This window comes from Anoxybacillus mongoliensis (genome assembly GCF_014201515.1).
In the GTDB taxonomy this organism is placed as follows: domain Bacteria; phylum Bacillota; class Bacilli; order Bacillales; family Anoxybacillaceae; genus Anoxybacillus; species Anoxybacillus mongoliensis.
The window spans coordinates 57,672-151,781 of the sequence record NZ_JACHEQ010000007.1 but is presented as its reverse complement, the minus strand read 5'-3'; the positions used below and the strand labels follow the sequence as shown (position 1 = coordinate 151,781).

89 protein-coding genes, 2 rRNA genes, 1 pseudogene and 2 riboswitches (1 of these 94 cut by a window edge) are annotated in these 94,110 nt (G+C 41.7%); of the genes and pseudogenes, 62 read left to right on the top strand and 30 right to left on the bottom strand.

All coding sequences use genetic code 11. The annotated features are described in order from the left end of the window. Together HNR43_RS08370 and rrf are read left to right on the top strand one after the other, a co-directional pair. Positions 1-88: ribosomal RNA gene (locus HNR43_RS08370) — 23S ribosomal RNA — on the top strand; the annotation flags it as partial. Positions 89-438: 350 nt separating this feature from the next. Continuing rightward, positions 439-555, top strand: a 5S ribosomal RNA gene (gene rrf / locus HNR43_RS08365). A gap of 128 nt (positions 556-683) precedes the next feature. Here rrf and HNR43_RS08360 read toward each other — a convergent pair. Further along, the gene (locus HNR43_RS08360; protein ID WP_183242940.1) at positions 684-1,073 is read right to left on the bottom strand and encodes an Hsp20/alpha crystallin family protein; all 390 of its coding nucleotides are present in this window, start codon (positions 1,071-1,073) and stop codon (positions 684-686) included. A 151-nt stretch (positions 1,074-1,224) separates the two neighbouring features. Then, positions 1,225-1,326, top strand: a riboswitch (purine riboswitch). Between the two features lie 105 nt (positions 1,327-1,431). On the opposite strand from HNR43_RS08360, the gene purE reads away from it, so the two are divergent. The 12 genes from purE to purD all read left to right on the top strand — a co-directional run bounded on the left by purE (position 1,432) and on the right by purD (position 14,075). Beyond that, positions 1,432-1,920 carry a 5-(carboxyamino)imidazole ribonucleotide mutase gene (purE, locus tag HNR43_RS08355; protein ID WP_183242938.1) on the top strand — a complete coding sequence of 163 codons (489 nt, stop codon included), beginning with the start codon at positions 1,432-1,434 and terminating at the stop codon, positions 1,918-1,920. After that, on the top strand, positions 1,904-3,052 hold the full coding sequence (gene purK / locus HNR43_RS08350; RefSeq protein WP_183242936.1) for a 5-(carboxyamino)imidazole ribonucleotide synthase: 1,149 nt from the start codon (positions 1,904-1,906) through the stop codon (positions 3,050-3,052). The genes purE and purK overlap by 17 nt, the downstream gene beginning before the upstream one ends. Beyond that, complete coding sequence (gene purB, locus HNR43_RS08345) at positions 3,049-4,344, top strand: adenylosuccinate lyase (protein WP_183242934.1); 1,296 nt, start codon at positions 3,049-3,051, stop codon at positions 4,342-4,344. Before purK ends, purB begins: the two co-directional genes overlap by 4 nt. Before the next feature lie 66 nt (positions 4,345-4,410). Then, positions 4,411-5,133, top strand: coding sequence for a phosphoribosylaminoimidazolesuccinocarboxamide synthase (gene purC, locus HNR43_RS08340; RefSeq protein ID WP_183242932.1), 723 nt, complete (start codon positions 4,411-4,413; stop codon positions 5,131-5,133). Beyond that, complete coding sequence (gene purS, locus HNR43_RS08335; RefSeq protein ID WP_183242930.1) at positions 5,121-5,375, top strand: phosphoribosylformylglycinamidine synthase subunit PurS; 255 nt, start codon at positions 5,121-5,123, stop codon at positions 5,373-5,375. The genes purC and purS overlap by 13 nt, the downstream gene beginning before the upstream one ends. Continuing rightward, on the top strand, positions 5,372-6,058 hold the full coding sequence (gene purQ, locus HNR43_RS08330; protein WP_183242928.1) for a phosphoribosylformylglycinamidine synthase subunit PurQ: 687 nt from the start codon (positions 5,372-5,374) through the stop codon (positions 6,056-6,058). The genes purS and purQ overlap by 4 nt, the downstream gene beginning before the upstream one ends. Then, entirely contained in the window at positions 6,042-8,264 is a 2,223-nt protein-coding gene (purL, locus tag HNR43_RS08325; RefSeq protein WP_183242926.1) for a phosphoribosylformylglycinamidine synthase subunit PurL, read from the top strand. The genes purQ and purL overlap by 17 nt, the downstream gene beginning before the upstream one ends. Continuing rightward, positions 8,240-9,667, top strand: coding sequence for an amidophosphoribosyltransferase (purF, locus tag HNR43_RS08320; protein WP_183242924.1), 1,428 nt, complete (start codon positions 8,240-8,242; stop codon positions 9,665-9,667). The genes purL and purF overlap by 25 nt, the downstream gene beginning before the upstream one ends. Further along, positions 9,630-10,667, top strand: a complete 1,038-nt coding sequence (purM, locus tag HNR43_RS08315) for a phosphoribosylformylglycinamidine cyclo-ligase (RefSeq protein WP_183242922.1) — start codon at positions 9,630-9,632, stop codon at positions 10,665-10,667. Before purF ends, purM begins: the two co-directional genes overlap by 38 nt. Further along, complete coding sequence (gene purN, locus HNR43_RS08310) at positions 10,664-11,266, top strand: phosphoribosylglycinamide formyltransferase (RefSeq protein ID WP_183242920.1); 603 nt, start codon at positions 10,664-10,666, stop codon at positions 11,264-11,266. Before purM ends, purN begins: the two co-directional genes overlap by 4 nt. Next, positions 11,244-12,779: a bifunctional phosphoribosylaminoimidazolecarboxamide formyltransferase/IMP cyclohydrolase gene (purH, locus tag HNR43_RS08305; protein WP_183242918.1), complete on the top strand. Its 1,536-nt coding sequence runs from the start codon at positions 11,244-11,246 to the stop codon at positions 12,777-12,779. The genes purN and purH overlap by 23 nt, the downstream gene beginning before the upstream one ends. 15 nt (positions 12,780-12,794) lie before the next feature. Beyond that, positions 12,795-14,075, top strand: a complete 1,281-nt coding sequence (purD, locus tag HNR43_RS08300; protein WP_183242916.1) for a phosphoribosylamine--glycine ligase — start codon at positions 12,795-12,797, stop codon at positions 14,073-14,075. On the opposite strand, the gene HNR43_RS14335 is transcribed toward purD, so the two are convergent. Further along, positions 14,038-14,142 (bottom strand): EYxxD motif small membrane protein, encoded by a 105-nt coding sequence (locus HNR43_RS14335; RefSeq protein ID WP_342413237.1) that lies wholly within the window; start codon positions 14,140-14,142, stop codon positions 14,038-14,040. The genes purD and HNR43_RS14335 overlap by 38 nt on opposite strands. 50 nt (positions 14,143-14,192) lie before the next feature. Beyond that, positions 14,193-14,456, bottom strand: coding sequence for a YgaP family membrane protein (locus HNR43_RS08295; RefSeq protein WP_183242914.1), 264 nt, complete (start codon positions 14,454-14,456; stop codon positions 14,193-14,195). A gap of 85 nt (positions 14,457-14,541) precedes the next feature. Between HNR43_RS08295 and HNR43_RS08290 the strand changes: the two genes are divergently transcribed. The 10 genes and pseudogenes from HNR43_RS08290 to tnpC all read left to right on the top strand — a co-directional run. Beyond that, positions 14,542-16,284: an adenine deaminase C-terminal domain-containing protein gene (locus HNR43_RS08290; RefSeq protein WP_183242962.1), complete on the top strand. Its 1,743-nt coding sequence runs from the start codon at positions 14,542-14,544 to the stop codon at positions 16,282-16,284. A 35-nt stretch (positions 16,285-16,319) separates the two neighbouring features. Next, on the top strand, positions 16,320-17,342 hold the full coding sequence (locus tag HNR43_RS08285; RefSeq protein ID WP_183242905.1) for a DUF3048 domain-containing protein: 1,023 nt from the start codon (positions 16,320-16,322) through the stop codon (positions 17,340-17,342). A gap of 10 nt (positions 17,343-17,352) precedes the next feature. Beyond that, positions 17,353-17,670 carry a YerC/YecD family TrpR-related protein gene (locus tag HNR43_RS08280; protein WP_183242903.1) on the top strand — a complete coding sequence of 106 codons (318 nt, stop codon included), beginning with the start codon at positions 17,353-17,355 and terminating at the stop codon, positions 17,668-17,670. Positions 17,671-17,731: 61 nt separating this feature from the next. Beyond that, the gene (pcrB, locus tag HNR43_RS08275; protein ID WP_183242901.1) at positions 17,732-18,427 is read left to right on the top strand and encodes a heptaprenylglyceryl phosphate synthase; all 696 of its coding nucleotides are present in this window, start codon (positions 17,732-17,734) and stop codon (positions 18,425-18,427) included. 42 nt (positions 18,428-18,469) lie between these two features. Next, on the top strand, positions 18,470-20,635 hold the full coding sequence (gene pcrA, locus HNR43_RS08270; protein ID WP_183242899.1) for a DNA helicase PcrA: 2,166 nt from the start codon (positions 18,470-18,472) through the stop codon (positions 20,633-20,635). Positions 20,636-20,640: 5 nt separating this feature from the next. Continuing rightward, positions 20,641-22,659 (top strand): NAD-dependent DNA ligase LigA, encoded by a 2,019-nt coding sequence (ligA, locus tag HNR43_RS08265; RefSeq protein ID WP_183242897.1) that lies wholly within the window; start codon positions 20,641-20,643, stop codon positions 22,657-22,659. Positions 22,660-22,662: 3 nt separating this feature from the next. Further along, positions 22,663-23,796 (top strand): CamS family sex pheromone protein, encoded by a 1,134-nt coding sequence (locus tag HNR43_RS08260; protein ID WP_183242895.1) that lies wholly within the window; start codon positions 22,663-22,665, stop codon positions 23,794-23,796. Between the two features lie 85 nt (positions 23,797-23,881). After that, positions 23,882-25,429, top strand: coding sequence for an L-glutamate gamma-semialdehyde dehydrogenase (pruA, locus tag HNR43_RS08255; RefSeq protein ID WP_183242893.1), 1,548 nt, complete (start codon positions 23,882-23,884; stop codon positions 25,427-25,429). Between the two features lie 131 nt (positions 25,430-25,560). Next, positions 25,561-26,292: an HI0074 family nucleotidyltransferase substrate-binding subunit gene (locus HNR43_RS08250; protein WP_183242960.1), complete on the top strand. Its 732-nt coding sequence runs from the start codon at positions 25,561-25,563 to the stop codon at positions 26,290-26,292. Positions 26,293-26,400: 108 nt separating this feature from the next. Beyond that, positions 26,401-27,831, top strand: a pseudogene (gene tnpC / locus HNR43_RS08245) (IS66 family transposase); the annotation flags it as partial. A 247-nt stretch (positions 27,832-28,078) separates the two neighbouring features. Here the strand turns inward: tnpC and HNR43_RS08240 are convergent. Both HNR43_RS08240 and HNR43_RS08235 read right to left on the bottom strand, forming a co-directional pair. Further along, the gene (locus tag HNR43_RS08240; RefSeq protein WP_183242891.1) at positions 28,079-29,614 is read right to left on the bottom strand and encodes a hypothetical protein; all 1,536 of its coding nucleotides are present in this window, start codon (positions 29,612-29,614) and stop codon (positions 28,079-28,081) included. Positions 29,615-29,736: 122 nt separating this feature from the next. Beyond that, the gene (locus HNR43_RS08235) at positions 29,737-30,213 is read right to left on the bottom strand and encodes a GNAT family N-acetyltransferase (protein WP_088223588.1); all 477 of its coding nucleotides are present in this window, start codon (positions 30,211-30,213) and stop codon (positions 29,737-29,739) included. A 388-nt stretch (positions 30,214-30,601) separates the two neighbouring features. Here HNR43_RS08235 and HNR43_RS08230 point away from each other — a divergent pair, with 388 nt between their 5' ends. The 7 genes from HNR43_RS08230 (at position 30,602) to HNR43_RS08200 (ending at position 37,370) form a co-directional block, all read left to right on the top strand. Then, positions 30,602-31,747, top strand: coding sequence for a SagB/ThcOx family dehydrogenase (locus HNR43_RS08230; protein WP_183242889.1), 1,146 nt, complete (start codon positions 30,602-30,604; stop codon positions 31,745-31,747). A gap of 21 nt (positions 31,748-31,768) precedes the next feature. Continuing rightward, positions 31,769-32,941: a SagB/ThcOx family dehydrogenase gene (locus HNR43_RS08225; protein ID WP_183242887.1), complete on the top strand. Its 1,173-nt coding sequence runs from the start codon at positions 31,769-31,771 to the stop codon at positions 32,939-32,941. Positions 32,942-32,953: 12 nt separating this feature from the next. Further along, on the top strand, positions 32,954-34,225 hold the full coding sequence (locus HNR43_RS08220) for an MFS transporter (RefSeq protein ID WP_021096032.1): 1,272 nt from the start codon (positions 32,954-32,956) through the stop codon (positions 34,223-34,225). Between the two features lie 152 nt (positions 34,226-34,377). Beyond that, entirely contained in the window at positions 34,378-34,749 is a 372-nt protein-coding gene (locus HNR43_RS08215; protein WP_021096031.1) for a thiol-disulfide oxidoreductase DCC family protein, read from the top strand. 424 nt (positions 34,750-35,173) lie between these two features. Further along, a protein-coding gene (locus HNR43_RS08210; protein ID WP_281380381.1) for an IS3 family transposase occupies positions 35,174-36,330 on the top strand; the annotation gives its coding sequence in 2 pieces (ribosomal slippage) (positions 35,174-35,429 and positions 35,429-36,330; 1,158 coding nt in all). A gap of 132 nt (positions 36,331-36,462) precedes the next feature. Next, on the top strand, positions 36,463-37,038 hold the full coding sequence (locus HNR43_RS08205; RefSeq protein ID WP_343055741.1) for a DUF3238 domain-containing protein: 576 nt from the start codon (positions 36,463-36,465) through the stop codon (positions 37,036-37,038). 26 nt (positions 37,039-37,064) lie between these two features. Then, on the top strand, positions 37,065-37,370 hold the full coding sequence (locus HNR43_RS08200) for a hypothetical protein (RefSeq protein ID WP_004577751.1): 306 nt from the start codon (positions 37,065-37,067) through the stop codon (positions 37,368-37,370). A gap of 82 nt (positions 37,371-37,452) precedes the next feature. Here HNR43_RS08200 and HNR43_RS08195 read toward each other — a convergent pair whose 3' ends face one another. Together HNR43_RS08195 and ade are read right to left on the bottom strand one after the other, a co-directional pair. Next, positions 37,453-38,043 carry a hypothetical protein gene (locus HNR43_RS08195; RefSeq protein ID WP_006322908.1) on the bottom strand — a complete coding sequence of 197 codons (591 nt, stop codon included), beginning with the start codon at positions 38,041-38,043 and terminating at the stop codon, positions 37,453-37,455. A 41-nt stretch (positions 38,044-38,084) separates the two neighbouring features. Continuing rightward, complete coding sequence (gene ade, locus HNR43_RS08190) at positions 38,085-39,791, bottom strand: adenine deaminase (RefSeq protein WP_183242885.1); 1,707 nt, start codon at positions 39,789-39,791, stop codon at positions 38,085-38,087. 21 nt (positions 39,792-39,812) lie between these two features. After that, positions 39,813-39,914: riboswitch (purine riboswitch) on the bottom strand. A gap of 142 nt (positions 39,915-40,056) precedes the next feature. Here ade and gatC point away from each other — a divergent pair. The 3 genes from gatC to gatB are packed head-to-tail and all read left to right on the top strand — an operon-like array spanning position 40,057 to position 43,262. Next, positions 40,057-40,347, top strand: a complete 291-nt coding sequence (gatC, locus tag HNR43_RS08185) for an Asp-tRNA(Asn)/Glu-tRNA(Gln) amidotransferase subunit GatC (protein WP_183242883.1) — start codon at positions 40,057-40,059, stop codon at positions 40,345-40,347. A gap of 12 nt (positions 40,348-40,359) precedes the next feature. Continuing rightward, positions 40,360-41,817, top strand: coding sequence for an Asp-tRNA(Asn)/Glu-tRNA(Gln) amidotransferase subunit GatA (gene gatA, locus HNR43_RS08180; protein ID WP_055441654.1), 1,458 nt, complete (start codon positions 40,360-40,362; stop codon positions 41,815-41,817). Between the two features lie 14 nt (positions 41,818-41,831). Then, positions 41,832-43,262, top strand: coding sequence for an Asp-tRNA(Asn)/Glu-tRNA(Gln) amidotransferase subunit GatB (gatB, locus tag HNR43_RS08175; protein WP_183242881.1), 1,431 nt, complete (start codon positions 41,832-41,834; stop codon positions 43,260-43,262). Between the two features lie 40 nt (positions 43,263-43,302). Here gatB and HNR43_RS08170 read toward each other — a convergent pair whose 3' ends face one another. Beyond that, positions 43,303-43,890: a BLOC-1 subunit 2 family protein gene (locus tag HNR43_RS08170; protein ID WP_183242879.1), complete on the bottom strand. Its 588-nt coding sequence runs from the start codon at positions 43,888-43,890 to the stop codon at positions 43,303-43,305. A 140-nt stretch (positions 43,891-44,030) separates the two neighbouring features. Here HNR43_RS08170 and HNR43_RS08165 point away from each other — a divergent pair, with 140 nt between their 5' ends. The 5 genes from HNR43_RS08165 (at position 44,031) to qoxD (ending at position 49,599) form a co-directional block, all read left to right on the top strand. Next, entirely contained in the window at positions 44,031-45,380 is a 1,350-nt protein-coding gene (locus tag HNR43_RS08165) for an aldehyde dehydrogenase (RefSeq protein WP_183242877.1), read from the top strand. Between the two features lie 377 nt (positions 45,381-45,757). Continuing rightward, positions 45,758-46,738 carry a cytochrome aa3 quinol oxidase subunit II gene (gene qoxA / locus HNR43_RS08160; protein WP_183242875.1) on the top strand — a complete coding sequence of 327 codons (981 nt, stop codon included), beginning with the start codon at positions 45,758-45,760 and terminating at the stop codon, positions 46,736-46,738. Next, entirely contained in the window at positions 46,728-48,704 is a 1,977-nt protein-coding gene (gene qoxB / locus HNR43_RS08155; RefSeq protein ID WP_183242873.1) for a cytochrome aa3 quinol oxidase subunit I, read from the top strand. The genes qoxA and qoxB overlap by 11 nt, the downstream gene beginning before the upstream one ends. Beyond that, positions 48,694-49,299, top strand: a complete 606-nt coding sequence (gene qoxC / locus HNR43_RS08150; protein WP_183242871.1) for a cytochrome aa3 quinol oxidase subunit III — start codon at positions 48,694-48,696, stop codon at positions 49,297-49,299. Before qoxB ends, qoxC begins: the two co-directional genes overlap by 11 nt. Further along, complete coding sequence (gene qoxD / locus HNR43_RS08145) at positions 49,300-49,599, top strand: cytochrome aa3 quinol oxidase subunit IV (protein ID WP_032100979.1); 300 nt, start codon at positions 49,300-49,302, stop codon at positions 49,597-49,599. It abuts the gene before it with no gap. 15 nt (positions 49,600-49,614) lie between these two features. Here qoxD and pstA read toward each other — a convergent pair whose 3' ends face one another. From pstA to HNR43_RS08125, 4 genes are all read right to left on the bottom strand, one after another. Continuing rightward, positions 49,615-50,526 carry a phosphate ABC transporter permease PstA gene (gene pstA / locus HNR43_RS08140; RefSeq protein ID WP_183242869.1) on the bottom strand — a complete coding sequence of 304 codons (912 nt, stop codon included), beginning with the start codon at positions 50,524-50,526 and terminating at the stop codon, positions 49,615-49,617. A 4-nt stretch (positions 50,527-50,530) separates the two neighbouring features. Next, positions 50,531-51,451 (bottom strand): phosphate ABC transporter permease subunit PstC, encoded by a 921-nt coding sequence (gene pstC / locus HNR43_RS08135; protein WP_183242867.1) that lies wholly within the window; start codon positions 51,449-51,451, stop codon positions 50,531-50,533. A 62-nt stretch (positions 51,452-51,513) separates the two neighbouring features. Next, positions 51,514-52,386 (bottom strand): phosphate ABC transporter substrate-binding protein, encoded by an 873-nt coding sequence (locus HNR43_RS08130; RefSeq protein ID WP_183242865.1) that lies wholly within the window; start codon positions 52,384-52,386, stop codon positions 51,514-51,516. Positions 52,387-52,407: 21 nt separating this feature from the next. Next, positions 52,408-54,138 carry a stalk domain-containing protein gene (locus HNR43_RS08125; RefSeq protein ID WP_183242863.1) on the bottom strand — a complete coding sequence of 577 codons (1,731 nt, stop codon included), beginning with the start codon at positions 54,136-54,138 and terminating at the stop codon, positions 52,408-52,410. 199 nt (positions 54,139-54,337) lie between these two features. On the opposite strand from HNR43_RS08125, the gene HNR43_RS08120 reads away from it, so the two are divergent. Beyond that, entirely contained in the window at positions 54,338-55,846 is a 1,509-nt protein-coding gene (locus tag HNR43_RS08120) for an HD-GYP domain-containing protein (protein ID WP_183242861.1), read from the top strand. A gap of 66 nt (positions 55,847-55,912) precedes the next feature. After that, positions 55,913-56,602, top strand: a complete 690-nt coding sequence (locus HNR43_RS08115; RefSeq protein WP_343055737.1) for a tropomyosin — start codon at positions 55,913-55,915, stop codon at positions 56,600-56,602. A gap of 37 nt (positions 56,603-56,639) precedes the next feature. Here the strand turns inward: HNR43_RS08115 and HNR43_RS08110 are convergent, their stop codons facing one another. From HNR43_RS08110 to HNR43_RS08095, 4 genes are all read right to left on the bottom strand, one after another. Further along, entirely contained in the window at positions 56,640-57,272 is a 633-nt protein-coding gene (locus HNR43_RS08110) for a PspA/IM30 family protein (protein WP_183242859.1), read from the bottom strand. Continuing rightward, entirely contained in the window at positions 57,273-57,764 is a 492-nt protein-coding gene (locus HNR43_RS08105) for a hypothetical protein (protein WP_343055736.1), read from the bottom strand. Positions 57,765-57,849: 85 nt separating this feature from the next. Further along, complete coding sequence (locus HNR43_RS08100) at positions 57,850-59,211, bottom strand: sensor histidine kinase (protein ID WP_183242855.1); 1,362 nt, start codon at positions 59,209-59,211, stop codon at positions 57,850-57,852. Next, the gene (locus tag HNR43_RS08095; RefSeq protein WP_183242956.1) at positions 59,201-59,872 is read right to left on the bottom strand and encodes a response regulator transcription factor; all 672 of its coding nucleotides are present in this window, start codon (positions 59,870-59,872) and stop codon (positions 59,201-59,203) included. The genes HNR43_RS08100 and HNR43_RS08095 overlap by 11 nt, the downstream gene beginning before the upstream one ends. A 172-nt stretch (positions 59,873-60,044) precedes the next feature. Here HNR43_RS08095 and HNR43_RS08090 point away from each other — a divergent pair, with 172 nt between their 5' ends. The 10 genes from HNR43_RS08090 (at position 60,045) to HNR43_RS08045 (ending at position 70,482) form a co-directional block, all read left to right on the top strand. Further along, positions 60,045-61,244 carry an FAD/NAD(P)-binding oxidoreductase gene (locus HNR43_RS08090; RefSeq protein ID WP_183242853.1) on the top strand — a complete coding sequence of 400 codons (1,200 nt, stop codon included), beginning with the start codon at positions 60,045-60,047 and terminating at the stop codon, positions 61,242-61,244. Positions 61,245-61,256: 12 nt separating this feature from the next. Beyond that, complete coding sequence (locus HNR43_RS08085) at positions 61,257-61,781, top strand: hypothetical protein (protein WP_183242851.1); 525 nt, start codon at positions 61,257-61,259, stop codon at positions 61,779-61,781. Between the two features lie 16 nt (positions 61,782-61,797). Continuing rightward, entirely contained in the window at positions 61,798-63,207 is a 1,410-nt protein-coding gene (locus tag HNR43_RS08080) for an MBL fold metallo-hydrolase (RefSeq protein WP_183242849.1), read from the top strand. A 66-nt stretch (positions 63,208-63,273) separates the two neighbouring features. Next, on the top strand, positions 63,274-64,293 hold the full coding sequence (locus HNR43_RS08075; protein WP_183242847.1) for a PAS domain-containing sensor histidine kinase: 1,020 nt from the start codon (positions 63,274-63,276) through the stop codon (positions 64,291-64,293). Then, positions 64,274-64,906, top strand: a complete 633-nt coding sequence (locus tag HNR43_RS08070) for a response regulator (RefSeq protein ID WP_183242845.1) — start codon at positions 64,274-64,276, stop codon at positions 64,904-64,906. Before HNR43_RS08075 ends, HNR43_RS08070 begins: the two co-directional genes overlap by 20 nt. A gap of 15 nt (positions 64,907-64,921) precedes the next feature. Beyond that, positions 64,922-65,710, top strand: a complete 789-nt coding sequence (locus tag HNR43_RS08065; RefSeq protein WP_183242843.1) for a sulfite exporter TauE/SafE family protein — start codon at positions 64,922-64,924, stop codon at positions 65,708-65,710. A gap of 101 nt (positions 65,711-65,811) precedes the next feature. Next, positions 65,812-66,738: a diacylglycerol kinase gene (locus tag HNR43_RS08060; protein WP_183242841.1), complete on the top strand. Its 927-nt coding sequence runs from the start codon at positions 65,812-65,814 to the stop codon at positions 66,736-66,738. A 64-nt stretch (positions 66,739-66,802) separates the two neighbouring features. Then, the gene (gene rlmD / locus HNR43_RS08055; RefSeq protein ID WP_183242839.1) at positions 66,803-68,173 is read left to right on the top strand and encodes a 23S rRNA (uracil(1939)-C(5))-methyltransferase RlmD; all 1,371 of its coding nucleotides are present in this window, start codon (positions 66,803-66,805) and stop codon (positions 68,171-68,173) included. Between the two features lie 188 nt (positions 68,174-68,361). Beyond that, the gene (locus HNR43_RS08050) at positions 68,362-69,573 is read left to right on the top strand and encodes an MDR family MFS transporter (RefSeq protein ID WP_183242837.1); all 1,212 of its coding nucleotides are present in this window, start codon (positions 68,362-68,364) and stop codon (positions 69,571-69,573) included. A gap of 51 nt (positions 69,574-69,624) precedes the next feature. After that, on the top strand, positions 69,625-70,482 hold the full coding sequence (locus HNR43_RS08045; RefSeq protein ID WP_183242835.1) for a transcriptional regulator: 858 nt from the start codon (positions 69,625-69,627) through the stop codon (positions 70,480-70,482). A 17-nt stretch (positions 70,483-70,499) separates the two neighbouring features. Here HNR43_RS08045 and HNR43_RS08040 read toward each other — a convergent pair whose 3' ends face one another. Beyond that, positions 70,500-71,180, bottom strand: a complete 681-nt coding sequence (locus HNR43_RS08040; RefSeq protein WP_183242833.1) for a formate dehydrogenase subunit gamma — start codon at positions 71,178-71,180, stop codon at positions 70,500-70,502. Further along, on the bottom strand, positions 71,158-72,210 hold the full coding sequence (locus tag HNR43_RS08035; RefSeq protein ID WP_183242831.1) for a 4Fe-4S dicluster domain-containing protein: 1,053 nt from the start codon (positions 72,208-72,210) through the stop codon (positions 71,158-71,160). The genes HNR43_RS08040 and HNR43_RS08035 overlap by 23 nt, the downstream gene beginning before the upstream one ends. Positions 72,211-72,383: 173 nt before the next feature. Between HNR43_RS08035 and HNR43_RS08030 the strand changes: the two genes are divergently transcribed. From HNR43_RS08030 to HNR43_RS08020, 3 genes are all read left to right on the top strand, one after another. Then, positions 72,384-73,028, top strand: a complete 645-nt coding sequence (locus HNR43_RS08030) for a peroxiredoxin (protein WP_246346280.1) — start codon at positions 72,384-72,386, stop codon at positions 73,026-73,028. Positions 73,029-73,143: 115 nt separating this feature from the next. Then, complete coding sequence (locus HNR43_RS08025; protein ID WP_183242827.1) at positions 73,144-73,629, top strand: sigma-70 family RNA polymerase sigma factor; 486 nt, start codon at positions 73,144-73,146, stop codon at positions 73,627-73,629. Next, entirely contained in the window at positions 73,616-74,773 is a 1,158-nt protein-coding gene (locus HNR43_RS08020) for an immunoglobulin-like domain-containing protein (RefSeq protein ID WP_183242825.1), read from the top strand. Before HNR43_RS08025 ends, HNR43_RS08020 begins: the two co-directional genes overlap by 14 nt. A 19-nt stretch (positions 74,774-74,792) precedes the next feature. Here the strand turns inward: HNR43_RS08020 and HNR43_RS08015 are convergent, their stop codons facing one another. Continuing rightward, a complete protein-coding gene (locus HNR43_RS08015; protein WP_183242823.1) occupies positions 74,793-75,140 on the bottom strand; it encodes a hypothetical protein in 348 nt (115 codons plus the stop codon). A gap of 220 nt (positions 75,141-75,360) precedes the next feature. Between HNR43_RS08015 and HNR43_RS08010 the strand changes: the two genes are divergently transcribed. Then, positions 75,361-76,428 (top strand): nitric oxide synthase oxygenase, encoded by a 1,068-nt coding sequence (locus HNR43_RS08010; protein WP_246346279.1) that lies wholly within the window; start codon positions 75,361-75,363, stop codon positions 76,426-76,428. A 116-nt stretch (positions 76,429-76,544) separates the two neighbouring features. Beyond that, positions 76,545-78,026: a methyl-accepting chemotaxis protein gene (locus HNR43_RS08005; protein WP_183242819.1), complete on the top strand. Its 1,482-nt coding sequence runs from the start codon at positions 76,545-76,547 to the stop codon at positions 78,024-78,026. 299 nt (positions 78,027-78,325) lie between these two features. Here HNR43_RS08005 and HNR43_RS08000 read toward each other — a convergent pair whose 3' ends face one another. Next, positions 78,326-80,452: a bifunctional diguanylate cyclase/phosphodiesterase gene (locus HNR43_RS08000; protein WP_183242817.1), complete on the bottom strand. Its 2,127-nt coding sequence runs from the start codon at positions 80,450-80,452 to the stop codon at positions 78,326-78,328. 166 nt (positions 80,453-80,618) lie between these two features. Continuing rightward, the gene (locus tag HNR43_RS07995; RefSeq protein ID WP_183242815.1) at positions 80,619-81,068 is read right to left on the bottom strand and encodes a C40 family peptidase; all 450 of its coding nucleotides are present in this window, start codon (positions 81,066-81,068) and stop codon (positions 80,619-80,621) included. Positions 81,069-81,293: 225 nt separating this feature from the next. On the opposite strand from HNR43_RS07995, the gene HNR43_RS07990 reads away from it, so the two are divergent. Next, on the top strand, positions 81,294-81,983 hold the full coding sequence (locus HNR43_RS07990) for a TerC family protein (RefSeq protein WP_183242813.1): 690 nt from the start codon (positions 81,294-81,296) through the stop codon (positions 81,981-81,983). Between the two features lie 127 nt (positions 81,984-82,110). Here the strand turns inward: HNR43_RS07990 and cdr are convergent, their stop codons facing one another. Continuing rightward, complete coding sequence (gene cdr / locus HNR43_RS07985) at positions 82,111-84,552, bottom strand: CoA-disulfide reductase (RefSeq protein ID WP_183242811.1); 2,442 nt, start codon at positions 84,550-84,552, stop codon at positions 82,111-82,113. Positions 84,553-84,730: 178 nt separating this feature from the next. On the opposite strand from cdr, the gene HNR43_RS07980 reads away from it, so the two are divergent. The 4 genes from HNR43_RS07980 (at position 84,731) to HNR43_RS07965 (ending at position 87,936) form a co-directional block, all read left to right on the top strand. Next, positions 84,731-85,447 carry an arginase family protein gene (locus HNR43_RS07980; protein ID WP_183242809.1) on the top strand — a complete coding sequence of 239 codons (717 nt, stop codon included), beginning with the start codon at positions 84,731-84,733 and terminating at the stop codon, positions 85,445-85,447. Between the two features lie 97 nt (positions 85,448-85,544). After that, positions 85,545-85,775, top strand: a complete 231-nt coding sequence (locus HNR43_RS07975) for a FeoA family protein (protein WP_032101006.1) — start codon at positions 85,545-85,547, stop codon at positions 85,773-85,775. Then, positions 85,772-87,775 (top strand): ferrous iron transport protein B, encoded by a 2,004-nt coding sequence (feoB, locus tag HNR43_RS07970; protein WP_183242807.1) that lies wholly within the window; start codon positions 85,772-85,774, stop codon positions 87,773-87,775. Before HNR43_RS07975 ends, feoB begins: the two co-directional genes overlap by 4 nt. A gap of 14 nt (positions 87,776-87,789) precedes the next feature. Next, positions 87,790-87,936: a FeoB-associated Cys-rich membrane protein gene (locus HNR43_RS07965; protein WP_183242805.1), complete on the top strand. Its 147-nt coding sequence runs from the start codon at positions 87,790-87,792 to the stop codon at positions 87,934-87,936. A gap of 16 nt (positions 87,937-87,952) precedes the next feature. Here the strand turns inward: HNR43_RS07965 and HNR43_RS07960 are convergent, their stop codons facing one another. Then, positions 87,953-88,231 (bottom strand): acylphosphatase, encoded by a 279-nt coding sequence (locus HNR43_RS07960; protein WP_183242803.1) that lies wholly within the window; start codon positions 88,229-88,231, stop codon positions 87,953-87,955. A 113-nt stretch (positions 88,232-88,344) separates the two neighbouring features. On the opposite strand from HNR43_RS07960, the gene HNR43_RS07955 reads away from it, so the two are divergent. Beyond that, a complete protein-coding gene (locus tag HNR43_RS07955; RefSeq protein ID WP_221248237.1) occupies positions 88,345-89,076 on the top strand; it encodes a DUF4397 domain-containing protein in 732 nt (243 codons plus the stop codon). A 12-nt stretch (positions 89,077-89,088) separates the two neighbouring features. Here HNR43_RS07955 and HNR43_RS07950 read toward each other — a convergent pair whose 3' ends face one another. The 7 genes in view from HNR43_RS07950 to HNR43_RS07920 are tightly spaced (at most 44 nt apart) and all read right to left on the bottom strand, a layout consistent with a single transcriptional unit that may run on beyond the window. Beyond that, positions 89,089-89,589, bottom strand: coding sequence for an NAD(P)-dependent oxidoreductase (locus tag HNR43_RS07950; RefSeq protein ID WP_183242799.1), 501 nt, complete (start codon positions 89,587-89,589; stop codon positions 89,089-89,091). A gap of 4 nt (positions 89,590-89,593) precedes the next feature. After that, positions 89,594-90,301, bottom strand: coding sequence for a sirohydrochlorin chelatase (locus tag HNR43_RS07945; RefSeq protein ID WP_183242797.1), 708 nt, complete (start codon positions 90,299-90,301; stop codon positions 89,594-89,596). 3 nt (positions 90,302-90,304) lie between these two features. After that, positions 90,305-91,078, bottom strand: coding sequence for a uroporphyrinogen-III C-methyltransferase (cobA, locus tag HNR43_RS07940; protein ID WP_183242795.1), 774 nt, complete (start codon positions 91,076-91,078; stop codon positions 90,305-90,307). 9 nt (positions 91,079-91,087) lie between these two features. Then, on the bottom strand, positions 91,088-91,675 hold the full coding sequence (gene cysC / locus HNR43_RS07935; RefSeq protein WP_183242954.1) for an adenylyl-sulfate kinase: 588 nt from the start codon (positions 91,673-91,675) through the stop codon (positions 91,088-91,090). After that, entirely contained in the window at positions 91,675-92,751 is a 1,077-nt protein-coding gene (gene sat / locus HNR43_RS07930) for a sulfate adenylyltransferase (protein ID WP_183242793.1), read from the bottom strand. Before sat ends, cysC begins: the two co-directional genes overlap by 1 nt. 44 nt (positions 92,752-92,795) lie before the next feature. Next, on the bottom strand, positions 92,796-93,842 hold the full coding sequence (gene cysP, locus HNR43_RS07925) for a sulfate permease (RefSeq protein ID WP_183242791.1): 1,047 nt from the start codon (positions 93,840-93,842) through the stop codon (positions 92,796-92,798). 13 nt (positions 93,843-93,855) lie between these two features. Next, a protein-coding gene (locus tag HNR43_RS07920) for a phosphoadenylyl-sulfate reductase (RefSeq protein ID WP_183242790.1) crosses the window boundary here: on the bottom strand, positions 93,856-94,110 show its 3' portion. Its footprint extends 453 nt past the window's final position; 255 of the gene's 708 nt are visible here — the last part of the coding sequence; its start codon lies beyond the right edge, outside the window — the gene reads right to left on this strand; it ends in the stop codon at positions 93,856-93,858.

Sequence of the window (94,110 nt, the reverse complement as noted above, 5' to 3'; positions counted from 1 at the left end):
CTTGAAGATGACAAGGTAGATAGGTCCGAGGTGGAAGCGTGGCGACACGTGTAGCTGACGGATACTAATCGATCGAGGACTTAACTAAACACATACGAAAAGCGGAGGCGACTGTTCAGCCACGAAGAACGCGAAAGGCCTGCGAGGAGGCTGTTGCCGCCACAGCAGGACTGAAGCCATTCGAGGGGCTAGGAGCCGCAGCTAGACAATAAGAAAAGCGTAGAACGGTTCTTGACGTAGCCAAGAAAACATCCGACGGAGCCAGAAGCTTTTGACGAAGACGTGCGTGCACGTCGAACGGAAAAAGCGAAAGGCGTAGGAGGATGTTAGTTCGAAGCTAGACATCGAGAAAAGCGAAGGCGACTGCTTAGTCTGTTATCTAGTTTTGAAGGAATCATCCTTCACGCCTAAAGAGGCGAAACGAAAAAAGCATGTTTGCTCGGTGACGATGGCGGAGAGGTCACACCCGTTCCCATCCCGAACACGGAAGTTAAGCTCTCCAGCGCCGATGGTAGTTGGCGGGACACCGCCTGCGAGAGTAGGACGTTGCCGGGCGGACATAGCAAGTTAGAGAGCATATCAACTTTGTTCTCTAACTTTTTTTGTCCATGTATTTGCGTTTAACGCTTTTACAATCCTCTCCCCCATAGTGAAGAGCTAACCGATATCGGTTAGCTCATTTTTTATTTAATTTCTACTTTTCTCTTTATATGATCAGGAATAAGGCGATGTAACTGAATAAAAAGCAACCCATTCTCGTACACAGCTTCTACTTTCTCACCTACAGGAAAAGGAAGTTGTATCACTCGTTCAAAAGGCCCTTGTGTAATTCCTTCCTCAATTAGTTCAAATCCTTCAAAATGTAATGTGACATTCGTTTTGATCTCCAATGTATTATAATGAATATATACTTCTGCATCACGTACATTCTCTAAACCGGGGATGGCAGCGACAACAAGCAACTCATTATTACGACGATACATATTGATGCCGGGTGAATGAGAAGAAAGGGTGTTTGATGCATTCCAAAAAGGATTAGAAAAAAATGATTCCCATTGTTTTGTCCAGTCCATTGATTTCCCTCCTTCTTTTTTCTTTTCACTATACGACGAAAAAGGCAAAATGGTGATTTTTAAGCAAAATCCGAACATTAATTATTTTTATTAATAAAATGTTCGATTTTGTGTTGACATGATTGAAAAACGACTGGTAAGATGAAAGTAAATGAATACATTATTAAACCCTCATATAATTTTGGGAATATGGCCCAAAAGTCTCTACCCAATAACCGTAAATTATTGGACTATGAGGGAAAGGATCCTATTGGCTTTTTTCACCCTAGGGGCGAAATATGTCCAGAACGATGCTTTCCCTTATGAAGAGGGGCGTTGTTCTGGATTTTTTTCTGATTATAAAAAGAGGTGAATACGGATGCAGCCACTTGTCGCTGTTATTATGGGAAGTCAATCAGATTGGGAAACGATGCGTCATGCATGTGATATATTAGAAGAATTGCATATTCCATTTGAGAAAAAAGTTGTTTCAGCTCATCGTACACCGGACTTTATGTTTACGTATGCTGAAACAGCTGAAAAGCGAGGAATTAAAGTCATTATTGCTGGGGCAGGTGGGGCTGCTCATTTGCCTGGAATGGTAGCAGCCAAAACAACATTACCGGTTATCGGTGTTCCAATTATGTCTAAGACGTTGAACGGCCTCGATTCGTTGTTATCTATTGTGCAAATGCCAGGCGGGGTGCCTGTTGCGACCGTAGCGATCGGAAAAGCAGGGGCTATGAATGCCGCGCTGCTTGCTGTTTCGATTCTTGGAACGTATGAACCAACGTATATGGAAGCGTTACGTGCACGGCGCGAGGCAATTCGAAAACAAGTGATGGAAAGTAGTGATCAACTTGAATAAAACGATTGTTCCGGGGCAAACGATCGGCATCATTGGCGGGGGTCAGCTAGGAAGAATGATGGCGATCGCTGCAAAAGAGATGGGATTTTTTGTGGCAGTACTCGATCCGACTCCCCAATCTCCGTGTGCGCAAGTGGCCGATATTGAAATTGTTGCTTCATATAGCGATGAACAAGCATTATGTCAGTTAGCTGAAGTAAGTGATGTCATAACATATGAATTTGAAAATATTGATGCGGATGCGTTGAATCGATTAGTAGAGAAGGCGTATGTGCCTCAAGGAAGCGAGCTTCTTGCGATCACACAGCATCGCTGGAAAGAAAAACGAGCCGTCCAGTCTGTTGGTTTACCTGTTGCACCTTATCGTCTGGTACTAAAAGAAGAAGAATTAGAACGATCGATTCGAGAGATCGGCATTCCATCTGTGTTGAAAACGTGCCGTGGGGGATATGATGGAAAAGGGCAAGTCGTCATTCGTTGTTTAGATGATATACATGTGGCGCGCTCGCTTTTAACTTATGGTGAGTGTGTATTGGAGGCGTGGGTGCCGTTTGTAAAAGAGTTATCCATTATCGTTGCCCGAAATGTTTCTGGTGAGGTGGCACTATTTCCAGTTGTTGAAAACATTCATCGCGAGAACATTTTGCATGAAACAATTGCCCCAGCTCGAGTCAGTCAACCAATCATTGAACAGGCAAAAACATATGCGAAGCAGTTAGCCGAAGCGTTTCAACTAGTAGGTACGTTAGCGATTGAAATGTTTTTGACAGAAAACGGACAACTGTATATTAATGAGCTTGCCCCTAGACCGCACAACTCAGGTCATTATACAATAAACGGTTGTATCACATCACAATTTCAGCAACATATTCGTGCCATTTGTGATTGGCCGCTTGGCAGTACCGAGCTATTAAAACCTACAATGATGGTCAATATTTTAGGTGAACATGTCGATGCAGTCATCCGAAATATCACTCAATTTCGTGATGCTCATGTTCATTTTTACGGAAAAAAAGAGGCAAAGCCGAAGCGGAAAATGGGACATATCACGTGGTTAGTTGAAGATGTCGATGCGATGCAACGAAAAATAGACGACTTAGCGATTTGGACAGATCGGAGGATGAACGTATGATTGAACGTTATACAAGGCCAGAAATGGGTGCGATTTGGACGGAAGAAAACCGTTTTCGTGCTTGGTTGGAAGTCGAAATTTTAGCTTGTGAAGCTTGGGCTGAGTTAGGCGTGATCCCGAAAGAAGATGTTGTAAAAATTCGTCAAAATGCTTCATTCGATATTGCGCGTATTAAAGAAATTGAAGAAGAGACGCGTCATGATGTCGTTGCCTTTACTCGTGCGGTATCAGAAACGTTAGGAGAAGAACGAAAATGGGTACATTATGGACTTACGTCTACCGATGTTGTTGATACAGCATTATCGTACTTATTAAAACAAGCAAATGAAATTTTATTGCGCGACTTAGAAAACTTTATTGCGGTATTAAAGGAGAAGGCGATCGAACATAAATATACGGTCATGATGGGGCGAACGCACGGTGTGCATGCCGAGCCGACGACATTTGGATTAAAATTGGCGCTCTGGTATGCCGAAATGGAGCGCAATTTAGAACGATTTAAGCAAGCGGCCGAAACGGTGCGCGTTGGTAAAATTTCTGGTGCTGTCGGTACGTATGCAAACATTGACCCGTTTGTCGAACAGTACGTATGCGAAAAACTCGGTTTGCAGCCTGCGCCTATTTCAACCCAAACGTTACAGCGTGATCGCCATGCGCACTATATGGCGACGCTCGCTTTAATTGCGACATCGATTGAAAAATTCGCGGTTGAGATTCGAGGACTGCAAAAAAGTGAAACACGTGAAGTGGAAGAGTTTTTCGCTAAAGGACAAAAAGGTTCATCAGCGATGCCACATAAACGCAACCCAATCGGTTCGGAAAATATGACAGGAATGGCGCGTGTGATTCGCGGCTATATGTTAACGGCGTATGAAAATGTACCACTTTGGCATGAGCGTGACATTTCGCATTCGTCAGCGGAGCGCATTATTTTACCGGATGCAACGATCGCATTAGACTACATGCTCAACCGCTTTACAAATATCGTGAAAAACTTGACTGTATTCCCAGAAAACATGAAGAAAAATATGGATCGTACGCTCGGACTTATTTATTCGCAACGTGTATTACTTGCGCTTATTGACACAGGCATGACGCGAGAGGAGGCGTATGATCTCGTGCAACCAAAAGCGATGGAAGCGTGGGAAAAACAAGTGCCGTTTCGCTCGTTAATTGAAGCGGACGAAATGATTACAAGCCGTTTAACAAAAGAGCAAATCGCTGATTGCTTTGATTATAACTATCATTTAAAACATGTTGATACGATTTTTTGTCGACTTGGTTTGCAGTAGGTAAGGCCAATGCCTTGCCTACATAATAAAAATTCCTAATATTCTGTATAAATAGGGGGAGAGAACATGCAAAAGCAACACCTTCTATATGAAGGAAAGGCGAAGAAAGTATATGCAACAGATGAAGAGCGTGTATTATGGATTGAATATAAAGACGAAGCAACGGCATTTAACGGTGAAAAAAAAGCAACGATTGCTGGAAAAGGAAGACTGAATAATGAGATTACAAGTTTACTATTTTCTTTGTTACACGAAGCGGGTGTGAACAATCACTTTATTCGTAAAATATCTGACAACGAACAGCTTGTGCGTCAAGTGACGATCATTCCCCTCGAAGTTGTTGTCCGCAATATTGTCGCTGGTAGTCTAGCAAAACGACTCGGGCTTGAGGAAGGAACTGCACTCGAGAAACCGATTGTAGAGTTTTACTACAAAAACGACGATTTAGGCGACCCTCTATTAACAGAAGATCATATTGCCGTGTTACAGCTCGCCTCTTATGATGAGCTTTTGCATATGAAACAAATGGCGCTACGCGTGAACGACATTTTCATTTCCTTATTTCGTTCATGTGACTTACAGCTTGTCGACTTCAAATTAGAGTTTGGAAGAGATGAAACGGGAGCGGTGCTGTTAGCGGATGAAATTTCCCCAGATACGTGTCGATTATGGGATGTACACACGAAAGAGAAATTTGATAAAGATGTATTTCGCCGCGATTTAGGCGATTTAACAGAAACATATACGAAACTGTTACAACGATTAGGAGGATTATCATGTATAAAGTAAAAGTGTATGTCACATTGCGTGAAAACGTATTAGACCCACAAGGTAATGCGGTGAAAGGAGCATTGCATAGCTTAAACTATCGTGAAGTGCAAGATGTACGGATTGGAAAGTTTATGGAGTTGATCGTGGAAAAAAGCGACCGCGATATTGATACAATCGTGAAGGAAATGTGTGAAAAATTGTTAGCGAACACAGTCATTGAAGATTATCGCTATGAGATTGAGGAGGTCGTCGTTCAGTGAAATTTGCGGTCGTTGTATTTCCAGGTTCAAACTGTGATATCGACATGTATCATGCCATTTCGGATGAATTAGGAGAAGAAGTGGAATACGTTTGGCATGACGCACATTGTTTAGATGATTTTGATGCCATTCTTTTACCGGGCGGTTTTTCATATGGTGATTATTTACGCTCTGGAGCGATTGCCCGTTTTTCTAACGTGATGAAAGCGATCAAAAAAGCAGCCGATGACGGAAAACCGATTTTAGGTGTATGTAACGGATTTCAAATTTTACTCGAAGCAGGGCTTCTCCCAGGGGCGATGCGACGCAATGATACGTTAACGTTTATTTGTCGTCCAGTCAAACTTCGCGTTGAAAATAACGAAACGATATTTACATCACAATACGAACGCGGGGAAGTGATTACAATTCCAATTGCGCACGGAGAAGGAAACTATTATTGCGATGAACAAACGTTACAACAGCTCATTGCCAATAACCAAATTGTTTTTCGATACGAGGGAGAAAATCCGAACGGTAGTTTACACAACATTGCAGGCATCGTGAATGAAAAAGGAAACGTGCTTGGTATGATGCCACACCCTGAACGAGCTGTTCATGAATTGCTTGGAGGAGCTGACGGATTAAAACTATTTCAATCAATTGTGACATATTGGAGGGACGCACATGTCGTTACTACTTGAGCCAAGTCCAGCGATGATTAAAGAACAAAAATTATATCGTGAAATGGGATTAACAGACGAAGAATTTGCGATGGTAGAACGTATTCTTGGGCGTTCGCCAAATTATACAGAAACAGGAATTTTCTCTGTCATGTGGTCGGAACATTGTAGCTATAAAAATTCGAAACCTGTATTAAAAAAGTTTCCGACTGAAGGAAAACATGTGCTTCAAGGACCAGGAGAAGGTGCGGGTATTGTCGATATCGGAGACGGGTTAGCGGTAGCGTTTAAAATTGAAAGCCATAACCACCCGTCCGCTATTGAGCCGTATCAAGGGGCTGCCACGGGTGTTGGAGGAATTATTCGCGATGTATTCTCGATGGGGGCGCGACCAATTGCATTGTTAAACTCACTTCGCTTTGGCGAATTAACGTCACCGCGTGTGAGATATTTATTTGAACGCGTTGTCGCAGGCATTGCTGGATACGGAAATTGCGTCGGCATTCCGACCGTTGGTGGTGAAGTGCAATTTGATGCGGCATACGAAGGGAATCCGCTCGTGAATGCGATGTGTGTCGGGCTTATTCGCCATGAAGATATTCAAAAAGGAATCGCATCAGGTGTTGGAAATACGGTTATGTATGTTGGGGCGAAAACAGGGCGTGACGGAATTCATGGGGCGACATTTGCATCGGAAGAGTTAACGGAACAATCTGAACAAAAACGTCCAGCTGTGCAAGTCGGAGATCCATTTATGGAAAAATTGCTCCTTGAAGCTTGTTTAGAAGTCATTCATTCCGATGCGCTTGTTGGGATGCAAGATATGGGAGCTGCTGGCTTAACAAGCTCGTCAGCAGAAATGGCGAGCAAAGCAGGTTCTGGGATCGAACTGAATTTAGATCTCGTGCCACAACGTGAAGCGGGAATGACACCGTATGAAATGATGTTGTCTGAATCGCAAGAACGTATGCTTCTTGTCGTCCAAAAAGGTCGTGAACAAGAAATTATAGATGTATTTGCAAAGTACGGACTCGAGGCGAAAGCGATTGGGCATGTAACAGATGATCATATGTTGCGATTGTATCATCGCGGAGAAGTCGTTGCTGAAATCCCGGTTGATGCGCTTGCCAAAGATGCGCCTGTTTATCATAAACCTTCGCAGGAACCAGCCTATTATCGTGAGTTTCAAACGATGGAGTACGTACCGACAGTTGACAATTACGAAGAAACACTGCTTGCGTTATTAAGTCAGCCAACGATCGCAAGTAAAGAGTGGGTGTATGAGCAATACGATTATATGGTACGAACAAATACGGTTGTTGCTCCAGGATCTGATGCAGCTGTTTTACGCATTCGTGGCACAAATAAAGCGCTAGCGATGACAACCGATTGTAATTCTCGTTACGTATATTTAGATCCAGAAGTCGGTGGGAAAATTGCGATCGCAGAAGCAGCACGCAACATCGTTTGTTCCGGTGCCCAGCCACTTGCCGTTACCGATTGTTTAAACTTTGGCAGTCCAGAGAAACCGGAAATTTTTTGGCAACTTGAAAAAGCGGTAGAAGGAATGAGCGAAGCGTGTCGTGTGCTAGAAACACCTGTCATTAGTGGAAATGTATCCCTTTATAATGAAACGAACGGTGAAGCCATCTATCCGACACCGATTGTCGGCATGGTTGGCATCGTTCAACATATGAGCCATGTGACAACACAATCGTTTAAACAACCTGGTGACTTCATTTATGTCATTGGGGAAGCAAAGCAAGAATTTGGAGGAAGTGAGTTGCAAAAATGGCTAACAGGTCGCATTTTTGGAAAGGCCCCAACGATTGATTTACGTGTGGAAGCGAAACGCCAAAAACAGCTTCTCGCTGCGATTCGAGCTGGGGTTGTGGCATCAGCACACGATGTATCAGAAGGGGGTCTAGCGGTTGCAATTGCGGAATGTCTAATGGACGCACCAGGTTTAGGGGCACGTGTGACAATTCAAGGTGATATCGTTTCGGAGCTATTTAGCGAAACGCAATCGCGCTTTGTCGTTTCTGTGAAAAGGGAACATCAACAAGCGTTTGAACAGCTTGTTCAAGCAGTATGTATCGGAGAAGTGACGAACGACGGAACGCTTCATGTGACAAATGGAGATACATGCATTCTCCATGTTCCAGTAGAAACGATGCGAAATGTATGGAAAGGAGCTATTCCATGCTTGCTGAAATCAAAGGATTAAATGAAGAGTGCGGGATTTTTGGCATTTGGGGACATGAGGAAGCAGCAACGTTGACGTATTACGGATTGCACAGTTTACAACATCGTGGACAAGAAGGAGCAGGAATTGTTGTTGGGGGCAACGGGACGTTGCAATTTCATAAAGGACTTGGTTTAGTCACAGAGGTATTTAGTCGCGGTGAACTAGAACAATTAACGGGCATGGCTGCGATCGGCCACGTCCGTTACTCTACTGCTGGTGGGGGCGGATATACGAATGTTCAACCGCTTTTGTTCCGTTCTCAAGGTGGTAGTTTGGCGCTCGCGCATAACGGAAATTTAGTAAATGCTGATGAGTTGCGCTTTCGTTTAGAGCAACAAGGAAGTATTTTTCAAACGACGTCTGATACAGAAGTGCTCGCTCATTTAATTAAGCGTAGTGACGAACCAATTTTAAAAGAGAGGATTAAAGAAGCGTTGACGCATTTACGAGGCGCTTTTGCCTTTTTAATTTTAACGGAAACAGAAATGTATATCGCTCTTGACCCACATGGATTTCGTCCTTTATCGCTTGGGCGTTTAGGCGAGGCGTACGTTGTGGCATCAGAAACGTGTGCGTTTGATGTCATTGGTGCCACATACGAGCGGGAAGTGGAACCAGGGGAGCTCATTATGATCAATAAACAAGGTGTTCGTTCTGAACGTTTCGCCCCTAGAGTCGCTCGCTCCATTTGCAGTATGGAATATATTTATTTTGCTCGTCCGGACAGCAATGTGGACGGCATTAACATTCATACAGCGAGGAAAAATCTTGGCAAGCGGTTAGCATTTGAAGCACCTGTTGAAGCAGATGTCGTCACCGGTGTACCGGATTCAAGTATTTCGGTAGCCATTGGTTATGCGGAAGCAACATGTATTCCATACGAGTTAGGGTTAATTAAAAATCGATATGTTGGACGGACGTTTATTCAACCATCGCAATCACTTCGGGAACAAGGGGTAAAAATGAAATTGTCGCCTGTTCGAGGGGTTGTAGCTGGGAAACGAGTCGTCATGGTTGATGATTCCATCGTGCGTGGCACGACGAGCAAGCGTATTGTCCGCATGCTTCGCGAGGCAGGAGCAACGGAAGTGCATGTGCGCATTAGCTCCCCGCCGATTACGCATCCATGTTTTTATGGCATTGATACATCAACGAAAGAAGAGCTTATCGCAGCTAATCATACCATTGAACAAATTCGACAGCTCATTGAAGCAGACTCCCTTGCTTTTTTAAGTCCAGAAGGGCTTTTACAGGCGATTGGAAGACCGAACGATTCCGTAAACTGTGGGCAATGTTTAGCTTGTTTTACAGGACAATATCCGACGAAGATTGGGGGAGAGCACGTTGGCACATGCGTACAAACAAGCTGGTGTGAATATTGAAGCTGGTTATGAAGCTGTGGAGCGGATGAAAAAACATGTCGCAAAAACAGCCCGAATGGGTGCATTCGGAAGTTTAGGTGGTTTTGGCGGGATGTTTGATCTATCTTCGCTCGGGTATAAACAACCTGTCCTTGTATCAGGAACAGACGGAGTAGGAACGAAACTGATGCTTGCGTTCGCTTTAGATCGGCACGATACAATTGGAATTGACTGTGTAGCGATGTGTGTGAATGATATTGTCGTACAAGGGGCAGAGCCGCTTTTTTTTCTTGACTACATCGCCTGCGGAAAAGCAGTACCTGAAAAAATCGAGCATATTGTAAAAGGAATTTCTGATGGTTGCATCGAAGCAGGTTGTGCGCTCATTGGAGGGGAAACAGCAGAAATGCCAGGCATGTACGGTGAAGATGAATATGATGTAGCTGGGTTTGCAGTTGGTGTGGTAGAAAAAGAAAAGCTCGTGACAGGTGAGGCGATTGTCCCTGGTGATGTGCTGATCGGTTTAGCTTCAAGTGGTTTGCATAGTAACGGATATTCGCTTGTTAGAAAAATTATAAAAGATGCAAACTTGCAACTGAATCACATATATGAGTCCTTTTCCCGCACGCTTGGTGAAGAACTATTAACACCGACGCGTATTTATGTTCGTTCAGTGCAAGAAGCGTTAAAACAATTTTTTGTGAAAGGGATGGCACATATTACCGGGGGCGGTTTTATCGAAAACATTCCACGTATGTTGCCAAAAGGATTACAAGCCGAAATAGACTACGGTTCATGGCCGATTCCACCGATTTTTAACTTTTTACAACAACATGGACAACTACAACGAACGGAAATGTTCAATATTTTTAATATGGGGATCGGTTTTGTGTTAGTGGTTGATAGCCGTGTTGTACCAGACGTTGTGCAGTTGCTTGAATCGTGCGGGGAGAAAGCATATATTATCGGTCGGGTAAAAGAAGGAGTAGGTGTATCGTTTGCCGGGGGAAAAATCGAATGAAGCGAATAGCTATTTTTGCATCGGGGAGCGGAACAAATTTTCAAGCGATTGTCGATGCGGTAAAAAAAGGAGATATTCAAGCAGAAGTAGCACTTCTTGTATGTGATCGACCGCATGCCAAAGTGATTGAACGAGCGATTCGTGAACACGTGCCGGTATTTGTTTTTAACCCTAAACAGTACGAAACAAAACAACAATTTGAACGTGAGATTTTACAACAACTACAACAAAAAGAAATCGACTGGATCGTTCTTGCGGGCTATATGCGGCTCATCGGTCCGACGCTTTTACACGTATATCCGAACAAAATTATAAACATTCATCCTTCTCTTTTGCCAGCGTTTCCGGGTAAAGATGCAATTGGTCAAGCGTACCGTTATGGCGTGAAAGTGACGGGGGTGACCGTGCATTACGTTGATGAAGGAATGGATACCGGACCGATTATTGCGCAACGGGCACTATATATTGATGACGGAGAGCCGTTAGAAAGTGTTGAGCGTCGCATTCATGAGATTGAACATACGTTGTATCCACAAGTCATTCAACAATTGCTGATGGGGAAAGGAAGTACGAAGGATGAAAAAGCGAGCGATTATTAGCGTTTCAAATAAAAAAGGAATTGTTACATTCGCCAAGCAACTAGCTGAGCTTGGAGTGGAAATTATTTCGACAGGTGGGACGAAGCGTGTATTAGCAGAACACGGAATTCCTGTGACAAGCATTTCTGATGTCACAAACTTCCCAGAAATTTTAGATGGACGGGTCAAAACATTGCACCCAAACATTCACGGCGGTCTGTTAGCTGTTCGAGATGACAAAACACATCAACAGCAACTGCAAGCGCATAACATCACGCCGATCGATTTTGTTGTGGTGAATTTATATCCATTTCAAGAAACGATCGCAAAGCCGAACGTGACGTTGATGGAAGCAATTGAACAGATTGATATTGGCGGTCCGACAATGCTTAGAGCGGCCGCGAAAAATCACGCTTACGTTACAGCTGTTGTCGATCCTGCTGATTATGATGTAGTCATTGAACAGTTAAAACAATATGGCGAAGTATTGTTAGAAACGAGACGAGCGTTAGCGGCTAAAGTGTTCCGTCATACCGCAGCGTACGATGCAATGATTGCGCAATATTTGACAAATGTCGTCGGAGAAACATATCCAGAAACGATGACGATGACGTTTGTAAAAAAACAATCGTTGCGATACGGGGAAAATCCACATCAAACGGCAGCATTTTACGAAAGACCGCTCAGCTCACCGTTTTCTATGGCGGCAGCGAAGCAGCTACACGGAAAAGAACTGTCATATAACAACATTAATGATGCCAATGCAGCGTTGCAAATTGTTGCGGAATTTACTGAGCCAGCAGCGGTAGCAGTGAAGCATATGAATCCGTGCGGAGTCGGTGTCGGTGAAACGATTGCAGAAGCGTTTCAAAAAGCTTATGAAGCCGACCCAACGTCCATTTTTGGCGGCATTGTGGCGCTTAATCGTGAGGTCGACGAACAAACGGCTGCGAAATTACATGACATTTTTTTAGAAATTGTTATCGCTCCATCGTTCACAGAACAAGCACTTGCGATTTTAACGAAAAAGAAAAATATTCGCTTATTAACCGTTGATTTTCAATCAGAACGGAAACAAGAACCATTTTTCGTATCGGTGCGCGGTGGATTACTCGTCCAAGATGAAGATATATACACGATTGATGATGCGAATATTCAAGTTGTGACTGAAAGACAGCCGACAGAAGAAGAATGGGCGAATTTAACGTTCGCTTGGCGTGTTGTGAAGCATGTGAAATCGAATGCAATTGTGCTAGCGAAAGACGGGATGACAATCGGTGTTGGCGCCGGTCAAATGAATCGTGTGGGAGCGGCAAAAATTGCAATTGAGCAAGCAGGCGAGAATGCTAACGGCGCAGTATTAGCATCCGACGCCTTTTTCCCGATGAGCGATACAGTGGAGGTGGCTGCCCAAGCGGGAGTCACAGCTATTATTCAACCGGGCGGTTCGATTCGCGATGAAGATTCGATTCAAAAAGCAAATGAATACGGTATTGCGATGGTATTTACAGGGGTACGTCATTTTAAACATTAAAGGAGGCGCCGAACGATGAAAGTGCTCATTATCGGGCGCGGTGGTCGAGAACATGCGCTTGTATGGAAAGTAGCCCAAAGCTCGCTTGTCACTCGCGTATATGTCGCGCCAGGAAACGACGGAATGGCTTCGATTGCTACGCGCGTTCCGATTTCGGAAACGGATGTTGAAGCGCTAGCTCAGTGGGCGAAAAAAGAAGCGATTGATTTAACAATCGTTGGTCCGGAAGCTCCACTGTTAGCAGGTATTGTCGATCGTTTTGCAAGTGAAGGATTGCGTATTTTTGGTCCGAAACAACAAGCGGCATTCATTGAAGGAAGCAAGGCGTTTGCGAAAGAAATCATGAGAAAATATAACATTCCGACAGCGAACTATGCGACATTTACAAATTATGACGACGCTGTATGTTATGTGCGAGAGCAAGGTGCACCGATTGTTATTAAAGCGGATGGACTTGCGGCTGGAAAAGGTGTCACGGTGGCCATGACAGTGGAAGAGGCGCTTGGCGCGTTACATGACATGATGGTTGCGAAAAAGTTTGATGAAGCAGGTGCACAAGTTGTCATTGAACAATATTTACAAGGTGAAGAATTTTCGTTGATGGCGTTTGTGCACGGGGAGCACGTGTATCCGATGGTTATCGCCCAAGATCATAAGCGAGCATTTGATGGCGATCAAGGTCCAAATACGGGAGGAATGGGCGCGTATTCGCCTGTTCCGCAAATTAGTGAGCAAACGGTTTATGAAGCGGTTGAAACAATTGTGAAGCCGACAGCAATGGCTTTGAAGCAAGAAGGATGTCCATTTACAGGATTTTTATATGCAGGATTAATTGCTACAGAAGAAGGACCAAAAGTGATTGAATTTAATGCGCGATTTGGCGATCCTGAAGCACAAGTCATTTTACCACGGCTACAAAACGATCTTGTTGAAGTGATTGTTTCGTTATTAGAAGATCAACCGATTACATTACATTGGAGCGATGAAGCAACCGTTGGGGTTGTTTTAGCGGCGAAAGGATATCCTGAACAATATGAAAAAGGCGCAGTTATTCGAGGGCTTGAACAAGTAACGAAAGCACAAATTTTCCACGCCGGCACAAAACTTGTAAACGATGAGTGGGTAACGGATGGAGGACGAGTGCTCCTCGTTGTTGCTAATGGAAAGACATTAGAAGAAGCACAACGTCTTGTGTATGAACAAATTCAGTATATTTCATGCGATCAACTGTTTTATCGGCACGATATTGGCCATAAAGCTATCGCGCACGCCGCTTGCGAACGTATACAAAACTAAGAGCGACGAGACTGCCAATGAGAAGAATGAGAACGAAGAACGTATCTGTTATATATTCTGCAATCATATTTGCTCTCTCCTTTTTTACCCCCTTGTACGCATACAAGGGGGTTATTGTTACGAAGGGTTGACCGATTCAATAGGAATCGCTTTCTCTTGTTCACGATTTTTTTCACAATGGCACTGATATCGTTCAAACAACGCCATAACAGGGCAAAAGCGAACAATACCTTCTGCAATTTTCATCGCAGCGAGCATAATGACCCATATATACGATTCGCGCCACGGTTTACGGGAAAGATTGGCTGTTGCCCAAGCAAGCATAGTAAATCCGCATGTAATGCGAATCATCGCGTTAATAATACCGATGTTTTGTTTCATGTTATTCCTCCTTTTTGTTTGTGAATTTCGCTTTCATCCGTTAAAATGTGTATATACGATGGTACGATTTAGGAGGAAAGCGATGATGATTGAAAAACGGTATCGATGGAAAAGCGAACAAATTCGTAAGCACGTTGCGATTGTTGATGGCAAACAAGCGCCAACGAAAGTGCTGCTGAATGCCACATACTTACATCCATACATACGTCAATGGGTGAAAGGGAACGTATGGATTTGCGATGACCGAATTGTATACGTCGGTCCGAATAAACCGAAGCGATTGGATTCATGCGAAGTCGTTGATTGCACGAATCAGATGCTTGTTTCTGGTTACATCGAGCCTCATGCTCATCCGTTTCAGTTATATAATCCCCAGACGTTAGCGGAATATGCAGCACAGTTCGGTACGACAACACTTATTAACGACAATTTATTTCTTTTTTTGCAGTTGTCAAAAAAGAAAGCGTTTTCTTTTTTGGCGGCCATGGAAAAACAGCCGGTGACGATGTATTGGTGGTGTCGACTTGATCCGCAAACAGAAATGGACGGAGAAGAACATTTCTTTTCATATAAAAACATGAAAAGTTGGCTTGAAAATGATGCGGTTTTGCAGGTCGGAGAACTAACCGGATGGCCACGTCTATTGGAGGGCGACGATTTCATTCTCCATTGGATGCAAGAAGCGAAAAAAATTGGTAAAAAAGTAGAGGGTCATTTTCCGGGAGCTTCAGATCGCACGTTAACGAAAATGAAACTGTTTGGCGCGGATGCTGACCATGAAGCGATGACTGGAAGCGATGTACATAAGCGCTTAATGCAAGGGTATACCGTATCACTACGTCATTCATCTATTCGGCCTGATTTGCCGACATTGCTTAAAGAGATGAAACAATGCGGCATTCATCATTACGATCATTGCATGTTTACGACAGATGGCTCAACACCTGCATTTTATGAAAATGGAATGATCGATGAGATGATTCGTATCGCCTTGCAAGAAGGGGTGCCTGAAATCGAAGCATATCGCATGGCCACATGGAATGTCGCTCGTTATTATAATATCGATCATTTGCACGGAAGCATTACACCAGGGCGTATTGCACATATTAATATTCTTGAACATGCTTCCAATCCGACACCGATTTCTGTTTTAGCAAGCGGACAATGGGTAAAACGTGATGGCGTTCCTGTTCATGCTTTCTCAACGATGGAATGGGATGTACATGGTCTTGCGCCACTTTTGCTACCTTGGGACTTACAGATGGATGATTTGCAGTTTTCGATGCCATTAGGGATGTATATGGAAAACTCGGTCATTATTAAGCCATATTCGATTTCGATGGATACATCGGCTGATGAATTATCAACTGATCACGACGAAAGCTTTTTAATGCTCATTGACCGCAATGGAAAATGGCGTGTAAACACCGTATTAAAAGGATTTGCTACACATGTGCAAGCGCTTGTTAGCTCGTATTCAAATACAGGAGATATTATTTTAATTGGAAAAAGTAAGCGTGATCTATTGCTTGCCTTTAAACGGATGAAGCAAATCGGAGGCGGTATTGTCTTATGTGAACAAGGGGAAGTCATTCATGAAATTCCTCTTCCTTTAGGCGGATTAATGTCAGCGAAACCAATGAGCGAGCTGATGCAACAGGAAAAAGCGCTTGGGAAATTGTTGCGGGAGCGCGGTTATACGTTTGCTGATCCGATTTACACACTGCTCTTTTTATCGTCGACCCATTTACCTTATGTTCGCATTACACCGAAAGGAATTTACGATGTGATGCATAAAACAGTACTCTTTCCAACAATAATGCGTTAAAATATAAAAGGAACGGAAAATGAAAGGTTGGGTTCATGTTGCGGCGATTATTTTTTCTGTTGATGATCACGACGGTGTTTTTATTGAGCATCGGATGTCAACGTACAGAGTCAAACATAAAAGAAAAGGAGTCCCCACCAACAACCGTTGAACAAAAAAATGAACCAGAAACAAAAGACATAGCTTGGACGTTTCCGTTAACAGGCATGCCAACAGATGAAAAAACGATGCAACGCGCGGTGGCAGTGATGATTAATAACTATCCTGCTGCACGGCCACAATCGGGGTTACACAAAGCAGACATCGTGTATGAAGTGCTTGCAGAAGGAGATATTACACGGCTGTTAGCGATTTACCAAAGCGAACAACCTGATATCATCGGGCCTGTTCGAAGCGCAAGAGATTATTTTGTTCACCTAAGCAACGGTTTTCATGCGTTATACGTATGTCACGGATGGAGTCCAGAAGCGCAAACGTTATTAAAGTCTGGTGCTACAGATTACGTAAATGGTTTATTTTATGATGGAACGTTATTTTGGCGGGATCGTACACGAAAGGCACCACACAACTCGTATATTTCCTTTGAAAATATTAAAAAAGGTGCCGAAAAAAACGGCTATGTTTTTGAAGAAGAAGTCAAACCGCTCCCTTTTTTTACAAACGATTTGACAAATGCTATAAAAGCAACGAATATTGATGTGGTATACTCCAAACGGTCGTATGCTCACGTTCATTATGCATATGATGGAACGAAATACGTTCGTTCGAGTGGTGGCGAACCAACAGTCGATCGCGAGACACGTACACCTATTGCGGTAGAAAACGTATTCGTAATTGAAGCAACGCATGAAATTATTGATGACTATGGTCGAAGAGAAATCGACTTTACATCAGGTGGAAAAGGGTACTTATTTCAAAAGGGAACGGTGCAAGAAATACAATGGAAAAATGTTGATGGACGCCTTCTTCCTTACAAAAACGGTGTTCCGCTCGGGTTTATTAAAGGAAAAACATGGATTCAAGTTGTTCCAGATTTAAAGCAAGTACAATATGAATAGGGGGAAATGTATGCAAATTAATAAATTGCGGGGCAGAGAGCTCGATCAATTATTTCGAGCGATTTTGTCATTAAAAGATTTAGAAGAATGTTATCGTTTTTTCGATGATTTATGTACAGTGAATGAAATACAAGCGCTTGCGCAGCGATTGGAAGTAGCTCGTATGTTGCGTGAAGGATATACGTATCATAAAATTGAGACAGAAACAGGGGCAAGCACAGCGACTATTTCGCGTGTAAAACGTTGCTTAAACTACGGAAATGATGCGTATGCGATGGCACTCGACCGCATTTATAGCGAACAACAGGGGGAGGCTGGCTCACAATGAGTCAGCTTCTTTTTACGATTTTTTGCTATGATTTTTGTTATAATGAGATGAGGTGAAAAAAATGAATGAGATAACAACGTGGCGACATGTGTTTAAATTAGATCCGAATAAATATATAACAGATGAGCAGTTAGAACAAGTATGTGAATCAGGTACAGATGCGATCATTGTTGGTGGAAGCGACGGTGTGACGCTTGAAAACGTCATCGATCTACTTGCTCGCGTGCGCCGCTTTTCCGTTCCTTGTGTTCTAGAAGTATCGAATATCGAGGCGATCACTCCTGGATTTGACTATTACTTTATTCCAATGGTGCTAAATAGTCGTGATCTTACTTGGCTCATTGATTTGCATCATGAAGCGGTGAAGCAGTTTGGTGATTTAATCAATTGGGAAGAACTGTTTGTTGAAGGATATTGCATTTTAAACGAGGAATGTAAGGCTGCATCGTTAACAAGTGCACGAACGAATGTAACAGATGAAGATGTAATCGCGTATGCTCGAATGGCAGAACATATGTATCAATTCCCAATTTTTTATATGGAATATAGTGGGCGGTACGGGGATGTGGAGCTTGTAGAAAAAGTGAAGCGAACGCTAAGTCGCACACGTTTATTTTATGGTGGTGGCATTCATACACCTGAACAAGCGCAAGAAATGGCGATGTGGGCGGATACGGTTGTCGTCGGAAACGCAATTTATACAAATTTACAAATGGCATTACAAACAGTTGAAGTGGTAAAAGGAAAATCAACATAAATGGAGAATAAAAAAGAGAACATATGTTTTGGTGGTGGGAAAATGAGTATGTCAGCACGTATGCTGTTAGAAGGGTTAAATGAAAAACAAAAAGAGGCGGTGAAAACGACAGAGGGTCCGCTTTTAATTATGGCGGGAGCAGGAAGTGGGAAAACGCGCGTATTAACGCATCGCATCGCTTATTTAATGGCGGAAAAAGACGTTGCCCCGTGGAACATTTTAGCGATTACCTTCACAAACAAAGCCGCACGTGAAATGAAAGAACGCGTGGAGCGCATCGTTGGGAAACAAGCGGAAGATATATGGATTTCGACGTTTCATTCGATGTGCGTCCGCATTTTACGACGAGACATCGACCGCATTGGCATCCATGCGAACTTTTCTATTTTGGACCCAACCGATCAATTATCAGTGTTAAAACATATTTTAAAAGACCGTAATATTGATCCAAAAAAATACGATCCACGTGCACTGTTAGGCGTGATTAGTAGCGCAAAAAATGAATTGATGACGCCAGAAAAATATGCTGAACAAGCAGCAAATCCATATGAACGGCTTGTAGCGGAAGTATATAAAGATTATCAAAAACGATTGTTGCGTAATCACGCGCTTGATTTCGATGATCTAATTATGACGACGATCCAATTATTCCAACGCGTTCCGGAAGTGTTAGAATACTATCAACGAAAGTTCCAATACATTCATGTCGATGAATATCAAGATACGAACCGATCACAATATTTGCTCGTGAACATGCTTGCTAAGAGATTTCAAAACTTATGTGTGGTCGGTGATTCTGACCAGTCGATTTATCGTTGGCGCGGTGCTGATATTAGCAACATTTTATCGTTTGAAAAAGACTATCCGAATGCCAAAGTGATTTTGCTTGAACAAAATTACCGTTCAACAAAACGCATTTTACAAGCAGCCAATGCTGTCATTGAGCATAACACGCAACGAAAACCGAAAAAACTTTGGACAGAAAATAGTGAGGGACACGCGCTTGTGTATTACGAAGCGATGACGGAAATAGATGAAGCACAGTTTGTCGTTGGAAAAATTAGAGAATATGTTGATGCAGGAAAACGGGCGTATAAAGATTTTGCTGTTTTATATCGAACGAATGCGCAATCACGTGTGCTTGAAGAAATGTTATTGAAGGCGAACATCCCATATAAAATTGTCGGTGGTTTAAAATTCTATGATCGAAAAGAAATTAAAGACATTTTAGCGTATTTACGTTTGATTGCGAATCCAAATGATGACATTAGCTTCACGCGCATCATCAACGTCCCAAAGCGCGGTATTGGAGCATCGACAATTGATAAAATTGCATCATATGCTTCTAGCCGTGGGATATCAATGTTTGATGCGCTCGCTTCCATTGAAGAGATTGGAATTAGTGCGCGCATCGCTGCACCGCTCGTACAATTTCGCGAACAAATTCATCATTGGAGTCAAATGCAACATTATTTATCTGTAACCGAACTTGTTGAAGATGTACTCGATCGTTCAGGTTACCGTGATATGCTTCGTGAAGAAAAAACGTTAGAGGCACATAGCCGCCTTGAAAACATTGATGAGTTTTTATCAGTGACTCAACATTTTGAACAAGTGAATGAAGATAAGTCTCTCGTTGCCTTTTTGACGGACTTGGCGCTTGTGGCAGATATTGATCAGCTTGATAATGATAGTGAAGGACAGACAAATGATGCAATCGTTTTAATGACATTGCATTCCGCCAAAGGATTAGAGTTTCCAGTTGTCTTTTTAGTCGGCCTTGAAGAAGGAATCTTCCCACATAACCGTTCATTAAATGATGAAGATGAAATGGAAGAAGAACGCCGTCTAGCGTATGTCGGTATTACTCGTGCTGAAGAAGAGCTCTTTTTAACGCGCGCACATATGCGTACGTTATTTGGACAAACGCACGTCAACGCCCCATCGCGATTTATTGATGAAATTCCTGAAGAGTTAATTGAATATGCGCATAAACGTGTCAAAAAACAAACGTCATCTCAACGTCCATATACTGTTTCACACGGAGGATGGCGTGTAGGTGATAAAGTAAGTCATAAAGTATGGGGAATTGGTACGATTGTTCGTGTGAAAGAAAGTGATGGCGATCAAGAGCTAGATGTTGCTTTTTCAAGTCCAATTGGGATTAAGCGACTATTAGCAAAATTTGCTCCGATTACGAAAGTGTAGAAAGGGTGGAAAAGGTGGCACAACACGACGTTAAAAAGCAAATGGCTGAATTGCGTGAACAAATTGAAAAGCATAATTACGCATATTACGTGTTAGATCAACCGTCTATTTCTGATGCGGAATATGATGAATTGATGAGAAAATTAATGGAGTTAGAGGAGCAATATCCGCAATATAAAACGCCGGACTCTCCATCGCAACGCGTTGGTGGTGCCCCGTTAGAAGCGTTTAAAAAAGTTACCCACCGCGTGCCGATGCTTAGTTTAAGTAATGCTTTCAATGAAGGAGATTTGCGCGATTTTGACCGCCGTGTGCGCCAAGAAGTTGGTGATGTACGTTACGTATGTGAACTAAAAATTGACGGTTTAGCGGTATCGCTTCGCTATGAAGATGGTTATTTTGTACAAGGGGCGACGCGTGGTGATGGAACGACGGGCGAGGATATTACAGAAAACTTAAAAACGATTCGCTCGTTACCACTTCGATTACAGAAACAAGTGACAGTTGAAGTGCGTGGAGAAGCATATATGCCACGAAAATCGTTTGAAAAGCTAAATGAACAGCGAAAAATGAATGGGGAAGAATTGTTTGCTAATCCGCGCAATGCGGCTGCTGGCTCGCTTCGCCAGCTTGATCCAAAAATCGTCGCTGCTCGCCAACTAGATGTATTTATATATAGTGTTGTTAATAGCGAAGAGATCGGACTTGTCTCTCATAGTGAATCGCTTCGTTATTTAGATGAGCTCGGATTTAAAACTAACCCAACATGGCAAGTATGTGAAACGATTGATGCCGTGCTTGCTTACATCGAGAAGTGGCATGAACGGCGAACGTCATTGCCATATGATATTGATGGGATCGTCATTAAAGTAGATGCATTTGCGCAGCAAAAGCAACTCGGAGCAACAGCGAAAAGTCCGCGTTGGGCGATTGCGTATAAATTTCCGGCCGAAGAAGTTGTGACGCAACTTGTTGATATTGAATTAAGTGTTGGTCGGACAGGCGTGGTGACACCGACAGCTATTTTGCAGCCGGTACGTGTGGCAGGAACGATCGTGCAACGCGCATCACTTCATAATGAAGACTACATTCGTGAAAAAGATATTCGTCTCGGCGATTACGTCGTTATTAAAAAAGCAGGAGATATTATTCCAGAGGTTGTTCGTTCGTTGCCAGAGCGACGGACAGGAAAAGAAAAGCCGTTTGATATGCCAACGCATTGCCCAGCGTGTGCGAGCGAACTTGTTCGATTGGATGATGAAGTTGCCCTTCGTTGTGTTAATCCACAATGTCCCGCACAAATTCGAGAAGGGCTCATTCATTTCGTTTCACGTCAAGCGATGAATATTGATGGATTAGGCGAAAAAGTGATTGCTCAACTATTTGAACAAGGTCTTGTTCAAAGTGTAGCAGATTTGTACACGTTAACGAAAGACCAGCTTGTCTCACTAGAACGAATGGGTGAGAAATCAGCAACAAACTTACTGCAAGCGATTGAAGCGTCGAAACAAAATTCGCTTGAACGTTTATTGTTTGGGCTCGGTATTCGTCACGTGGGCGCGAAAGCTGCAAAAACGTTAGCGGAACATTTTGAAACGATGGAACGTCTTCAACAAGCGACAAAAGAAGAGCTAACAGCCATTCATGAAATCGGTGAAAAAATGGCCGATTCAATCGTTACGTATTTTTCAAAAGAAGAAGTGAAGCAGTTGCTTGACCGTTTGCGAGCGCATGGCGTCAATATGACATATAAAGGTGCAAAACGGACAGCGGGTGCAAGTGCAACATTTGCTGGGAAGACGTTTGTTTTAACCGGCACGTTACAATCGATGTCGCGCAGTGAAGCAAAAGAAAAAATTGAAGCGTTAGGTGGAAAAGTAACAGGAAGCGTCAGCAAAAAAACAGATGTTGTCGTTGTCGGTGAAGACGCGGGATCAAAATTAGAAAAAGCAAGACAACTCGGCATTACGATTTGGGATGAAGCGCGTTTTCTTCAAGAAATACAACAATCAAAGCAGGTGTGAACGATGAAAAAGTTAATCATATTGCTCACTTGTACGCTTCTTACTTTGTCAGCATGCGCTCCAAAATTTAATCAGGAAGAACAAGTGGTGCAAGAAACGGAAAATAAAAAACAAAAGGCGATTATTCCAAAGTACAATATTTCTAACTCGTATTATCGTACGATTTTACCGTTTCAACCTGGGGAGGCACGCGGACTTGTCGTTGAAAATGTAAACACGAGATTAGATATGGATGAATTTGAGCTCGGTTTAATGCGCATTGCACAAGAAAAGTTTTCTCCGTCACAATATTTGTTTCAGCAAGGGCAATATTTAGACCGAAAAACGATTGAGTCGTGGCTCAAACGAAAACAAGAGGATGGGGAAGGACTGAATCCTTCGCTTGGAAACGAAGGGACGAATGAAGAGAAAAACAAAAAACACCCACTCTACATTTCGCATATTTTAGAACACAACTATTTAGTTAAAACAGGAAACGATAAAGTGCAATTAGGTGGAGTTGTCATTGGACTTGCGATGAATTCTGTTCATTACTATGAGACGGAAGAAGGGTATCCACGCGAAGTAAAAATTTCGAAGAGCGATATGGAGAAAGAAGGGAAAAAAGCCGCAGAAGAAATTGTTTCTCGGATACGTAAAATTGATGGATTAAAGGAAGTGCCGATTGTTATTGGTTTATTTGAGCAGCAACCAAAATCGTCTATCGTCCCAGGGCACTTTTTTGCTGCTGGCTACGTAGATAAGGGGAGCAATACGATTCGGGATTGGGAAAAAATCAATGAAGAATATTATGTTTTCCCATCGGATGAAGCGGAAAAAAATCACCGCGATGATTTAGTGAAGTTTTTAAACTTAAAATCAGATATTGAAGAATTTTTTCCGAATTACACCGGAGTCATTGGCAGAGCATTTTATCGCGATGACCAACTACAACAATTGACGATTGACATTGTGATGCAGTTTTATGGAAAAGCAGAAGTCATCGGATTTACGCAATATGTCACAGGTCTTCTTATGGAAAAAATGCCTGATTATATGCCGATTTCTGTTTACATTTCTTCGGTGCGTGGACCAGAAAGTATTATTATAAAAAGCCCAGATAAAAGTGAACCGTTTGTTCATATATATCAGCCGTAACATTTGAATATGTATCGTTCATCCGTTAGAATGAAATTGTGTGTATGAAAACGCTTTTGTAATTTCAACAAAGGGGGCTTACATGATGGTACAACCTTACAAACATGAACCATTTACTGATTTTACAGTCGAAGCAAACAAAAAAGCGTTTGAAGAAGGATTAAAAACGGTACAAGCTTATCTTGGTCAAGATTATCCGCTTGTGATTGGCGGCGAGCGAATCATGACAGAAGATAAAATTGTTTCGATCAACCCTGCAAATAAAACAGAAATTGTTGGTCGCGTGGCGAAAGCAAATAAAGACTTAGCGGAAAAAGCGATGCAAGCAGCAGACGCAGCATTTACATGGTGGAGCAAAACGAAACCAGAAATGCGCGCAAATATTTTATTCCGTGCGGCAGCGATTGTGCGTCGTCGCAAACATGAATTTTCAGCATTGCTTGTGAAAGAAGCAGGAAAACCATGGAAAGAAGCAGATGCGGATACTGCAGAAGCAATTGACTTTATGGAATATTATGCTCGTCAAATGTTGAAATTGAAAGACGGCATCCCTGTCGAAAGCCGTCCGGGAGAAACAAACCGTTTCTTCTACATTCCACTTGGTGTCGGCGTCGTCATTTCGCCATGGAACTTCCCGTTTGCGATTATGGCAGGAACGACGGTTGCTGCACTTGTGACAGGAAATACAGTATTGTTAAAACCAGCAAGTGCAACGCCAGTGGTGGCGTATAAGTTTGTTGAAGTGTTAGAAGAAGCAGGGCTCCCAGCAGGCGTATTAAACTACATCCCAGGAAGCGGTGCGGAAGTGGGCGATTATTTAGTCGACCATCCGCGCACACGTTTTATTAGCTTCACAGGTTCTCGCGATGTTGGTATTCGCATTTATGAGCGTGCAGCTAAAGTGCATCCAGGACAAATTTGGCTCAAGCGCGTTATTGCGGAAATGGGCGGAAAAGACACAATCGTTGTAGACAAAGAAGCAGATTTAGAATTAGCTGCGCAATCCATCGTCGCATCCGCTTTTGGCTTTTCTGGTCAAAAGTGTTCGGCATGCTCGCGTGTCGTCGCGCTTGAAGACGTGTATGACCAAGTATTAAACCGCGTCGTCGAGTTAACGAAACAATTAAAAATCGGCAACCCAGAAGAACAAAGCACATTTATGGGACCGGTCATCGACCAATCGGCATATAACAAAATTATGGAATATATCGAAATTGGTAAACAAGAAGGCAAGCTCATGACAGGCGGTGAAGGAGACGACTCGAAAGGCTTCTTCATTCAGCCAACAGTGTTTGCGGATGTTGATCCAAAAGCACGCATTATGCAAGAAGAAATTTTCGGACCTGTTGTGGCATTTACGAAGGCAAAAGACTTCGACCATGCGCTTGAAATCGCAAATAACACAGAATATGGCTTAACTGGTGCAGTCATTTCAAACAACCGCTTTAACCTTGAAAAAGCGCGTGAAGAGTTCCATGTCGGAAACCTTTACTTTAACCGCGGTTGCACAGGTGCCATCGTCGGCTATCATCCGTTCGGTGGGTTCAATATGTCTGGAACAGACTCGAAAGCAGGTGGACCAGACTACTTACTTCTTCATATGCAAGCAAAAACCGTATCCGAAATGTTTTAATGGAAAACCCCTCTTGGCGAAAATGCTAAGAGGGGTTTCAAATATGTAAGATAAGAGTGGTAGGGTATAATGAAGAAAAACATCTTTCGTATGATATAGAAGCGGGTGGTGATGGGCGATTGGGTAAAAAGATGTACGGATTAAAAAAGCAAACATTTTACAACCTCATTTGTGTGTTTCAAAATTATGCGAACATCATTGAAAGAGTGATTTTGTTCGGATCAAGGGCAAGAGGCGATTATAAAGAAACGTCGGACATCGATATTGCGATTAAGTTTAGAAGCCATAACGACCAGCTGTACCGCATTCAAGACGATTTAGCAGAAGCAAATATCATTTATACTGTGGATGCTATTGATTATGAAAAGATTAGTAATGAAAAACTCAAATCGTATATTGATCTCGAAGGAAAGACAATTTTTTTAACGAATGAACGAGGGGAGGCAGTTGCGACAATGAATAAAATCATTGATAAACTATTTGACTTTGAAAAAGCATTAAATAAACTACATCAAAGCATTACGCGTGATGTGGAAAAAGACGACCTAGTTCTTGACGCAACAATTCAACGATTTGAATTTACGTACGAACTAGCATGGAAATGGATGAGAAGCTACTTGGAATATAACGGAAATAACGAAGTGACAAGTCCGCGAAAAACGATTAAACAAGCATTTAAAGAAGGACTTATTCAAGATGGAGAAGCGTGGATTCAAATGTTAGAAGATCGAAATAGGACATCACATACATACGATGAACAAATAGCGATGGAAATTTATGAACATATTCGCCAGCGATATGTTCATTTATTTGATCAGTTATTAGTAGAGATGAAAAAACGAGTTCGTGAATTGGAAGAATAGGGAAAATATTTTCATCGGTAACTATTCAGCCACATGATCAAGTGAGCTGAATATTTTCTTCTTTCCTTGTCTATGATGTGAATACTGATAGACAAGGAGGTGAATCGCATGTTGACGGTACAACAAGCTGTATTTACAGTAGAGAGTTTAATTGGCAAAGTCCAACAACAAAAACAGCTCATTCATCAACTCGTTCAAGAAAATGAACATTTGCGTCACGAAAACAAACAACTACGCAAAGAAAATGAACAACTGAAGTATCGCGTTCAAGAGCTGGAAGCACGCACGAAAAAAAACAGCTCTAATAGCCATTTGCCCCTATCTTCTGACCGTTTTCACACCCATTCTTCTCGCAAGCCATCTGGCAACAAGCCAGGCGGACAAGAAGGTCATCAAGGAACGACGCTCCGTCAAGTGGAACATCCACATCATCGTGTCGTCCACCGTGTGCATACGTGTCAAGGATGTGGGGCTTCTTTGCGTGAAGTCAAACCGTTCAAAGTCGATATCCGTCAAGTGTTTGATGTCCCTCCTGTGGCGATCGAGGTGACACAACATGAACGAGAAGTGAAATCGTGTCCACATTGTCGATGTGTTCAACAAGCCGAATTCCCATCCCATGTCACGAATCATGTGCAATACGGTCCACGGCTCACGGCGCTCGTTGTTTATTTACATCATATCCAATTGATCCCGTACAAGCGTTTAAGTGATACAATCGAAGCGTTATATCAACACTCGATTAGTACGGGAACTCTTGCCAATATGGTGAAACGAGGACGCGAATCGCTGGAATCAAATATGGACATCATCGAAGATGCCTTACTTGAATCCAACATCCTGCATGTCGATGAAACGAGTTTGCGCATCAATGGAAAACTCGCATGGGTGCATGTCGCGTGTACATCGAGATATACATACTTGGCTCCTCACGTTTCTCGCGGAAAGAAAGCGACCGATGATATCGGGATTCTTCCCCGATATCAAGGAACGATGATGCATGATGGGTTCGGTACGTATCCGAAATACACACAAGCCACCCATGCCCTTTGCCATGCCCACCATTTGCGTGAGTTAAAAGGATTCATCGAACAAGGGCATACGTGGGCGATGCGCATGACCACGTTTCTGTTAGCCGCCAAGCAAGCCGTCGAATTTCATCACGGTGCACTTTCCGAAGAAGAAACGAGACGGTGGGAACGAGTGTATGATCGCATCCTAGAAAGAGCACAACACCGATTGGAAGCGAAGACGCCTCTTCCGAAAAAAAGCACTCGCTTTTGTTCGACGCCTTCAAAAACGAAAGGAAGAAGCACTGCGTTTCTTACGTGAAGTACATGTTCCTTTTGATAACAACCAAGCCGAAAGCGATCTTCGCATGGTCAAAGTCAAAGAGAACATTTCGGGTACGTTTCGTGAAGAAACATTCGCCCAGTCTGCATCACAAGAAGCATCGTTTCCACACTGACGAAACACGAAAAAAACGTGTGGGACTCGTTATGTCTTCTGTTGACGGGCGACAGGGCGACACGCTTGATCGTGTTCTTTCTACCACTTAGGGCATTTTTTATCACAGGGATGCCCTATTTGTGTTGCGTTTCTTTACATACTACTATCGGGATGAATAGTTACTTTTAATCGGCATATATAACCCCCTTACAAAATTCACATTAAAATATTATTTAATACTGGTAGTTCTGATAGCAATCTGTAAAATTTGTGTAAAAAATTATATTTATTTTTTATCCTACGTCAAACTCTAACATTTTTGGTCTTTGGTTATTGATCAGCTCATTAATCTGTCCTGGAGTTCACCGTATTGCTCTACTCGCATACTTTCGGATCTTTGTTGCGGGTCACCAGATCCTCGAACTTCCTGCGTGCCTAGTGGCACAGAGGCAATCACTACACTACCCGAGTCGGTACGGCAAACTAGTTCTATGCGGTCATACCGATCCCAGTCTGGGATCGCGTTCTTGAAAATCAACGCGATCTCATGCAACAGGCGGGTCGCTGGGTATTCCGGTCCACACACGCCCAATTCTACGCCGTCTGCTGCTTTCGCCGCCAAATCGGCAATCGCGGTAGCGCGAACCACCTTGGCGTATTGGGGCCAGCGGACAAACTTGGCCACCTTGTTCTCGAGCATCAGTTGGAACAGCCGGTGCTTCTTGCCATCGTCGGTCGACCGAACTACGATTTCCTCCATGGCATCCACAGGCAACCACGCCCTTTGCCACGCCCGGTGCTGGTTTCGTTGAGCACGTACAGCGCGCTCGTACAGTTCGGACTCGGAGGGTGCTCGCACGGCGCCATTCGTCAGGCCATTAGAGTACATTGGCACCGAGGTGAACGGCCACTCCTCAGACTGTCGTATTAGCACCGTGATTAGAACCACGCACGCGAGCATTCCCACGGTGGTGAACAAGCCTCCCAAGGAGACAGCGGAGGTGGTGCTCGAATGGTCGGTCAGGCTCGGCACAATCAGAAGCAGGTAGCACCACATTTGTACCAAGTACATGGGACGCATCACGCACATGATGCCGATATGTAGCCAAATCCAGCATACGACCAACGGAATCCGCCACGAGGGAACGAAGATCGCGACCGGGGCCAACAGTTCGATTAGCACGGTCAGAGATGCTAACACCCGGCACAGCACCGGGCTACCCACCAATAGTTTGGTCATGAAGGGCCAGCGGGACGGCGAGTACTTAACATAGAACCGCAATGCGTCGCCATTTAACCACCCGAGGCCACCGTAGAGGAGCTTGGACACGCCGCCGGCGAACATAATGTAGGATAGGACCAATAGCAACAATTTTGGGGCAAACCCTGAGGTGAACGCCGATTGATCGGGCACCAACAGAGGCCAGTTCACGTACTGGGCGAGCAGACCGTCTAGCGAGAAGTCGTAGGACACCGAGAAGCACATGGCCAGCAACGCGTACAGCGCCGAGTGCTTCGAGTGGTGGGCGCCTAGCGCACCAGCATTTACCATATGCAAGAATGCGAAACCCAGGAACGTCAGTACACCAGTGACCGGCTGGAAGAACCCGGCCGCGGCCGCTACCCACATTGCGATTGTCAGCTTGGCCACAACTGACAGCACGCGGGGACTAACCCAGCGGAGGCCCAGCAGCCGCATCGCCAAGACCGGGGTGTAAAAGACACGCTCGGTTCTGTCCATAATCTTCGCCGCCTGTAGTGGCGTCGGAAAGTCGACGATACACAGCACAAGCAAACCAGTGTAGAAGACCGCCCGTAGCACCCCGGACACCGGTGCCATATCGAACAGCCACCAATGCGTGACAATGTTCATCGCTATACCCCCCCAAAGGATAAATCCTCTCCATTGACATATTATTGAGAACTCCTGAACCCATAAAAAGAAAGCCTTTCTCAAGTGCTAAAGTCTAGTAAAATCGAGATACGAGTTAGTTTTCATTTGCTTCTGAGATATTTTTTCATTTTAATGCTTGTTGGAATATACCCCATCTTGGTATATAACTGATATGCACGTTTGTTGTGCCCGAAAACATGTAACCCGATTGAACTTACATTCATCGAGGCAAGGTCAGTTTCAAATGCAATAAGTGACTGCTTTCCATATCCTTTGCCTTGAAATTCTTCGTATATCTTAAAGCTGTATATAAAAGCTGATTTCTCGCCATTGTTTTCTTTTACTTCATACCAAATCGTGCCTATTGCGCCTACTACTTCGTGATGCAATGAACACAAAAAATGACCATTCGTATGAATCCCTTTAGATAATAGTTCATTTGTTTCTTTGATTGCTCGTCCAATCGATTCTGATGGTGTCCATCTACCTTCCTTTACATTTTCTTCGGCATACTCTCTGACTGTCTCTTCGAAGAACCTTTTATATTGTTCTTCGTTCATTCGAACTAAAGTTATCATGGATATTCCTCCTAGATTAATTTCTGTCGGCCAAAATAGACTATGGTGTCGGCTTCAAATGCAGATTTACACAGCAATTTGGTGGAAAATTATTACTAATCTTAACTTAATACTACCATATTTCTTATAATTCTCAAATTTTAAACTTGACTAAATTATCATTCTATTATAATATAAACCTAAGTGATGTAAGGGGGATGGAATTAATGGATAAAAAATCAAAAAATAATACAGTAAAAGAAGAAACATTTATTTTTGAAGAACAGGAAACACCGATGGTTGTTATGCACCCGTCCGACTAATAATTAGCATGATCAGAACCATCTGAAACTCAATCAGGTGGTTCTTACTTTTATTATTTTATTATGTTGGGAAAGGGTTTGAGAAAATGTCACGATTGAACCGTTATTATTTAGCGCCTGATTTAGTCATTACATATCCTGATGGACAACCGCACTTGCATCTACCTTCTGTAAAACGCACTTTTAAAGTTGATTGGAAGGTATGCGAGATTATCTCCATGTTTTCGAGTGAAGACACAAGCTTACAACCGATTTTTTCAGAATCAATGATAACAAGTATTGTCGAACACTTGGTCAAAAATGGAATTCTCATCGACAAGGAAACAGATTACAATTTGACCATTGAGCAAATCGTAGAGGAATGGCAAGATTGGGATGAATCATCTTGGTTCCTTCATCTACAAACAAAAGATTCAAAATTTGAAACCACTGAAGAAGGTAGATTGAAAAATGTTGAAGAATTCAGAAAAAAAACATCTCCTGCACCACAATATTTCAAGTGCAACTGCACAACATCTAGCATAAAACTACCGACTCCTAGTAAACTTTTAGATCAAACTTTGGTCAATTCTTTTATGAAACGTAGATCCTGTCGACGTTTTTCTGAAGAACCAATTTCACTACAAAACTTAGCCGATGTTCTATTTTACACGGGGGGGATTCTTTTCACAAATGACACACACTCCTATGGAATCGTAGCCAAAAAGCCCTCTCCCTCTCCGGGTGGACGACATTCAATAGAGTTATATCCGATTGTGAATGCATGTGAAGGTTTACGAAGCGGTGTGTACCATTACTGTCAAAAACACCACGCTTTACATCTTATTGAGGCAGAAGAAGACGTGAAGCCATTTCTATACGATGTCCTATATGGGCAAGATTATTTCCTGAATGCCGCAGTTACAGTTTTTTATACAAGTGTTATAGATCGTTTAAAATGGAAGTATAATACCAGTAGAGCCTATCGGCTCATGCATCTAGAAACAGGCCATTACGCGCAAAACTTTTTACTTATCTGTACTGCTCTTGATTTGGGTAGTTTTGTTACTGCAGCTTTCAAGGATAGTGTTATAGAAGAGAAATTGGGGATTTGTGGGATTCACGAAGTTGCGATGTACGTCTCCGGTATGGGCCATATTGTGTTTGATAAGACTACGCGATCAGATATTGAATATGGACAAGTACTGCCTGAAGGAATCGAGATTCGTCTCCCTATAGGAGACCATAGCTAACGAAAAGGGGAAAAGGAGTCAATGGAAGATATTTATAAATACAAACTAGCACCAGACTTGGTTATTACTTACGTCAACAGGAAGCCTCAATTGAGGATACCATCGCAACATCGTCGTTTCGAAGTTGACTCGAAAGTCATGAGTGTCGTCTCTGCATTCACAGGGAACCCAGAAGAGACTTTACATAGGCTAGAGAAGACCATCTCCAAAAACACAATACAAGCTATTGTTAATAAGTTGATTGATGTCGGTGTTCTCATTTCCGCAAACGAACAAAAACAATCACAAACCTCAGAAATAGTTATGGAATGGGCAGAGTGGGGAGAATCCACTTGGTTTGTCCATCTTGAAAGCCGTGATGCCAATTATAAGTCGTCCGATGAAGTGGGTGAGGAATTTATGGAATCATCCGGATCACCTCCCCCTACATATAAATGTAACTGTGAAAAATCAAATATCACTTTGCCTAAACCTAGTACCTTATCAAATATGACCATTTCCGATGCTTTAACACTTCGAAGAACCTATCGAAACTTTTTGCCGGAATCAATCAAGCTACAAGAACTTTCCGATCTTCTGTATTATACAGGCGGAATCCTCTTCACAAATTCGACTCGGTTCTTTGGACGGGTTGCAAAGAAGGTCGCTCCTTCGCCTGGAGGTCGGCATGCAACGGAATTATATCCAGTCATAAATAATTGTGAAGGTCTGGAAAGAGGCATTTATCATTATTGTCAAAAACATCACGCCCTGCATCTTCTTTCTAAGATGGATGATGTTAAATCATTTTTGGGTGAAGCATTGTATGGCCAAGACTACTTTCTGGATGCATCCGTTACAGTTTTTTATACAAGTGTTATAGATCGAATTAAATGGAAATACAAAGGCGCACGCATTTATCGACTTATGCATTATGAAACCGCTCACTACGCGCAAAACTTTTTGTTAGCGGGAACAGCACATAATTTAGGCGTTTTCACGACGGCAGCTTTTAAGGAAAGTTTAGTAGAATCAAAACTCGGTATTGACGGAGTACATGAAGTGGCCATGTATGTAACAGGAGCTGGACAAAAAGATGAAATAGGTCCATATGCTCGCGCCGGCATTGAGCTAAGTGAAAACGTACCGGCAGATTTTAAAATTGCCCTGCCAAAAGCTCTTTCTTCTACAGCTGAACAAAAGTTACTAGGGTAAGGTGTAGATGTCATGAAGTTGCTAGTTTCTCAATATTCGAAAATAAAGAAAGTAGTTCATTCACAACCTTGGAGTGCGCCCTTTCTAGGGGCATTGTTTCTAGATTCGTTCGGATCGGGGTTAACCATGCCATTTTTAGTTCTTTTTTTTCTAAAGACGAGTGGTCTTTCGTTGGAGCAAGTAGGTCAAATGCTATCGATTAGTGCATTGGCTGGATTACTGGCCATACCTGTCTGCGGTGTAATCGTGGATCGATTAGGTGCAAAGCCTGCTGCTCTTGCAAGTTTTTGGTTACGAGGAATCGGAACTCTTGGATATTTGATATTCCATAATATTTGGGGATTGACAATCGCAGCGACCATTGTTGTCTGGGGACAGCGGGCATGGCCAGTTGTGAACCAAACGATCATCTCACAACTTGTCTCCAGCGAGAATAGAACGATGTGGTTTGGAAGTTCTCGAAGTTTACGGAATTTGGGGAATTCTTTAGGAATGCTCATAGGTACAGGTATCATAGCAATATTTAATACACCATTTGCTTATGGGACGTTAATATTCATAGATGCATTCAGTTTTCTTATTGCAGCCGTGTTGATTGCAAAAATTCCGTTGCGCAACCAATCAATTATAAAAAAAGAGCCGATTTCCAAAAAGGTTTGGGCTATTCGTTTTTCATACGACTCAAACTTAATGCGTTTTTTGGTAGCAGTTGCTCCGATGACCTTTATGTACGTTGTTTTAGTTTTCGCAATGCCTGCTTTTATAAAGGAGATAAGTCCAGACCTTAGCTGGATTTCTGGTTTGTTATTTACAGTAAACAGCCTTTCCGTTATTGTCCTTCAGGTTCCGCTGTTGTTTTTTACACATCGCTTGAACGATTTGCAAAAAATAATCGTCGGTTCGGTTGTTTTAGGCTTATCTTATATCATTTTCTTAGGAAGTACATTTTTAGCATCTGCACACTTGAACTTTTTTGTTCCACTTCTTTTCGTCGGAATTCTTCTCTTTAGTTGTGGAGAACAACTTTTTTATCCAGCGTCTGCAACAATTGTGGGGGAAATTGGTCCGGCTGAGAAAAGAGGGAAAAGCATTTCGAGTTATCAGCTCCTCTATGGAATCAGTAACGCGATCGGTCCCTTCATTGTAGGATATTTATTAACAAGAAATATTTCCTTCTGTTGGTTGTTTTTTGTGGTGCTTGCTTTTGTTGGCGTATTCCTACAGTGTATGTTATTACCCAATATAATTGAACAATCGCGTTCTCGTGAATCAACAATATTATAGGTATAAAAAATGCTAAAAATAACGAGACGTAAAGCGCGATGAGTGTATTTGAATATTCAAATCCTTTCGAAATTAATTAATTTGATGATTTTGATATCACCCCTTATTATAAACATAAGATGTGAAAATTTTAAAAAAAGGAGTAGCATAAGGTGAGTAAAATCTTAGTATTGTATGATAGCTGGTGTCCAATCTGTATGAGAGTTAAAGAAAATATTCATAAGCTAGATTGGTTTAACCTTATTGAACTAGAGAGTATTAGAGAAGAAAATAATTTAAATATACCTATCACTGACCTTGAAAAAGAAATGTATTGTATAAACTTAGAAACAGGAAAAATCACAAAAGGTATTGACGCAATCGCTTCTATTTCAGCAAGACTTCCGTTGATGATGTTATTTTGGTTACCTTTAAAATTATCAAGCTACTTTGTTTTTGGTCATAAACTCTACAATTATATAGCTAAAACCAGAATAATTATTCCGGTTAATAACTGTGATGGAGACACCTGCAATATAAAATAAAGCAGGAGTCTCTTTTTTTGAAATTTATATATGTAAGAACATCTAAAATTACTGATTTACATATAATAAGAAAAATCCGAAAACGAACAATATTATTCATGCATGGGAAAACTCTAATATCTACCTGACGAGGCAATTTGGGTTTTTGGTCAAGTCCAAATTATTGTGTAAATTCCCCTTTGATAGAAAACATGGACCGGAGACTGGACGTATGGTAGGTAAGTCCGGCAAGTCTCCTGCCGGTCGCCTTCATGTTGTCAAGGAACAGGTGTGTCAAGGAGCTTTCGCGGCATATCCTCGCTTCGCTCCGATATTCCATGTTCTCCTTGGCACAGCGAAGGGTTTATCTGATGTTAGTCTAGATTATAGACACAACGAATAGAGAAATGTACAGTAAATCTATCAATGATGAGGAGTGTCTATAATGACAAGACGTTTTGATAAAGAATTCAAAATATATGCAGTAAAATTAGTGGTTGAGGAAGGAAAGGCGGTCGCTCAAACCGCAAGACAACTCGATATTTCGCCAAAAACGCTTCATAAATGGGTAGCAGATTATAAAAAAGATGCTGAGCATAGCTTTGTCGGGAGTGGAAACCTCAAGCCGGAAGATCATGAAAAGCGTGAACTTCAAAAACGCATCCGTGACCTTGAGGAGGAAAACGCGATCTTAAAAAAGGCCATGAGCATCTTCGCCAAAAATCAGAAGTAATTTATGCATTTATTCATACGCATAGAAAGGAGTTTCGCGTGGCGAAGATGTGTGAAGTCTTAGGCGTTTCAAGAAGTGGATACTATGCATGGGCCAAACGACCAGAAAGTCAACAAAAGAAAAGACAGGAAGCATTGAAAAAGCAAATCAAAAAGATTCATATCGAGTCAAGAGAAACGTATGGCAGTCCAAAAATCACAAAAATCCTTCAAAAACAAGGGGTTAAGGTATCTCAAAAAACGGTCGCCAGAATCATGAAAGATGGTGATATTCGTTCAAAAACAAAGAAAAAATATAAGGCAACCACAAACTCGAAGCATCATTTGCCTGTGTGTCCCAACTTATTGAATCAGCAGTTTGAAGCAGATGAGCCGAATCAAGTATGGGTGGCGGATATCACGTATATTTGGACGAAAGAAGGCTGGCTGTATTTAGCTTCGGTCATGGATTTGTTTTCTCGTAAAATCGTCGGCTGGTGTCTTTCCGAGCGAATGACAAAAGAGTTAGTGATCAAAGCGTTAAACCGAGCCATCGACGAGAGAAAGCCTCAACCAGGTCTGATTCACCATTCGGATCAAGGGAGCCAATATGCATCGAACGAGTATCACGCCATCTTACGACAGTACGGAATGCAAACCAGCATGAGTCGAAAAGGAAACTGCTATGATAACGCATGTGCGGAATCGTTTCACAGCATCATCAAAAAGGAACTGATTTTTCACGAGACCTTTGCAACAAGGGAAGAGGCCAAACATCGGATTTTTGAATATATTGAGTGTTTTTATAATGCCGAGCAAATTCATTCCGCTAACGAGTACATATCTCCGATGGCATATGAGAAGATGTATCAGCAAGGCAAAAAGCAGTGAACTCTTCTCTCCACAAAGTCACGATATAAGGGACATCTTTCCTCTTGAGGAGGGGAAGGGTTTACCAAACCGTCCTCCTTCTCAAGAGGCCACCAAACGAAGTGCGGTAGTAGGGTTTTAAAGTTTTTCTCGATTTTACGTGTCCATTTTCTTGACATAATACCAACATTTATTAAGCCCGCTAAAATATCCGCACCAGATGGTTACTGCTATGGGGGAGACAATCGTGACTTTTCTGCTTCTGCTAGCACTTATCGTACTCGAGTCGATCTCTCGATTTATTGGCAAGATAGGACTTATGGATTTTCAAAATACACAAGCGATTCTATTCGCTATAATAAAAATGATAATGGTACATGTGGTTCAACGGAATTGGCAAGAAAAAATGCTGGGACATCATGTATAACGGCTGTAAAGGAATGGATTACATCCAGTGAAGCACAATTTCAAATTTCCCATTCTGTTGGATTGCCGTTTCTCATGGATGTCCTACCGAATATTGATTACAGCTATAGTTTAAATATTCAAAAAAGTGGAGTTACTTATATTAATGGTAGTCATGACCAGTATCCTTGGCATGAAATTTATAGATCGGATAATGGTGGAACATGGAAAACTCTGTATCAATTTAATCCTGATGCTGCAGGTACAAATGTCAATTATTTATTTCCTTTGTACCCCAATAAGAAAATCGCAGTGAGTAAGTAATTTTATATTAAAAGGGGATAGTATAAGTGAAAAAATTTTTAATAGGAGTTTTGTTGTCGTTTGTCATGTTTGCCCTTTCGCTCTCATTATTTAGCGGTTTTTCTTTCTTTATTGCCATTTTTCCAATTGCAGTACTAGCTGTTCCGTTTATATGTGCGGTAACAGAGGCGCTCATTTCTTTTATCGATGAAAAATGGGGATTTAAATGGGATGGGGCTGTTGTTTTAGGGATCGCAACGATTACGTCGCTTCCTTTTTATCCTTCTTGTGTTTTTGTAGCTTCAATTTATATAGGAGCATTGGGATATTATGTGGGGCGGAGAATCATGTAATTTCATTCATTTCTGAAAGTGATGTTACCTTTAAATGAAAGAAGTATATAAATCGAATTTCATAGAGAGGGAAATGCCCTCTCTATGAAAACAACCGATTTCTCATTTTGAAAAGTTCGCGTTCCGTCATCGTTGTTTTATGAACGGTGAAATCAACGTCAAGTTGGAGGTTGTTAAGACGTTCGTTGAATTGTTTGTAGTGGGAGTCAATTTTTTCGTTTAGTGCGTGGATTTCTTGCTTCATTGCTGTCATTTCACCGCGCATATGATGGACATCCATCGTTAAAGCCTCGAGTTTCGCGTCCGTTTCGTCTTGACGATGGAGAAGAGCGTTCATAAGATCGTAAAGCTCTTTTTGTCCATTTTTTAATGCTTGTTGCTCTTCGCGAATGAGTTGCTGCTCTTTGCGGAATGCATTCATTTCCTCCCGCAACGAGTTTATTTCTTCACGGAATGTTTTCTGCTCTTCGCGAATAGCCATTTGTTCCTCACGAATAGCTTGTTGTTCTTCACGAATGGCTCGCTGTTCTTCGCGAATGGCTTGTTGTTCTTCACGAATGGCTTTTTGCTCTTCACGAATGTCCTGCAACTCTTTTTGGATGTCTGTGACGACGAGTAAAATTTTCTCCAATAATTGCTCGCTCATCTTCTCACCTCCTTTGCATACAACCATATTATAACATCATTCGACAAAAAGAGGGATAAAAAATCCCTCTATACTTCCACATCAATAAATTGAAACGATGAAACGTCAAATAAACCTTGGTCTGTTAATTTTAGCTCTGGAATGACCGGCAATGCTAAAAAGGCGAGTGTAATAAATGGGTTAAATTCGCCTGATGCTCCAATGGTTGTTAAAGCGTCGTGAATCGTTTGTAGCCGCTCTAGCACTTCTTCATACGTTCTTGCTGTCATCAGTCCTCCAATTTCAAGCGGCAAGTCTGCCAACACAAGGCCATTTTCCACTACGGCGAGCCCACCGTTTATGCTTTTTATATGTTCAATCGCAGCGATTATATCATCATCGTTCGTTCCTGTGGCGATGATGTTATGCGAGTCGTGGGCAATCGATGAGGCGATCGCTCCTTTTTTCAATTGAAAGCCGTTGACAATGCCGACTCCAACACCGAGACTGCGGTGACGTTCGACGACAACGAGCTTTAATAAATCCCGTTCGATCGACGGTTGAAAGACACCATTTTCGACATCCATTTCTGTTATGAGCCGTTTCGTATGCAAATGATTTGGAACAATTTGAATGACATTTGCTTGATTTCCGCGTGTAAACGAAATTTCCACATCTTTTTTTGTTATCTTTTTGGCATGAACCGATTGGGTAATCGTTTTGTCGATCGAAGTTGCTTTCGAAAAGGTAGCGCGTCCGTTTTCAGCAACGATTGCCCCTTTTTTAAAGACATGAGTAATCGAAAATGAATGTAAATCATCCACAAGCAAAAAGTCGGCATCATACCCAGGGGCGATGGCGCCTTTCGTATATAGGCGATAACATTCTGCTGCATTTAATGTCGCCATTTGAATGGCTGTTATCGGCTCGATGCCTGCTTGAATTGCTAGGCGAATATGATGATCGATGCTTCCTTCATTGACAAGTTCGTCAATATGTTTATCGTCTGTGCAAAATAAAAAGCGGCGCGCGTTATACGTATTGACCGCTGGAAGTAGTTTGTTTAAATCTTTTGCGACCGAACCTTCGCGAATTAAAACGTACATGCCGTGCTGAACGCGAGTGAGTGCTTCGTCTACGGTGACACATTCATGGTCGGTATGGACATTTGCGCTTCGGTACACGTTCACGGCTGTTTCATCAAGACCAGCTAAATGCCCGTCAATCAGTTTGCCTGCGGCATGGGCTGCAGAAAGTTTTGCGAGCATTTGTTGTTTTCCTTGTAGCAGAGACGGATAGTCCATCACTTCCGCAAGTCCAAGCACGCGCGGATGGGAAAAAAACGGTGCTAAATGTTCCGCTTGTAATGTCGCACCAGCATGTTCAAAAGCGGTGGCAGGCACGCATGATGGCAACATGACATATACATCAAGCGGAACGTCATTAGAGTCGTTTAGCATAAATTCAATGCCTTTTGTCCCCGAGACATTCGCAATTTCGTGCGGATCAGTAATGACGGTAGTGACGCCGTGTGGAACGACGACGCGAGCAAATTCGCTTGGGGTAACCATTGATGATTCAATATGAACATGTCCGTCGATCAAACCCGGGCAAACGTATTTTCCTTTTGCGTCAATGACGGTTTGCCCGTCATATGTACCAATACCAACAATTTTGCCATCAGCAATGGCAATGTCCGCTTGGATAATTTCATGTGTAAAGACGTTGATAATTTTTCCGTTTTTTACAACAACATCAGCTAATTGTTTTTTTGAAGCTACAGCAAGTCGTTTCATAGATGTCCTCCTCTCCAACTCGATACGAGGAGCAATCCTCGTAGTCAAACGATTTACGGTCGTTTGGTAGAAACTTTCGAACCATATTTCCAAAATTATACGAGTTGTTTTTTAAAAATTTTTTTCATTCTACAACGTTCATCGTTTTTTCGTCAATGAATGATTTTTTCTGTAAGTAAAATGAATGGCAAATGTTGCTTCACTGCGCGAAAGTTTGGTATCATCATAGTATTGTGAAAGGTCGACAATATCGGAGGTGAAAGACATGTCACGAATTTCAATCGATCAAGTGAAACATGTGGCGCATTTAGCACGTTTAGCGATTACAGAAGAAGAAGCAGCGATGTTTGCGAAACAACTAGATGCGATTATTACGTTTGCGGAGCAGTTAAATGAGTTAGATACTGAAAATGTTCCACCAACGTCACATGTATTAAATATGAAAAATGTGATGCGGGAAGATGTACCGACAGCTGGACTTCCGCTAGAAGACGTATTGAAAAACGCACCAGACCATCAAGATGGACAATTTCGTGTCCCAGCGATTTTAGAGTAAGGAGGGAAGAATATGTCATTGTTTGACTACCGCATATCTGAGTTACACAGTTTATTACATAAAAAAGAAATTTCTGTTTCGGATTTAGTGGATGAATCGTTTAAGCGCATTCATGACGTAGAAGAAAAAGTACAAGCATTTTTAACGTTAAACGAAGAACAAGCGCGCGCGAAAGCGAAACAGTTAGATGAAAAACTAACTACGGAAAAGGAATTTGGTTTGCTTTTTGGGATGCCAATTGGCATTAAAGATAACATTGTGACAAAAGGGTTACGCACAACGTGTGCAAGCAAAATTTTGTACAACTTCGACCCGATTTACGATGCAACGGTTGTAGAGCGTTTAAACGAAGCTGACGCAGTGACGATCGGAAAATTAAATATGGACGAGTTTGCGATGGGATCATCGACAGAAAACTCCGGCTTTCAACTCACGCGCAACCCGTGGGATTTAGAACGCGTGCCAGGTGGTTCAAGCGGTGGTTCAGCAGCAGCAGTGGCGGCAGGAGAAGTGCCATTTGCGCTTGGATCAGACACAGGCGGTTCGATTCGTCAACCAGCAGCGTTTTGCGGCGTCGTTGGTTTAAAACCGACGTACGGTCGCGTATCTCGCTATGGGCTTGTTGCGTTTGCGTCTTCGCTTGACCAAATCGGTCCAATTACACGCACGGTGGAAGATAACGCATATTTACTACAAGTCATCTCTGGTTTAGATCCAATGGATTCGACATCAGCAAATGTCGATGTACCAGATTATGTTTCTGCCTTAACAGGTGACATTCAAGGTTTAAAAATTGCGGTGCCGAAAGAATATTTAGGCGAAGGTGTATCAGAAGAAGTTCGCCAATCTGTTCTTCAAGCGCTAAAAGTGTTAGAAAGCCTCGGCGCAACGTGGGAAGAAGTATCACTCCCTCATTCAAAATATGCGCTAGCAACATACTACTTATTAGCGTCTTCGGAAGCATCGGCAAACCTTGCTCGTTTTGACGGTGTGCGTTACGGCTATCGGACAGATAATGCGAAAAATTTAATGGAGATGTACAAGCAAACGCGTAGCGAAGGATTCGGTAATGAAGTGAAACGCCGCATCATGCTTGGAACGTTTGCATTAAGTTCAGGCTACTATGATGCGTACTACAAAAAAGCGCAAAAAGTGCGGACGCTCATTAAACAAGACTTTGAAAACGTCTTTGAGAAATACGACGTCATTATCGGGCCAACAACGCCAACGCCAGCGTTTAAAATTGGTGAAAAAACGAGCGACCCGTTAACGATGTACGCAAACGACATTTTAACGATTCCAGTGAACCTTGCCGGTGTTCCAGGTATTTCGATTCCGTGCGGATTTGTCAATGGCTTGCCTGTAGGACTTCAAATTATCGGCAAACATTTCGATGAAAGCACCATTTACCGCGTTGCTCATGCGTTCGAACAAGCAACAGACTATCATAAACAAAAACCAACGTTGTAAGGGGGGAATAAGTGATGAATTTTGAAATCGTCATCGGACTTGAAGTGCACGTCGAGCTGAAAACGAAATCGAAAATTTTCTCAAGCAGTCCAAACGCATTCGGAGCGCCTCCAAACACACAAACGAGCGTCATTGATTTAGGGTACCCGGGCGTTCTTCCGGTGTTAAATAAACAAGCGGTCGAATATGCTATGAAAGCAGCGATGGCGTTAAACTGCGAAATCGCCACAGAAACGAAATTTGACCGAAAAAACTATTTTTATCCGGACAACCCGAAAGCGTACCAAATTTCACAGTACGACCAACCGATTGGACGAAACGGTTGGATTGAAATTGAAGTGAATGGTAAAAAGAAAAAAATCGGCATTACGCGCATTCATTTAGAAGAAGATGCAGGGAAACTGACGCATACAGGTGATGGCTATTCGTTAGTCGATTTCAACCGTCAAGGGACACCGCTCATTGAAATTGTCTCTGAGCCAGATATTCGCTCGCCAGAAGAGGCGTATGCGTATTTAGAAAAATTAAAGTCGATCATTCAATATACAGGTGTATCCGATTGTAAAATGGAAGAAGGCTCGCTTCGTTGTGATGCGAACATTTCCCTTCGTCCAATTGGCTCAGACAAATTTGGAACGAAAACAGAATTGAAAAACTTAAACTCATTTAACTTCGTTCGCCAAGGATTAGAATACGAAGCGAAGCGCCAAGAGAAAATTTTATTGTCTGGCGGCGTCATCCAGCAAGAAACACGCCGTTTCGACGAAGCGACGAAAACAACCATTTTAATGCGCACGAAAGAAGGTTCAGAAGACTATCGTTACTTCCCAGAACCAGATTTAGTGATGCTTTATATTGACGATGAGTGGAAAGAACGCGTACGTGCGTCCATTCCAGAACTTCCGGATGCGCGGAAAAAGCGATATGTCGAAGAGCTTGGTTTGCCAGAGTATGATGCGAAAGTATTAACGCTTACAAAAGAAATGGCAGACTTTTTTGAGGCGACGGTTGCAAATGGTGCGGATCCAAAGCTTGCTTCAAACTGGCTCATGGTCGAAGTATCTGCTTATTTAAACGCAGAACAAAAAGAATTACATGACATTGCGTTAACGCCAGAAAGTCTTGCAGGCATGATTAAACTCATTCAAAACGGCACGATTTCGTCAAAAATTGCGAAGAAAATTTTTAAAGAGCTTGTTGAAAAAGGTGGCGATCCAGAGCAAATCGTCAAACAACAAGGGCTTGTGCAAATTTCTGACGAAGCAACGTTGCGCAAAATTGTGTTAGAAGTGCTCGACGCGAATCCACAATCGATCGAAGACTTTAAAAACGGAAAAGACCGTGCGATCGGATTCTTAGTCGGTCAAATTATGAAAGCAACAAAAGGACAAGCCAACCCACCGCTTGTCAATAAGCTATTGCTTGAAGAAATTAATAAACGATAAAAACAAAGCGGCATTGCCATCGGACAATGCCGCTTTATTTTTATAGGTGTACAAGCTTTTGTAAAGTGCTTTCTACTTTAAATACACGATGGTTTAATACTTGGATGCTTGATTCGTGGTCGGTGAGGGCAGGGAGTACTTTTTCTTCTAGTATGTTTGTTAAGCGGGTGATGTTTCCTTGCATGTTGTGGACATCGAGTGCGAGTGCATCGTATTTTGCGGCGAGCACCTCTTGACCGTGGCGAATCGCTTCACAAATAGCTTTCGTTTCGAGTGTTCGTTCGTCAAGTAGCTGCACTTTCCCATCTAGTGCTTGTACTTTCCCGTCTAGTGCTTGCACTTTCCCGTCTAGTGCTTGCACTTTCCCGTCTAGTGCTTGCACTTTCCCGTCTAGTGCTTGCACTTTCCCATCTAGTGCTTGTACTTTCCCATCTAGCGTTTGAACTTTTCCATCTAGCGTTTGAACTTTCTCGTCCAGTGCTTGTACTTGTTGGCGTAAGGAAGATACTTCTTTTTCAATAGCTTCCACCCTTTTCTCGACTGCTTCCACTCGTTTTTCCAGCAATTCGACTTTTTCCCGAGTTGCTTTTACTTCATGAAGAATTTCGTATAGCAGCTGTTCTACCATTCCTTTCACCTCCTTTTCGTTTCCATTTTACACGAATCGACAGCGAATGACTAGCGAACGTTTTTCTGTTTTTATGATAGAGAATCAATGCCTAAACAAATAAAATAAGTAGTAGATGAACAATAAAGTGGGTGAAATAAATGAACGAGTTGCTCAAGAAACAAAAACGCTATTTCCGTAAAGGAGAAACGCTTTCTCTTGATTTTCGTTTAAAACAATTAACACGATTAAAAGAAACGATACAAAAATATGAACAGACGATCACTGATACGTTAAAAAAAGAGTTGCATAAATCATCGTTTGAAGCGTATACAACAGAAATCGGCATCGTTTATGAAGAGATTCGCTTTATCACGAAGCGACTGAGCGATTGGATGAAGCCACAACGTGTGCCGACGCCGTTGACGCACTTGGGGTCAAAAAGTTACATATATCCAGAGCCATATGGAGTAAGCCTAATCATTGCGCCGTGGAACTATCCGTTTCAGCTTGCGATGAGTCCACTTATCGGCGCGATTGCGGCAGGGAATTGTGCGGTAGTGAAGCCGTCTGAATATACGCCAGAAATGTCGGCGTTGCTGAAAACAATCATTTCAGAAGTGTTTCCAGAGGAGTATGTTGCTGTTGTAGAGGGAGGAGTAGACGTTAGCCAACAGCTGTTAGATTTACGTTTTGATCATATTTTTTTCACAGGAAGCGTGCCGGTTGGAAAAATCGTCATGGCAGCGGCAGCGAAACATTTAACGCCTGTCACGCTGGAACTTGGCGGAAAAAGTCCAGCGATCGTCGACGCCTCCGCGCATATTGATTTAGCTGCCAAACGAATCGTATGGGGAAAATTTTTAAACGCTGGGCAAACGTGTATTGCACCTGATTATGTGCTCGTTCATATTTCGGTGAAATTTTTGTTGATTGAGCGAATGAAGCAGTATATAGAGCAGTTATACGGTGATAAAGATACGTATAGTCGTATTGTTACTGTTCGTCATGCTGAACGGCTCGTTCGTTTTTTAACAAATGGTATCGTTGTACATGGTGGAACGTATGACATTGAGCAACGTTGGATCGAGCCGACGTTGCTAGACGATGTGACGTGGGACGATGACATTATGCAAGAAGAAATTTTTGGGCCGATATTGCCGATTCTTACGTTTGGGACGGTTGATGAAGCGATTCAAATGATCAACGATTACGAAAAGCCGCTTGCGCTTTATTTGTTTTCAGAAGATCGCGATGTGCAACAACAAGTATTGCAACAAGTTCGTTTCGGCGGTGGTTGTATAAACGATACGGTTGTACACGTTGCCAATCCTCATTTGCCTTTCGGTGGTGTTGGACAAAGCGGCATCGGTACATACCATGGAAAAGCAAGCTTTGATGCATTTACTCACTACAAAAGTGTGCTCAAACAAACAACGAAATTCGATATTCCTTTACGTTATCCAAACTTTCCAAATGCGCTCAAATGGGTGCGGAAACTATTGAGATGAAAAAGTGTTCCTAACCGGGCACTTTTTTGTTTTCGGACAATAAATTTGAACAAATTTCGAAAAAAAATTAACAAAAATGTGACAAAGTATTAAACGAACAACCTATTTTTCTTTCAGTTTCCATGTATTATATAAAAAATAATGCTTTTCTCGCTCTTTTTTCAGGGTGAGAAAAGCTTTTTTATTTTTGTCAATACATTTGCTGCTTGTTTTTCCTCTGATGCAGTTTCTTCCTTCCTTTTTTCGTCACAATTATTTTTACAATACATGTTAAAATCATTTCAATAGTGTTAATACTACAAAGTTCATTAATTTCGTTCGTGACCTAATTGATCGAGATGCTCTATGAATCACAATTTTTGTTGAGGTGAAGAAAGATGAAGCGTTTGTTTTCCTTATTGGTAGCTGGATTGCTTCCGCTTCTTGGCGGCTGTGAGATGGTCGTTTTCCAGCCACAAGGACCAGCTGCTCGAAGCATTACAGAGCTGATTAACTGGTCGATTTGGTGGATGCTTCTTGTCGTTGTCGTTGTATTTGCTTTGTTCGCTTATATCGTATGGAAATATCGCGATCGACCTGAGCGAAAGGGAGAGGAGCCGCCTGAGGAACACGGAAGTACGGTCCTTGAAATTGTATGGACAGTTATTCCCATTTTAATCGTTATTGCATTAACGATTCCGACAGTTAGAACGTTATACGATTTAGAAAAACCACCGAAAGGGTACGAAGATCAAGAGCCACTTGTCATTCATGTCACGTCGGCAGATTGGAAATGGATTTTTAGCTACCCCGAACAAAATATTGAAACAGTAAACTATGTCAATATTCCGGCAAACCGACTTGTATTATTTAAAATGACTTCCGCATCGACAATGCAGTCGTTTTGGGTACCGGCATTAGCTGGGCAAAAATATACGATGAACAAAATGGAAACGGAATTGTACGTTGTTGCGGAGCGCCCAGGGTCGTATGAAGGACGAAATACGAACTTTAATGGACGTGGGTATGCGCATATGCAGTTTGAAGTGTTAGCGCAAACGCCAAAAGAGTTTGAAAAATGGGTGCAAGAAGTAAAACAAAAGGCACCGAAATTAACGAAAGAAAAATATGAGGAATTATTGTTGCCGACCCATTTAGGCCGACTCACGTTTGTGGATACGCATTTACAATGGGTGAATCATGCGGATGCACATTCCAAGACGTACACAAACCCAGAGCTATATCGTGGCCATGGGTATCAAGGAAAAACTTTTACTGATGAAGACAACTATAAATCTAGTTCATCATCCAATTGTAACGAAGAAGATGAACAACAAGCTTTAGAGAGTGATAGCGGAGGTGAACATCATGGGCATTAAGTGGAATGAAATGCTTGTTGGGGGAGACCCGCTTCTTGTCGGTTCACAAATTGCAATCGTACTAACTGTTGTTGCGATTGTTGTTGGATTAACGTACTTTAAAAAATGGGGTTGGCTATGGCGCGAATGGCTAACGACCGTCGACCATAAAAAGATCGGGATTATGTACATTTTATCTGGTGTACTGATGTTTTTCCGCGGTGGCATGGACGGCTTATTAATGAAGGCGCAAACGGCTCGACCAGAAATGAGCTTTTTAGATGCGCAGCATTACAACGAAATTTTTACAACGCATGGCGTGATTATGATTTTGTTTATGGCGATGCCATTTTTGATCGGTTTAATGAACGTTGTTGTCCCTTTGCAAATCGGGGCGCGCGATGTGGCGTTTCCGCAATTGAACGCACTTAGCTTTTGGCTATTTTTTAGTGGGGCGATGTTATTTAACATCTCATTCGTTGTTGGAGGCTCGCCAGATGCAGGGTGGACATCGTACTTCCCACTGGCAGGAAAGGAATTCAGCCCAGGTATTGGAAACAACTATTATGCGATTGCATTGCAAATTGCTGGTCTTGGGACGCTAATGACCGGTATTAACTTTATCGTTACGATTTTAAAAATGCGTGCACCTGGCATGACGTTAATGAAAATGCCAATGTTTACATGGACGACGTTCATTACGTCGATTATTATCGTTGCGGCGTTTCCGATTTTCACCGTTGCGTTAGCGTTAATGACGTTTGATCGCTTGTACGGAACGCATTTCTTTACGCTTTCTTCAGGTGGAAGCGACATGCTTTGGGCAAACTTGTTCTGGCTTTGGGGTCACCCAGAAGTGTATATCGTTATTTTGCCAGCATTCGGGATTTTCTCTGAAGTCATTGCAACGTTTTCACGGAAGACGTTGTTCGGATATACATCGATGGTCATTTCTATTGTTGGTATTGCATTTTTAAGTATGATCGTATGGGTGCACCATTTTTACACGATGGATGCAGGACCTGCGGTAAACTCGTTTTTCTCGATTACAACGATGTTAATTGCCGTTCCGACCGGAGTGAAAATTTTCAACTGGCTATTTACGATGCGAAAAGGACGCATTCAATTTACAACAGCGATGTTATGGGCGCTTGCCTTCGTGCCAAACTTTGTCATTGGTGGAGTGACCGGTGTCATGTTGGCGATGGCAGCGGCGGACTTTCAATACCATAACACGTTATTTTTAGTCGCTCACTTCCATTACGTATTAATTCCAGGTGTTGTTTTTGCGGTATTTGCAGGATTGTATTATTGGTGGCCAAAAATGTTTGGCTTTATGCTAAATGAAAAGCTTGGCAAATATCATTTTTGGCTATTTACAATCGGATTTAACGTGACGTTTATGCCGATGTTTTTCCTCGGTTTAAAAGGAGCTGTTCGTCGCGCTTATACGTATTCAGCAGAATCCGGCTTTGCGCCGCTTTTCCTTGTATCTGCGATCGGCTCGATTATTTTAGCAGTCGGCTTTGCGGTATTTTGTTATAACATTTACTGGAGCTTCCGTTATGCGAAGCGCAATGTGTCCCACGATCCATGGGATGCACGTACGCTTGAATGGATGACGGCGTCGCCAGTACAGTTTTATAATTTTGCAGTCGTTCCAGAAGTAAAACAACTAGATGCGTTTTGGCATATGAAAAAGCGTGGAGAAAAGCTTACATTAAAAGAAAGCGACATCAAGAAAATTCATATGCCAAGCAACTCCGGATTGCCGTTTTATATGGCGGTTGTGTTTGGAATTACAGGTTTCTTCCTCGTCTTTGAAGCACATATCGCGGCAGCTGTTGCGGCAATTGGGATTGTCGTTGGGCTTATTATCCGTTCGTTCGATTACAATGACGGCTATTACGTAAGCGTCGATGAAATTAAGGAAACAGAGCGTACGTGGAGAACAGTAGAAGGGGGGACGGAAAACCATGTCGGCTAACGTCAATCATTCGCTTCCACTTGAATATCAAACGGAACAAAATCGATTAAATATTTTAGGTTTTTGGATTTTTATTGGAGCAGAAATTGTGCTATTTGCGACGTTGTTTGCCGTCTATGGCGTGTTAGGTCACCGCTATGCCGGTGGTCCAACGCCCAGCGACATTTTTAAACTGAATGACGTGCTCATTGAAACGTTGTTGTTGTTGACAAGTAGCTTTACATGCGGTTTGGCAGTGTTTTTCATGCGACAACGTAATATGAAGCAACTGCTCGTTTGGTTTGTCATTACCCTTTTGTTAGGGGCGGGCTTTTTATTTATGGAAATTCGTGAGTTTATTCATTACGTTCATGAAGGGGCAACGATGCAAACGAGCGCGTTTTTATCGAGCTTTTTCGTGTTGCTTGGTACGCACGGTGCGCACGTGACGTTTGGAATCATTTGGGCGATAATGCTCATTATTCAGCTTCTTCAACGCGGTTTGACGCCAGTTACTGCAAGAAAAATGTTTATCATTAGTTTATACTGGCATTTCCTTGATGTCGTCTGGATTTTCATTTTCACATTTGTGTATTTAAAAGGGATGGTGGGGTAAATGGAGCATAAAAGCAAATATCCCGTTAGCCACGTTGTTGGATTTTTATTTTCGCTCATTTTAACATTCGTTGCCGTATTTGTGGCGTTGAAAATGAACGTATCGTATACAATTGTTATGTGGATTATCGGTTCACTGGCCATCATTCAAGCTGGATTGCAACTATTTATGTTCATGCATGTGACAGAAGGAGAAGACGGAAAAACAAACGTCATTAATATGGCTTATGCGGTGTTTGTCGCGATCGTCATTGTCGCAGGGTCGATTTGGGTATTAACATCCGGACATGCCGCGCATTAACATAAAACCCCTCGCTTAACTTTTGCGAGGGGTTGCTTTTATTTTTGTAATTAGCGCTTGAATCCAAAGTGGGAAGCGAACAGTAAAGCTAATGATTAATACGATGAGAACAAGAATAGCTGCAGATTTTTGAGCGATTTCTGTTGCATCTGGTACGAGTGCTTCGGATTGTACGTACCATAAGTGAACAGGAAGTGTACCACCTTGCGATAACAAGTTGAAATCCCACATAAAGCCAGATGTCGATGTTCCCCCTGCTAAAATAATGATGGCAGATTCACCAAATGCACGACATGCAACGAGGCTAATACCCGTTAAAATTCCGTTTAGCGCAGCAGGAAGGACAACTTTTAATATTGTTTGCGACTTTGTCGCCCCAAGAGCGAGAGATGCTTCTCGAATGTCTTGCGGCACGGCTTGGATAGCTTCTTCTGTGACGCGGGCTAGCACAGGTAAATTTAATAAAGCGAGTGTCACTGCAGCACCGATGATCGTCAAGCCAATACCGACATATTCGACAAACAATACATAGCCGAACAAACCGAAAACGATCGAAGGAACAGATGCTAAACTTTCAACCGATGTGCGTACAAACTCTGTAAAGCGATTGTTTGGCGCATATTCTGCGAGAAAAATGCCGGCTCCAATGCCAATAGGCAGTGAAAGGATGAGAGATAAAATAAGAACGTAAAAAGAATTGAATAAAAATGGTCCGACACCGCCGCCAGCCTCCAATTCATTCGGTAATGTGAATAAAAAATCAAGCGATAGTTTCGGCAGTCCTTTCCCTAAGATTGTGTACAGCAATCCGATAATTAAAATAAATGTTGATACTGTAATTATGCCGACGAAAATATGAAACAAGCGATTTGTGTAAATGGCGCTTGCGATTGCTTTACGATGACTATGAAACAATGACTCTCTCATCATGTTACTCTCCCTTTGGACGAAGTTGACGAATAATGATAATTAATACAAGAGAAATAAACAACAATAAAAACGCCATCATATATAATGCATAGTTCCATGTGGAATCAAATTGAACGTTTGTAATTTGCATCACGATGTTGCTCGTTAATACCGATGTTGGTGTAAGTAGATCCCAACCGAACTGTGCAGTATTTCCAATCACCATCACAACAGCCATCGTTTCACCGATTGCTCGTGTCATACCTAAAATAATTGCTGTTAAAATGCCTGGACGGGCGGCAGGAAGAACGATACGTGTAATTACTTGAAGTTTTGTGCTTCCAAGTGCATAGCCTGCTTCACGCAAGTGTTGTGGCACCGCGCAAATGGCGTCATCGCTAATGCGAGTGACAGTCGGTAAAACCATCATCGTCAATACGAGAGCAGCAGCCAAGAAACCATCGCCAACAAGCGTGCCCGTCGTTTCGCGAATGAATGGAATTAAGATCGTTAAACCTAAGAACCCATATACGATGGAAGGAATGCCGACGAGTAAATCCAACATTGGACGCATAACATTTTTTAGCCAATTTGGTGCCATCTCGGCAACAAAAATAGCAATAGCTAAAGCAATTGGCGTGCACATGATCAATGTTAAAAATGTTAAATATAACGTCCCGGCAATAAAAACAGCTGCCCCATATTTTTCTTCAAACGGCTCCCACGTGGCGGAAAAAAAGAACTCTTTCCATGAGACGTCTTTAAACACGAGAAACCCCGTTTGACTAATAAAAACGACGATCGAAAAAAGAGCAACACCTAAAGATAGTGCACTGGCTAAACAAGCGTAGCGAAAGGCGTTATTTTTCATATATTTGATGCGCCATTGTTTTGTTTTCGTTTGTTCATGTTGGATGCGAACATGTTCGGCAGGTAACGCCATATTTGTTTCCTCCTCGTTTATCATATAAAAGACAGCCTCCTCATAAGGAGGCTGCAAATATGTTATTTTTTCATTGCTGTAATTGGGATAAATTTTAATTTTTTCAACGAACCTTGTTGGAACTTTTTGCTTTGGATAAAGTCGATAAATGCTTTATTTGCTCCAGTAGCAGGTCCTTTTGTTAACAAGTAGCCATAGCCCCAAACAGGGTATTTACCGTTAATCACGTTTGTTACTGTTGCCTCTACACCGTTGTATGCTACCGCTTTAATGTTTCCTTTAATGTACGCAAGGTCTGTGTATCCAATGGCATTTGGTGTCGTTTCCACCGCTTTAATCATGTTTCCGTTTGAAGATACTTCTTTATAGTTTTCACCTTGTGTCATAAATGAAGAGCCTTTTAATGCTTTCATTTGATAGTTTACACGCGTCCCTGAACCGTGTGCGCGGTTGACGACAATAATTGGTTCATCTTTTCCGCCAACTTCTTTCCAGTTTTTAATTTTTCCTGCGAAAATATCTTGTAATTGTTTCGTTGTTAAATTTTTTACAGGGTTGTCTTTATGAACGATCGTTGCAAATGGAATAACCGCAATCGGGTAGGCGTTTAAACCTTGAAATGCACTAAAGCCAGGTACAGGTTTCGTTGCATCCCAGTCACAAGCACCGATTGTTGCTGAACCTTTTGAAACAGATTGTGGTCCAACGATAGATGATGTACCGGATACAGAGATTGCTACTTTTGGATTTGCCTTTTTAAATTCTTTCGCTGCTTGTTGGGTTAATGGAAGTAATGCCGACGAGCCAGCGACGACAATTTTCCCCTTTTGTTGAGCAGCTTCTGTTTTTTCTGTTACTGTAAGCGAAGAGCCGAATAATAAGCTAGAAGATAATGCGACAAGAGAGAACTTTTTAATAAAAGATTTTAAATTCATGATTTTCACCTCTTACAAAATTTATTTTGTAATATCAATTAATCGATTGTTCATAATAACCGCAACTTTTTCTCCTTCATCTGTTGGAATAGTTACGGCGATGTCATTACCGAATGGAGAAGGAGAAATAGATGTTATTGTTGTTTTTGTATTAAAAATGCGAGTCCATTGTGCTTGTGGTGCTGTAGCACGATAAATGGAATAAGATCCGTTTTTCTCTTCCACTAACACAAATACGGTATTTCCTTTTGTTGCAACGTAAGTAATGTTCATGTTTGTTGCCATGTTTTGTTCTGTGCCCGCAACAATGGCTTTTAATACAGGAAGCGTGTTTTCATCGTCTGGATTAGCACTTAAATAAACAATCGTATCTCCAGCGAAGGACGAGAATGTTTTATTATTTGTATCTGTTGTTACAGCTGTTGGTTTTTTATCCGCTGTTGTTAAATCAACAACATATAATTGTGGTTCTGTGCCTGTTGTATCGATTGTATCAATCTCTGTTTTCGAGTCATCAGTATAGTTTGCCTTTGCTTCTTTTGCGGCTGTGTATATAATTTTTTTTCCGTCATCCGATAGACGAAGGTCAGATTTATATTTCACTTTATCGTTGACGATTTCTGTTATCGCACCTGTTTGAGCATTTATAGAAGCGATAATATCACTGCTACTTCCTTTAAAGAAATAAATCGTTGAGCCATCTGGTGACCATGTCAGTTCTACTTTTATATCATCATCTGTACCGACAGGCATCGCTTTCTTTGTTGTTAGGTCAACAATGAATAATTGACCGTTATCGTCTACATATGCACCTTTTTTCTTATCTGGTGATAATGCAAGATCTCCACTTGCGATCGTTGCGATGGCTTTGCGAGATGGAACATGTACAATTTTTGACACAGGTTCATCGTTTTCATTTGTGACGATCACGTATTCGTTGCTTAACCATTGAGGATTAAAGTTTGTTCCTTTTAAAAATCCGTTTGTTGCGATAAATAATAAACTTCCGTGCTCGATTTCGCCACCTAATTTCGTTACGACACCGTGCAAGTCAGCATAAAAGTTGCCGTTTACTTTAACTACGGACGAACCTTGTTGCTGAAGAAGGAAAGTAGCCTTTTTGCCTTTTCCATTTAATGTAATTGTTTTTGTTTTTCCATCGACATTCATTGCAACATCGAACGCTTTTGCAATATCAGAGAGAGAATAAAGCGTTTTTTGTCCCATAGCTATAGCGTTTAACTGAGTTGCTTGTCCATTAACTGAAACGGCTACTTTTTTTGTTTGCACATTGCCATTTGTAGAGAGAAGAATAGGGCTAGCATTTGTTTGTAACTGTCCCCCGAACGCTTGAACGATCGTCACAGCTGGAACGTATAAGACGTTGTTTACCGTTTTAGGTGCTACGTTCATCGTTACTTTTTTACCATTAATGACGGCAACTTTGTCATTTGCCTTTACTTGAACAACCGTCCCTTTTTTCGTTAGCGTGTACATTTTTGTTTTTTTGTTGTGAGAATATGTAGCTCCTAGTAATTTGGCGATTTCAGGAGCAGATACAATCCAGTTTCCACCAGAAACAGTCGTCGCAGAAATAGAAACTACCGTCCCGTTTACATTCCAGTTTGTTTTTTGGATAGTTTGTTTTTGAACAGCCTTTGCTTCTGCTTTCCATTCGATCGCGGGAATAAGCGGAGAAGCGAGGACAGCTGATGCGATCAGCGTATGTGCGAGCACTTTCTTCACGGACATTTTTTTCCCTCCTAGGTTTGTATATCAACAACGCCTATTATAGAAGGGCAATGTTAACCTCGTTTAATATTTTTGTAGACTTTGTAAATACAATGTTTGATTTTTTAGAAATTTTTATTAATGAATTGTAAAGGAATGTATGTCTCGTAATTTATCACATTCTTGTTATAATGAAAAAGAATAGGGAGGAGGGATGGGTATGCGCATGTTTGAAGAAACGCTAAAGAAATTGTTTATGAATTACACGATTGGTTCGATTTTAGCGGTTGTCGGCGTTGGTAGCACGTTAATGGTAATGGCGCTAAACATTCGGCAAGTAGACTTACTCATGTTGTTGCTTATTCAGTTTTTTTCTTTTTGTATTATGTTGTTTATCGAATATCGTGCCTTTCAAAAAGATATTCACCCCATTCGTCTCGTTTTTTCTGAAACGAAAGTAACGGAAGAACAATTTTATTGGGCGCTTGTCCAAGCGAAGCGTTTTCCGTTGTTGACGGTAAGACGTATCGCGCTTCCACATTTTTTAGGGCTTTCGATTCCAGCTGTTGCGATGACAGTTTCACTTATTTTTATCGATGTGTTGCGCATTCCGTATATGTATGTTGTTTATGCTCTATTTGGCGCATTGCTTATCGCCATGCTTCATGCGATGATTGAGTTTTTTTTAACGTTACGCACGATGCGTCCGCTTATTCGCGATATGATGCAAATCGGGAGAATGCACGGGTTTCACGAAGTAATTCGGGCAACAAACGTTGTGTATGTACCGATGAAAATAAAAATAGGACTGAGCGTATTATTTATTGGCATTTTCCCGGTGTTATTATTTGTGTTAGCGACAGAGGTGAAGTTGTTTGCGGAGGGGCAAAATACGTTTTCAGGTTATTGGACGTGGACGATTGTCGTATTAGTCATCTCCATTTTGTTCTCTTTATTTGCGGCCCGTGTCTTGTCTGAAGATGTGGAACGAAGCATTGAAGATTTGCTTCAGTATATGAGCCGCGTGCAAAGAAAAGAGTATGACCTAATGTGCGATAACGTTTATATTGATGAATTTTCCGAGCTCACAAGCGGTTTCAACCATATGGTCGATGCGATCGTTGAACGGGATGAGAAAAATAAGCAATTATTAAATAGTTTCATTTCCGTTATGACGACGGCACTCGATGCGCGTGATGAATATACAGCTGGTCATTCGCAACGCGTTGCCGTATATGCTGTAGAAATTGGTAAGAAGCTAGGGATGACAGTTGAGCAACTTACGCGTTTATATCGTTCTGCTATTTTGCATGATATCGGAAAAATCGGTATTCCTGATCACATCTTATTGAAAGACGGAAAGTTGACTGATGATGAATTTGGATGGATTAAAAAGCATCCGGTACTCGGTGAAAATATTATTCGACAAGTACAGCCGATTGAAGAAGTGCAAGATTTGCTTCCTGGTATTCGGTCGCATCATGAGCGAATAGACGGGAAAGGATATCCAGATGGCTTAAAAGGGGAGGACATTCCGCTATTTGGACGTATTATTGCGGTGGCAGATGCGTTTGATGCGATGACATCTGATCGTCCATACCGAAAAGGGATGAACGCAGAAAAAGCGATTTCGATTTTATTGGAAGGTCGGGGAACGCAATGGGATGCTCAAATGGTCGATTGTTTTATCGCATTTTTACAAGAGAGGGAACAAGAAAAAGTGAGTTAGATGCCGATATGATGGCATCTATTTTTGTTTGTAGGTGATATACTAAAAGAAAAAGGATGTGAGATTGTGAAACGATTAATCGTAGCGTTTATCATTTTACTTGCTGGCTGTACAGCTCAACAAAACCAATCGAATGTCAAGCAGTTAGAGCAAACAATGACAAAACAGCAAACGACAATTGAACAACTACAAAAGAAAAATAAACAGCTTCAACAAGAAAATGAGCAATTAAAAAGCCAGGTAAATCAAGTCAATTCGTCCTCTCTTTTATCTGTTGCTTTAGATGTCGTGAATGCGCTAAAAAATCACGATATGAATACGCTCTCATCTTACGTCCACTCCACAGCTGGTGTACGATTCAGTCCGTATAGTCATATTGATGTTCAACATGATTTACAGTTTTCAGCATCTCAACTTCCGTCCCTATGGTCCTCAACCCAAGTGTATCAATGGGGAGCATATGACGGTTCAGGTGATCCGATTCAGCTCACGTTTCAAGACTATTTTGATCGTTTCGTCTATGATGTCGATTTTGCGAATCCGCATATGATTGGAAATAATGTTGTTGTTGGGACAGGGAATATGATCAACAACATTCAGCAAGCATATCCGAACGGATCATTCGTTGAATTTCATTTTAATGGTTTTGATCCACAGTATAACGGTATGGACTGGCGAAGTTTGCGTCTTGTTTTTGAACAAGAAAGCGGTCAGTGGAAACTTGTTGGAATTATTCATGATGAATGGACGACATAAACGTACAAAAGGTGTCCATATGCGGACACCTTTTGTGCTATTCACCTTTTAATTGCTTTAACTGCTGCTCGACTTCCGCATCAAATGATTGAGGGGGCATCGTTTGAATGACAGAGCGAGCTTTTGCTTCTGCTTCAAGTAACATGACTTTTTCTTCCATGCGTGCAAAACCTTTCACGATATGGTCGTAACGGAAAGAAGCAATGGCTTCGTCCATTTGTTTCATCGTTTCAGCGACATAAAAGCGTGTCATGAGTTGCATTTGTTTCAATTTTAATTGCTCGTACGTTTCGTACAATTGTTTCACTTTTTCTGTTAAAATGGTTGTTTTTTCTTTTAATGTGTTGTATTGTTGCGTATATAGTTCTAATTTTTTTTCATAGGCGATTTTTTCTTGGAGAGCCATCTTTGCGATCGGCTCTTCATTTTTTTCTACAGCTAATTTTGCTTGGCGAGCTCGTTTTTCGATCATTTCTTTCGCATCTACGATGAGACGCTCATATTTTTGTTCTAGCACAAATTGGTGTGCAAGTGCTTGTTGTGCTTGTTCAAGTTGTTCTTCTAGTTCACGAATGTATTGTTTTGTCATGCGAATAGGGTCTTCGCATTTGTCAATGATGTCATGCAAGTCAGCGAGGACGACATGTTTCACACGTTTCAAAATGCCCATTTATTTTTCCTCCTTTTGAATTGTTTTTTCCCATTCATCTAAAAAGCTACCGTTTTGTACAGGCGGAACGAATGGTTCGAATGCAGTTGATGGCTTCGTCTTTCGTCTAAATAAAACGTAAGCGGCAACGATCGCTAAAACGGCAAGCAACGCTTTTGGTAAAAGCGCAACGAGACCAATCGCCATCAGCGCACCGCCAATCCATTTACCGGGACCTTTCGTCGCTTTCCAAATAACCCATCCGATGACCAGAAATGCGAGTTGAATGAGGAAAGACATCCATCCGAACATCGGCATGCTGTGTGGTCGCATCATTTGTGGACCATGGTGACCGAATGCTCGATGATGTTTTCCCATTTCCATCATGTGTGCTTCTGGCATGCGTCCGCTCCAACCGATGTGCATGAAATAGGTGGCCATGTGCGCCAATATGGCGACAACGATCACCCCGCCTAACAAGAAGAAAATGGTCCGCTTTTTCAATTTTTCCACCTCCTTTGTCATTTACAGTTTGAATTGTACAAGCGAAAAGAGAAAATTAGGTGAAAAAGAAAAAAACGTGCCACATTTGTGCACGTTAATGAGGAAAGATGACAGTGAATGTCGTTCCTTTGCCCACTTCACTTTGTACTTGAATGTTTCCCTCGTGTGCTTCGACAATCCATTTTGCGATGGAAAGCCCAAGTCCGTGTCCGCCAATTTGTCGCGTTCGCGCTTTGTCTGCACGATAAAAACGATCAAAAATGCGCGGAAGATGTTCAGGAGCGATGCCGATGCCTGTGTCAGTTACAGAAATTGTAACAACCTTTCGTTGTTTCGTTATATGTTGGGCTAGCGAAAGAGAAACTGTTCCTCCATCGGGCGTGTATTTGATCGCATTATCAAGCAAAATGTATAACAGTTGCGTGCATTTATCAGCATCCCCAACAAATTCAATTTGTTCGGGGGCATGAAAATGAAGGGCAATCTGTTTTTTGTTTGCGAGTTCTTGTAACGATTGTAACGTATGTTCTGCACATGCCCGCAAATCAAACGGTTTTTTTTCGATTTGTAGTTTTGCATCGTCTGTGCGCGCAAGGGTGAGAAGATCGTTAATGAGTTTTGTCATTCGTTTCGTTTCGTCTTCTAGACGTTTAATTGTTTTTCGGCTAAACTCATCGGACGTTAATGACATATCCATTTTTAACGCCTCAACAGAAGAAAAAATGACGCTAAGCGGCGTTCGCAATTCATGAGAAGCATCCGCCACAAATTGACGTTGGCGATTGTAAGCATCTTGAATGGGGACGAGCGCCCGTTTTGACATGAAATAACTAAAAGCAACGGCCACCACAATAAATAAAGCTCCAAGCCCTAATAAAATGAATGTAGACCATTTCAGCAAACGAAACATGCTTGTGACATCCATGCCGACATATAAAATGCCGATAAGTTGTCGGTCAACAATTACTGGGCGGGCAGCCGTTAATATTTTTAATTCATTTGCACGGAATCGTTTTAATTCATGACGATGATGAGGGACAGTTATTTCTACATATCTCAATTCGTCTTTTTCTGGCGTCCACGGTTGAAGCGTCGAAAGAAGGAGCGGACGCAATCCTTTATTTACTTCGTCCCCCATCATCAATCGTCCACGTGTGTCAACGACGTAAAAAAATAGTTGATCTTCACTTAAGAAAATAACATTTTGGTCGGCAGGCCATCCGATAAACGATTGTTCTTCTAGCATGTTTTGAATGGTTTGACCTTCTTGTTCGGCGAGCGTGCGAATGCGTCGCTCTTGGTCATTTGTAATAACGGTATGAATAAGAAAAGAAACAATCGCGATAAAAATGGCTAAAAAAGCGATGAGAATACCGCTATATGTGGCAGTTAATCGCCATTGTGTGCGGCGAAACATATCGGAATGATGGAAAAAAGATCGCATACTATTTTTCAATGGTATATCCCACCCCACGCACCGTTTTAATAAGCTGCTGATGTTCGTCGCCAATTTTTTTACGCAACAACTTCACGGTGGCATCAATTGTTTTCATCGACACATCGGCATCATATCCCCAAATGCGATCGAGAATGATGTCACGCGTTAGAACCCGTCCTCTATTTTGCAATAATAGATCAAGTAGTTGAAATTCACGTGGGGTTAATATAATTTGCTCTCCGTTTTTCATCAATGTATGACTTGTACGATTGACTTCAAACGCTCCCCAGCGAACGATTTCCTCTTGAATCGGCGCAAACGAACGTCGCGCTAACGCTTTCAGTCGCGCCATGAGCTCGTCGATTTCAAACGGTTTTACCAAATAATCGTCCGCTCCAGCTTCTAGTCCTTCAACGCGATCTTGAACCGCATCTTTCGCGGTTAACATTAAAATCGCTCCGTGATACCCGTTTTTTCTTAGACGTTGACATATGCTAACGCCGTCGCCATTTGGTAACATCCAATCTAAAATGATCACATCGTAAAATGATGCGAGGGCGTAGTCATAGGCATCTTCTCCTTCTTGCACCCAGTCTATATGCTCGACTCCTTTTTTCTTTAATAAATGGACGATGAGTTCACCTAAATATATATCGTCTTCTGCAAGCAACACTTTCATCCTCATCACCTTTTTTTCTTCCATAATATCAAATGTTGATGAAAAATGAGTGAAAACATCGTGTCAAAAAAGATAAGGGAAATCCCCTATGGGTATATAAGTTAACAACATATACAATGTAATTAAGTTAAGAAAATAATTTTGAAAGCGGATACAAAAGGAGCGATGAACGATGGCGAACGTCTATGATGTAAAAGTAGCAATTGTTGGAGCGGGTTCAGCAGGGATTTCCATTGCAGCACGTCTGTTAAGAAAAAATCGTCAATTACATGGACAAGTGCTGCTTATTGATCCATCAGATAAACATTATTATCAACCGCTTTGGACGCTTGTTGGCGGTGGGGCGGCTAAAGTTGAGGATTCTGTTCGCGAGCAAGCATCACTTATCCCAGACGGAGCAAAATGGTTGAAAGAAGCGGTCGATACGTTCTCGCCAGAAAATAATACGTTAAAAACGAAAGAAGGTTCAACGGTTCGTTACGACTATTTAGTTGTTGCAGCGGGTGTTGAAATTTACTGGGATCAAATTAAAGGACTGAAAGAAACGATCGGCAAAAACGGTGTGTGCAGTAACTATTCATACGATTATGTGCAAAGCACATGGGAAAACATTCGCAAATTCCGCGGCGGCACTGCGATTTTTACACAGCCGAGCACACAAGTGAAATGCGGCGGTGCACCACAAAAAATTATGTATTTAGCTGACGATTATTTCCGTCAGTCCGGTGTGCGTGACAAAACAAACATCATTTTCGCCTCAGGGTTACCAAACATTTTTGCGGTGAAACGATATGCCGATACGCTTGAACAAGTTATTCAACGAAAAAATATTGAAACAAAATATCGTGTCGAATTGGTTGAAATTGATGGTGAGGCAAAAAAAGCAACATTTGAACATCTCGATACGAATGAACGTTTTACATTAAGTTTCGATATGATTCACGTGACGCCGCCAATGGGACCACCAGCGTTTATTAAGAACAGTCCATTAGCGGACGCGGCAGGATGGGTCGATGTCGATCCATATACGCTGCAGCATAAAACGTATGAAAACGTATTTGGCGCAGGTGATTGCACAAACTTACCGACGTCAAAAACAGGGGCAGCCATTCGAAAACAAGCGCCGGTTGTCGCTGAAAATTTACTAGCACACATGAATGGAAAACCGTTAAAAGCACGTTACGATGGTTACACATCATGCCCGCTCGTAACTGGTTATAATAAGCTCGTTTTAGCAGAGTTTGATTATGATAAAAATCCACAAGAAACGTTCCCATTTGATCAATCAAAAGAGCGGTTAAGCATGTATATTATGAAACGAAACTTATTACCGATCGTCTATTGGAACGGCATGTTAAAAGGACTTATGTAGAGGGGGGAGAATATGTTACAACTAATTGAAAATGAAGAACAACAAGAGGCACTCCGTTATTTTATTGAAAAACTCCCACAACTAAAAGAAGCAATGGAATCGGTAGAAGAAAAAATCGCAGTTGTTCAGCATGTCATGAACGATAAACAGTCGCTTGAAGCGTTGTTTACAGAATTTGAAGAAAAAGCAGCACCATTTCGATTGACAACAGAGCACATTGAAGCGCTCGCAACGCTCATTCAACTGTTGCCGACGCTCGTCCAGTGGTTACAAAAAGCAGAAGAGTTCATTTCGTTTGTCACAAGCGTGATCAACGATCGTGAGTCGATGGCATATGCGATAGAAGGAGCAAAGGATATTGTTCCAATTGAAAAAGGATTAAACATTTTAAAAGAAACAAACGAACGTTTTCAACGCGAACGCGACTCATCCACTGTATCGCTCTTACGTATGTACCGTTTGTTAAAACACCCATTGATTCAAGATGGGGTGAAATATATAGAAACGTTACTTGATGTAGCAAACAAACATAAATAATTTGGAGGGGATGTACATGTTATTTCGTTCATTTTTCGATGAGCAATTAGCGCACATGTCTTACTTAGTTGGATGTCAACGTACAGGAGAAGCGATCGTTATCGATCCAGGTCGCAATGTGGATTGGTATATCGACACAGCGAAAAAAGAAGGATTGCAAATTGTTGCCGCAACAGAAACACACATTCATGCGGACTTCGTTTCAGGAGCGAAAGAATTAGCCAAACGTTGTGGGGCAAAACTTTATTTATCTGATGAAGGAGATGCGAACTGGAAATATCAATATTTAGATGAAGTCGATTATGAGCTTGTGAAAGAAGGAAGCACTTTTACAGTTGGTAATGTGGAGTTTAAAGTGCTTCATACACCAGGTCATACACCAGAACATATTTCGTTCATTTTAACAGATAAAGGTGGCGGTTCAACAGAGCCGATGGGTATTTTCACAGGTGACTTCGTTTTCGTCGGTGATATCGGTCGCCCAGACTTACTTGAAAAAGCAGCAGGAGTTGCTGGCACAGCAGATGTTGGCGCTCGTCAAATGTTCCAATCTTTGAAAAAATTCAAAGCGCTCCCGGATTACTTACAAGTATGGCCAGCACACGGAGCAGGAAGCGCATGCGGAAAAGCGCTTGGAGCTGTTCCTGTTTCAACGGTTGGATATGAAAAATTGAACAACTGGGCGTTACAAATCGAAGATGAAGAAGAATTTGTGAAACTATTGCTTACAGGTCAACCAGAGCCACCAAAATATTTTGCGATGATGAAGAAAGTAAACAAAATTGGCCCTGCGTATTTAAATGACGAAGAAGTACAAGCATTGCAAACGATCGAACAACTCAATGAATATAAAGCAAACGGAGCGTTTATTTTAGATGTCCGTCCGTCTCAAGAGTTTGCGAAGGCGCATTATGCAGGGGCAATCAACATTCCGTTTAACAAGTCATTTACGAACTGGGCAGGCTGGTTAATTAACTATGACCAAGATATTGTGTTAATCGCCAATCAAGAAGATGTACAAGCGATTCGTAAAGCGCTTGCTTATATCGGGTTAGACCGCGTTGTAGCATACATCGAGCCATCCGTTGCCTTAAGCGGCGAAGTGGAAAGCTACGAAGAAATCGACGTCCATCAACTACAACAATATTTAAAAGACGATCGCTATTATCTCATTGACGTTCGAAACCAAGCTGAATGGGATGAAGGATATATTGAAGGTGCACAACATATGATGCTTGGTACGCTTGCGGACCGTTTACATGAGCTTCCAGAGAATAAAACATATATTGTTCAATGTCGCTCTGGTGCCCGTTCAGCAATTGGTGCAAGCATTTTGCAAGCAAAAGGATTCAAACAAGTGCTTAACTTAAAAGGTGGATATTTAGCGTGGACGAGAGAAAAGCTTCCGATTGTGAAGCAATCATAAGGGCTGACGTTGTCAGTCCTTTCTTTTCATCTTTTCACTCACCTATAATGAAAGAGAGGTGAGAACATGCAATTTTTAGATAAAATTTTTGCATACATTCAAGACGGGATTATTGTTATGAACCATGAGCGAACGATCGTCGAAATGAATCCAGCTGCCAAACGGCTGACTGGTTGGCAACTTGGCGAAAAAGTACCGTATTGTTCATTTTGCCAACAGCGTGATGTGAAGGAAGGAGAAGAGCGATGCTATTTAATTTCAACGGAAAAAGTACCGTATTTCTTATCGGAAATGCCGACGTATCATGGACATTTGATTGATGTGGAAATGAGTACAGCGCTCATTCTCGAACAAGATGATGCGAAATATTATTTGCTCGTTTTACGCGATCAAACAGCGAAGAAAAAAGAAGAGGAAGCACGTCGTTCGAAGTGGATGGTAAAAAAACTAACTGAAGCAAAAGAAGAAGAGCATAAACGTTTAGCACAAGAATTGCATGACGGCGTTGGTCAGTCGCTCTACAGCATTTCCATCGCCTTAGATAATATTATTCAACGTGTACAAGATGAAAAGCTACATGCATATGTGAAAGAGGTGCGTGAAGAACTTGGGCGTGTCATGGAAGATGTAAAGCTATATGCCCAACAACTTCGTCCGAAAAGTTTAGATGCGCTTGGATTAATCCCAACAATTCAGTCGCTTATTCATTCGCTTCAATCGAAAATGCCCAATACGTCATTTTCATTTCAAACGAACGTATACACACGCTTATCACCGACGATGGAAATTAATTTATATCGCATCATTCAAGAGGCGTTGCATAACGTTATGAAATATGCTAAAGCAACAGAGGTGCGTGTTTCGATTAAACAAACAGAACGAGAATTGCTCGTGTCTGTTGAAGATGACGGCGTTGGGTTTCATGTTGAAGAAAAGCGCGAGGGACTTGGGCTAAAACATATTCAAGAACGCGTTTTTCATCTTGGGGGAGAAACGACGATTACATCAGCACCGATGAAAGGAACGACCATTTTTGTGCGCGTGCCGTTAGAGGAGGGCGGAGAGGATGAAAGTGTTAATCGTTGATGATCATGATTTGATTCGTAAAGGCATTCGTTTGCTTCTTGAAGGTTTTCCGGATGTAGAAGTTATCGGGGAGGCCAGCAACGGCTGCGATGCGATTACGCTCGCATTGAAACATCATCCAGATGTTATTTTGCTTGATCTTTCGATGCCGACAGGGCTTGATGGATTTACGACCGCAAAAACGATCATGGATGAATTAGAAGATGTGAAAATTATCGTTTTAACGATGCATGATGAAGAAATATATGTGCAAAAAGCGATTCAATATAACATTCATGGCTATTTGTTAAAAAATAGCCAAACAAACGATTTATACGAAGCGTTGCAAGCTGTATACGGCGGGAAACGGTTTTATCGCACACATATTCCGAATGAACATCTTGAAAAAATGTTTGCAGAAAAAGAGCCGAAATCCCCGCTCACAAATCGTGAAAGAGAAATTGTTCGTCTGACGTTTTTAGGGTATACGAACAATCAAATCGCAAACAAGTTAAAAATTAGCCCGAAAACAGTGGAAAATCATAAAACGAACATTATGCAAAAGCTCGGCATTAAAGAAAAACATGAGCTCATTCAATACGCCTTAAAAAATCATATTGCGGATTTAGTGTAAAGGGAGCGTTTCGTGATGGAATATACAGTTTCCTATTTACTTGTTCTTTTTTTGATTGGTGCAATCGGATCCATTTTATCAGGGATGGTCGGCATCGGTGGTTCAGTCATTAAATATCCGATGCTTTTATACATTCCTCCGCTTCTCGGTTTTGTTGCTTTTACAGCACAAGAAGTAGCGGCCATTAGTGCGGTACAAGTGTTTTTCTCGACGTTAGCTGCACTTGTTGTATTTAAAAAAGGTGGCTACGTATCGTTTCGACTTGTCGGCTATATGGGAACAGCCATCGTGATCGGTAGCTTTATCGGGGGATACGGTTCGAAGTTTTTAGCGGATGAGACGATTAACTTTGTGTATGCGATTTTAGCATCGATCGCAGCCATATTAATGTTTTTTCCAAAACCAAAAGGAAGCGAAGAAGTATCAGCAGAGCAACTCACATTTAACCGTTTATATGCAGTCGTGCTATCATTTATCGTCGGAGTTGCTTCTGGCATTGTTGGAGCGGCAGGAGCGTTTATTATTGTACCAATTATGCTTGTCATTTTAAAAGTGCCGACACGCATTGCGATCGGTTCATCTGTGGCGATTACGTTTATTTCATCGATTGGGGCGACGGTCGGGAAAATAATGGGCGGACATATGCTTCTTGTTCCATCGATTGTGATGGTTATTGCTAGTTTACTAGCCGCTCCAATTGGAGCAAAACTAAGTCAAAAAATAAATACGAAAGTGCTCGAATATATTTTACTTGTATTAATTGTAGCGACTGTGATAAAAATTTGGTATGAAATGTTGACGTAAGCTGGCTCGTTTGAGTCGGCTTTCTTTTGTTCGTTGCAACGGTCTTGAAAATTTGGTATGATGTTAAATAGTGGAAAAATAAAACAAATAGGATGATGGGGATGAAACGAGCACGTATTATTTATAATCCGACGTCAGGAAGGGAAATATTTAAAAAGCATTTACCTGATGTACTTATTCGATTGGAACAAGCCGGCTATGAAACGTCATGTCATGCGACAACAGGGGCAGGAGATGCGACAGAGGCGGCGAGAAAAGCGGTTGAACGCGAATTTGACCTCGTTATTGCTGCGGGTGGAGACGGAACAATTAACGAGGTAGTCAACGGGCTAGCTGATGCAACGTATCGTCCGAACCTTGGCATTATTCCAGTTGGTACGACGAACGATTTTGCCCGAGCGATCGGTGTGCCGCGCTCGATTGAAGGAGCATGTGATGTCATCGTAAACGGGGAAGCCGTGCCAATTGATATTGGGGCGGTAACAAACGAAGGAAAAACACATTATTTCATTAATATCGCAGGTGGCGGACGTTTGACAGAATTAACGTACGAAGTGCCAAGTAAATTAAAGACGATGATTGGCCAACTTGCCTACTATTTAAAAGGAATTGAAATGCTTCCTTCCTTGCACCCTGTTCACGTAAAAATCGAGTACGATGGGAAAATGTTTGAAGGGGCTGTCATGCTGTTTCTCGTTTCGCTTACGAACTCGGTTGGTGGTTTTGAAAAACTAGCACCTAATTCATCATTAAATGATGGTATGTTTGATTTAATTATTTTAAAAGAAGCGAACTTAGCAGAGTTTATTAAAATTGCGACGCTGGCTCTACGCGGTGAGCATATTCATGATCCGCATATCATTTATACGAAAGCCAATCGCGTCAAAGTGTATACGGAAGAAAATATGCAGCTTAATTTAGACGGAGAATATGGCGGAATGCTTCCGGGTGAGTTTGTTAATTTGTATCGCCATATGAACGTATTTGTTCCGAAAGAAAAAGCTGAACAAATGAGAACAGGGGGGTAATCCTGTTCTTTTTTGTTCGACTATGCTACAATCTTGACAGCATTTTGCGGAAGGAGAAAGGACCATGGAGGCACCTGTTGCAAAAAACGAGTATTACGATGTCATCTTTGAAGACTTAACACATGACGGAGCAGGCGTGGCAAAAATTGATGGCTTTCCAATTTTTGTTCCAAATGGACTCCCGGGAGAAAAAGCGAAAATTAAAGTCATTAAAGTGAAAAAAGGCTATGGCTACGGCCGTTTAATTGAATTATATGAGCCAAGCGCAGATCGCGTAGAGGCACCGTGTACGGTTTATAAGCAATGCGGAGGCTGCCAGCTACAACACCTGAGCTATGAAGGACAATTGAAAGCGAAACATAAGCAGGTGAAAGAAGTATTGGCGCGTATCGGAAAAGTGGAACATGCGATCGTTCATCCTGTCCTTGGTATGAATGACCCATGGCGATATCGAAACAAAGCGCAAGTGCCCGTCGGTGAGCGTGAAGGTGGGCTTGTCGCAGGTTTTTACAAAGAACGAAGCCATGACATTATCGACATGGAATCTTGTCTGATTCAGCAAGAAATGAATGATATGGTCGTACAAACGGTCAAACACATTTGCGAGCAGTATAACATTCCAGCCTACAACGAACAAACGCATAAAGGCGTCCTTCGGCATATTATGGCACGCTATGGGGCAACGACGAAAGAAGTGATGGTCGTTTTGATTACACGCACCGAGGAGTTGCCGCATAAAAAGAAAATCGTTGAGGCGATTGTAGAACGTGTACCGAATGTGAAGGCGATTGTGCAAAATATAAATTCGAAGCGAACAAATGTCATTATGGGAGAACAGACGCGCGTCCTTTGGGGCTCGGAATATATTTATGATTACATCGGTGACATTCAATTCGCGATTTCTGCCCGCTCGTTTTATCAAGTAAACCCAAAACAAACGAAAGTGTTATACGAAAAAGCGTTGGAATACGCGGAGTTGACAGGAGAGGAAACAGTCATTGACGCCTACTGTGGCATCGGAACGATTTCGCTCTTTTTAGCGAAAAACGCAAAAAAAGTATACGGGGTCGAAATCGTTCCCGAAGCGATTGAAGACGCGAAGCGAAACGCTGCACTAAACGGCATTACGAATGTGGAGTTTGCGGTTGGAGAGGCAGAGGTCGTCATTCCGAAATGGTACGAACAAGGGGTACAAGCGGACTGCATTGTCGTCGACCCACCGCGCAAAGGCTGCGACGAAACGTTGTTACAGACGATAATTACCATGAAACCGAAGCGTGTAGTGTACGTTTCCTGCAACCCAGCTACCCTCGCCCGCGACTTGCGCATACTAGAAGACGGAGGCTATAAAACGCTCGAAGTCCAGCCGGTCGACATGTTCCCTCATACTGTGCACGTCGAGTGCGTCGCGAAGTTAGAGGTTAGTAAATACTAGGAAAGCATCGATAATGAAAAGGAAAGGGCATCTCCTTTCCTTTTTCATTTGTGAAATCGCTCTTCTGCGTGACAATAATGGTGTTTTCTGTCACGCATATGTCTACAATTTTATTAAAATATTGTTAATTTGTTCTAAAGTATAATATAATCTTAAGCAAAGTTCATTTTTAAGATAGAAGGGGAATTATGGGGAACATAAAAAAACTACATCCTATCAGCATAACGATTATTATCGGAACATTATTTGCAAGAATGGCGATGTTTATGACCATTCCGTTTTTAGCCATTTATTTAACGAGTGTCAAAGGGGTTAGCGCTTCATTAACCGGAGCGATGATTGGGATCAGCTCGATTGTTGGGTTGTTTGGTGGGTTCTTTGGCGGGTATTTTTCTGATCGATATGGACAAGAAAAAGTGATGAAAATGTCGCTTTTTATGTGGGGATTTGTTTTTATTGGTTTGGCGACAGCGGAGAGCGTTTTTACTTTTTTTCTATTAAATGCATTAAACGGATTATGTCGCTCGTTTTTTGAACCGTCTTCGCGATCATTGCTATCGCAAGTGACAAACCAAGAAAATAAATTGCTCGTGTTTAACTTGCGATACGCTGCGATTAATGTAGGGGCAGCGATTGGTCCATTAGTAGGGTTGAAAATCGGTAGTTCGTCATCGACAGCCGCTTTTTTTATCACTTCTTTTGTTTATTTTCTTTATTTTATTTTACTCATCGTACTTTTTTCAAAATATGCGATTGAAAAACATAGCGATGCATCTGAACGTGTAACGCTTCAAAACGCTGTCAACGTATTAGGGAATGATCGCGTTTTTTTATTCGCTGTGATCGGAATGATTCTCGGTGTTACTGGGTATTCACAATTTAATTCAACGATTCCACAATATTTGTCGCAATATAAAGATGGTGTACAGCTTTTTTCTTATTTAATCGTCTTTAATGCCATTACTGTGCTCGTTATACAGTATCCTGTTTCAAGAATTGGCAAGCATTATTCTGCATTAACATCGATTATGCTTGGCATTGGTGCGGTAGCTTTAGGTCTTCTCGGATTTGGTTTATTCACTGCTGTTCCGATGTTATTTGCGTCTATGTTTGTATTAACCGTCGGAGAAGTGATGATGTTTTCGATGGTTGAAATATTTATTGACCAAATCTCACCTCAACATATGAAAGGACTATATTTCGGTTCTATGGGGTTTACGGCAATCGGGAATGCTGCTGGGCCTTGGATTGGAGGATTAATGCTTGAACACCTCGGTTATGGCAACCATCTACTTATTTTTAGTTTGTTAGCTTTATGTACTTCCATCGGTTTCCCTGTTTTCTTATATGTTGGCCGTTTAATGAAGGTGACGAAACGACATATTGAGTATAGTTTGTGATCGTTTGCCATTTTCTTTTTTTGTACTATTCATAATTAAGGAGATGGAGGAATGAGAAGATTTGTTTTGATTTTTATCTTTCTTATCTTGGTCATTATCGTAGGATTGTTTTTTTATCAAGGGAACGATTTCAAGAAAAATGATTCTATATCTAGTTCCGATGAAGATATTGCTAGTTTACATACAGTAAAAGGCGTAATAGATGTTGAGAAAGCAGTGGGCGAAGCCATCAAAGATCATGGAAAATCTTATCGGAAAGGAGAATACATTGCTGAAGGGCACATCATTCTCAGTACAGAACAAAAAGCGAATGAAGTGAAAGTATATGCTATTGCAAGTGTTGGTGTATTTGAATTTCAAGATCGTATGTTTGCAATTGTATCAGGTAGTGGGGCGATTCCGACTGTGGTGACATTTTCCGTTGGTAAGCATGGTCGATATAAACTTGTGGCATACGAAGAGCCCATCGACGGGGATAAATATACGGAATCGATCAAGCGTATGTTTCCGAAAAAACATCGCTTAAAGGTGTTATATGCAGAGAAATATTATGATGAGCTTGTGAAACAGCAAGAAGAACAAGCAAAGGAGTATTTAAAAAAGATTGGGCGAGATGCAAAAGTGATTACATCTTATGTGGAAAAACGACCGCTTAACATTTCTATACAAGCGATGAACTATTTTCTTCAAATGCGTAGTAGTGATCCATTTTTGAACGAATGTCCAGATTGGCTTGGGACACGTGAAGTAATCGAAAAAGGGGTTAGATATGTATACGAAACATCTCAAAGTAAAACAAATGATGGACGTGATGCTGTTGTTTTGCGGAAGATGAAAGAAGACGGAACGATAATCGAAATGAGAAAGTATGTGATTGAAAAAAATCAAATTAAACGCACAGAGGAATAAAAAAGCAGTCCGCTTGCTTAGGACTGCTTTTCGTATCTCTTCTTTAATTCCTTATACCAAAGTGAGTGACGTTCTTTTACATATTCTTCTTCTACATAGCCGGTAAACATACCGGGCAACAGCTTGCGATTTTCTTTGACGATAAACGCCGCTAAATGCATAACGACACCGAGGATGACCATTACTGTTGCTAAGTTGTGCAACTGCGCTCCCCAAAACAAAATGCCGTTCGTCGGCTGAACGCCCATCATATTTTTAATGACTTTGATGACGCCTGTGACGATGACAAGACCGATGGAAATAACGAAATATAAGTAAGCGATTCGTTGTTCAGGTAAGTACTTTTCGCTCGGTGGTTCTTTTTGTCCTAAAATCATTGCCTTTATAATGAGATAAGAGCCTTTTACGTCTCCTTTTTTCGGCCAAATGTCAAACTCTTTTTTCATCACGTGATAAACGATATGATACGTCGTAAAGAACAGGAGTGTTGCCGCGAAAAAGTAATGCACTAATAACGTAATCTCATACGATGTGAGCCATTTTGTGCCGAACGGCTGAACGATTAAATAGCGACCGTATACAGGCATTTGTCCGATGCCTGTAATGATAAGCATGATGATTGAAATGGCAACACCCCAATGAACGAAGCGATTCGGAAGCGGTTGACGATAAATTTTATTTTTCTTCTTTTGACTCATGTTGTTTTTTCCCTTCCTTTTTCTTCTGCCCCGATAATACTTTGTAAGCAGTAATGCCTGCGGCTGCTGCACCAGCGATTGGAGCGATGAGCGTGGCGAGCATGTATCCGTGTGTCGTTTCTAACATATTTTCAACTTCAGGCTTCATATGCGGACGACCAAAGCGGGTATCATTTTCTTCTTTTTTCTTTGCTTCAATCGCCTCATCAATTTTATCAAATGGTACATCTGAAACGTAAAGTGTTAACGTTCCACTATTTTCAACATCCCCATAAATAAACCCATCAATTTCTTTTGCACGTTCGTACGCTTTTTTGCGAATTTGTTCGTACGGGCCGAATTCAATTGCTCCTTTCGGACAGGCAGTTTCACAGGCTGGGCTTTTTCCTTCTTCAAGTAAATCTGCACACATGTCGCATTTATACATGACACCGCCTCCAGCTAATTCTGGAACGAGCTTCATATATAAACCAACACCTGCTTGACGTTGTGGAATGTCCCAAGGGCAAACAGCGCGACATTTTGCTCCACCCATGCAGAAGTTTTCATCAATTTTCACCGCTCCATGTTTTGTTTTTTCGATGACTCCAAATGGACAAAGTTTTTGACACGGTGCATCAAGACAATGCATACATCTTCTTGGTATAGCCACATCTTTTGTTTTACCGTTCCAATTTACTTGCACTTTTTCAACGTATGTCCAGTTGTAAGGAGTGAGGCGATCGGTGCGGTCTTTTTCGTTGGACCAGTCTTCATGCTTTTTCTGTGGCCAATAATTTTTGATTGGTTTTTGTGGCTGTGGGAAACGGTGTTCATTTTTTTGTCTACAAGCTGTCACACATAATGGTGTGTCATAAGCTGCGCAACCATCACATTTTGTTAAGTCAATAAGTGAGCCGATTAACGTGTTTTCGTCTGATTTGTCAGTTTGTGCGTATCCCGGTGTTTTTGTCGCAAGCAACATCCCAGCTGTTGCACCAGCAACTGTTGAACGTTTTAAAAATGTCCGTCGACTAATTTTTTCACTCATAGAGATATCCCTCCCTATACACATACATCTATGGGTATTTTAATTAAAATGAAACGCTTTGAAAAGATGAAATGTATTTTTGTTTGTGACAAAATTGTGACAAAGTGAGGACAATGTTCGTGCCTATGGGGAGATGCATAAGCTGAAACGGTAAAATGTATGGAGGGATGGTTATGCTATTTATTTCGGATCGCTTTCCAACGATGACGGTGGCGACGACCGTTGGAACGATTACATTACCAGATGATTATGCTGGACGCTGGTTTGTCCTCTTTAGTCACCCAGCTGATTTTACCCCAGTTTGCACGACAGAGTTTGTGGCCTTTGAGAAAATGGAGCCACAATTTGACGAGATGAATACAGAGTTAATCGGCCTGTCAGTTGAACAAGTGTTTTCCCATATGAAATGGATTGAGTGGATTCGTGAAAAGCTTCGTGTTCGCATTTCGTTTCCGATTATTGCAGATGAACTTGGTCATGTAGCAAAGCAACTTGGGATGATTCATCCAACGAAAGGGACAAGAACGGTGCGCAGTGTATATATTGTTGACCACGAGGGAACGATTCGTCTTATGTTGACGTACCCTGAATCGGTCGGAAGAAATATATACGAAATTGTACGAGCAGTAAAAACGTTGCAGACAGCCGATGCATATAAAGCAGCAACACCAGCGAATTGGCCGCATAACGAGTTAGTAGGAGATCGCCTCATTATGCCGCCGCCGCGCACAATTCAACAAGCAGAAGAACGATTAAATAAAGCGAAACAAGGGGAAATCAATTGTTTTGATTGGTGGTTTTGTACGAAACAAGCATAAAAAGACAGCGGGAGCATGATCTGCTGTCTTTTTGTATACTTAGGATAAAAAGTTTCGATCGGTTGCAACATTTTTATTGATTCAATTGTATATGAAGTGAAAGGAGGTCGTTTCTTTGTGCACAAAAGAGCAAATCCAGCGTGCTATGGATGAATATGGGAATATGGTGTTACGCCTCGCGTATATGTATATGAGGAATGAACACGATGCAGAAGATGTCTTTCAAGATGTATTTATTAAGTTATATGAACATATGGATCGGATACAAAGCGAAGCGCATATGAAGGCGTGGTTGATTCGCGTTACTATTAATATATGCAAAAACAAACTGAAATCGTTCGTATATCGAAAAATGGATGCATATGAAGATGGGGCTCATTCTCCTTATATTGATAACAACGATAGCTTTGAAGTCATATCAGCAGTGACATCGCTTCCGATGAAATATAGAGAAGTTATTCATTTATTTTATTATGAAGGATATCAAACAAAGGAAATCGCCCATTTGTTGAAAAAGCGTGAAAGTACGGTTCGTTCGTTGCTTTCTCGTGCGCGAGAAATGTTAAAAAACAAATTGAAAGGGGATTATGATTTTGCGTAAGCGATATAAAAAAGAGATGGAACAAATTGTCGTGACACAAGAATTGAAAAATAAAGTGATCGCCCAGATTGAAAAAAGAGAAAAACAACCGAAGCGAAAGTCATTTCGTCCTGCATACGTTGCCGTTGCTGCGGCAAGTGTATTATTGGCAATTAGCTTGCATCCGACAATCCCGACTAAAGAGAAAGAGGGAATCATGAGAGAGAACATGCAAGGAGAGGATATGTTAAAAATGGAAGTAGCCGACTCAAATCTAACTATTCATGATGTCACATATGATGCAAACACTCGAAAACTAACTTTCTCGGTAACGAATAAAAGTGATGCTGTCATTTCATTTGGGTATGCATATACAATCGAGCGATATGATGAGACAAAGCAAACATGGCAGCCAACAACGTTAACGAATGATCTCGCATTTATCGAAATGCTTGCGTTAATTGATAAAGGACAGACTGTGAAAGATATGATTGATCTTTCATTGTTAAATCAACCATTAGAAAATGGGAAGTATCGCATTGTGCGTACGTATTACGCTGATGCAGCTCATTTAACAGGTTACATTGAATTTGACGTTGTCGATCAAAAGTTGTTGAACTTTCACACATATATTGAGATGAAACCGACTGAAACGAGCGAAAGTAAAGATGTGAAATTGACATGGGAAAAAGACCCGCGCTTTTCTCTGTATAGTGCTCATAACGGACTTGTCTCAACAAGAACAGGTCGTCAAGGACTGCACATATATCCGATGTATGCAGGAAACGAACAGGTAAATTTCTCGATGGAAGCTAGCGATGGCACGTTATTTACGGACAAAATGGCTGATGATGCGACAACTATTTACGGAGCGGAGCAGCCTGTATCGTCTGATGAACAAATCATTGCTGAATCCATGCCACCTGATAGCGGACAGATCGAAGGCATGGAAGGATATGAAGGACCGAAAGTACTGTTTTTAAATAGAGAACGAGTGAACGTTGAGCCATCGATCGTTTATTGGGAACCGAATGAAGCAAGTAAAAAAGAGGAAGTCAAAGTGAAAGTGACTGTGATGAATGCGCGTACTAATGAACAAATAAATGTATTTTATGTCGTCATTGTTCGAAAAGGAGACGAATATGTATTAAGTCACATTGAATAAACGAGGGGAGTCCCCTCATTTATTTTGCTAAAAGGAAACGAATGCTAGAAATAGCTGCTTCATGCTCGAGTGAACGATGCGAAAGAAGAGTTAAAAGCTTTTCATGACTGTCAATTTTACTTTCTAGTTTTTTGACGATTTCATTTGTTTCAAGCACGGCTTGCTTTGTCGCCATATTGGCTTTAACTTCTTGAAGTTCTTGTTTTGTTGCCATATTGCCCTTGACTTCCTCAAATTCTTGTTTTGTTACCATACTAGCTTTGACTTCCTCAAGTTCTGCTTTGATTTCTGCAAGCTCTTGCTTCGTCGCCATGTTAGCTTCCATTTTGTTAAGCTTGTCTAAAATTTGTCGCAACGTATGCTCCATGGGTGAACCTCCTTTCGTTTAGAAGTGTAGAAAGGGAAACAGGTGACAGGCATGTACGGTGCTAGGAAGAGGTGTTTAGAATGTGTGGTAATGCGGATAAAGACTGTTTCCTGTATTTTATTATACACAATAGGCTCAAGAGGTGGAATATACTCTTTGTTGTGATTTTGTTGCTAGATGGTGTATTGTATAAACAGACAAGATGGCGGGGGGACTAACGTTGACAGCATTATGGACAGAGGCAGAACAATTTATCACTTTATGTTATACAGAACTAGGAAAAAACGATGATGAAATATATGAGCGGTTGCAACAAGTGAAGCGAGAAATTGAACAAACGGGGACGTATGAACATACGTATGAAGAACTTGAGCACGGAGCGCGTATGGCATGGCGCAACAGCAATCGTTGTATCGGGCGTCTATTTTGGCAAACGCTTCATGTGTTTGATGCGCGTATGATTGAGCGGGAAGAGGATATCGCTGAGCGACTGTTTTATCACATTGAATTTGCGACAAACAGTGGGAAAATTCGTCCGACCATTACTATTTTTCGTCCTGAGCGGGTACGCATCTGGAATCATCAGTTAATTCGCTATGCAGGTTATGAAACAGAGCATGGAATAATCGGGGACTCATCGTCTATCTCGTTTACGAAAGCATGTGAGCAACTCGGGTGGAGAGGGGAACGAACGCATTTTGACATTTTACCTCTCGTTATTCAAGTCGGTGGGCGCAAGCCGAAGTTGTTTCCGATTCCAAAAGATATTGTGCTTGAAGTGCCGATTGAACATCCGACGTTTTCATGGTTTCGCGATTTACAGTTAAAATGGTATGCTGTTCCAATTATTTCAGATATGTGTTTAGAAATTGGAGGTATACAGTATACAGCTGCCCCGTTTAACGGTTGGTACATGGGAACGGAAATTGGTGCGCGCAATTTCGCCGATGATTACCGCTATAACATGCTTCCGAAAATTGCTTCATGCATGGGACTTGATACGTCAAGAAATAGTACATTATGGAAAGATCAAGCGCTTATTGAATTAAATATCGCCGTTTTATATTCGTATAAAAAAGCAGGGGTAAGTATTGTCGATCATCATACCGCCGCACAGCAGTTTAAGCGGTTCGAACAGCAAGAGCAAGAAGCAGGAAGGAAAGTAACAGGCAGTTGGACGTGGCTCATTCCCCCACTTTCTCCTGCAACGACGCACATTTTCCATCAATATTATGATAATACAATCGTCAAACCAAATTATTTTTATCAACAACGTCCATATGAGTAACACCGCTATTGACGCGGTGTTTTTTATATGAATACATCTTTAATTTTCAGAATATTATTTACTAAATTCTTATTTTTTTGATATAGTATAGGAAAAAGGAAAAGGGGGAGGTTTGATTGGATTTTATTGGGCAACTCAAAATGGAAGAAATGCGAAGGAAAAATTTTTTCTTGTTCCTTATTTACACATTTAGCGCAATAACAGGTGTGATCGGACTTATTTTTATTGGAGAGAAAGTTGAGAAGATTGCCATTTATGGTGGAAGTCTTGTGCTAAATGCCCTCGTGTATATGGCGTTAAAAAAGATAAAAAAATACGAACATATCTACCCATATTTTATTATTTTTATATTATTTTTTGCGACATTAGGTAGTTTATTTACGACAGGGGGGAGTTTAGGAACGATTGCGCTCGCTTTTTGTTTAGTTGTGTTATCCGTGTTACATTTAAATCGCACGTTGTTTGTAACAGGACTTCTGCTTGGAATTATCATTTTAGTTGTCGGTGCGCTTGTTCCTTCTTCTTTTCAGCAAGTATTTCAAAAAACAGGACATACGGTTTTTATTGTTTATGTGATGATTGGTATCGCCCTTTCTGTGTTATTACATTTAAGTCGCAAACAATTCCATCAACTCGTTGAACATGTAGGACAGACGCATGCCGAAAAAGAAAAGCAAATGGCAAGAAGACATGAACTTGAAAACCAGTTAAAGCATATTATTGAAAATGTTGAACATATTCATCAACAAGTACTTCAAAATGTACAAGCACAAGAAGAAATGAAAGAAGCGATTCGGCAAGCAGCGGTAGCAGGTCAAGCGCAAAGCGAACAAGTCATTGATATTCATGATGAAGTAGCGGAAGCGAAAGCAATGAGTGAGCAGATTTATGAGACTTCTAAACAATTAAAAGAGCACTCATCACAATCGAGTGAAATGGCACAAGCGGGTATGCAAAAAATGCATCTTTTATTGACACATACAGAACAATTTCATGACGCGATTCATGCTACAAAAGCAACATTACATGCGTTAACAAGTAAAATTGCCAATACAAATGAGTTAACGAAACAAATTAAACAAATTACAAATCAGACGAATTTATTAGCTTTAAATGCAACGATTGAGGCAGCGCGAGCAGGAGAGTATGGGAAAGGATTTGCGGTTGTTGCTGAAGAAATTCGCAAATTGGCTGTATTGACGGAAGAAACGACACAACACATCGTTCGTAATTTAGCGGAAGTCAATGAAAGCAACAATGAACTGTTAGAGAGAATGAATGAAACGAGTGAACAATTAACGAGAAATGAGACGTTAACGGATGAAGTGAATGTGTATTTTGAAAAATTGTATCAGTCGTTAAATCATTTGCAAGAACAATTATCTTACTTTTTTATCATTAGCGAAAAGCTAGAGAAGCAAGGGGAGAAGATGGATCGTTCCATTAGCGATTTTTCTGTCTTTATTCAGCAGTCGAGCGCATCGCTTGAAGAAGTAAGTGCGACAGTTGAACATTTAAAAGATGCGAATGAAAAAATGGCAGCATATGTAACAGAAACAGCCCAACGCGCTGCAGTCATTCAACAACAAATAGTATAAAACGTAGAAAGCACCTCGAGAAGTTGGAGGTGCTTTTTCATTTAGTACTATGACAACTGTTCTCTTGTTTCGAGGAAGTCATTCCACATCGTCAGAAATAAGTCAATCAATTTTGGATCAAATTGTTTTCCTCGGCCATCGAGCAAAATTTCTTTTACTTTCTCTGGTGGAAACGCATCTGTTAGTTTCTAATGATATAAATTGATTGTAGCTTTCCTTCTGTTACCCCCGTGTAACTTAACTGTTGTAGTCGCTTTTGGTCTGTTACTTGTATATGTTTCATCCCCCAAGTACTCCCCTTATCGTATATGAGCTGTTTGTAACTGTTTTACCACTTGTTCAAAAGGAACAGGTGGACTAAATAAATAACCTTGCGCTTTGTCGCAATGAGTGGATTGTAAAAACGATACGTGTCGATCTGTTTCTACTCCTTCAGCGACAATGTGAAGCTGCAAACGATGGGCAAGTGCGATAATCGCTTCTGTTAATTTTGCGGTATGTTCGTTCGTAATGACTTCAAAAATAAACGATTTATCAATTTTTAGTGTGTCAACTGAAATATGGCGTAAATAGGCAATGGATGAGTAGCCACTTCCGAAATCGTCAATTGCGATGCGAATGCCTATTCGTTTCAGTGCCCGGATCGTTTCAATGACTTGTTTTTCATCGCTTAAAGCGACATTTTCTGTAATTTCTAGTTCAATATATTGTGGTTGTAGACAAGTTTGTTCTAGTAGCTGTTGTACAAAAGAAAAGAATTGCTCGTTTTTTAACTGACGAAGTGATAAGTTAATGCTTACATATATGTGAGACATGCCTTGTTCATGTAGCCGTTTTAAATCTAATACAGCTGTTTGGAAAATATATTCTCCAAGCGGAATAATAAAACCGTCTTCTTCCGCGATACTAATAAATTCATCTGGCGGAACGAATCCGAGTTCCTCGTCTTTCCAGCGAGCGAGTGCTTCTATGCCAACGAGCCGATGTTGTTTCATATCGACAATTGGTTGGTAATATACAGAAATGGAGCGTTGTTCTAAAGCGGCGTGTAGTCGCTGACGAATGAGCGATTTTCGCATTCGTTCTTTTTCAAACGTTGGATCGTACATCGCCCATTGATTTTTTCCTTTTTTCTTTGCTTCATACATTGCCATATCCGCATGTTGAATCAATGTCATTTCATCTTCACCGTGCGTCGGATATATGCTTATGCCGAGACTTGTTGTAATAAACAGCTCTTTTTGACGGACGAAAAAAGGTTCACCAAGTATATCAATCATCTGTTGTGCTACTTGTTCAAGTGAAGGAACATCAGAAACAATGACCGCAAATTCATCACCCCCAAGGCGAGCGACAAAATGATCGTGCAAATGGCTTAATCGTTTCGCCACCAATTGCAACAAAAGATCGCCAGCCGCGTGACCAAGTGAATCATTAATGTTTTTGAAATTGTCTAAATCAAGGAAAAAAAGCGCCACCGTCTCGTTTTTTGCTCTCGCTATTTCCAATCGTTCACGAAGTGTATTAATAAAATAGCGACGATTAGGCAAATTCGTTAGTTCATCGAATAACGCTTGTTTTCTTAGCTGTTCTCGACTTTTAGCGAGCGCTTGTTCAGCGCGCTCTCTTGCCTGAAACGGTTCTTTAAATGATGCCAAGTATAAGCCACGTAAAAAGTAAGAAAAGCCGATCACTTTATATATATGTCCGAAGATGTTTATTACATCATAAACGTTACGGTACAACGTAAAAATCAGCTCGCTTAAAAATAAAAAGACGAAACCAACAATAACATCAAGTGTCGGCACTAATCGTTTTTCTTTATAGTGACGGATGAGTACACCGATCGTGATAAGATGCAACGTTGTAATGATGTATTCTATCCCATTTTTCAATGGGGTTGTTCCTACCCCTTCGATGACAAGCGGAGGGAGCGAATCTGCAACGTACACAATTCCCATCGACACAAATCCCATATATAGTAAAGGAACGAAAAAACCAAGTAGTTTTTCACCTTTTTGAATTGGACCGTCAGGAAGCAGAAAAGCGAGCAATAAAAATATGGCTTGCGTCATACGGGCAGCTAGCCAAAAAGAAGTTGCAAGCTGAACGGAACTATCGGCAACGATAATGCCTGGCATTTGTTTGTATGTAAGCGCATGCAATAAATCGAGAAAAGCAACAACTAAAAACGTTGTCGCGATACGTAAACGACGGCGTGACAAAGCTTGTGGAAATGAAATCCATCCTTGAAACGCGATTGCCATGGCTACCGTAATACTGAAAAACTCAAGTAATGTATGAACCGATAAAAAATGATTTCGTTCAAATGTCATTGTTAACGATGAGCTAAATAGTAAAATACATAAAAAACACATGAAAGCAAAAACAGTTATTGTCACCGTTCGCTTCTCTTTTTTTGTCATTGATGTTATGTCCCTCCATCATCCCCATGCTACATACATTATATATCGGAAAAATAAGAGAGGAAATGAAAAAATAATGAAAAAAGCAGGGAATGTCCCCTGCTTTTTGTCGAGAGCAAGCACTTCGCGTCGAAATGACGTTCGGCATGAAGTGCTTGCCTTCGCATTATAATCGTTTTGCCCCAACGAAACGTTGTTTCCAATAAGCTTGATGGATAGAGTTTACTTGAACACCTTTGGATGATGTCGAATGGATCATGCGGCCATTACCGATATAGATTGCCACATGGGAAATTCCTTTATGTTTCGATGTTTTGAAAAACAGCAAATCTCCTGGTGCTAATTGGTTAAGAGAAACGGGCTTTCCTTTTGCATACATTGCGCTTGAAGAATGTGGAAGCGAAACTCCTACTTTCTTATATGTATAGCTAACAAAACCGGAACAATCAAATCCTTTTGGTGTCGTTCCTCCTGCACGATACGGTGTACCAATAACCTTATGGGCTTCAGCGATGAGCGTATTTGCTGAAAAGGCAGCCTCTGTTTTGAAAGGGCTTGCAAAATACGTGAAACATAACAACGTAAAGAGAGCGGTAGTGGCTAGAGCTTTTTTCATTGCTTGAACCTCCAAAAGACTTGTTCCATCGACGAGTACATTATAACAAAAAAGATGTCGAAAAATTGTTACATAGCCATTAAATTATGTTACAAATACATTACAACGGTCGGTTTTTGTAAAAATAAAGAGAGAATTTAACATATATGTCGGAATAGAAAAGTTGAATGTAGACGAGCTTCGCGATAAGATAGGGGAGAAGTACATTGAAAAAGGGGAACTCAAATGGGTGATTGGATCATTTCATCAGAAGCGCTACTTGCTTTGTTAAAAATTATTGCGATTGATATTATTCTTTCTGGGGATAACGCGATTGTGATTGCGATGGCTACACGGCGATTGCCGGAAAAACAACGCAATCGCGCTATTGTATTCGGTACGGCTGGGGCAGTCATTTTGCGTGTTTTGTTTGCTGCGGTGATTGTCTTTTTATTGCAAATCCCATTTGTTCATTTCTTTGGAGGGTTATTGCTCCTTTGGATTGCGTATAAAGTGTTGATCAATGAGGAGGAAGAAGCGAGTATACAAGCTGCCGATCGTTTATGGAAGGCGATTTGGACAATTATCATCGCCGATGCTGTCATGAGTTTAGATAATGTTGTGGCGATTGCAGGGGCGTCAGGCGGGCATATTGGCATGATCGCTTTCGGTGTCGCCATCAGCATTCCGATTATGATTTTTGGTTCGAAGGCTATTGTGTTGGCGATGGAAAAATATAAATGGATTCCGTATGTTGGTTCGGGCATTTTAGCGTGGACGGCAGGAGAAATGTTGTTGAAAGATGAACAAATGAGAAAGTGGATTGCTTTTCCGCAAGGTTCACAGTCGTTCGTATTCCTTATTGTTGTGACCGCTGTTGTTTTACTTGCTGGATACGTAAAAAATAAAAAAATAGATAACCGAAAAATCGCATAAAAATTTTATGAACATATGTATAAAATTAAAAACAATGGTCATAATGGATAATGCTAAGTGTATTCCCCCGATCCCCCTGTGAATATACTTGAAAGGGCTATCTCCGTAGCGAGATAGCCCGATTTTTTTAAATAAACAAGTTTAATCCAGCTTCTTCAGCATCGCCTAAATATGTGGCGACACCGCCAATTTCGATTCCATCAATTAATTCTTCTTTTTTAATGCCCATAATGTCCATCGACATCGAGCAAGCGACAAGTTTAACTCCTGCAGCCATCGCATTTTTCATCAATGTTTCAATATCGTCGACATGTTTCTTTTCCATCACGTATTGAATCATTTTTGGACCCATGCCTGCCATGTTCATTTTTGATAATGGAAGATCGTGAACACCTTTTGGCATCATCATGCCGAACATTTTTTCAAGCATATCTTTTTGTACGGGAGGTGCATCTTTTTTTCGTAAAATGTTGAGTCCCCAGAACGTAAAGAACATCGTTACTTTTTTACCCATTGCAGCAGCCCCTGATGCGATAATAAACGATGCGATCGCTTTATCTAAATCGCCACTGAAAACAACGAGCGTTGCGCCGTCTTTTCTTGTTTCTTTTTCAGGTAAAGTGGTTTTATTCGTTCCTTTTTGAATGTAGGTGATAAACATTTTATTTTCAAAAATTGTTTTTAACAGCGTATTACCTGTTTTTTTACACCATGATTGAATATCGCGTGCAAACCCTGGATCTGTTGCTTTTACTTCTAGTACATCCCCGTCTTTTAACTGTTCCATCGTTTGATATACTTTCATAATTGGTCCAGGGCATTGGAGTCCACATGCGTCTAGTGTTGTTGTCGCTTGAACATTCATGACGTCTACACGCTCCACTTGTTTTTCCGTTTGTTCCTCTTTTCGTTGCTCTTGTTGCTCGCTATAAACAGCTGCATATGTTTTATATCCGCCATCTAAGTTTTTCACGTGGAAACCATGTTGAGTTAATATACGAGCCGCTAAATAACCGCGTAGTCCGACTTGGCAATATACATATATCGTTTCATCTTTAGGCAGTTCATGAAGTCGCTGGCGTAATTGTCCAAGCGGAATGTTCATTGAGCCTGGAATAAAGCCCATGTCGCGTTCTATTTCCTCACGAACATCAACGAGACATGCTCCGCTTTTCACTAATTCATTCACTTCATGCCATTGAATCGTTTCAACCATATCTTCAATGATGTTTGTTGCGACATAACCAGCCATATTGACGGGGTCTTTAGCAGATGAATATGGCGGTGCGTACGCTAATTCTAAATCTGGTAAGTCAAATACAGTCATTCCACCTTTGATTGCTGTTGCAATGACGTCAATTCGTTTATCGACACCGTCATAGCCAACTGCTTGTGCTCCGAATATGCGACCCGTTTGTCGATCAAACAATAGTTTTAGAGCAATTGGAAATGCCCCTGGATAATAGCTTGCATGTGAATTTGGATGAATGTGTATCACTTCATATTGTATGCCGAGACGTTGTAACGTTTTTTCATTGTTTCCTGTTGCCGCTACCGTCATGTCAAATACTTTCGCGATCGCTGTGCCGAGCGTTCCTTTGTAGTGTACGTTTCGACCATTGATATGGTCCGCAACAATTCGACCTTGACGGTTTGCGGGCCATGCGAGCGGAATGTGAGTCGGTTTGCCGTTAATATAGTCCATCACTTCGATCGCATCGCCAATGGCATAAATCGATGGATCAGATGTTTGTAAATATTCATTTACTTGAATGCCACCCCGTTCGCCAATCGCTAATCCTGCCTGTTTCGCTAATTCATTTTCTGGTTTTACGCCAATTGCTAATACGATCATGTCCGTATCAAGTGTTGTTCCGCTTTGTAGGCGAACAATTTTTCCTTGCTTTTCAAATGCTGCGACACCGTCTTCTAAAATGAGGCGCACGCCTTTATCTCTCATATGCTGATGGAGAATCGCCGCCATTTCGTAATCGACAGGTGCCATAATTTGCTTCGCCATTTCAACAAGCGTGACATGTATGCCACGTTCCCATAAGTTTTCAGCCATTTCTACCCCGATGAAGCCGCCACCGATGACGACCGCTCTTTTCGGTTTCTTTTCATCTACATATGCTTTGATCCGATCTGTATCTGGAATGTTGCGCAATGTAAATAAATCGTTCGCTTCTTCAATACCTGGGATGTTTGGTTTTATTGGGCTTGCCCCTGGCGATAAAACGAGATAATCATAGTTTTCTTCATACGTTTTTCCGGTTGTCAAATGTTTTACAGTTACCGTTTTACGTTCACGGTTAATGGCAATGACTTCGCTTTGAATACGAATGTCAAGATTAAATTTCTCTGCCATTCCTTCAACCGTTTGCACGAGCAAAGCATCACGCTCTGCGATTGCACCACCGATATAATATGGAAGACCACAGTTTGCAAATGAAATATATTCTCCACGTTCAAACATCACGATTTCTGCTTGTTCATCTAAACGACGTAAGCGAGCAGCTGTCGTTGCGCCACCAGCTACGCCACCAACTATCACGATTTTTTTGCTCATCTTGATCAGCCTCCTTACATTGTGAATTGTATCACAAGAATATATATAGATAAAGGGGTATTAGTATTTGTTTTTGACAAATATGTGAATTCTTTCACGAAAAACGTCGTTGTGCATGTGATTAAGATGTTTGTATAATTTGATTGAAGAAAAAACTTGCACAAGGGTGGGGAGAAGTATGCATCCAAGTGTAACGTTTTTAAACTTCGATCATACGTATACGTGGCAACGAAACCTTCTTCGTTTTCCTCATGAATGGATCGAGATGGATGACATTAAAGGAACGAATTTGTATTGCGATGACGGTGCGATGCAAGAAATTGAAAAACGACTGGCATGCCGCCATACAAGAGGGATAACGTTTATCGGAAGCGGCAACTATCATTACGTTTCATACGCATTACTTAAGCCGTTTCGTGAGCCGTTTACGCTCGTATTGTTTGACCATCATACAGACATGAATGAGCAAACGTTGTTTCCACTTCTTTCATGTGGTTCATGGGTATTATATGCTCAAAAACACGTTCCGACATTAAAACATGTTGTCATCATCGGTTCTGCAACTTCGAACACATCTTCATATGTTACGATCTTTCCAAAAAGCAATTTCATGTATGCGCCAATGACGATTGTGCGCGCAATTCCGACAAAACATATATACATTAGCATTGATAAAGATGTGCTTCGCCCTCAAGATGCACAAACAAATTGGGATCAAGGGACAATGTCGCTACGCTCCCTTATCACTTACGTTGACTATCTTTTCCGATTCAAGCATGTGCTCGGTGTTGACATATGCGGTGAAGATCGTTTGTTTTGTTTAAAAAACGAACGAGCGAATGAAGCTATTATACAGACATGTTTTAAACATATGCCTGTGTCCTCCGCATCGTAATATTTTGTGAACACAATAAAAAAAGATAGATGTTTTTGTTTACTCGTACTATAATGATTAATGAAAAAGGTTATCATTATTAATTGGGGGATTACGTATGGTTGCGATGACGCAATTACGAGTTGGGGAACGTGCGAAAATTGTTGATTTATCGCAAGTAAGTGATTTAGTAAAAAGAAGATTGTTAGATATGGGGGTAACGGAAGGGGCAGAAATTTGTTTGAAATGCACGATGCCGCTTGGTGGCCCATTTATGATCGAAAATTGTGGACAATGTGTCGGCATCCGCCGTCATGAGGCGATGAACATTCAGGTGAAGCCGTTATGATGCATATTGCACTTGTAGGTAACCCAAATACAGGGAAAACGTCATTGTTTAATCAATTAACAGGAACGTACGAGTATGTGGGAAACTGGAGCGGCGTTACCGTTGAAAAAAAAGTGGGTGTTTTGCGTAGCAAAAAAGCAAAAATGATTGATTTGCCCGGCGTATATTCGCTTCATCCACTTTCCCGCGATGAGCGTGTCGTGACGCAATTTTTATTGACTGAATCGTTCGATGAAATTTTAAATATCGTCGATGCGTCACAACTAGAACGAAATTTATTGTTAACTGTGCAGCTATTAGAATTCGGTAAACCGCTGACAGTCGCTTTAAATATGGTGGATGTCGCAGAAAGACGCGGCATATTTATCGATCAAGCCAAATTAGCAGAAGCGTTGCGCGTTCCTGTTGTTCCTGTCATTGCTCGAACAGGGAAAGGATGCGATCAAATAGAACACACGTTGCTTGAAAAAGTGACAGGGCAAACGGAGCCTTTCACTCTTTTTTACGGTGAGGCGATGGAACGAGCGATTGAACGATTTATCGCGTCATGGGGCACAGAGGAACAATTCCCAGTTCGTTGGTTAGCCATTCAATTTTATGAAGGAAATAGCTACGTTCGTGATTATGTTGCAGAAAAATGGCCGGAGGCAACATGGCGTTCATTATATGAACAAGCAGAAAAAGAAGTTCGGCATACGGAACAAATGTCGCTTGCTCAGTTTATTTATGAAAAACGTCGTTCATTTGTAAAAGAGGTCATCGAACAAGTTGTGCAACGCACAGAAATCGGACAGGTAACGCTGACGGATCGCATCGATGCAGTTGTGACGAATAAATATATCGGTATTCCGCTTTTTTTACTAGCTATGTATATGTTATTTCAACTTACATTTGATTGGCTCGGAGCACCGCTTTCCGATTTGCTTGATGGCTTTTTCGCTGGTCCGTTAACCGATTCGGTGACAGCGATGCTAGAAGCGATCGGTGCTTCTGAATTTATTCGTGCGCTCGTTGTTGATGGTGTGATTGCAGGAGTAGGCGGTGTGCTTGTGTTTGTTCCGCAAATTTTCATTTTATTTTTCTTCATTTCTTTCTTAGAAGATTCAGGGTATATGGCGCGTGTAGCGCTTGTCATGGATCGCTTAATGGAAGCAGTTGGATTGAACGGAAAAGCATTTATTCCACTTATTATCGGATTTGGTTGTAATGTTCCGGGTGTCATGGCGGCACGGACGATTGAGCAACCACGGGAGCGGCTTGTGACGACGTTGTTAACACCGCTAATGTCTTGTTCCGCACGCTTGCCGGTATATGCTCTGTTTGTCGGTGCATTTTTTGCAGCACATCAAGCTATTGTCGTTCTTTCTTTATATGTTCTAGGCATTTCACTTGCGCTTATACTTGCAAAACTTTTTTCGTTAACGATTTTAAAAGAAGAAACATCGGTATTTGTCGTGGAATTGCCGCCATATCGTATGCCACAATGGCAAGCACTATGGCGTAGCACGTGGGATAAAGGAAAAGGATTTGTGAAAAAAGCAGGAACGTTTATTTTTGGTGGTTCCGTTGCCATTTGGTTATTATCTTATGTTGGTCCGCACGGTGTTAATGTAAATATGGACGACAGCTTTTTGGCGATAATCGGTGGTATACTTGCCCCGCTGCTTGCCCCACTTGGATTTGGAACGTGGCAAGCTGGAGCAGCGTTGTTAACCGGCTTTTTAGCCAAAGAAGTCGTTGTATCAACGATGAACATTATTTATCATGTGCCGGATGTTGAATCGCTCCAAGGGTTGATGGCAACGCACTTTACTCCGCTATCAGCGTTTAGTTTTATGGTGTTCGTTTTACTATATGTTCCATGCTTAGCCACTGTCGCGACGATTTATAAAGAGACAAGTTCACGGAAATGGACGATGTTTTCGATTGGTTATGCGCTCGTGCTTGCATATATCGTTTCGTTTGTCATTTACCAAGTTGGAGGCTTGTTCGGCTTCTAAAGGAAGGGATATATATGATTGTAAATGTTGTTATCGGATCAATCATTTTCGGATATGCGGGATGGACGATTTTTCGTTTTATTCAAAAAAGTAAACGTGGTACATGTGCGGCTTGTTCTGTCAAGGGATCATGTAGCACTAGTTGTCATGAAAAAAGCTGACTTCGGTCAGCTTTTTTCAGTATATTATGCGAAAAGCCGTTTCATGAGAGACGGTAGGAATGGCGTATTGTTCTATGCGTTCTACATACGCAAACGGTGGTCCTTGTTTTATTTTATCAACAAACACTTCAACCTTTTCCACTTCCCCTTGAACTTCCATTTCGATCATATGATCGGCATCACAATTTTTTATCCAGCCAGTTAATCCTCGTTTTCTTGCTTCGTATTGAGCGAAGTAACGAAATCCTACCCCTTGTACGCGCCCGTGCGCGACGATGAAATAACGAACGATCATCTATTTATCTCCTTCGCTGAAAATTTTCTATAAAAATCATACAACAGCCTACCCTGTATTGCATACGTTGAATACGTAAAAAGATTTACGAGGGAGGAACAGTTGTGAACGAAATGGATCGTTACATCCAAAAAGCAGTTATGTATGATTTGTTGGCGCGTTATTATCAATATAAAGATTGGGATCAGTATGAAAAGTATATGCGAAAACATATGGAGTATGTAGAAAAAGTCGTGAAGTCACGCGAAGAAGACAGAGATGATGACGCCGGACGAGTTCGTTTATTTCACGCATCGCCTAATGCTCCTGCGGTTGATGTATATGTCAATGGGCAAAAAATATTACGAAATGCGAAATATAAACAACTCAGTCAATATATGAAAATACCAAAAGGAGAGCATCGCATCGATGTGTATCCAGCAGGACATACGACGTCTCCAGTTCTTAGTCAAACGATTCAAATATTGCCGAAAATGACGTATACGCTTGCGGTGATCGGTGATGTGCATCGCTTACAACTTCTTTCTATGATCGACCAACCATATGCGCCGCACGGAAAAGCGAAAGTGCGTTTCGCCCACTTTTCCCCAGATGCCCCAGCGGTAGATATTGCGTTGCGCAATGGCGATGTGCTATTTCGCAATGCCTCATTTGGAAAGGTGACGGATTACATTGAAGCGCCAGTCAACGAAAAATTACATGTCGATGTGCGAGTCGCAGGAACAAATCAAGTGGTTTTATCGATTCCCAATGTACGCTTCCAACCAAATAAGTCTTATACGGTCGTTGCCGTTGGTTACGTATCCCGCACTCCTTCATTAGAAGTATTGTTGCTAGAGGCATAAAAGAAAGAGCTGTCAATGCTCTTCTTTTTGCTTTTGGCGTTGTTTATATAGTTGTTCGACATGCTCGGCAATCGATTCGTCAAATATTTGTTCTAGTTGTTTTTTTATTTCTTTCGCAAGTGCAGGGCTTGCTCCACCTGTCGTAATGGCAATTTGTAATTTTCCACGCGAAAAAGATGCAGGTACATGAACGTTGCCGAGAAGATGGTTGCTCGCTACGTTGACAAGTTGGTTGGGTGCTGCATATGTAGCGATTTGCTCATTGACATGCGGGTCGTTTGTCGCCGCAATAATCAAAAAAGCATCGCTATAATCGGTCGGTTCAATGGGACGGGGGTGCCACGTAATTCGTTTTTGTTCGGCTAAATGAACAATGGCGTCGATCGCTTCTGGGCTAATGACGGTAATATAAGCTCCCTCATGTAAAAGAGGGAGAAGGCGGCGATACGCAATCCGTCCCCCGCCAGCAATAACAACTTTTTTCCCTGTCATGCGTACGAAAAAAGGGAGCATACTTTCATCCCCATTCCTTCACTTGTTTTTCAACGAGGCGATCTAAAACATCGTATGTTCGAACGGGAGGATACAACGTAAACGACACTTCGCTCGTTTGGTTTGCTTGCAACGTCTGATGAATGTAGTCAAGCAACTGGCCAAAAAATAAAATGTACGGAACAACAGCCACTCGCTTACGCTCTGTTGTTTGAGCAAGCGAAGTGATAACGTCGGAAAAAGAAGGGAAGGCAGCCGCTAAATAGCACGGATATACAGTGATGTTTGTCTCATGTTGTAGTAAATGTGCGATCTGTCTAAAATCCGCTTGTGCCTCAGTATCGCTACTTCCGCGACCAACTAGTACAATGGCATCAGTGTGTTCGATCGTCGCGGACAGAGCAGAAACGATATCATATTGTACACCGAATGGCTTTCCGTATGTAATCGTCACAGAAGGAAACATCTCTTTTGCTTTTTCTAATTCATACGGAATGTCGCGTTTGGCATGATTCGCTGACAATAGTAAAAGTGGAACAGCTAAAATCGTCGTTGCTCCGTCGCGAACACAACGTTCCACCCCTGCGACAATATTCGGCTCGCATAATTCTAAAAAGCATACATGTTGAATGGGGATGGAGATCGAAGAAGAGAGGCGTTCAACAAAAGCGATCGCCTCTCTTTGTCCTTCTACTGAACGGCTTCCATGACAAATATATAATACAGCTTTCATACGTTACCTCATTCCATGTGCCATTTTTTCTTCTAACATCGTTTCAAACCATTGCAGCTGCTCATGTAGCTGAACAACTTCTCCGACAATAATGATACTTGGATTAGAGATCGCCTGTTTCTTTACAGTATCTACAATCGTCTGTAACGTTGCTACAACTGTTTTTTGTTCAGGGACCGTTCCCCATTGAATGATCGCAACAGGGGTTTGCGGTCGTTTTCCGTATCGCTGTAACTGTTTACAAATCGACGGAAGATGTTTAACACCCATATAAATGACGAGTGTGTCCACGCCTTTCGCTAAATGTTCCCATTGCACAGCGTCTACGGCGTCGAGTCGGCGATGACCCGTCACAAATGCAACGCTTCCGCTAAAATCGCGATGAGTGACAGGAATTCCCGCATATGCTGGGACGGCGATGCCAGATGTCACTCCGGGAACGATTTCAAACGGAATGCGATGTTTTATAAGCGCTTGTGCTTCTTCACCGCCACGTCCGAATAGAAAAGGATCGCCACCTTTTAATCTTGTTACAATTTTACCTTTTTTTGCATACTTCACTAAAAAACGATGAATCGTCTCTTGTTTCATTGTATGGTAATTTGGTAGCTTCCCACAATAAATTAAATCGGCATCATGTTTCGCAAACGATAAAAGCTGTTCGTTAATAAGGCGGTCATATAAAATGACATCTGCTTGTTGAATACATCTTAATCCTTTTACCGTAATAAGTTCAGGATCCCCAGGACCAGCGCCGACTAAATATACTTTTCCCATTGTCTTCACCTAAATCCATTGTTTATTTTTTAAGTAAGAAATGATTTGTTGAACGCATTGGTCAATTGAATATTGATCTGTATCGACGACGAAGTCTGGCGATAACGGCGGTTCATATGGCGAATCGATGCCAGTGAAGTCACGAATTTCTCCATTTCTCGCTTTTTTATATAATCCTTTTGGATCGCGTTGTTCGCATGTTTCAAGTGGACAGCGGACATAAACTTCAACAAATTCATCTTGTTCGAGTTTATTACGAACGAGTTGGCGATCTTGGCGAAACGGAGAAATAAAAGCAGTGAGCACGATTTGGCCGCTATCGACGAACAATTTCGCGACTTCGCCAATGCGACGAATATTTTCAGTGCGATCTTTCGTAGAAAAACCTAAATCGCTATTTAAACCGTGACGCACGTTATCACCATCAAGTACGTAACAGTGAATATTTTGTTCAAACAACGTTTTCGCGACAGCGTTTGCTAACGTGGATTTCCCGGATCCTGATAATCCCGTAAACCAAAGGACAAAACTATGATGGTTGTTTTTCTTTCTTCGATCTTCTTTTGTTACACTTTCTTTATGCCAAATAATATTCATCATCGCCCACCTCCGACCGTTTGTAAACCATCCATGAGCACGCGCACCACTTCAGGTCGGCTAAATGTACTTGGCGGCATGTCACCAGCGCGCAACATCTCTCGTACTTTTGTGCCGGAAAGGACGATATGAGCTGTCGCATCATGCGGGCACGTTTTTGTTGACGCCATCGCTTCGCATTTTGTGCAGTAAAAGCTATGCTCGAAAAAGAGAGGAGTAATGCCGAGTTCTTCGTTTGTAAACTGCAAGAAAATTTTTTGTGCATCGTATGTGCCGTAATAGTTGCCAACTCCCGCGTGATCGCGACCGACAATAAAATGTGTGCAGCCGAAGTTTTTACGTACGAGTGCGTGGAAAATGGCTTCACGTGGCCCAGCATAGCGCATGGCAGCTGTAAATACTCCAAGGAAAACACGATCTTTTGGATAATAATGTTCGAGCAATACTTGATAACTTTTTAGACGAATGTCTGCAGGGATGTCGTCATCTTTTGTTTCGCCAACGAGCGGATTTAAATAAAGACCGTCGACCATTTCAAGTGCACATTTTTGAATGTATTCATGGGCGCGATGAACGGGATTGCGCGTTTGAAACCCGACGACTGTTTTCCAGCCAAGTTCCGCAAACCGTTGTTTTGTTTCTTTTGGTGTAAAAAAGAATGGCGAAAAAATTCCTTTGTCTGTTTGGCGCACAAGCTTCACAGGTCCACCGATATATATATCCGGTTTTTCAAATAATTTTTTGACGCCAGGGTGTGCCAAATCTTCCGTCTGGTACACAAGAAGCGCTTCTTTTCTTTTATCTGGCCGATATATATGTTGCACTTCTATTGTGCCGTATACCGTTTGATTAAAAACGAGCTCGACTTCATCCCCGAGCGACAGCTGTTTCGCTTGTTGTTCGGTTACCGCAAGTGTGATAGGGATGCTCCATACGGCTCCGCTTGTTAGTCGCATCGTTTCAACAACCGACTCATAATCGTCCTTTCCCAAAAAACCAGTGAGCGGTTCGTATCCGCCAATTGCAAGTAATTCGAGGTCACTTAATTCTGCCTTACTTAATACAATTTGTTTCATTTTTTATGCCTCCCAAGCTTATTATTCTTATAAAATAACTAGGATTAAATGCCGCCGCCATGCTCGTGAAACGAACGACGTTCCTCTGTGATCGTCTTTTTTAAGCTAATCGTTCCGAGTGTGGCAAAGCAAACGCTAACGATCGCAATCGCTGTATAAACATCGCTATGAAGCAATAATTTAATTAAACTATATGAAACTGCTAAGGAAAAAATAGGAGATACTACCCATACTTTCAACACTTGAATAACAATTTGTTTTTGCCAAATCGAAAAACCGCTTTTCGTTGTGCCGATGCCGATGATGGCTGATGTCGTAATTTGTGTTAACGGAACGGGGAGACCAAAAATAGATGAAACGATAACGAGCGTTGCCCCGATTCCTGAAATAACACATCCTTCCAATTGAGAGAAGGTTGTGATTTTTTTTCCGTTCGTCTCTAACACGCGACTTCCAAGTAAAAGCGCCCCAAGTGCAACGAACAACCCGCCAAAAATGATGCCATGTTTGACGGATAATAAACCTGCTCCGACGAGAGGACCGACAGCGTTGGCAACATTGTTCATTCCTGCTGAAAATGCCTCGAAAAATCCAGCGATAATAAGCAAAAAGCTGACCCATTTGTTTTGTCTCAATGTTTTTCCTTTTAACCATTTGCTAATGAAAAAAGCGAAAGAAAACGCAGCAAGTGGTGTAATGAGCCAAAATGATACGATCCAGAGAAGCTTGCTGATGTACAAACTTTGGTACGCAATGCCTGCGCCAACGACCGCTCCGACTGTAATTTCGCTTGTTGATAACGGAATGCCAAGCACGTTCGCGGCGAATAACGAAATGGTTGCTGCTGCTAAAACGATGACGACAAGATCTGTTTTCAAAATCGATGTAGGAACGATGCCGGAACCGATCGTCTTAACGACTTCTCCTCCGCTTAAGCTGCCGAGAAAAATAGCAACGGCACATATGAATAGGGCGATTCGTTTATTTGGCAATGTGCCTGATCCGTAAGCAGCACCCATTGTTGCTGCAGCACCGCTTCCACCAATGTTCATCGCAAAGAAAAAAGCGATAATAAAAGCAACTGTAACCAATGCGTTCCCCCCTTTACGACTCGTGCAAGCCGCATTCTGTTTTTCCTAGCCCAGCCCATCGGCCAGAACGTAAATCTTCTTCCGTATAGGCGGGGGATGTACATGGTGCACAACCGATGCTTGGATATCCGCGATCATGAAGTGGATTATAAGAAAGATTGTGGCGATGCACGTAGCGCCAAACGTCTTTCCATGTCCAATGAATAAGCGGGCAAACTTTAATGTTGTGAAACTTTTTATCGAGATTAATGAATTCAACATGTTGTCG

Excerpts from the sequence above, each read along its gene's own strand:
- ade (WP_183242885.1), bottom strand. The coding sequence starts at position 39,791 with ATGAAACGACTTGCTGTAGCTTCAAAAAAACAATTAGCTGATGTTGTT.
- pstA (WP_183242869.1), bottom strand. The coding sequence starts at position 50,526 with ATGAGAGAGTCATTGTTTCATAGTCATCGTAAAGCAATCGCAAGCGCC.
- gatA (WP_055441654.1), top strand. The coding sequence starts at position 40,360 with ATGTCATTGTTTGACTACCGCATATCTGAGTTACACAGTTTATTACAT.
- HNR43_RS07975 (WP_032101006.1), top strand. The coding sequence starts at position 85,545 with ATGGTTGCGATGACGCAATTACGAGTTGGGGAACGTGCGAAAATTGTT.
- HNR43_RS08235 (WP_088223588.1), bottom strand. The coding sequence starts at position 30,213 with ATGATAACTTTAGTTCGAATGAACGAAGAACAATATAAAAGGTTCTTC.
- HNR43_RS08125 (WP_183242863.1), bottom strand. The coding sequence starts at position 54,138 with ATGTCCGTGAAGAAAGTGCTCGCACATACGCTGATCGCATCAGCTGTC.
- HNR43_RS08225 (WP_183242887.1), top strand. The coding sequence starts at position 31,769 with ATGGAAGATATTTATAAATACAAACTAGCACCAGACTTGGTTATTACT.
- purS (WP_183242930.1), top strand. The coding sequence starts at position 5,121 with ATGTATAAAGTAAAAGTGTATGTCACATTGCGTGAAAACGTATTAGAC.
- HNR43_RS08085 (WP_183242851.1), top strand. The coding sequence starts at position 61,257 with ATGTTACAACTAATTGAAAATGAAGAACAACAAGAGGCACTCCGTTAT.
- HNR43_RS07965 (WP_183242805.1), top strand. The coding sequence starts at position 87,790 with ATGATTGTAAATGTTGTTATCGGATCAATCATTTTCGGATATGCGGGA.
- HNR43_RS07960 (WP_183242803.1), bottom strand. The coding sequence starts at position 88,231 with ATGATCGTTCGTTATTTCATCGTCGCGCACGGGCGCGTACAAGGGGTA.
- pcrA (WP_183242899.1), top strand. The coding sequence starts at position 18,470 with ATGAGTATGTCAGCACGTATGCTGTTAGAAGGGTTAAATGAAAAACAA.
- HNR43_RS08030 (WP_246346280.1), top strand. The coding sequence starts at position 72,384 with ATGCTATTTATTTCGGATCGCTTTCCAACGATGACGGTGGCGACGACC.
- purH (WP_183242918.1), top strand. The coding sequence starts at position 11,244 with ATGAAAAAGCGAGCGATTATTAGCGTTTCAAATAAAAAAGGAATTGTT.
- HNR43_RS08095 (WP_183242956.1), bottom strand. The coding sequence starts at position 59,872 with ATGAAAGTGTTGCTTGCAGAAGACGATATATATTTAGGTGAACTCATC.
- HNR43_RS08110 (WP_183242859.1), bottom strand. The coding sequence starts at position 57,272 with ATGGGCATTTTGAAACGTGTGAAACATGTCGTCCTCGCTGACTTGCAT.
- HNR43_RS08015 (WP_183242823.1), bottom strand. The coding sequence starts at position 75,140 with ATGGAGCATACGTTGCGACAAATTTTAGACAAGCTTAACAAAATGGAA.
- HNR43_RS08075 (WP_183242847.1), top strand. The coding sequence starts at position 63,274 with ATGCAATTTTTAGATAAAATTTTTGCATACATTCAAGACGGGATTATT.
- HNR43_RS08170 (WP_183242879.1), bottom strand. The coding sequence starts at position 43,890 with ATGGTAGAACAGCTGCTATACGAAATTCTTCATGAAGTAAAAGCAACT.
- qoxC (WP_183242871.1), top strand. The coding sequence starts at position 48,694 with ATGTCGGCTAACGTCAATCATTCGCTTCCACTTGAATATCAAACGGAA.
- purL (WP_183242926.1), top strand. The coding sequence starts at position 6,042 with ATGTCGTTACTACTTGAGCCAAGTCCAGCGATGATTAAAGAACAAAAA.
- HNR43_RS08065 (WP_183242843.1), top strand. The coding sequence starts at position 64,922 with ATGGAATATACAGTTTCCTATTTACTTGTTCTTTTTTTGATTGGTGCA.
- feoB (WP_183242807.1), top strand. The coding sequence starts at position 85,772 with ATGATGCATATTGCACTTGTAGGTAACCCAAATACAGGGAAAACGTCA.
- HNR43_RS08240 (WP_183242891.1), bottom strand. The coding sequence starts at position 29,614 with ATGAACATTGTCACGCATTGGTGGCTGTTCGATATGGCACCGGTGTCC.
- HNR43_RS08295 (WP_183242914.1), bottom strand. The coding sequence starts at position 14,456 with ATGAAACAAAACATCGGTATTATTAACGCGATGATTCGCATTACATGC.
- HNR43_RS08360 (WP_183242940.1), bottom strand. The coding sequence starts at position 1,073 with ATGGACTGGACAAAACAATGGGAATCATTTTTTTCTAATCCTTTTTGG.
- purF (WP_183242924.1), top strand. The coding sequence starts at position 8,240 with ATGCTTGCTGAAATCAAAGGATTAAATGAAGAGTGCGGGATTTTTGGC.
- cobA (WP_183242795.1), bottom strand. The coding sequence starts at position 91,078 with ATGGGAAAAGTATATTTAGTCGGCGCTGGTCCTGGGGATCCTGAACTT.
- HNR43_RS08120 (WP_183242861.1), top strand. The coding sequence starts at position 54,338 with ATGCGCATGTTTGAAGAAACGCTAAAGAAATTGTTTATGAATTACACG.
- HNR43_RS08000 (WP_183242817.1), bottom strand. The coding sequence starts at position 80,452 with ATGACAAAAAAAGAGAAGCGAACGGTGACAATAACTGTTTTTGCTTTC.
- qoxB (WP_183242873.1), top strand. The coding sequence starts at position 46,728 with ATGGGCATTAAGTGGAATGAAATGCTTGTTGGGGGAGACCCGCTTCTT.
- HNR43_RS08090 (WP_183242853.1), top strand. The coding sequence starts at position 60,045 with ATGGCGAACGTCTATGATGTAAAAGTAGCAATTGTTGGAGCGGGTTCA.
- cdr (WP_183242811.1), bottom strand. The coding sequence starts at position 84,552 with ATGAGCAAAAAAATCGTGATAGTTGGTGGCGTAGCTGGTGGCGCAACG.
- gatB (WP_183242881.1), top strand. The coding sequence starts at position 41,832 with ATGAATTTTGAAATCGTCATCGGACTTGAAGTGCACGTCGAGCTGAAA.
- HNR43_RS08130 (WP_183242865.1), bottom strand. The coding sequence starts at position 52,386 with ATGAATTTAAAATCTTTTATTAAAAAGTTCTCTCTTGTCGCATTATCT.
- HNR43_RS08045 (WP_183242835.1), top strand. The coding sequence starts at position 69,625 with ATGAGAAGATTTGTTTTGATTTTTATCTTTCTTATCTTGGTCATTATC.
- HNR43_RS08035 (WP_183242831.1), bottom strand. The coding sequence starts at position 72,210 with ATGAGTGAAAAAATTAGTCGACGGACATTTTTAAAACGTTCAACAGTT.
- purE (WP_183242938.1), top strand. The coding sequence starts at position 1,432 with ATGCAGCCACTTGTCGCTGTTATTATGGGAAGTCAATCAGATTGGGAA.
- HNR43_RS07990 (WP_183242813.1), top strand. The coding sequence starts at position 81,294 with ATGGGTGATTGGATCATTTCATCAGAAGCGCTACTTGCTTTGTTAAAA.
- pcrB (WP_183242901.1), top strand. The coding sequence starts at position 17,732 with ATGAATGAGATAACAACGTGGCGACATGTGTTTAAATTAGATCCGAAT.
- HNR43_RS07945 (WP_183242797.1), bottom strand. The coding sequence starts at position 90,301 with ATGAAAGCTGTATTATATATTTGTCATGGAAGCCGTTCAGTAGAAGGA.
- HNR43_RS08165 (WP_183242877.1), top strand. The coding sequence starts at position 44,031 with ATGAACGAGTTGCTCAAGAAACAAAAACGCTATTTCCGTAAAGGAGAA.
- HNR43_RS08230 (WP_183242889.1), top strand. The coding sequence starts at position 30,602 with ATGTCACGATTGAACCGTTATTATTTAGCGCCTGATTTAGTCATTACA.
- qoxD (WP_032100979.1), top strand. The coding sequence starts at position 49,300 with ATGGAGCATAAAAGCAAATATCCCGTTAGCCACGTTGTTGGATTTTTA.
- HNR43_RS08290 (WP_183242962.1), top strand. The coding sequence starts at position 14,542 with ATGATTGAAAAACGGTATCGATGGAAAAGCGAACAAATTCGTAAGCAC.
- HNR43_RS08050 (WP_183242837.1), top strand. The coding sequence starts at position 68,362 with ATGGGGAACATAAAAAAACTACATCCTATCAGCATAACGATTATTATC.
- HNR43_RS08280 (WP_183242903.1), top strand. The coding sequence starts at position 17,353 with ATGCAAATTAATAAATTGCGGGGCAGAGAGCTCGATCAATTATTTCGA.
- purN (WP_183242920.1), top strand. The coding sequence starts at position 10,664 with ATGAAGCGAATAGCTATTTTTGCATCGGGGAGCGGAACAAATTTTCAA.
- pruA (WP_183242893.1), top strand. The coding sequence starts at position 23,882 with ATGGTACAACCTTACAAACATGAACCATTTACTGATTTTACAGTCGAA.
- rlmD (WP_183242839.1), top strand. The coding sequence starts at position 66,803 with ATGGAGGCACCTGTTGCAAAAAACGAGTATTACGATGTCATCTTTGAA.
- HNR43_RS08260 (WP_183242895.1), top strand. The coding sequence starts at position 22,663 with ATGAAAAAGTTAATCATATTGCTCACTTGTACGCTTCTTACTTTGTCA.
- HNR43_RS08250 (WP_183242960.1), top strand. The coding sequence starts at position 25,561 with ATGTACGGATTAAAAAAGCAAACATTTTACAACCTCATTTGTGTGTTT.
- HNR43_RS08020 (WP_183242825.1), top strand. The coding sequence starts at position 73,616 with ATGATTTTGCGTAAGCGATATAAAAAAGAGATGGAACAAATTGTCGTG.
- HNR43_RS08070 (WP_183242845.1), top strand. The coding sequence starts at position 64,274 with ATGAAAGTGTTAATCGTTGATGATCATGATTTGATTCGTAAAGGCATT.
- purC (WP_183242932.1), top strand. The coding sequence starts at position 4,411 with ATGCAAAAGCAACACCTTCTATATGAAGGAAAGGCGAAGAAAGTATAT.
- HNR43_RS07995 (WP_183242815.1), bottom strand. The coding sequence starts at position 81,068 with ATGAAAAAAGCTCTAGCCACTACCGCTCTCTTTACGTTGTTATGTTTC.
- purB (WP_183242934.1), top strand. The coding sequence starts at position 3,049 with ATGATTGAACGTTATACAAGGCCAGAAATGGGTGCGATTTGGACGGAA.
- HNR43_RS07955 (WP_221248237.1), top strand. The coding sequence starts at position 88,345 with ATGGATCGTTACATCCAAAAAGCAGTTATGTATGATTTGTTGGCGCGT.
- HNR43_RS07950 (WP_183242799.1), bottom strand. The coding sequence starts at position 89,589 with ATGCTCCCTTTTTTCGTACGCATGACAGGGAAAAAAGTTGTTATTGCT.
- qoxA (WP_183242875.1), top strand. The coding sequence starts at position 45,758 with ATGAAGCGTTTGTTTTCCTTATTGGTAGCTGGATTGCTTCCGCTTCTT.
- pstC (WP_183242867.1), bottom strand. The coding sequence starts at position 51,451 with ATGGCGTTACCTGCCGAACATGTTCGCATCCAACATGAACAAACGAAA.
- HNR43_RS08060 (WP_183242841.1), top strand. The coding sequence starts at position 65,812 with ATGAAACGAGCACGTATTATTTATAATCCGACGTCAGGAAGGGAAATA.
- HNR43_RS08040 (WP_183242833.1), bottom strand. The coding sequence starts at position 71,180 with ATGAGTCAAAAGAAGAAAAATAAAATTTATCGTCAACCGCTTCCGAAT.
- HNR43_RS07980 (WP_183242809.1), top strand. The coding sequence starts at position 84,731 with ATGCATCCAAGTGTAACGTTTTTAAACTTCGATCATACGTATACGTGG.
- HNR43_RS08080 (WP_183242849.1), top strand. The coding sequence starts at position 61,798 with ATGTTATTTCGTTCATTTTTCGATGAGCAATTAGCGCACATGTCTTAC.
- HNR43_RS08220 (WP_021096032.1), top strand. The coding sequence starts at position 32,954 with ATGAAGTTGCTAGTTTCTCAATATTCGAAAATAAAGAAAGTAGTTCAT.
- purD (WP_183242916.1), top strand. The coding sequence starts at position 12,795 with ATGAAAGTGCTCATTATCGGGCGCGGTGGTCGAGAACATGCGCTTGTA.
- HNR43_RS08285 (WP_183242905.1), top strand. The coding sequence starts at position 16,320 with ATGTTGCGGCGATTATTTTTTCTGTTGATGATCACGACGGTGTTTTTA.
- cysC (WP_183242954.1), bottom strand. The coding sequence starts at position 91,675 with ATGAATATTATTTGGCATAAAGAAAGTGTAACAAAAGAAGATCGAAGA.
- gatC (WP_183242883.1), top strand. The coding sequence starts at position 40,057 with ATGTCACGAATTTCAATCGATCAAGTGAAACATGTGGCGCATTTAGCA.
- HNR43_RS14335 (WP_342413237.1), bottom strand. The coding sequence starts at position 14,142 with ATGATTGCAGAATATATAACAGATACGTTCTTCGTTCTCATTCTTCTC.
- sat (WP_183242793.1), bottom strand. The coding sequence starts at position 92,751 with ATGAAACAAATTGTATTAAGTAAGGCAGAATTAAGTGACCTCGAATTA.
- HNR43_RS08195 (WP_006322908.1), bottom strand. The coding sequence starts at position 38,043 with ATGGTTGTATGCAAAGGAGGTGAGAAGATGAGCGAGCAATTATTGGAG.